Raw genomic sequence first — 114583 nt, forward strand, 5'->3', positions numbered from 1 at the left:
ACTGGTTTACGCCCGACGGTTTGCCGACCTGGGGCGATGGCCGTCTCTTCATTCTCGGGACCGAGGGCTATATCGAGCTCAGGAAATATGTCGACATCGCCGGGCGGCAGGGCGGAAATCACCTGCTTATCGCCGATAGGAAGGGCACTCGCTACCTGGATTGTTCCAAAGTGCCTCTGCCCTTCGGTCCGCAATTCGTCACCGACATCGTCGAAGGCACATCGGTGGCGCAGGAGCAGGAGGGGGCGTTGCTTGCCGCCGAACTGGTATTGACGGCGCAGGCGCATGCCAAGCCCGCCCGGCAACAAGCGACCTTGTAACGTATAGGCCAACAAGATAGCGCTTTCCTCAAGGGGAATGGCATGGAATCAAAACGGCTCTACGAACGCGTATCCACCGATATCGCGGCCAAGATCGAGGCGGGGGAATATCCGATCGGGGCGCGTTTGCCGTCGGAGCGGCAACTCGCCCAGTCTTACGACGTATCGCGGCCGACGGTTCGCGAGGCGATCATCGCCCTCGAGGTCGACGGGATGGTCGAAGTCCGCAAGGGGTCGGGCGTCTATGTGACGGCAACGTCGCATGCCGATGCTGAAGGCCCTTCGGCCGACGTCGGTCCCTTTGAACTCCTCGAAGCGCGCCGTCAGATCGAGGGGGAGGTTGCTGCGCTTGCGGCCGGACGGATCACCGACGACCAGCTTGCCGAGCTTCGTGCGCTGGTAAAAGCGATGGGCGACGCCGGCGCCGACAGCGCGCGCGCTGAGGTGGCCGATCGTCAGTTCCACGAACTGATCGCGAGCGCGAGCCTGAACAGCGCCTTTGTCGCGGTCGTCGAATCGCTGTGGGACATGCGCGCCCGCTCGTCGCTTTATCGTCTGCTCAGCAGCAAGGCGCATGTCGCGGGGGTCACCCCGAGCGTTGCCGAACACGAAGATATACTCCTCGCGCTGGAATCGCGCGATCCGGCGGCGGCGCGCATGGCGATGCAAAAACATCTGGGACGCGTGCTCGAAGCGCTGCTGGAGGCAACCGAGGTGCACGAGGTCGAACTAGCCCGAAAGCGGGTCGCCGACGAACGGAGCCGCTACGCCCCCTAACCGGGCCATACCGCCGCCGGACGATCTCGGCGGGCTGACGCCAATCTGTTTGGTATGGCCAATTTAAAAAGCGCTCTCCCTTCCTGTGCGACTCGGGCTGCGCCAATCTCTGTCGCGATCTGAGCATTTTCAGAAAATCTGTGGCAAACCACCTGTTGCAATCGGCCTGACCAATATCTATGAAAGCCGCACAAAGGGACGCGGAAAGCGTCCGGATCTGCGGCGGAGAATGTGATGCAGGCCTTCCCTTCTGATAACGCATCGGCGCGCCCTTTGACAGGCGGAGCCCTCCTGCTTGCGCGCGCCACCGGCGCGACCGCACCGGCCTTCTAACCATCCCCAGCCTTGCCGAGGTTCGTTCGGACGGGCCTCGGCATTTTTCTGGTGCCACGGGAGAGACATATGACGCAGGCCATCGCAGCCGGAACGGCGCCGCCGGTGCCCAAGGCAGGACGCTATCGCTGGCTGATCGTCGCGCTGCTGTTCGCCGCGACGACGGTCAATTATATCGACCGCACCATGCTCGGACTGCTCGCGCCCGCCCTCGGCGACGAGATGCGGTGGAGCGAGAATGACTATGGCAACATCGTCACCGCCTTCCAGGCCGCCTATGCGCTGGGCTTTCTCCTCATGGGTTGGCTGATCGACCGCTTCGGCCCCAAGATTGGCTACAGCATCGCGATCACCATCTGGACGATCGGCCATGTCGCCCATGGGTTCGCGGGGTCGATTGCATCCTTCATGGCAGCGCGTGTCGTCCTCGGGGTCGGGGAGGCGGGGCATTTCCCTGCCGTCGTGCGCGCGTCGAGCGAATGGTTTCCCCAAAAGGAACGCGCTTTGGCGATCGGCTGGGTTAACAGTGCGACGACGATCGGCGTCATTCTGACCGCGCCGACGATCTGGCTGTTCATGGTCTGGGCGGGTTTCGACTGGCGTCAGACCTTCATCTATACCGGCGCATTCGGCGCTCTGCTGCTGTTATTGTGGCTGTGGCTCTACAGCAATCCGCGCGAGAGCGGGAAGGTCAGCGATGCCGAACTCTCGTGGATCGAGCATGATCCGCCCGGGCAGGTCGAGCGCATCGGCTGGGGCCGGATCGTCACCAAGCGTGAGGCATGGGCTTTTGCGATGGCGAAATTCCTCATCGATCCGGTCTGGTATCTGATGCTGTTCTGGCTGCCCAAATATTTCGCCAGCACCTATGACGTCGACCTGAAGGTCGTGCTGCTCCCGATGATCATCATGTACCTGCTCTCGGACGTAGGCAGTATCGCGGGCGGCTGGCTCTCCTCGAAGCTGATCCAGCGTGGGCGCACCCCCAATTTTGCGCGCAAGCTGACTATGGTGATCGCCGGTTGTTTCGTGCTGCCGCTGCTGTTCGTCACGGGGCTCGACAATATGTGGCTAGCCATCGTCCTGATCGGTCTCGCGCTCGCCGGTCATCAGGCATTTTCGTCGACGATCGTGTCGATCCCACCCGACATGTTTCCCAAACGCGCGGTCGGGTCGGTGATCGGGCTTGGCGGCTTCATGGGCGGTATCGGCGGGATGATCATGGCCAAATCGACCGGGCTCGTGCTTGACGCGACAAATGGCAATTACACGATTATCTTTGCCGTGTGCACGACGGTCTATTTCCTCGCCGTGCTGGCGCTCCATCTTCTCAGCCCACGCCTGGCGCCGGTCACTGTCGAAAGCGAAGGCGCTCCCGTATGACGCGTCCGTTTCAGCTGCATCCCGATCGCTTGTTTCCGTCCAACCCCGCGCAGCGCGATATTAGCCGGCGCCTCTATGCCGAGGTTGCCGATCTGCCGATCGTCAGTCCGCACGGACACACCGATCCAGCGTGGTTCGCGGGCAATGCGCCCTTCGGCAATGCCGCCGAGTTCCTGCTCCATCCCGACCATTATGTATTCCGGATGCTCTATTCGCAGGGCATTTCGCTCGATGATCTGGGTATCCGGAACCGCGACGCCGACCCGCGCGAGAGCTGGCGGCTCTTTGCGCAAAATTATCACCTTTTTCGCGGCACCCCGTCGCGGATGTGGATGGATTGGGTGTTCGCCGAGGCTTTCGGGTTCGACGTGCAATTCGGCGCGGAGACGTCGGACCTCTATTACGACCTGATCACCGAGAAGCTTGCGACCGATGCCTTCCGCCCGCGCGCGCTCTTCGACCGCTTCGGGATCGAGGTGATCGCGACGACCGAAAGCCCCCTCGACACGCTCGAACACCACGCCGCGATCCGCGCCGCGAACGCAAACGGCGAGTGGGCGGGGCGGGTGGTTACCGCCTATCGCCCCGATCCGGTGGTCGATCCCGAATTCGAAGGCTTTCGCGATAATCTCCAGCGCTTTTCCGAACTGTCGGGCGAAGATGCGTTCAGCTACGCCGGTTATCTCGCCGCCCACCGCAACCGCCGCGCTTTCTTCGCTGAAATGGGCGCGACCTCGACCGACCACGGCCACCCGACCGCCGCGACCGCCGACCTCTCGGACGCTGAAGCCGAAGTTCTCTTCGTACGCGTCACCGGCGACGATGTCAGCGCCACCGATGCCGAACTGTTCCGCGCGCATATGCTGACGGTGATGGCGGGGATGAGCCTCGACGACGGGTTCGTCATGCAGATCCACCCGGGCAGCTATCGCAACCACAATCCCTGGCTGTTCGCCAACTATGGCCGCGACAAGGGCGCCGATATCCCCACGAGAACCGACTATGTCCACGCGCTGCGCCCATTGCTCGGAAAATATGGCAACGAAGCTGCGCTGACTCTAATCCTCTTCACGCTCGACGAGACGAGCTACGCGCGAGAGTTGGCGCCGCTCGCGGGCCATTATCCGGCGCTGAAGCTCGGCCCGGCCTGGTGGTTCCACGACAGTCCCGAGGGGATGCGGCGCTTCCGCAGCCAGACCACCGAGACCGCAGGCTTCTACAATACGGTGGGTTTCAATGACGACACGCGCGCCTTCCTGTCGATCCCCGCGCGCCACGACGTCGCGCGGCGCATCGATTGCGGCTTCCTCGCGCAATTGGTCGCCGAGCACCGGATGGAGGAATGGGAGGCGGCCGAACTCGCGGTCGACCTCAGCTACAATCTCGCCAAGGCGGCGTACAAGCTGTGAGGCTGTCGGCACAAACACCGCTCCCGGCGTCGGTGCAGGCGCCGGGTTACGACCGCGCCGCCCAGGCGGCGGGCATCGTCCATATCGGCATCGGCGCCTTCCACCGCGCGCATCAGGCCGTCTACACCGACGATGCGATGGGCGCGGGCGACCGCGACTGGGGCATTATCGGCGTGTCGCTGCGCTCGGGCGACGTCGCGGCGCAGCTGGGTCCGCAGGACGGGCTCTATACCGTCAGCACGCGCAGCGCCGCGGGCACGCGGCTCCGCCTGATCGGCGCGGTGCAGAAAGTGCTCGTCGCGGCCGGCGACGGCCAGGCGGTGATCGATGCGATCGCGGCGCCATGCACGCATATCGTCAGCTTCACCGTCACCGAGAAAGGCTATCTGCGCCGCTCCGACAGCTCGCTCGACCTCGCCGCAGCGGTCGGGAACCCAAGTCTCTATCGCTTCCTCGCCGCCGGGCTCGCGGCGCGCAAGGCGGCGGGGCTCGGCGGGCTCACCTTGCTCAGCTGCGACAATCTCGCGGGCAATGGCGCGGTGCTGCGCCGTTTGATGCGCGAATATCTCGCCGCCTATCACCCCGACCTGTCGGCGTGGTTCGATGGCGAATGCACCTGTCCCGCGACGATGATCGACCGCATCGTCCCCGCCACGACCGACGCCGACCGCGCCGCGGTCGAAGCCGCGCTCGGCGCACGCGACGAGGGCGCGGTGGTCACCGAAGCTTTCAGCCAGTGGGTGATCGAGGATGATTTCGCCGGCCCGCGCCCGCGCTGGGAAGCTGGAGGCGCCAAACTGGTGGCCGACGTCGCGCCCTATGAGGCCGCGAAGCTGCGCATGCTCAACGGCGCGCATTCGGCGCTCGCCTATATCGGACTGGGGCGCGGACACGAATTTGTCCATCAGGCGATCGCCGATCCCGAAATCCGTCCGGTCATCGAACGGCTGATGCTGGGCGAAGCCGCGCCGACGATCGACGCCGCGCCGGGGCAGGATCTCGCCGCCTATGCCGATGCGCTGCTGGGCCGCTTCGCCAACCCCGCGCTCGACCACCGGCTGATCCAGATCGCGATGGACGGCAGCCAGAAGATCCCACAGCGCTGGCTCGAAACCATGGCCTGGCATCAGGCGCGCGGGACGCGTTGCCCGTCGATCGAAGTAGCGATCGCGGCATGGATTGCCATTCTGAGGAGCGATCGTCCGATCGACGACCCGCTTGCAGACAAGTTGCGCGAAGCGGCGGCAGGCCCCGATGCGATGGCAAGGCTGTTCGGCGAAGGCGGCCTGCTCCCTTCGGGATGGCACCCCGAAGACATCATCGCTTGACCGCGACGGATCGGGGAAACGGGGCTGGCGGTTGCCCATGCATCGGCTCGGGCTGGGCCGCCTCGAGGCAGCCTACCAGTTGAACATCGTTCCGTCTTCGAGCCGGGCGACGGGCAGATAGGCGGGCTGATAGGGATATTTCGCCGCCAGCTTCTCGTCGATGTCGACGCCATGCCCCGGCGCGTCGCCGGCATACATATATCCCTGCTCGAACCGGTAGCTGTGCGGGAAGACTTCGTCGGTCTCGGGCGTGTGGCGCATATATTCTTGGATTCCGAAATTGGGGACCCATGTGTCGAAGTGGAGGGCCGCGCCCATGCACACGGGCGACAGGTCGGTCGCGCCATGGCTGCCGGTCTTGATCTGATAGATCGCGGCGAGGTCGGCGATCCGCCGCAGATGGGTGATCCCGCCGGCATGGACCACGGTCGCGCGGATATAATCGATCAGCTGGTTCTGGATCAGCTCCTTGCAGTCCCAGATCGTGTTGAAAACCTCTCCGACGGCCAGCGGGGTCGTCGTATGCTGCCGAATGAGCTTGAACGCGTCCTGATTCTCCGCCGGCGTCGCATCTTCGAGCCAGAACAGTTTTGCGGGCTCCAGCGCCTTGCCGAGCTGGGCGGCTTCGATGGGGGTCATCCGATGATGACCGTCATGGAGCAGATGATGCTCGAATCCATAGGTGTCGCGGATTTTTTCGAACAATTTGGGGATATGAGCGAGATATTTCTTCGTATCCCAGATCGTCAGCGACGGCAGCGCCGCGTCGGCGGGCTCGTAGAAGAGCTTGCCGCGGCCGACACCATAGGCGTCCCTGATCCCCGGGACGCCTGATTGCGCGCGAATGGCCTTATATCCCAGGTCGATATAATGGCCGACCGCGTCGATAGTTTCCGCGATATCGGCGCCATTGGCATGGCCATAGACCATCACGCCGTCGCGGCTCTTTCCGCCGAGCAGGTCATAGATCGGCATGCCCGCCATCTTGCCCTTGATATCCCAAAGCGCCGTGTCGACCGCCGCGATCGCCGACATGGTGACGGGACCGCGCCGCCAATAGGCGCCGCGATAGAGATATTGCCAGATATCCTCGATCCGGCGCGGGTCCATCCCGATCAGGCAAGGGATGACATGGTCTTCGAGATAGGAAACGACCGAGAGTTCGCGCCCGTTCAGCGTCGCATCGCCGATTCCGAAAACCCCCTGATCGGTCTCGATCTTCAAGGTGACGAAATTACGCCCCGGACATGTCACGATGACGCGGGCGGACTGGATCTTCATGCGATTTTCCTGTTCTCGTTACGGGAAGCGGGTCGGCTGGGCCCTGTAGAATTTGTCGTTGATATACCGCAACATATCGCCGTGAGCTTGTCCGGAAAACCGATCGATGCTCACGGCGAGATGCGAAGCTCAGAACTGGAAATTGACTGCCAGGCTGAACGTGCGACCGAAATAGGAGGTGTAGAGCGGGTCTTTCCGCGTTGTGTCAGTGTAGAGGCGGTTGGTCTCGTTGGTGATGTTCGACACCTCGGCGACGAGCTTGATATTGTCGTTGATGTTGTAGGAGGCCGAGGCGTCGACGAAGATCGAGCTCGCGTTTAGGTTCGCGTCGCTGTCGGTCGGACCGGGGACGCCGGTGAGGAAGGCCGCACGATAGTTGAGCGTCGAGCGGATGCTGAACTTGTCGTCTTCATAATAGAGCGTGGCGCTGGCGGTTTCCGGCGAGAGCCCGACGAGAGGCGCCTTGCGCGTGAGGGTTGGCGAGATGATGTAATTGATGCTCGATCGCACGCGCGTGAAGTTGGCGAGCAGACCGAAATTGCTGAGCGCCCCTGGCAGGAAACGGAACGGTAGCTGGAGGTTCGCCTCGAACCCGCGCAGGGGACCGCCGTCGGTGTTGTTGCTGCGCGTCACGCTGAAGAGTTCGTCGGGCGTGACGCCCGTGCCCGTGCCCTCGAGCAGCGACAGCGGGAGCCCAAGATCGCGGAACGGCACCAGCTGGTTTGTGTTCTGGATATAGGTCTCGATATTCTTGTAAAAATAGGCAACTGACAGCAACGAACCGGGCGCAAAATACCATTCGAGCGCGGCGTCGAGCGTGTTGGCCCGGATCGGATCGAGATAGGGGTTGGTGATCGATGCAGTGCGGATCACGATGTTCGCGCTGCCGCTGGGGATGAGTTGTCCATAGGACGGACGTGACATCACGCGCGCTGCCGAGAAGCGCGCGATCAGGTCGGGTGTGATGTCAAGGGCGAGATTGACCGACGGCAGCCAGTCCTCGTACGAACGATCCACCCTTGAGATCACATATTGCGTGGGATAGGGCGACCCGGCGGGCGCGGCGGTGGGGATCGGCCCATAGGTGTCGAAGCTGGTGCGGACATAACGGACACCGGCATCGCCCCGCAGCGCGAACGGCAAGGCGTCTTCGGTGTTGAACCTCACCATGACATAGCCCGACGTGTATTTCTCGTCGACCCCGCCATAGGTGCCCTTGGCGCACTCGAGGTTGCAATATTGATAACTGCTGAAATTCACCGCCTCGCGAAACTTGTCCGGATCGATGGCAAGGAAATCCTGCATCTGGCCGTTCAGATTCTTGCCGATGCCCTTCGTCACGAAGGTGATGTCGGCGAGCGACACGCCGGCGGGGAGCAACTGCGGCAGTGACTGGGCAGGGATCAGCTGGCGCTCGCGCGCGGTATACTTGTTGGTGCGATACTGGCCACCCACCTGAACGGTGAAGTTCGGCGCCGCCTCCCACTCGCCGTTGAGTTCGAAGGTCTTGCTGACGATCGTGTTTTTACGGATGAAACTCGAAATCTGACCGCGCTGCGTGCCGTCGGCCAGCGGCGGGCCATAGAGGAAATTGGCCGGATTGGTCAGGTCGATGCCGTAGCCGATCTTCGGGATGTCCGGATTGTCGCGGAAGTCGATCGAAAAATTGTCCGTGTCGTTCGAATCCATAGCGACCTGAAGGCGATCCACGTTCAATTTGGAATCGTTGATGCCGGCAAGGCCGAAGACGCGGAACGTGTCGGAGAAGCGATGGTCTATGTTGAGGTTCACCTGGCGGAACGTCGAAGTGAAATGCTCGTCCTGCATTTCCGACCGCAAGTCCACGCCGTCCCACAGCCCGTGGATCAGCGACCCGTTGTCATCGACTTCGATCTCGCGGATCGACATCATCGGCTGGCCGTTGTTCGCGGCGGTGCGGCCCATCGAGCGTGCATCGAGCATCGTGTCGAGGCGATTGACCTTGAAGCGGGAGTAAAGGCCGTCGAGCGAGATGTCGGTGTCGTCGGTGGGTTTCCATTGCAGCGTAAGCGACCCGGCCATGCGCTCCTGATTCTGGCTGCCCTTCACCGGACGGGGCAGGCGCGGGAGGAACACCCCACCGCCCGGGCGGCCCGACACGCCCGTTCGGCTCATGATATAGTCATAAGCCTCCTTGGTGCTGGTGCGGGGGTTGCCGGCGCTGCAGTTGTTGGCATCGGCACCGACCGGGGTGCCGCCATTGGCATAGCCCGGCGCGGGGCTGTCCACCGGCACGCCGCCATAGGTGTAGCCGACGGGCGTGCAAAAGGGGAAGATGATGCCGCCCGGCTGCTGTTGCCCGGCGACGTAGGACGGCAGGATGTCGACCGCCGAATAGGCGTATTCGTCGATGTGACGCTTCGAATAGGCAAGGCTGGCGAGCACGCCGAACGTATCGCCGAACTGTTTGGAAACGAGTGCGGATAGCCGCGGATCAGCCTTCTTGCTGATGTCGTTGTAGATTCCGCGTGCCGTGCCCGAGAAGACAAAGTCCTCATTCTGGTCGAACGGCCGGGGTGCGCGCAGGTCGACCGTCGCGCCGAGCGAACCTTCCTCGACGTCGGCGGAAGTCGTCTTGCGGACCGAAAGCGCGGAGAAGATTTCGGTCGGGAAGGTCACGAAGTCGAACGAGCGCCCCGTGGCGACCCCGCCGCGGATATCGCTGCCGCTGACCTGCGAGGTGCCCTCCATTCCGTTGATCCGCACGCGAGTAAATTGCGCGCCGAGACCGCGAACCGAGATATTGCGCCCTTCGCCGCCATCACCGCGCGACAAGGCGACGCCGGGAATGCGCTGCATCGATTCCGCGAGATTGGAATCGGGAAATTTGCCGATGTCTTCGGAGACGATGCTGTCGACGGCCGCGGTTTCCTGCCGCTTCAGGTTCAGCGCGCTATTAAGCGAACCACGGAAACCGGTGACGATGATCTCTTGCGTGTCAGACTGGGAGGAGGCGGCGTTCTCGCCTGTCGCACTGGTTTGTTCGGCCGACTGTTGCGTGGTGGTCTGGCCATGCGCTGGCGACACGATCAGCAAGCTCAGCAAACTCGTTGAAACAAGCAGGTGACGGCTGCGGCTATCTCGACTCATTCTACTCTCCCTTCGATGTGCACCAAGATCCATCGTCCTGATTGGGTCACGGGCGATCGATTTGACGTCGTGTATCCTGTCGCGGGATAGTCCTGTCAGTCCAATTTTACAATAGGCCTTACCAATTTCGAAATGGTCGGGATTACGCTCAGGTTGCGCGCCACATGTCCCGCCACCGCCGTGCCTGCACGGCATGGGCAGCGGAAGGATGTGATCAACGAAGAAAACCAAGATTCGACCGGGCCACAGGCGAGTCGCGTCGACAATGGTTGATTTCTAACCCTAAATTCGGAATGGGCCGGCGCCGAGCTGTCGGGCCCCGAGCCGGGCGCATTAGTCCCTCGTGCCAATTTTGATAGATTAGGGGGCCGTCTCGTCATATTTGGTAAGGCCAATGGCTCGAAGGCTTAGATGTCCGTACGGAGCACCGCGTCGCACGCCTGCGTGACGAGCCGGCGCGGCCGCCGGTACCCGGCGTCGCCTTCCAGGCGGGGGACTTACGCTTGTATCGAACGACCGGGCGATGGACCGCATCTCGCTGAGCGCGGGTCGACGTTGTGCAACCCAAGGAGCTGCAGGTTTATCTTCCCGCCGAGATCCACAATACGCTTTGCGTGAACGGTCCGACCATCCAGCTCCGCTTTACAGCTCATAACCTCCGTCTGGCGGCGACCATGGTGCGCTTGAGGTGGGCAACCTTTGAGACAGCTTCGGTCTGAAGCCCCGCCATGTCGCCGCCCCCATCCTGCCGACCGCTTTGCGCCTTATTCTGTTGAAAAACTCTGTAAACAGCTTTGGGCACCTCGGCGCGAGTACAAATATTAGCGCATTTCTAGTTACGACATAACTTTGGATCGCCACCCGGCCTCTTCGTACATGTTTATTACGACGGAGGCGTGGGCGAGATGCGTCGCCGGAGTTTTTCAACAGAATACGCCTCATGTCGGCCGTTCCGGCCTAATTTGCTTCATGCCTGAAAGCGGTCAGTCGATCACGACAAGGATGGCGACAAATTCGCGTCTCATGTCCGCCCTCGCGAACTAGGCCAACTCGCACTAGTGCGGTCGTTACTGTTCGATATGGGCTCTTCTGTGCGAAGCGGATTTTGCGGGTTTGATGTCTGTATCATTGGCCCGAGTCTCGCCGCGGTCGCTGTTTATTCCACCTCGATCTGCGCATGATCGGTTCGGCCGAGGATAGAAACGAAGCTTGATGCGTAAAGGATGAAGGAATCCATTTCGTTTATTTCGTCTATTGCGTTTATTTCGTTTATGCCCTATATGGGCACGACCGCGAAGGAGAGACTGTCATGGCTGCACTGCCCGTAAATCTGGAAGACGTGCACGAACCGAGTGTCGACGAAATCGATGCCGCGCGCACGGCTGCGCGGCAATTCTCGCGCTTCGATCGCAGTGCCTCGATCAGCTTTACCGCCAAGGCGCCTGACGCCGAGCCTGTCGAGCCGATCACGATCCCCGCGAATATCTTTCAGACCATCATCAAGATGCTCGTCGAAATGGGCAATGGCAATGCTGTCGCCGTCGTACCGGTAAGTGCCGAGCTGACTACCCAGCAGGCCGCTGACCTTCTGAACGTCTCGCGGCCGCATCTGGTCAAGCTGCTTGGCGAAGGAGCGATCCCTTACCGCATGGTGGGAACGCATCGAAAGCTTCTGGCGCGCGAAGTGCTTAACTATCGTGAGAAGACCGTCCTCGAACGCCGCAAGGCGCTGGCCTCGATGACCGAGCTCGACGAGGAATATGGCCTGATCGACGACGAACGCGTGGGATCGAAGGACTGAGATGCTCGTCGGCCGCTATTCCGCTTTCCTTGACGCCAATGTGCTCCACCCAGCATTCCTGCGGGGAGCTTTGCTCTGGTTTGCGGACGCGCGGCTGCTTCGCCCTGTCTGGTCGCAAGACGTTCTCGCCGAGTGGCGGCGGAGCATCCAGCGACGGCACGCCGATCTCGACGATACGAAAGTCGACCGGCTCCAGGCGATCTTCACGTCGCAATTTCCCGATGCCGAAGTGACCGACTATGCCGCATTCATAGAAGCGTTGGAGCTTCCGGACCCCGACGATCGTCACGTCCTCGCCGCGGCGATCGTCGGTCGGTGCCATGGGATCATCACAGCGAACCTCAAGCATTTTCCTGTCGAGGTGGTCTCGAAGTTCGGGATCGAGGTCGTCCACCCCGACGACTTCATCGTCAACATCATCGATATCGACGAAAACAAGGCGATCGCGGCGTGCAAGCGGCACCGTGAGGCCATGACCGTCACCATGCCGACGGCCGAACAATATCTCGAACGGTTCGAGATATGCGGGCTCATCCAGGCACATCAGCGGCTCTTGCCGCACAAGGAGCTCTTATGAAGAAGTGAGGGCCCGGCGGCAACCGGACCCTCACTGTTCCTCGTACAGAGGGGCGACAGGCGGTGCTCAACGAATATCTGCGCGCTGCCCGCGCCGCAAATCCGGGTGCCATCCGCGAAGGCCGCAAGAGCCCGCAGATTGTCCGAGCCGAGCGAAAAATTGAGGCCGAGCAAGATCTGGAAAGGGGCCTGCGCAAGCTAATCGAGGCGCGCGCACTCGGCAATGCCAAGGGCGTTGATCTCGACGGCAGCCAATCGGCGCCCGCGGGATCGACCGCCACCCCGAAAAAGACCAGAACCCCTCGCACCCGCGCCGCGGACGATCCCCTCGACGCGCAGTCGCAACGAACAGGAACTGCGCCAGCTTCAGCTCGAAGAATCGCGAGCCAAGGAACAGGTGGCCACGTCGGCGACCGCGCGCGCCGATATCGCCCGCCAGGCGCTCGCACTCGAAGCCGAGATGCGCCGCAAGGATATCGACGAGGCTGTGCGCAAAAAGACGCTCACCGGCGAGGAGGCCGACGCTCGCCGCAAGATCATCGATAATCTCTATGGCGCCGCCGACGAAATCACCGTGCAGGGCCGCGAGACGGCTTATCAGCTGGCTATCTCGCGCGAGGAGCAGGAACGCATTGCTCGCCTGCAGACCGACGCCATGCGCGACGAACCGACGCGCTCGGCGCCGAGGCCGGCATCACGGACGTGCGGAAGAACCGCGTCGCGATCAAGCGCCGGATGCTCGAAATCCAGCAGCAGATCGAACGGGGGGGCTGCTCGAATAGGCTATTGGCCCGCTAGATGGTCCAGCCATTGCTCCATGCCCGCTGATTGCATCCGCTCGAGCAGCGTCGGCTTCTCCATACCTTCCCCCGTCGATCACATCGTGATGCGGCTTGCTGTGGCAGCGGGCAGGAGGAATTGCACTTATCCGCAACGTGACGCGCGATCCTGACCATATACTTATTTCAACCGAATCCGCCCTAATCAGGGAGCCGTTCAATCTGTCAGAAAATGGTGGATTTTATAGTGGTGAGCCCTGCTGGGTTCGAACCAGCGACCTACTGATTAAAAGTCAGTTGCTCTACCGACTGAGCTAAGGGCCCATCGCGGCGCCGCCGAAGCGGGCTTGCGAAGTGAGCCGTCGCCCTAGTGCGCCGAGGCGCCCCGGTCAACCGGCTTCGGACGCGTCAGGCGCGCGGCAAGCTGGCGGATGCTGCGTCCGGTCAAGGGGTGCTGCCATTCGGGGGCTATCGCGCGGAGCGGGCCGAGCACGAAAGCGCGCTGTGCCATCGCGGGGTGAGGGATCTTCAAGCTCGCATCGGACCAGGCGCCGCCCGACCAGAGCAATATATCGAGATCGAGCGTGCGCGCGCTCCAGCGCTGGCCGGTGCGGCGGCCGAAATTCGCTTCGATCTCTTGCAGGCGCACGAGCATTTCGGGCGGACTCAGTTGCGAGGCGACGAGCGCGACGGCGTTCGCATAGCGCCGGCGCGACGGGCCGAGCGGATCGCTCGCGATGATCGGGCTCGCATCGACGGCCTCGATGTCGTCGCTTACGAGCGCCGCGAGCGCGGCGAGCAGCACGGCCCGGGGGTCGCCGTAACGTGCGTGGCGGCGATTCGACCCGAGGCCGATGGCATAAAGGGGGAGCGGCATTGCGTTGCTCATGCCCTCGCGCCTATCGCAGACGCATGGAAATTGGTAGCCCATTGGCCGGAACCGAGCCGCCGCGCGATTGCCCGCGCTGCCCGCGCCTTGTCGCTTTGCGGCGCGAATGCCGGGCCGAGCATCCCGGCTGGTGGAACGCGCCCGTCCACGCCTTCGGCGATCCAGATGCGTGGCTGGCGTTCGCGGGATTGGCGCCGGGCAAGCATGGCGCGAACCGCACCGGGCGACCGTTCACTGGCGACTATGCCGGCGACCTCTTGTTCGCAACGCTCGCCGAATTCGGGCTGAGCCGGGGGCGATATGATGCGCGGATCGACGATGGTCTGTCGCTCGACGGCGCGATCATCGTCAACAGCGTCAAATGCCTGCCGCCGCAGAACAGGCCGACGCCGATGGAAATCGCAAATTGCCGGCCCTTTTTCGAGCGTCAGCTTGCGGCCTTGCCGAACGTGCGCGTGATCATCGCGCTCGGACGGATCGCCCACGATGCGACGCTGCGTGCCGCAGGCGAGCGCCTCGCCGCGTACCCTTTCGCGCATGGCGCGGTCCACGCGCTGTCCGATGGGCGGCATCTCGTCGATAGCTATCATTGCTCGCGCTACAACACGAACACCGGACGGCTGACGCCGACGATGTTTGCCGACGTCTTCCGCTCCGCGGTGGCGCTGAGGGATCAGACGAGCGGGCCGAATTCCTCGACCAGCCCGCGGTAAAGCGCGCGCTTGAAGGGCACGATCAGCTTCTCGATCTCACCCAGTTCGGCCCATTTCCAAGCGCGGAATTCCTGATGCTTCGTGTGGATGTTGACGTCGCTGTCCTCGCCCATGAAGCGCATCAAAAACCAATGCTGGCGTTGGCCACGATATTTGCCGCCCCACATCTTGCCGATCAGATGATCGGGGAGGTCGTAGAAATATTCCTCGCGGCCGCGCGCAATGATCTCGACCAGCCCGGCATGCACTCCGGTTTCCTCGCCGAGTTCGCGAATTGCCGCCGTTTCGGCATCCTCGCCATCGTCGATCCCGCCTTGCGGCATCTGCCACGCTTCGGTCGTCGTATCGAGCCGCTGGCCGACGAAGATGCGGCCGTGGCGGTTGGCGAGCATGACGCCCGCGCAGGGGCGATAGGGAAGTTTGCTGTGGTCGATCATCGCGCCCCGGTAGCTTCGGCGACGATCGCCTTCAATACTGTCAATGCACCGCGAATATCTTCGCGCGCACTCGGGATGCCCTGCGACAGGTTGATATAGCCGTGGATATTGCCCTTCGCCTCGCGATAGGTGGTGGGCACGCCGGCTTCGATCAGCTTTGCGGCATAGGCGCGACCCTGATCGCGCAAGGGGTCGAGACCCGCGGTGATGAGCAAGGTCGGCGGCAGGCCCTCCGCCGGGAAATCGAGCGGCGAGGCGCGATAGTCGGCGGGATCGGCGGCGTAGTGATTCCCGAACCAGGTCATGCTGCCTTGGGTCAGCAAATGACCCTCTCCAAAATCGCGGTAGCTCTGCCAGTCGCTGTGCGTCGTGACCGCGGGATAGATAGGATGGATCGCGATGACCGGCTTTGATGCGGGCTTGTCGCGGAGCGTCAGCGCGGTCGCGATGGTGAGGTTGCCGCCAGCGCTTTCGCCCGAGAGTATGAGTCCGGTGCAGGGAATATTGTCGGCGACCCAGCGCGTCGCAGCTTCGCAATCCTCCGGCGCCGCGGGGAAGGGGTGCTCGGGCGCGAGGCGATAGTCGACCGCGATCACCGGCATGTCGAGCTGCCGCGCGGCCTCGGCGCAATAGGGATCGTGCGTATCGAGATCGCCGATCACCCAGCCGCCGCCGTGGTAGAAGACCATAACCGGCCCCGTTTCGCGGCCCGGATGGCTGTCATAGATTCGGATCGGAATATCGCCCGCCGGGCCGGGAATCGTGCGATCTTCGACCTTCGCGATCTCGCCGCGCGGAACGTCAGCAAGCTGACCCATCACCCGGAACATCTCGCGCGCACCCGCGGGCGGCAGCTCCTCCATCTTCGGGCCTTCCTGTGCATTCAGAAAGGCGAGGAAAGCCGCCACGTCGGGGCGCGCCTGCTGGGTGGTGCCGTCGGTCATTCGCATCTCTCCCTGATCGATATTTTTGCCATGCTATTCGGTATCGGCGGGGCAAATTCAATCCCGAAATGAAACTCACCTGCGCTTCACCCTTTGCGGCGCACAATTTTTTCTCAATTGCGGCTTGGGGCGCAGAGGCCTACGCCCATGTCAGAGGTTCGCAAGATTTGAGGCAGAGGAAAAAATGGCGACAGCGGTAGAGGACCGGGCCGACGGCGAGCGGCAGTCCCCCCTTTCGGATGCGGTGGTAGTCAGATTCGCCGGCGACAGCGGCGACGGGATGCAGCTGACCGGTGGGCAATTCACTTTGTCTTCGGCGCTCGCGGGCAATGACTTCGCGACCTTCCCCGATTTCCCCGCCGAAATCCGCGCACCGCAGGGCACGCTGTTCGGCGTGTCGGCCTTCCAGATCAATTTCGGTTCGTCGGCGATCGACACTGCGGGCGACGCGCCCGACGTACTCGTCGCAATGAACCCCGCGGCGCTCAAGACCAATGTGCCACAACTTAAGCCCGGCGGGCTGATCATCGCCGACGAGGGTGAGTTCAACGACCGCAATCTCGCCAAGGCGAAGTACGACGCCAACCCGCTTGAGGACGGCAGCCTCGCGAAATGGCAGCTGCTGAAACTCAACATCAGCCAGCTCACCATGGACGCGGTCAAACCCTTCGGGCTCGGCAACAAAGAGGCGCTGCGCTGCAAGAATATGTGGACGCTGGGGCTCGCGCTCTGGATGTTCGACCGTGATCGCCAGCCGCTCGTCGACTGGCTCAATGCCAAGTTCGCCAAGGCGCCCGATCTGGCGGCGGCGAACGTCGCGGCGCTCAACGCTGGGCACGCCTATGGCGAGACCGCCGAGCTGGCGGGGCCGCTCAAGCAGCATCATGTCGATCCCGCGCCGGTCGCGCCGGGCCTCTATCGCACGCTCACCGGCGCCGAGGGCATTGCGCTCGGCCTCGTCGCGGGCGCGCAGCTCTCCAAGCTGCCGATGTTCTTCGGCGGCTATCCGATCACCCCCGCGTCGGCGATCCTGCATCACCTCTCGCGGCTCAAGGAATATGACGTCACGACCTTCCAGGCCGAGGACGAGATCGCGGCGATCTGTTCGGCGATCGGTGCGAGCTACGGCGGTTCGCTCGGCGTGACGTCATCGTCGGGCCCCGGCATCGCGCTGAAGGGTGAGGCGATGGGCCTCGCGATTATGACCGAGCTGCCGCTCGTCATCGTCAATTCGCAGCGCGGCGGGCCATCGACGGGCCTCCCGACCAAGACCGAGCAGTCCGATCTCTATCAGGCGGTTTACGGCCGCAACGGCGACGCGCCGATGCCCGTCGTCGCGGCGCGCTCGCCCGGCGACGCGTTCGAATGCGCGATCGAGGCGGTGCGCATCGCGGTGCAATATATGACCCCGGTGATGCTGCTCACCGACGGCTATATCGCGAACGCCGCCGAACCCTGGGCGGTGCCTGATCTTACGACCTATGAGGCGTTCCCGGTCGAGTTCCTGACTGAAGTGCCCGAGGGCGGCTTCAAACCCTATGGCCGCGACGAAAAGCTCGCGCGCCCGTGGGTCAAGCCCGGCACCCCGGACCTGCTCCACCGCATCGGCGGGATCGAGAAAGAGGTCGACACCGGCCACATCAATTACGCGCCGGGCAATCACCAGGCGATGACCGACATCCGCAAGGCCAAGATCGACGGGATCAAGGTCCTCGATCAGGTCGTCGAATTGGGCGCTGAGGGCGGCAAGCTCGCGGTCGTCGGCTGGGGCTCGACCTTCGGCCCGATCCATCAGGCGGTGCGCCGCCAGCGGGCGCAGGGCGCCGACGTCAGCCATATCCATATTCGCCACATCTGGCCGCTGCCCGCCAATCTCGGCGAGCTTTTGAAGAGCTATGACAAGGTGATCGTGCCCGAAATGAACACGGGACAGCTCAAGACCGTGTTGCGCGACCAGTATCTGGTGGACGCCAAGCCGGTGAACAAGGTGTCGGGCCAGCCCTTCACCATCGCCGAAATCGAGAGCGCGATCGAGGAGGCGTTGGCATGAGAATTCGCGACCTGAACCCTTCGCAGAAGAAACTGACCGCGATGTTCTATGTCCTTGGGGCCGCCGCCTTCCTTCCTATCATTCTTTTCACGGTGCTCAAATGAACGAAATGACGACCATCGCGCGCCCGACGACGCTCAAGGATTGGGAAACCGATCAGGAAGTCCGCTGGTGCCCTGGCTGCGGCGACTATGCGATCCTCAAAGCGGTGCAGCGCACGATGCCCGAGATCGGGACGGCGCCCGAGAACACCGTATTCGTCAGCGGCATCGGCTGCTCGTCGCGCTTCCCCTATTATATGGAAACCTATGGTTTCCACACGATCCACGGCCGCGCGCCGGCATTTGCGACCGGGCTGAAGCTCGCCAATCCCGAGCTCGATATCTGGATCGTCACCGGCGACGGCGACGGGCTGTCGATCGGCGGCAACCACACGATGCACCTCATTCGCCGCAATCTCGATTGCCAGATCATGTTGTTCAACAATGAGATCTACGGTCTTACGAAAGGGCAATATTCGCCGACGAGCCGCGTCGGCACCACGAGCCCTTCGACGCCCTATGGCTCGGTCGATCGTCCCGCGCAGCCCGCGGCCTTTGCATTGGGGGCGGGCGCGCGCTTCGTCGCGCGCGGCTTCGACGTGTCGAAGGAATTGCCGAATGTGCTGAAAGCCGCGCATGCGCACAAGGGCGCCGCCTTTATCGAGATTTTCCAGAATTGTATCGTCTATAACAAAGACGTGTTCGAGGATTTCGCCGCGCCCAAGGGCGCCGAAGACCGCCAGCTCTGGCTGAAGCAGGGTGAGCCGATGGTCTATGCCAAGGGCACCAAGGGTATCGCGCTCGATGCGGAGGCGCTGCATCTCAAGACCGTCGATGTCGTCGATGGCGACTGGGAAGCGGCGGGCGTGATCGTGCACGACGTCACCAACCGCAGCGTCGCGCACATGCTCGTCGAGATGCGTTTCGGCGAATTCCCGATGGCGCTCGGTATCCTCTACGACGACCCGCGCCCGACCTTCGAGGCCGATGTCGTGCGCCAGAACAAGGCGGCGGCGGAAGGCAAGAAGGCCGATCTGCAGGGACTGCTCAAAAAGGGGCAGACCTGGACGGTAACCGAGGGCGGGCCCGAACTCTGATCTGGCGGCGGCTCTCCGGGTCGGATTTATAGATTCGCATGGACAATCTGACGCATAGCCTTGTCGGCGCACTGCTGGGCCAGATGGGGCTCAAGAAAAAGACCGGCCTTGCGATGCCGACGCTGATCATCGCGGCGAACCTGCCCGATATCGACGCCGGCTGCGCGATCTACGGGATCGAATCGCTGGCGATGCGGCGCGGGATCACGCACGGGCCGATTGCCCTTCTTGTACTGCCGCTTATCCTCTGGGGGCTGATGCTCGCCTTCGACCGCTGGCAAACGCGGCGCGGCAAGCGGCCCGCCGATCGGCTGCCTCTCCATAAGGGCTGGCTGCTTGCGCTCGCCTATATCGGCTGCCTCAGTCATCCGGCGCTCGACTGGCTCAACAATTACGGCATCCGCCTCCTCGAGCCGTTCAGCCATCGCTGGTTCTATGGCGACAGCATCTTCATCATCGACCTGTGGATATGGATTGCGCTGGGCGTGTCGATTTGGATGTCCTTCCGCCGCGAACGGCGCGCGGTGGCGACCTGGCAGTTGCCGGCGTGGATCGGCTTCATCTTCGTATGCGGCTATATCTTCGCCAATGGCCTGATTACCGGGGCCGCGGAGCGGATGACGTCGCGCGCGCTCGAAGCTGGCGGGCATAAGGACGCGTTGGTCGTTGCGAGCCCGCCGCCGCTCGCATTCTGGAAACGGGACATCTTCTGGCGAACCGCCGATCGTTACGGGAATGCGAGTTTCGTGCCGGGCATTGGCGGCGAGGTCGATTTGACCGGCGCGCCGACGGGCATGGACGATCCGCGACTTGCGACCTGGGTCAGGGCCGATCCGGCGGCGCGCGCGTTCCTCTTCTGGTCGCGCATGCCCGTGGCGCAAAAGGATGGCGAGGCCATCCTGCTCCGCGACCAGCGTTTCATGCACCCACTGGCGCAGGAGCAGTTTCAGGTGCGGCTGGCCGCGCCCGATACGGCAAGCTATCCTGAATGACCGTACGCATGTGACGTCATGGCGGCGTGCGTTTCAACCGATTGTCAGCGCGGTGCGTTTGGGGCAGGAAGGTGTTAATGAACACGCATGTCAGCCCGCGCCGCGGTAAGGAACTGCTCCGCGCCGATCGCGCCTATCGCGCGGGCGGCGGGATGGCGCGGCTGATGGCGCTGGCGCCGGCGCGCATCTTCCACCATATGCTCGACAGGATCGACGCAGGGCTGGCTTACGGCACGATCGAGGGGCATCTGCCCGACGGGAGCGTCCGGCTGCTCGGCGGACGTGGAAAAGGCCCGATGGCGGTCGTCCATCTTCATAGCTGGACGGCGCTGGCGCGGCTCGCGCTGTCGGGGTCGGTTGGCTGGTATCGAGCGTTTGAGGCGCGCGAATGGTCGTCGCCCGATCCGGTGCCGCTGTTCGACCTGTTCATGCGCAATGGCGAGGCGCTGGGTAATGTCGGGCGCGCGCGGGGGCCTTGGCGCTGGCTGAACCGCGCGATCCATTGGCTTAATCGCAACGACCGCCGTGGGGCCAAACGGAACATCCATGCCCACTATGATTTAGGTAATGATTTCTATCGCTTGTGGCTCGATTCTGCGATGAATTATTCGAGCGCGCTGTTCGCCGACCCGCACCAGTCGCTCGAGGATGCGCAGGCGGCGAAGGTCGATGCGATCCTCGACCGGCTCGACCTGCGTTCGGGAAGCCGGCTGCTCGAAATCGGCTGCGGCTGGGGCGCGCTCGCCGAACGCGCGGTCGAACGGCACGACGTGCTCTATACCGGCATCACCCTGTCGCCGGCGCAGGCCGAAATCGCCGACGCGCGGCTCCACGCGGTCGACCTGTCGGGGCGTTCGCGGATCGAGCTGTGCGATTATCGCGACGCGCAGGGCCCCTATGACGCGATCGCCAGCGTCGAGATGGTCGAGGCGGTGGGCGAGGCCTATTGGCCCGCTTATCTCGACGCGATCGCGCGGCTGCTGCGTCCCGGCGGCAAGGCGGCGATCCAGTATATATTGATCAACGACGCGCTGTTCGAACGCTATGCCGCGAGCAGCGACTTCATCCAGGCCTACATCTTTCCGGGCGGCTGCCTCATCTCGGAAAGCCGCTTTCGTGCGCTCGCCGAGGCGAGGGGTCTCGCGTGGCGCGACGTGCGCCGGTTCGGCGGCGATTATGCCGAGACGTTGCGTCAATGGCGCGAACGCTTCGACGCGGCGGTCGCCGCCGAGCAACTTCCGGCGGGGTTCGATGGTCGCTTCGTGCGGCTCTGGCGCTATTATCTGCAATATTGCGAGGGCGGCTTTCGCGGCGGCGGGATCGACGTCGCGCAAGTTACGCTTGAAAAGATAGTCTGAAAACAGGGGAGGAAAGCATATGCGAAGATTTTTGGCGGCGGTGCTGCTCGGCACCGCGGCGGCGGCATGCAGCGCGCCCGCGACGACGCAAACCACCGATCAACTGCCAAAGGATCTGAATGTGCTGTTCTGGACCCAAGATCAACGCGACGCCGCTTTCCGGACGATGGAGACGGTCCCTAAGGTCGTCGTGAACACGGTGAAGTCGGGCGGGCCCGTCTATCCGCTGCCAGAGGGCACGCCGCTGGACCTTGGCGGCGATGTCGACGCCTATATGGCGAAGCAGCGCAACGCGGGGCTGGTCATCGTGCAGGACGGCAAGGTCCGCCTCCAGAAATATGCGCTCGGCTATGGCGCGGCGGGACGCTGGACGAGCTTTTCGGTCGCGAAGAGCTTCACCTCGACGCTCGTCGGTGCGGCGGTGAAGGATGGCTATATCAAGAGCCTCGACGACAAGGTTACCGCCTATATCCCCGGGCTCAAGGGCTCGGCCTATGACGATGTCTCGGTAAAGCAGCTGCTGACGATGACCTCCGGCGTCAAATGGAACGAGGATTATACCGATCCCAAGTCGGACGTCGCGCAGTTCAATCTGCAAAAGCCCGTCGCGGGCGAGGACATAACGGTCAGCTATATGAAGACCTTGCCGCGCGAAGCGCCTGCGGGATCGAAGTGGGTGTACAAGACCGGTGAGACCAATCTGATCGGCGTGCTCGTGTCGAGCGCGACGGGCAAGACGCTGTCGCAATATCTGTCCGAAAAGATCTGGCAGCCCTTTGGCATGGAGCAGGACGCGGTGTGGATGCTCGGCGCGACGGGGCACGAAATCAGCGGTTGCTGCATGTCTGCGAGCCTCAAGGATTATGCGCGCTTCGGCCAGTTCATCCTTAACGGCGGCGTCGCGGGCGGCCAGAAGGTGCTGCCCGATGACTGGCTTGCTTCGGCCACCACCAAGCAGGCGGGTATCGACGTGCCGGGGCGTGGTTACGGTTACCAATGGTGGACGAACGACGATGGCAGCTTCGCGGCGCAGGGAATCTTTGGGCAGGGAATCTTCATCGATCCCAAGCGGAAGCTGGTGATCGCGTCGAACGGCAACTGGCCGACCGCGACCGACCCCGAAGGGGTCGGCGCGGCGCGCGAGGCATTCTACAAGAGTGTCCAGGCGGCGGTGGATAAAGAGGCCGCAAACTGATTTATGTCATCCCGGCCTTGGGCGGGATGACAAAATCGCTATTCGACGACAGATGCCGCCGCGCGCTGCGCCAGCCAGACCGCCAAAAGCGGCACGAGGGCGCCCAGCGCCATGATCCACCACGCGTCGGAGAAGTCCACGGCGGTATAGAGGGCGGCGCCGATAACAGCGCCGGCGACCACCCATCCAGCGCCGGTTTCGCCGGAAATCCGCATGGCAAGCCAACTGCCTGCAAAGGTAGCCAGAAACCAGCCAACGATAAGAGCGACCGTAGAGCCGATCGGGATCAAAATTTCGCCCGTCGCAACATCATATTCAGAGGGCGAAACTTCGCTGCCGGCATATTGCGCCAGCCAGATGAGCCCGAAAGCCACGAGGATGCCGACCACAGCGGCAACCGCCGATCGAAAAAGTGTCTTGATCATTATTTCCCGCGACCTCGCAAACCCTCTTGTGTGAGCATCTTAGCGCAGGAAAACGAAGATGGCGTTAAGCTTTTTCCATGACCTTCGGCAGGGCGTGGGACGCGGTGCTGTCGAAGCCCTCGACCATCAGCTTCGCGACATATTCGCCGACCGCAGCCGGGTCCTTGATGCTTTGCGGATCCTCGCCCGGATAGGCACGCGCGCGCATCTGGGTGCGCGTGCCGCCGGGGTCGAGGATCGCTGTGCGCAGGGTAGAGATATTACGCATTTCGGCGCCATAGCTTGTCACCAGCGTCTCGAATGCCGCCTTCGACGCGGCATAGGCGCCCCAGTAGGCCCGCGGTTCGCGAGCGACGCCGCTCGACAGCGCGAGAAGGCGGCCGTTCGGCGCGCGGCGCAGCAGCGGATCGAAATTGGCGATGAGCGCCTGCTGCGCGATCAGGTTCAGCGTCAGCAGCTTGTTGAATTCCTTGCCATCGATCGCCGGGACGGGAGTCAGCGTGCCGAGCATCGCGGCGTTGAGCACGAGCATGTCGAGCTGCTGCCAGCGTTCGGCCATCGCGCTCGCGAGCCGGGCGATGCTGTCGCCATCGGTGAGGTCGAGCGGCGCGATCGTCGCGCTGCCGCCCGCGGCATGGATGCGATCCTCGAGTTCCTCGAGTCCGCCCGCCGTGCGCGCGGTGATCACGACATGCGCGCCGCGCGCCGCCAGTGCTTCGGCGATCGCTTCGCCGATGCCGCGGCTCGCCCCGGTGACGAGCGCGACCTGGCCCGCCAGTTCTTCAGACTTGTTCGTCATTGTGTCAGACAACCCGTTCGGCGAGCAGAGAAAACTGATCTTCCAGCCCATGCTCGTCGAAATCTGTGAGCGTGGTCGGATAGTCGCCGGTGAAGCAGGCATCGCAATATTTGGGGGCGTCATGCTGGCGCTCGGCTTCGCCAAGCGCGCGGTACAGGCCGTCGATCGTCAGGAAGGCCAGGCTGTCGGCGTTGATGAAATTCGCCATCTGACCGACCGTCATCTGCGCCGCGAGCAATTTCGCGCGTTCGGGCGTGTCGACGCCGTAAAAGCAGCTGTGCTGGGTCGGCGGACTCGCGATACGCATATGCACTTCGGCGGCGCCGGCGTCGCGCATCATCTGGACGATCTTCAGACTCGTCGTGCCGCGCACGATCGAATCGTCGATCAGTACGATGCGCTTGCCCGCGATCAGCGCGCGGTTGGCGTTATGCTTCAACTTGACGCCCAGGTGACGGACCTTGTCGCCGGGCTGGATGAAGGTGCGCCCGACATAGTGCGAGCGGATGATGCCGAGTTCGAACGGAATGCCCGATTCCTGCGCATAGCCGATCGCCGCGGGCGTACCCGAATCGGGCACGGGGATGACAAGGTCGGCGTCGACCGGATTTTCGCGCGCGAGCTCGGCGCCGATCGCCTTGCGCACCGAATAGACGCTCGTTCCATCGACGATCGAATCGGGGCGCGAGAAATAGACATATTCAAAGATGCACGGCCGCGCCGACTGCTCGGCGAAGGGACGGTGCGAAGTCAACTGGCCGTCGCGGACGATGACGAGTTCGCCGGGTTCGACCGAGCGCACGAATTCGGCCCCGACGACGTCGAGGGCGACGGTTTCGGAGGCCAGGATATGCGCATCGCCGAGCTTGCCGATGACGAGCGGACGGATGCCCAGCGGATCGCGGCAGCCGATCATGCCCTCGGCGGTCAGGCATATCAGCGAGTAAGCACCCTCGACCTGTTTCAACGCGTCGATGAAGCGGTCGAGCAGCGAACGATAGTTCGAGGTCGCGACGAGATGGATGATCACCTCGGTATCGCTCGTCGACTGGAAGATCGAACCGCGGCGGACGAGCACCTTGCGCAGCGCCGCGGCGTTCGAGATATTGCCGTTGTGGGCGACCGCGAAGCCGCCGGTCGCGAGGTCGGCGAACAGCGGCTGGACATTGCGCAGCGCGGTCTCGCCCGTCGTCGAGTAACGGACATGGCCGATCGCCGACGCGCCCTGCAACTGGCGCATGATGTCGTCGCGGTCGAAATTGCCCGCGACATGGCCCATCGCGCGGTGGGTGTGGAAATCCTCGCCGTCAAAGGCGGTGATGCCCGCGGCTTCCTGTCCGCGGTGCTGCAGGGCGTGAAGCCCCAGCGCGACAACCGCGGCGGCGCTGTCGGCGCCGTGAATACCAAATACGCCGCACTCCTCGCGGAGCTTGTCGTCGTCGAAAGGATGGGTCGTCAGCATGTCATTCCAGGGTCGGGGCCAGGGGCAGGGGGGCAGTGACTGCGGCGCATATAGGGACGGCAATCGCAAATGTCGCCCCCCTAATCACGCATTTGTAACACAGGGTGCGCCGGACGGGGTGGCAGCGGCCTTAATCCTGCTCTAGAGCGCCATTTATGGATGATCAGCGCGACACGACCGACCGATTTCTTCCGCGTTTCGATGCCGCGGGCCTTGTCACCGCGATCGTGACCGACGCCGATAGCCATGTGCTGCTGATGGTCGCGCATATGAACGAAGAGGCGATCGCAATAACGCGCGAGACGGGGCAGGCGCATTTCTGGTCGCGCTCGCGCGGCTCGCTGTGGCGCAAGGGCGAAACCTCGGGCAACGGACTGACGATGGTCGAAATGCGCGTCGATTGCGATCAGGACGCGTTGCTTCTGCGCGTGAAGCCCGCGGGCCCCGCGTGCCACACCGGGCGCCGCTCCTGCTTCTATCGCCGCGTCGAGGCCGATGGCCGCCTGATCTTTCTGGCGGACGATGCGCAAGGCTGAAGCCCTTCTGGCGCTGGCGGCGACGCTGCTCGCGGGGTGCGAGCGGCCCGAGCCCGATACGAAGGGGATCGACGCGCGCAATCCGTTAGAGGTCGCGGCGCGCGAGCGCGGCGTCGTCCGTCCCGAAACGGACTCGCCGGTCGGCGTGTTCGAGCGCCGGCACGACCTCGGCCGCGACGCGATGTGCGTCGTTCCCGACGGGACCGGGAAATGGCGCTTCGCGGTCACCGCCTCCTTCGGAACGACCCTGTCCTGCCTTGCGACCGGAACGATGGCGCGCGAGGGCGACAAATGGCGGATGCGCTTCGCCGGTGCGGAGGGCTGCGAGGCGCTGGTGCACGAGGAAGAGGATGAATTGCGCCTGCCGGGCCGCCTGCCGCCGCAATGCGCGCGGCTGTGCCCGAACCGCGCCTCGCTTTCGGGTTTGCGGCTGCCGCGTGCGAGTTGGTCGGCCGATGATGCGAGGGGCTTGCGGATCACCGATCGAAGCGGCAATATGACGCGTCCCTGCGCGGGCTGATCGGCCCCGAAGACGCCCGATCGGGCGCTATTGACGTTCACGTCAACGGAAACTAGTTTCCTCATCATGACCGAACCCTACGGCCACGCCCATATCGATACGCCCGATCATCTGGGGCGCGAGCAGTTCAGCATCACCGACCTGTCGACCGAGTTCGGTGTGACGGCGCGTGCGCTGCGCTTCTATGAAGACGAAGGGCTGATCAGCCCGTCGCGCAAGGGGCTGTCGCGCATCTATTCGAAGCGCGATCGTGCGCGGCTCGCGTGGATTTTGCGCGCGAAGCGCACCGGGTTCAGCCTCGCCGACATTCGCGAGATGATCGACCTTTACGACGTCGGCGACGGCCGCAAATTGCAGCGCCAGGTGACGATCGAAAAATGCGAGGAGCGCATCGCGCTGCTTCGCCGTCAGCGCGACGATATTGACAGCGCTGTAGATGAGCTGTCACGCTTCATCGATATGGTGAAGAAAGTCGACGCGGGCCAATAGGCCGCGCGGCTGCTGACCCTCTGCCTCTCCCCAGGCAAGTTGACATCGAAACTGCTTTTCAGAAGGATTTCCCATGCCCGTCTATCGCGCTCCCGTGCAGGACACGCTGTTTCTTCTCAACGACGTGCTCGGGATCGAGCGTTATTCGAACCTGCCCGGTTTCGCCAATGCGACCCCCGACATGATCGAGGCGGTGCTGACCGAGGCGGGAAAATTCTGCGAGGAAGTGCTGTTTCCGATCAACCAGTCGGGCGACCTCGAAGGTTGCACGCGCAACGACGACGGTTCGGTGACGACGCCCAAGGGATTCAAGGAAGCGTATAAGGCCTATTCGGAAGCCGGCTGGGGCCTGCTCACCGCGCCCGAGGAATTCGGCGGGCAGGGGCTACCGCATGTGATCGGTTTTCCGGTCGAGGAATATCGCAACGCCGCCAATCAGGCGTTCGCGATGTATCCGGGGCTGACGCAGGGCGCGACCGCGGCGATCCTCGTCAAGGGATCGGACGAGCAGAAGGCGACCTATGTGCCCAAGATGATCGCGGGCGACTGGGGCGGGACGATGAACCTGACCGAGCCGCATTGTGGCACCGATCTTGGCCTCATCCGGACGCGCGCGGTGCCGAATGGCGACGGCAGCTATGCCGTTACCGGCACAAAGATCTTCATTTCGTCGGGCGAGCACGACCTCACTGAAAACATCATCCATCTCGTCCTCGCGAAGACCCCCGACGCGCCAGACAGCGTCAAGGGCATCTCGCTGTTCATCGTGCCCAAGTTCCTCGTCAATGACGACGGCTCGCTCGGTGACCGCAACACGCTGTCGTGCGGGTCGATCGAGCACAAGATGGGCATCCACGCAAATTCGACCTGCGTCATGAACTATGATGGCGCGAAGGGCTGGATGGTCGGCGAGGAGAATAAGGGGCTCGCCGCGATGTTCGTGATGATGAATGCCGCGCGCCTCGGCGTCGGTATCCAGGGGCTCGGCCAGGCCGATGTCGCCTATCAGAACGCCGTGCAATATGCGCAGGACCGCCGTCAGGGCCGCGCGCTCACCGGGCCCAGGGATCCGCAGGAAAAAGCCGATCCGCTGTTCGTCCACCCCGACGTGCGCCGCATGCTGATGGACGGCAAGGCGACGGTCGAGGGGCTGCGCGCGCTCTGCACCTGGGGGGCGCTGCAGGTTGATCTTGCACATGTCGCCGAGAGCGAGGAGGAGCGCCAGCGCGCCGACGATCTCGTCAGTCTGCTCACCCCGGTCATCAAGGGCTTCGGCACCGACAAGGGCTATGAGGTTGCGACCAATGCGCAGCAGGTGTTCGGTGGCCACGGCTACATCGAAGAACAGGGCATGTCGCAATATGTTCGCGATGCGCGCATCACGATGATCTACGAAGGCGCCAACGGCGTGCAGGCGATGGACCTCGTCGGCCGCAAGCTCGCGCAAAATGGCGGCCGCGCCATCCAGGCTTTCTTCGCGATCGTCGACGAAGAATGCGCGCGCGCGAAAGGCGATGAAGCACTGGCGGATTTCGCGGGCCGGCTCGAAAAAGCCAATGGCGAGCTCAAGGCCGCGACGATGTGGTTCATGCAAAATGGCATGGCGAACCCCAACAATGTCGGCGCCGGCGCGCATCACTATATGCACATATTGGGGATCGTCTCCTTGGGCTCGATGTGGCTTATGATGGCCGAAGCCGCGCAGAAGGCGCTCGCCGAGGGACGCGGCAACAAGGCGTTCCTCGAAGCCAAGCTCGTCACCGCGCGCTATTTCGCCGAACGCTTTCTGCCCGACGCCGGGTCGCTCCGCCGCAAGATCGAGGCAGGCAGCGACGCGATGATGGCGCTGACGCCCGAGCAGTTCGTCGCAGCCTGATCGATAGGACTTGCAACTATCGCCGCCATCATGCGTGGTGGCGGCGATGGGGACAGAGCTTGCACCGATAGTCGTCGAAGGCCGCAATTGCTGGCGGATCGAACGCGCCGAAAAGGCGCGCATGATTGTCGATGCGGCGGACTATTACGCGCTGCTCGAACGACTGATGGCCGACGCGAAACAGCGTATCCTGCTCATCGGCTGGGACTTCGACCCGCGCATCGCGCTGAAGCCCGGCAAGGACGGCAAGGGCGAACCGCTCGGCGACTATTTGCTTCGTCTCGCAAAGGAAAAGCCCGATCGCGATATCGACATATTGCGCTGGAATTTCGGTGCGCTGAAACAATTCGCGATGCCGCGCATCCTGTCGATGGTCGCGCGCTGGAAATTGACGCGATCGATCAGCTTCCGCCTCGACAGCGCGCATCCCGTCGGGTGCAGCCATCACCAGAAGGTCGCGGTGTTCGACGACCATCTCGCCGTGTGCGGCGGCATCGACGTCGGGTCGCGCCGCTGGGATACCCGCGATCACAAGGATGGCGATCCGCACCGCACCGCGCCCGACGGCAAGGCCTATATGCCTTGGCACGACAGCACGATGATCTTGGCGGGGCCGGTCGGCAACGCGCTCGCCGACCTCGGTAATGAACGCTGGCAGCGGGCGACGAAAAAGCCGCTCCGCGATCTGACGGGCAAGGGCGAGAATTGGCCCGACGATCTGGAGCCCGACTTCGAGGGCGTCGATGTCGCCATTTCGCGCACGCGCGCCGAATATGACGGTTATGGCGAAATCCGCGAGATCGAACAGCTCTATCTCGACATGATCGCGGCGGCAAAACACTTCATCTATTTCGAAAACCAGTACTTCACCTGCGCCAAGATCGCCGCGGCGATCGCCGAGCGGCTCGACGAGGACGACGCGCCCGAATTCGTGATGGTGATGCCCGAGACCGCCGACGGCTGGCTCGAACAGATGGCGATGGACGCCGCGCGCGTGCAGCTCGTCCGCGAAATCGCGAAAGCGAAGCACGGCGACCGTTTGAAGGTCTATTTCCCGCGGACGGCAAAGGGCGATCCCATCTATGTCCACGCCAAGACCGCGGTGATCGACGACCGGATGATCCGCGTCGGCTCCGCCAATATGAACAATCGCTCGATGGGGCTCGATAGCGAATGCGACGTGACGATCGACGCCGCCTTGCCCGCGAACGCCGGCGCCGGCCCTGCGATCCGGCGCCTGCGCGAATCGCTGATCGCCGAGCATCTGGACGTTGATCCGGCCGAGGTCGGCAGCCGGTTCGATGCGACAGGATCGCTGATCGCGACGATCGAGGCGCTTCGCGGCAGCGGGCGGTCGCTCGAGCTGCTCGATCTGACCAAGCCGGGTCCGTTCGACGAATTCATCGCCGAGAATGAATTGCTCGATCCGACGAGCCCCGACGACATGTTCGAAAGCCTGACCGAGCGCGGCCTCAGGAAAAGCTGGCATCGCGGCAAGTCTTGGATGAAGCGGCATCGGCCCTTTCGGCGCAAGGCCTAGGTCGGGTCGGACAAAATCACCGCTTCCTATCTCGTCATCCCGGCGAAGGCCGGGATCTCGTCGGTGCGGCAACACGATAGGGTGAGATTCCGGCCTTCGCCGGGATGACGATGAATAATCAATCCGCCAGCGACAGGATATGATGCGCCTGCTTGAGGTGCGGTGCGTCGACCATCTTGCCGTCGACCTGGAGCACGCCGACGCCGGGGTTGGCCGCGAACGCATCGACGATCGCCTGCGCGCGCGCCACCTCGTCGGTCGAGGGGGTAAAGGCGGCGTTGATCGGGTCGACCTGCGACGGGTGGATCGCCATCATGCCCGTGAAGCCGTCACGCCGCGCGCGCGCGGCATAGGCGCCAAGGCCGGCCTCGTCCTTGATCGCGGGAAAAACGGTGTCGATCGCGGCGGTGTTCGCGCCGTGCGCAGCGAACAAGGTCAGCGCGCGCGCGGTCTCATAGGGCGAGGTGTAGCTGCCGTCGTCATTCCGGCTGGTCGTTGCGCCGATTGCGGCAGGCAGGTCTTCGGCGCCCCAGGTCAGGCCGAGCAGGCGGTCCTTCACTTCGCGGTAGCTGCCGAGGGTGAAGAGCGCGGCGGGCGTCTCGGTCGCGATCGGCAGGACGGCGGGCAGCGAAGCATCGCGCGCGGATTCGCTGCGCAGCACGGTGTCGAGCTGAAGGATGCTTGGCGCGCCTTCGGCTTTGGGCAGCATGATCGCGTCGGGACGCGCGCCCGCGATCGCGGCGACGTCGGCGGCCGTCATATGGCCGTCGAGCGGGTTGACGCGCACCAGCGTGATGACCTCGCGCTCGCCGGCCAGATAATCGGCGATCGCGGCGCGCGCCGTCTCCTTGTTCGCGAGCGCAACCGAATCCTCAAGGTCGAGGATGATCGCGTCGGCACCCGAGGCCGCCGCCTTGGCAAAGCGTTCGGGCCGGTCGCCCGGGACGAAGAGGAGGGAACGGAGGCGCATCAGGCGTCCTTTTTCTTGATGAGCGCGGAGCGTTCGCACTGGCAGACGATCTCGCCCTGCTGGTTGATCGCGCGGTGCAGGAAGGTCACGATACCTGCATTCGGCCGCGATTTCGATTCCTTGAGGCCGATGACCTCACTTTCCGCACGCAGCGTGTCGCCGATGAACACCGGCTTCGGCATGACGAGCTTGTCGTAACCAAGGTTCGCGACGAGTGTTCCGAGCGTCGTATCGCCGACCGACAGCCCGACCATCAGGCTGAAGGTGAAGGTGCCGTTGACGAGGATTTGGCCGAACTCCGAAGCTTTCGCCGCCTCGATGTCGAGGTGGAGCGGCTGCGGATTGTGCGTCATCGTCGTGAACAGCAGATTGTCGGTCTCGGTCACGGTGCGACGGATGTCGTGCGCCAGCGTGTCGCCGATCGTCCATTCGTCGAAATATTTGCCGGCCATCAATCGTCTCCCAACCCTATTCCCTCTGCCCCTGTGGAAGAGGGTTGCGCAGACTTGCGAACTTGTTCGCTAGTCGTAGCTGGGTGAGGGGGTATGCGATTGCCCTGAAATCGCTCACCCTCATCCAACTCCGCCTAACCGCTGAAGCGGCAAGGCTCCATATCCTTCTCCCCTCAAGGGAGAAGGACGGTTATTCCGCCTTCTCGATCCGCGCGAGCAGCGCCTCGACCTGAACCTGTGCGCCCGCCGACGCATTGAGTTCGGCGACGATGCCGTCGAAGGGCGCGGTCAGGCTGTGTTCCATCTTCATCGCTTCGAGCGTCAGTAATTTCTGTCCCTTGGTCACCTTCTCGCCCGCGGCGACATCGACCGCTATCACCTTGCCCGGCATCGGCGACAGGATCGCGCCATCACCCGCGGCTCCGCCCGCGCTCGCGTCGGCGCGCCACGGGGCGAGCTGCCAGACCGAGCCGTTCTCGGCGACGAGCATCGCGGGAGCAGGCTCCTCGGCACCCGGACCGTGCAGCACAACCTCGACGCGCTTGCCGTCGAGCAGGAAGGGCGCGGAACGCACATCGGCCGCGTTGAGGCGGAAGCCCGATTGCAGCGCGCGCGGCACCATCGCCATCGCGGCGTTGGTGAGCGCTTGGCTCGTCGGCACCGGCTCCTCGGTCATCGCATCGCCGTCGCGCCCGATCAGCCCGGTATCGACGGTGCCGGCGACGAAATCGGGATGACCCAGCGCATTGATCAGGAACGCCGAGTTGGTCTTGACCGGCCAGATCGCGCTGTCCTCGAGCATCTCCGACAAAAGCTCGCGCGCTTCCTCGCGGTCCTCGCCCCACGCGATGACCTTTGCGATCATCGGGTCATAGAAGGGCGAGACCTCGGCGCCTTCATAGACGCCGGTGTCGACGCGGCCCATATGTTCGGGAAGCTGGAAGAGTTCGAGCGTGCCTATCGACGGCAGGAAGCCCTTGGCCGGGTCTTCGGCATAAAGCCGCGCCTCCATCGCCCAGCCGTTGATCGCGAGCTCGTCCTGCACCAGCGGGATCGGCTCACCCGATGCGACGCGGAGCTGCCATTCGACGAGGTCGACCCCGGTGATCTCCTCGGTCACCGGATGCTCGACCTGCAGGCGCGTATTCATTTCCATGAACCAGATGCGGTCGGCGCGCAGGCCCTCCGACGCGTCGGCGATGAATTCGACCGTCCCGGCGCCGACATAGTCGACCGCCTTCGCGGCGCGCACCGCGGCGGCGCAGAGGTCGGCGCGCGTTGCCTCGTCCATGCCGGGGGCGGGGGCTTCCTCGATCACCTTCTGGTGACGGCGCTGCAGCGAGCAATCGCGCTCGAACAGGTGGACGACGTTGCCGTGGGTGTCGCCGAAAACCTGCACCTCGATATGGCGCGGGGTCAGGATATATTTCTCGATCAGCACATGGTCGTTGCCGAACGAGGCGGCCGCCTCACGCTGGCACGACGCGAGCGCGTCGGCAAAGTCCGCCGCAGCGTCGACCTTGCGCATCCCCTTGCCGCCGCCGCCCGCGACCGCCTTGATCAGCACGGGGTAGCCGATCCCGGCCGCCTGTTCGGCGAGGAAAGCGGGATCCTGATTTTCGCCCATATAGCCCGGCGTCACCGGCACTCCGGCGTCGGCCATCAGCTTCTTCGCGGCGTCCTTCAGCCCCATCGCGGTGATCGACGAGGGCTTCGGTCCAACCCACACGAGCCCCGCATCGGCGACCGCCTGCGCGAACTCGGCGTTCTCGGATAGGAAGCCATAGCCCGGATGGATCGCCTCGGCGCCGGTCGCCTTGGCGGCGGCGATGATCTTTTCGCCGATCAGATAGGATTCGCGCGCCGGCGAGGGTCCGATATGCACGGCCTCGTCGGCCTCGCGCACATGCAGCGCCTTGGCGTCGGCATCCGAGTAGACCGCAACGGTTCTTATGCCCATCTCGCGCGCGGTGCGGATGATGCGACAGGCGATTTCGCCACGATTGGCGATGAGGAGGGAATTGATCATCGTCATTACATCCTGAACACGCCGAAGCCGCGGTCTTCGACCGGGGCGTTCAACGTCGCGGAGAAGGCCAGCCCCAGCACGTCGCGGGTCTGCGCGGGGTCAATGATGCCATCGTCCCACAGGCGCGCGGTGGCGTGATAGGGGTTGCCTTCGTCCTCATATTTCTGGCGGATCGGCGCCTTGAAGGCTTCGGCTTCCTCGGGCGTCCATTTGTCGGCGTCGCGGTGGACCGTGGCCAGCACCGACGCCGCCTGTTCACCGCCCATCACGCTGATCCGTGCATTGGGCCAGGTGAACAGGAAACGCGGCGAATAGGCGCGCCCGCACATGCCGTAATTGCCCGCGCCAAAGCTGCCGCCGATCAGCACGGTGATCTTCGGCACCGTCGCTGTCGCTACCGCGGTCACCAGCTTTGCGCCATGTTTGGCGATGCCCTCGGCCTCATATTTGCCGCCGACCATGAAGCCCGAGATATTCTGAAGGAAGAGCAGGGGAATGCGGCGTTGCTGCGCCAGTTCGATGAAATGCGCGCCCTTGACCGCGCTTTCGCTGAACAACACGCCGTTGTTGGCGAGGATCGCGACCGGAATGCCCCAGATATGCGCGAAGCCGCAGACGAGCGTCGCGCCGTAATTCGCCTTGAACTCGTGAAACTCGCTGCCGTCGACGATGCGCGCAATCACCTCGTGTACGTCATAGGGTGCGCGCACATCCTGCGGAATGATGCCGTAGAGCTCCTCGGCGTCATATTTCGGCGGCCGCGGGTCCTTCATTTCGACCTTGAAACCTTCGTCGGTGCCAAGATGACTGACGATATCGCGCACGATGGTCAGCGCATGCTCGTCATTCTCGGCGAGGTGGTCGACGACGCCCGACTTCTTCGCGTGCAGGTCGCCGCCGCCCAGATCCTCGGCGCTGATCTCCTCGCCCGTCGCGGCCTTCACCAGCGGCGGGCCGGCGAGGAAGATCGTGCCTTGACCCCGCACGATTACCGTCTCGTCCGACATCGCGGGAACATAGGCGCCGCCCGCCGTGCAGCTTCCCATCACGCACGCGATCTGCGGGATACGCTTGGCACTCATATTCGCCTGGTTGAAGAAGATGCGCCCGAAATGGTCGCGGTCGGGAAAGACCTGATCCTGATGCGGCAGGTTCGCGCCGCCGCTGTCGACTAGGTAGATGCAGGGCAGGCGGTTCGCCTCGGCGATCTCCTGCGCGCGAAGATGCTTCTTCACCGTCATCGGATAATAGGTGCCGCCCTTCACCGTCGCGTCGTTGCAGACGATCATCGCCTGCCGCCCCGACACGCGGCCGATGCCCGCAATCATCCCCGCGCCGGGGATTTCGCCGCCATACATGTCGCACGCGGCGAGCTGGCCGATCTCGAGGAAGGGCGAGCCCGGATCGAGCAGCCGCTCGACGCGCTCGCGCGGCAGCAGCTTGCCGCGGCTCGTGTGCCGCTCGCGCGACTTTTCGTTGCCGCCGAGGCCGGCCTCGGCGACGCGCGCATAAAGCTCGTCGCGCAAGCCGCGATTGTGCGCGGCATTGGCGCGGAACGCGTCGCTTTCGCTATTCACCATCGTGCCCAGAACAGGTGCGCTCACGTCTCGAATTCTCCTCTGAAGTCGGGCCGGACTATCCCGCCGCTCGTCGAGCGACAAGGACCGCAGGCCGAAAATGGTTGGCGTTGAAACCGGTTCGTCACAGGCCTATGCCCCCCGCATGCCCGTTAGAAACAAGGTCATTCCCATGAAAAAAGCCGTCTTCGCCATCTTGCTTTCGACCGCCGCGATCGTCGGGGGGCCCGTCGCCTGTTCGAAGGGCGACCAGACTGACAAGGCCGACGCCAGCTACACTGTCGGCACCGAACTCGGGATCAGCAAGGCCGCGATGGACACGAGCGTAAAGCCCGGCGACGACTTTTACGCCTATGCCAACGGCAATTGGCAAAGAACGACCGAGATTCCTGCCGACCGTTCGTCGATCGGCGCCTTCTACATCGCCTTTCTCGAAACTGAGAAGCGCGTCCGCGAACTCGTCGGCGCGATCGTCCAGAAGGGCGGCGAGCCGGCCACCGACGAAGGGCGCATCGCGGCCTTCTACAAGGCCTATATGAACACCCAGGCGATCGACGCGGCGGGTATCAAACCGGTCGCCGCCGACCTCGCGCGCTTCGCCGCGATCACCGACAAGGCGGCGCTGTCGAGGGTCCTCGGCGAACAGACCCGCGCCGACGTCGACCCCCTCAACGCCACCGATTTCGGCACCGAAAATCTCTTCGGCATCTTCGTGACACAGGGGCTCGCGACGCCGGGCGACGTGATTCCCTATATGCTGCAGGGCGGCCTCGGGCTTCCCGAGCGCGAATATTATCTGTCGTCCGACCCCAAGATGGCGAAGATCCGCACCGACTATCAGGCCTATATCGAAAAGCTGCTGAGCGCGGCGGGGCAGAGCGACGCGGCGGCGAAGGCCAAGCGCATCTACGACCTCGAACTCAAGATCGCGCGCGCGCACGCCAGCCGCGAACAGAGCGAGGACTTTACCCAATCGGCCGACGTCTGGACGAAGGCCGATTTCGCCAAGAAGGCACCGGGCATCGACTGGGACGCCTGGTTCGCTGCGGCGAAGCTCGACACGGCGGGCAAGTTCGGCGCCTATCACGCGAACGCGATCACCGGCCTGTCGGCGCTTGTGGCGTCGGAGCCGCTCGATGCGTGGAAGGACTGGCTGACGTTCCATCAGATCAACAGCCATAGCGACGTGCTGCCGAGCGCGATCGACAATGCCCACTTCGCCTTTTACGGCACGACGCTTGCGGGCACACCGCAGCAGCGCAGCCGCGACAAGCGCGCGCTCGATGCGCTGAACACCGACCTCGGCGACGCGGTCGGCCGCGTCTATGCCGAGAAATATTTCCCCGCGTCCGCCAAAGCTGAAGTCGGCGACATGGTGAAGGGTATCAAGGCGGCTTTTGCGACGCGCGTGAACGGCATCGACTGGATGGCGCCCGAAACCAAGAAGGAAGCGATCAAGAAGGTCGAGACGATCGTCGTCGGCGTCGGCTATCCCGAAAGCTGGCGCGACTATGGCAGCTACAGCGTCAGCGCCACCGACGCCTATGCGAACGAGATTGCGGGCGAGAAGGCCGAATATGCCCACCAGCTCGCGAAGATCGGCAAGCCGATGGACAAGGCCGAATGGTGGATGACCCCGCAGACGGTCAACGCGGTCAACCTGCCCGTGCAGAACGCGCTGAACTTCCCCGCCGCGATCCTCCAGCCGCCCTTCTTCAACGCCAAGGCCGACCCGGCCTATAATTACGGCGCGATCGGAGCGGTGATCGGCCACGAGATCAGCCACAGCTTCGACAATAATGGCGCGGCGTTCGACTCGACCGGCGCGCTGCGCAATTGGTGGACCGCCGCCGACCTCAAGAAGTTCGAGGAAGCGGGGTCGGCGCTGGCCGCGCAATATGACAGCTACAAGCCGTTCCCCGACCTTGCGGTGAACGGCAAGCTGACGCTGGGCGAGAATATCGCCGACGTCGCGGGTCTTCAGGCGGCGTATGACGCGTATCGCGCGTCGCTGAACGGCAAGGAAGCGCCGGTGATTGGCGGCTTCACCGGCGACCAGCGCTTCTTCATCGCCTATGCGCAGACCTGGGCGACCAAGATGCGCGACGAGGCGCTTCGCGCGCGCGTCGCGACCGACGGCCACGCACCTGGCAATTACCGCGCGCTCACCGTCCGCAACCTCGACGCCTGGTACAAGGCGTTCGACGTCAAGGAAGGCGACAAGCTCTACCTCGCGCCCGACAAGCGCGTCCGCGTCTGGGGCTGATGACGGGCAAGGGCGGGGCACTTAGTCGGTCCCGCCTTGGCTCGCCGGCTCGCCGGGCTTTTCCTTCAGGATCAGATAGCGATAGACGCCGACGCAGTTGATGCAGAGCAGGGCGATATTCTGCCACCCGATGCCTTCGCTGTCGGGCTGCAGGAAACCCCAGCCGATCAGCGCGAGGCTGCTCGTCACGAAGATGACGAACGCCCAGCCGGTCCAGCGCCGCCCGAGGTTGAGCGAAACGAGCAGCGCTGCGAGCGTCGCCGCCCCCGCGCCATAATATTGCAGGATGTCGAGCAGCGCCTGGCTCACCGGCGATCGACCAGATTGCTGACCTCGACGAGATTGCCGTCGGGATCATGGAAATAGAGCGAGTCGATCGTCCCGGTCGCGCCGTCGCGCAACCCCGCGTCGATGATGGCAACGCCCTGCGCTTCCAGATGCGCCCGCCATTCAGCCACCGGCGTATCGCTGAGCAGGCAGAAATTGCCGCTGCCCGGCACGGTATCGCGCGCGATGGTCGGGCTGTTGGCGGCATCCTGAAGGCTGATCTTGTTTTCGCCGAATTGCAGCGAATATTTGCCGGGCCGCTCCTCGCGCGCGGTCATGCCCAAAACGCGCTCGTAGAAAGCGCGCGTCGCGGCGACGTCGCGCACGCACAGCACGATATGGTCGAAGCCGGCGACGCGAAATTCGGTCATGCGCTTGTTGCCCCGAAAACATACTCAAGCTTCAGCCCGTCGGGATCGGCAAAAAAGACCGCATAATAGGTTGGGCCGTAACGCGGGTAGTCGGCGGGCGCGTCGAGGATCGTCGCGCCGATGCCGCGCAGCAGATCGTGCAGCGCGTCGACGTCCTCGCGGCTCTCCGCCGCCCATGCGAGGTGATGCAGACCCGGCGAATAGCGGTCGTGTATCCTCGCGGCTCCGTCACCCCGCGCCTCGACGATGCCGATCGAATGGAAGGGTTCCCCGTCGCGGTCCCAGTCGCTGCCACGCTCGTCGTCGGCCGAGCGGCGATAGCCGAGGAAGCCAAGCATAGCGTCATAGAATGGACGCGACCGCTCTTTGTCGGCGACCGTCAGGTCAATGTGATGGACGAGCCCGCGCATGGTTATGCCAACGCGCCGATCAAGGCAAGGATGCCCGCGCCGGCGAGCGCCGGCCATGCGACATGGCGGCCCTTCGTATAGGCGGCATCGAACAGCCCCGAGGCAAGCCATCCGCCGCCGATGACGATCAATACACCCTTGGGCGTGCCGGGCCATGCGACCGCTGCCGCCGAAATAAGCATCAGCACCGACGTCGCATGCCAGGCGAAGCGGATGATCCGGCGCGTCAGCGGGTCGGCAAGCGAGCCCGCCTCGCCGCGCAGCAACGGCACCATCATCCGACGATAGCCGAGCACCGAATGAACCCCGGCCGTCGTCACCATGAAGGCGGTCGACAGCCAGAGCCAGATCACGCGCCGGCGCCGATCAGTTCGCGGCCGATCAGCATGCGGCGGATCTCGTTCGTGCCCGCGCCGATGTCGAGCAGCTTGGCGTCGCGCCAGTAGCGTTCGACCGGCCAGTCCTTGGTGTAGCCCGCGCCGCCCAAGGCCTGGATCGCTTCGCCCGCGACCTTCACGGCATTCTCGCTCGCGAGCAGGATCGCGCCCGCGGCGTCGAAGCGCGTCGTCTGCCCCGCGTCGCATGCCTTGGCGACATTATAGACATAGGAGCGCGCCAACTGGAGCATCACATACATGTCGGCGACCTTCGCCTGCATCAGCTGGAACGATCCGATCGGCTTGCCGAACTGCTTGCGCTCGCGAACATAAGGAATGACCGTATCGAGGCACGCCTGCATGATACCGAGTTGGAGCCCGGCGAGCACGACGCGTTCGTAATCGAGCCCCGACATCAGCACGCCGACGCCGCCATTCTCGGGCCCCATGACCTGTTCTTCGGAAACTTCGCAGTCGGTGAAGACAAGCTCGGCGGTCGGCGAGCCGCGCATACCGACCTTGTCGATCTTTTGCCCGATGGCGAACCCCGGCATATCCTTTTCGATCAGAAAGGCGGTGATCCCGCGCGATCCCGCGTCGGGGCTGGTCTTGGCATAGACGACGAGCGTGTCGGCACAGGTCGCATTGGTGATCCAGAATTTGGTGCCGTTGAGGACGTAGCCGCCCTGAACCTTGTCGGCCTTCAGCTTCATCGACACGACGTCGCTGCCGGCGCCCGCTTCCGACATCGCAAGGCTGCCGACATGCTCGCCCGAGATCAGCTTGGGGAGATATTTCGCCTTTTGCTCGGCGTTGCCCCAGCGGCGGATCTGGTTGACGCAAAGGTTCGAGTGCGCGCCGTAGGAAAGGCCGATCGCTGCGCTCGCGCGGCTCACTTCCTCGACCGCGATGACATGCTCGAGATATCCGAGCCCGAGCCCGCCGAACTCTTCCTCGACGGTGATGCCGTGCAGGCCAAGCTCGCCCATCGCCGTCCACAATTCGTCGCGCGGAAACCAGTCCTGCGCGTCGGCCTTGGCGGCGAGCGGCGCGATCCGTTCGTCGGCAAAGCGGGCGGTGGTGTCGCGGATCATCTCGGCGGTTTCGCCGAGCGCGAAATCGAAATCGGGGGTGGCGCGCATGGGGGACCTATCGATGGAGGGCGGGATTGCGCGCGAGTGTGCCTCAAAATTCCATCATAGGGAAATTGAAACGAATGCACATTTATCATAAGTAAAATCTATGATTAAACGTGCGCACATCCGCCAATTCCTCGCCGTGGTCGACGCGGGCAGTTTCACGCAGGCGGCACTCCGCATTCGCGTGACCCAGCCGGCGCTGTCGACCGGGATCGCCGAACTCGAAAAGCTCGTCGGCACCCCGCTCTTCATCCGCAACCGCCGCCAGATCCGGCTAACCGAGGCGGGCGGGCGCTTCCTGCCGATCGCGCGCGACCTCGAACGCGGCTTTCGCGCCGCCGACGGCTTCGGCCGCGACGCCGACCGGCAGGCGGCCGAACTCAAGCTCGGCATCATCCGCTCGGCGCCGGGCGAATTGCTGCAGGCGATCGCCGCGGCGTTGCGCCCGGGCTTTTCGATCGAACTCGTCGAAAACAGTGATTCCGAGCTACGCTCGGCGCTGGGCAGCGGCCGGCTCCATATGGCGCTTGTTCCGCTGCGCGATGGCGAGCGCGGCGAGCATGTCGTGCCGCTCTACGAGGAACCGCTTGCGATGTTCGTCGCGGCGGACCATCCGCTCGCGGGGCGGATCGAGGTCGGGCCCGAGGAACTCGCCGCCGAGACGATGATCGCGCGCCGCTCGTGCGAATTTCTCGGCGCGACGAGCCGCTTCTTCACGCGCCACGGCGTTCGTCCGCGCTTTGCGTTGCGCAGCGAAAGCGACGAGCGCTGCCTGCGCATGGTCGCGGCCGGCGTCGGCATCACCACCGCGCCGATGTCGCTCGCGATCGAGGGCATCGTTCCGCTCAAGGTCGCGGGCTATGACTTTCGCCGTGAACTCGGGCTGCTGCTCGCTCCGGCGTGGCGTGCGCTGCCCGAGGTGGCGCCGCGCCTTGCGCATGCGCTTGAAACGATCGGTGCAATCGCGGCCGAATGGCGCCGGTCGCGGGTCGACGCCGCTGCCTGACGCGAGACCTCCCAAGTCTGGCTTGCAGCGCCGAAAGGCCATAACGTTTGCCCGCGAACATAGGGCGGAGCTACGGCGGCCTCATCCACCCCGTCCGTTTGGACGTATGACGGAATTTGAAATAGCCTATTCCGCTGGCGCACGGCGGAAGTGTGAGGAGACGAAGTTTGTTGTCGTCCGAGTTGACGCATCTCGACCGGCTCGAGGCCGAGAGCATCCATATCATGCGCGAAGTGATGGCCGATGCCACCAAGCCCGTGATGCTCTACAGCGTCGGCAAGGACAGCGCGGTGATGCTCCATCTCGCGCGCAAGGCCTTTTATCCCTCGCCGCCGCCGTTCCCGCTGCTCCACGTCGACACGACGTGGAAGTTCCAGGCGATGTACGAATTGCGCGACCGCATGGCCGCCGAGAGCGGTATGGAACTCATCGTCTACCAGAACCCCGAAGCAAAGGCGCGCGGGATCAATCCGTTCGACCATGGTCCGCTCCACACCGACATGTGGAAGACCGAGGGGCTGAAGCAAGCGCTCGATCTCCACGGCTTCGACGTCGCCTTCGGCGGCGCGCGCCGCGACGAAGAAAAGAGCCGCGCCAAGGAGCGCATCTTCTCCTTCCGCACCGCGAGCCACGGCTGGGATCCCAAGAAGCAACGCCCCGAGCTCTGGAACCTCTACAATGCGCGCAAGGCGAAGGGCGAAAGCATCCGCGTCTTCCCGATCTCGAACTGGACCGAGCTCGACATCTGGCAATATATCGCGCGCGAGAATATCCCGATCGTGCCGCTCTATTTCGCCGCGCCGCGTCCGACGGTCGAGCGTGACGGCTTGCTGCTGATGGTCGACGACGATCGCTTCCCGCTCAAGGACGGCGAAGTGCCCGTCGAACGCTCGGTGCGCTTTCGCACCCTCGGCTGTTATCCGCTCACCGGCGCGGTCGAGAGCGAGGCCAGCACGCTGTCCGAAGTGATCCAGGAAATGCTCCTGACCACCACGAGTGAACGGCAGGGCCGCATCATCGACAAGGATGGCGGCGACGCCAGCATGGAGAAGAAGAAGCAGGAGGGGTATTTCTGATGACCGATCCTGTTTACGTCACCGACGCGCTGATCGCCGAGGATATCGACGCTTATCTGGCGGGCCACGAAAAGAAGTCGCTGCTGCGGTTCATCACCTGCGGCTCGGTCGACGACGGCAAGTCGACGCTGATCGGGCGCCTGCTCTATGACTCGAAGATGATCTTCGAGGATCAGCTCGCCGCGCTCGAAGCCGACAGCAAGCGCGTCGGCACGCAGGGGCAGGAGATCGATTTCGCGCTGCTCGTCGACGGCCTCGCCGCCGAGCGCGAGCAGGGGATCACGATCGACGTCGCGTATCGCTTTTTCACGACCGAGAAGCGCAAGTTCATCGTCGCCGACACTCCTGGGCACGAACAATATACGCGAAACATGGTCACCGGCGCCTCGACCGCCGACCTCGCCGTGATCCTGATCGACGCGCGCAAGGGCGTCCTCACGCAGACGCGCCGCCACAGCTTCCTCGCGCACCTGATCGGCATCAAGCATATCATACTCGCGGTGAACAAGATGGACCTTGTCGATTATGACAAGGCGGTGTTCGACCGCATCACGCTGGCGTACCGCGCCTTCGCGAGCGAGATCGGCATCACCAATTTCACCGCGATCCCGATCTCGGGCTTCAAGGGCGACAATATCACCGCGCTCTCGGACAATACGCCGTGGTTCAAGGGGCCGGCGCTGATCGATCATCTCGAAAATGTGGAGGTCGGCAGCGCCGCCGACGAGGCGAAGCCGTTCCGTTTGCCGGTCCAGTGGGTCAACCGCCCGAACCTCGATTTCCGCGGCTTCTCTGGCCAACTCGCGAGCGGCCGAGTCAGGCCCGGCGATGCCGTACGCATTCTGCCGAGCGGCAAGACCACGACGGTCGACCGCATCGTCACCCTCGACGGCGACCTCGATCAAGCCGTGGCGGGCCAGTCGGTGACGCTGACCCTCGCCGACGAAGTCGATTGCTCGCGCGGCGACGTCATCGCCGCCGCCGATGCGCCGCCCGAGGCGGCGGACCAGTTCGAGGCGACGCTCGTCTGGATGGCCGACGAGGCGATGATCGCGGGCCGCGCCTATTGGCTCAAGCTCGCGACGCAGAGCGTTTCGGCGACGGTGCAGGCGCCAAAATATGAGATCAACGTCAACACGCTCGATCATCTCGCGGCAAAGACGCTCGAACTCAACGGTATCGGCGTTGTCGAACTGTCGACCGACAAGCCGATCACCTTCGAGGCCTATGCCGACAACCGCACGCTCGGTGGTTTCATCCTGATCGACAAGTTGACCAACGCCACGGTGGCGGCGGGCATGCTGCACTTCAGCCTCCGCCGCGCGCAGAATGTTCATTGGCAGGCGACCGACATCGACCGCGACATGCGCGCGAACCTCAAGAACCAGCGCCCCGCGCTGCTGTGGTTCACCGGCCTGTCGGGGTCGGGCAAGTCGACGATTGCGAACCTCGTCGAGAAGAAGCTGCACCGGATGAACCGGCACAGCTTCCTGCTCGACGGCGACAATGTCCGCCACGGCCTCAACCGCGACCTCGGCTTTACCGAGGCCGACCGGATCGAGAATATCCGCCGCGTCGGCGAGGTTGCGAAGCTGATGAGCGATGCGGGGCTGATCGTCATCACCGCCTTCATCTCGCCCTTCCGCGCCGAGCGCGAAATGGTGCGCGGCATGTTGCCCGAAGGCGAGTTCCTCGAAATCTTCATCGACACCCCGCTTGCCGAGGCGGAGAAGCGCGACGTGAAGGGCCTCTACAAAAAGGCGCGCGCGGGTCAGCTAAAGAATTTCACCGGCATCGACAGCCCCTATGAGGCACCCGAGAATCCCGAAATTCGTATCGACACGACCGCGATGACGCCCGAAGAGGCGGCGGACCTGATCATCGATCGGCTACTGGGTTAAGGGGGACGCGTGGGAGAGAGCGACGAACAACTCGCCGAGCGGTTAGCGACGGCCGCGGGCCGCATCCTGCTCGACCTGCGTGCAAAGGGCGAGCTCGAGGGCAAGGCGCTCGGAAAAGCGGGCGACGAGCAGGCGAATGCGCTGCTCTGCCGCGAGATTCGCGCCGCACGTCCCGACGATGCGCTTTTGTCCGAAGAGGAAAAGGACAATATCGCGCGTTGCGGGCAACGCCGCGTCTGGATCGTCGATCCGCTCGACGGCACGCGCGAATATGGCGAGGGCCGCGACGATTGGGCAGTGCATGTTGCGCTCGCGGTAGATGGCATCGCGGCGGTCGGCGCGGTCGCGCTCCCGGGGCTCGGGCTGACGCTGACGTCGGCTGCTCCCGTATCACTCCAGCCCGCGAACCAGCCGCTCAAAATGCTCGTCAGCCGGACGCGTCCCGCGGCGGAAGCGGTGTTTGTCGCCGACAGGCTTGGCGCCGAACTGCTCGCGATGGGGTCGGCGGGGGCCAAGGCGATGGCGGTCGTGCGCGGCGAAGCCGATATCTACCTCCACACCGGCGGCCAATATGAATGGGACAATTGCGCGCCCGTCGCCGTCGCGCAGGCCGCGGGCCTGCACGTCAGCCGCGTCGACGGCTCGCCGATCCGTTACAATAATCCCGATACCTACCTGCCCGACCTGCTGATCTGCCGTAAGGAACTGGCGACCGGCGTGCTGCGCCTCGCCGCGGAATATTCTCCCGCGGGCTAGCGCCGGGCGTCGCTGCCCTGTTTCGGCGAAAGGCGATTTGAGCGCAAGAATCGGGTCGCCGCGCTCTCCGCCGCGTCCATAGACCGCCATGACCAATGTCAGGAAAGGCACGTCATGGAACTCGAAAACAAGACCATCATCGTCACCGGCGCGAGCAGCGGGATGGGTGCGGCGGCGGCCAAGCTGTTCGCATCCGAAGGGGCGAATCTGGTGCTCGGCGCGCGTCGCGGCGCCGAACTCGAGGCCCTTGCAGCGTCGATTAACAAAGCCGACGACCGGGCGGTGTTCCTCGCCGGCGACGTGAGGGACGCGGGATATGCCGCGGCGCTCGTCGATCTTGCTGGAAAGGCGTTCGGCGGACTGGACGGCGCGTTCAACAATGCCGGTATCGTAGGCGAAATGCAGCCCGTCCCTGATATGGCCATCGACAACTGGACCGATGTGATGTCGGTCAATCTGACGGCCGCCTTTCTGGCGGCCAAGGCGCAGATACCGGCGATGAAGGCGCGCGGGCGGGGCTCGATCGTCTTCACCTCGTCCTTCGTGGGCTTCAGCAACGGCGGGATGCCGGGCATGGGCGCCTATGCGGCATCCAAGGCGGGACTGATCGGTTTGGCCCGGTCGCTGGCATCGGACCATGCCGCCGAGGGCATCAGGGTCAATGCGCTGTTGCCCGGCGGCACGATCACGCCGGCCGGGGGCGAAGGGGACCCGGCGGCTCTGGAGTTTATCGCCGGATTGCATCCAATGAAACGGATGGCGACGCCCGTCGAGATCGCGCAGGCGGCGCTGTTCCTTCTTTCCGATCGCTCAAGCTTCATGACGGGGAGCCCGATGATCGCCGATGGCGGGGTCTCGGTGCGGTTGGTGTGAGGGCGGCACGGCTGGGACGCGAGCGATCGGCGCATATTTAGCAGCGGGCGATTGCCAGCGTCCTTCTGTCGTCCTATTTCGGTTTCATCAAGAAACCGAACACGGGAGATGCATGATGACCGACCTGCCTGAAACCAACCTCACCATGCTGACGCTCGTGAAGCCCGAAGGGCAGCTCGAAGTATCGCTCGAGCGACGTCCGATGCCGGTGCCGAAGCCGCACGAAGTGCTGGTGAAGGTCCTCGCCGCACCGATCAACCCGTCGGATCTTGGCCTGCTGTTCGGCGGCGCCGACATGTCGACTGCGCGCGCATCGACACGCGACGGCCTGCCCGTCATCACCGCCGATGTCCCGCCCGCCGGGATGCGCGCTATGGGCGGCCGTATCGGCGACGCACTCGCGATCGGCAACGAAGGATGCGGCACCGTCGTCGCGGCGGGGGATTCGCCTGAAGCGCAAGCGCTGCTCGGCAAGACCGTCGCGCTGCTTGGCGGCGAGATGTACGCCGAATATCGCTGCCTGCCGGTGCAGATGGTAATGCCGCTGCCCGACGGCACCGCCCCCGCCGACGGTGCCTCCTGCTTCGTCAACCCGCTGACCAGTCTCGCGTTCACCGAAACGATGCGGATGGAGAACCACAGCGCGATCGTTCACACCGCCGCGGCGTCGAACCTCGGCCAGATGCTCGTCAAGATTTGCGCGAAGGACGGCATCCCGCTCGTCAACATCGTGCGCAGCGACGCGCAGGTCGAAATTTTGAAGGGCATCGGCGCCAAATATATCGTCAACAGCAGCGCCGACGATTTCATGGATCGGCTGATCGATGCGATCGTCGAGACGGGCGCAACGCTCGGTTTCGACGCGACCGGCGGCGGCAAGCTCGCGGGGCAGATCCTGACCGCGATGGAAGCCGCCGCGGTCAAGCGGATGACGAGCTACAGCCGCTATGGCTCGGACACGTTCAAGCAGGTTTATATCTACGGCGCGCTCGACCTGTCGCCGACGACCTTCTCGGCGCGGAGCTTCGGCCTGACATGGGCGCTCGGCGGTTTCCTGCTGACGCCTTTCATGGCGAAGGCGGGGCCGGAAGTTGTCGGACGGATGCGCAAACGGGTGGTCGATGAACTTACGACAACGTTCAAGAGCCATTACAGCCATGAAGTGTCGCTGACTGAGGCGCTAAACCTCGATATGGCTCAGGCTTACAATGCGAAGCGCACGGGCGAGAAATATCTGATCAAGCCGCACGGCTAGTGGCGGCTGGCGACCGAACCTAGCCGTCGCCCCCGCGAAGGCGGGGGCCGCTGTCGTTTTACACAATGCCGCTGAGTAAGGCCGCTAGCGGCCCCCGCCTTCGCGGGGGCGACGGTTGTGGAATGTCCGCTCTCCACCCCAAAACAGACGCTGAGCCGCCTCAAAACCGGATCATGATCCGCCGCGCGAGCGCGGGCGAGATGCTGTGAACCAGCTGGAGCAGCTTCACCATCCCGGCGTTGACCTCGCTCTTGCCGGTGCGGATACCACGGACGATTTCGGCGGCGCAGTCATGCGCGTTCATCTTCCTGCCCGCGCGGCCGGCGGTCATGTTCGTTTCGACCACCGGGGGCAGCGCCTCGATCACCCGAACATTGCTGTTCTTCAGCATATGGCGGATCGCCTGCGTATAGCTGCGCAGCCCCGCCTTGGTCGCGCAATAGACCGAACCGCCCGCGCGCGGCGCGATCGCGAGGCCGGAGGTGACGTTGACGATCGCGGCTTCGGGCTGCGCGCGAAGCACCGGCAGCAACCGGGTGCACAACGCGATCGGTGCATCGAGGTTGGTGCGGATGCAATGCGCCGCACTGTCCAGCGTTTCGGGCCGGTCCAGTTCATATTCGCTGCCGACCCCGGCATTGTTGACGAGCAGCGCGAGCGGCTTGCCCGCCACGCCCTCGACGACCGCATCGACCCCCGCCGGCGTCGAGAGATCGCCCGCGATCGTTCCGAATCCGAGGCCTGCCATCGCCCGCAATTTTTCCGCCGACCGCCCCGTGACGATAACGTCGGCGCCCGCGCCCTGCAATTGCAGGGCGATCTCGCGCCCGATGCCGTCGCTGCCGCCCGTAACGAGAGCCAGTTTGCCGCGTAATTCCATAAGACCCCTCCCATGTTTTACCTCGCCCACTATGGCGGGTCGCATCGCCATCGCCTACATGCAAAATCATGGCCCGCCCGAATGCTCCCGACCGATTCAACGAAGAAAAAGCGACCTATGTGATCCGCGGCGACGCGGAGGGCGACCAGCCCGACCTCGAACGCGGCGCCGAGGCGATCCGCAGCGTCGTGCGCAAGCTGCCGACGCGCCCCGGCGTCTACCGCATGCTCGATGCACGCGGCGACGTGCTCTATGTGGGGAAGGCGCGCGCGCTCAAGAATCGCGTTACCAATTATACGCAGGTCGCGCGCCTGCCGCAGCGGCTCCAGCGCATGGTGTCGCAGACGCGCGCGATGGAGATCGTCACGACGGTCAGCGAGGCCGAGGCGCTACTGCTCGAAGCGCAGCTGATCAAGCGTTACCGCCCGCCGTACAATGTGCTGCTGCGCGACGACAAAAGCTTCCCCTTCATCCTGCTGCGCACCGACCATGATTTTCCGCGCGTGCAGAAGCATCGCGGCGCGCGGCGTGCGAAGGGCCGTTATTATGGTCCGTTCGCGAGCGCTGGGTCGGTGGGCCAGACGCTCAATGCGCTGCAGAAAACCTTTCTGCTCCGCAGTTGCACCGACAGCTTCTTCGCCAACCGCTCGCGGCCGTGTCTGCTCTACCAGATCAAGCGGTGCAGCGCGCCGTGCGTCGACCGCATCTCGAAGGAGGATTATGCCGGGCTGGTGAGCGACGCGCAGGATTTCCTCGAAGGCCGCTCGACCGCGGTGCAGAAAAGGCTCGGCGACGCGATGACCAAGGCCGCCGACGCGATGGATTATGAGCAGGCGGCGGTGATCCGCGACCGGCTGAAGTCGTTGACCTTCATCCAGGGTAGCCAGTCGGTCCACGCCGACGGGCTCGGCGACGCCGATGTGTTCGCGCTCGCGGCGAAGGGCGGGCAGCTGTGCATCGCGGGCTTCTTCATCCGCGGCGGCCAAAATTGGGGGCACCGCAGCTTTTTTCCCGCGCATGTCGCGGGCGTGCCCGAGAGCGAGGTGATGGCAAGCTTCCTGATGCAATTCTACGAAGGGGTGCCGCCGCCGAAGACGATCCTCGTCGACCGCGAGCCCGACGAATGCGCGCTGCTCGCCGAAGCGCTGGGCGAGAGCGCGAACCGGAGGGTCGAAATCAGCGTGCCGCAGCGCGGCAACCGCCGCCGCCTGCTCGAACAGGCGGTGCGCAATGCCGGCGAGGAACTCGACCGGCGCCTCGCCGAAAGCAGCAGCCAGGCAAAGCTCGGGCGCGAATTGGCCGAGCTGTTCGACCTTGAAAATCCGCCGCGGCGAATCGAGATTTACGATAACAGCCATATCCAGGGGACCAATGCGCTCGGCGCGATGGTCGTCGCGGGCCCCGAGGGCTGGATCAAGGGCGCCTATCGCAAGTTCAACATCAAGCGGCCCGAAACGCAGCCGGGCGACGATTTCGCGATGATGCGCGAAGTGTTCCAGCGCCGCTTCGCGCGCGCGATCGAGGAAGATCCCGAGCGGACGAAGGGCGAATGGCCCGACCTTGTGCTGATCGACGGCGGCAAGGGGCAGGTCTCGGCGGCGGGCGCGGTGCTCGCCGAACTCGGCATCGACGACCTCACTTATGTCGGCGTAGCCAAGGGCCCCGACCGCAATGCCGGACGCGAAACCTTTTATCACCCCGACGGGCGCGAATTCACGCTCCCGCCGAACAATGCCGTGCTCTTCTATATCCAGCGGCTGCGCGACGAGGCGCACCGCTTCGCGATCGGCGCCCATCGGCAGAAGCGCGCGAAGGCGATGGGATCGTCGCCGCTCGACGAGGTTCCGGGCATCGGCCCCGCGCGCAAGAAGGCGCTGCTGATGCACTTCGGCACCGCACGCGCGGTGCGCGGCGCGAGCCTCGAGGATTTGCGCAAGGCGCCGGGCGTCAGCGCCGCGGTCGCGCAGGCGGTGCATGATTTCTATCATGCGGGACGGTGAGCATTACGCCATTCGTCATCCCGGCGAAGGCCGGGATCTCGCCTTATCGCCATAGCGCACCGGTGAGACCCCGGCCTTCGCCGGGGTGACGAAGTAAGAGAGGAGGACATAATGGATTTCGCCGCCACCATGCCGCTTGCGGGAACGCTGGGGGTCACGATCGACGAAGGCAGCAAGGATCGCGTCGCGGGCAAGCTGCCCGTGCGGCCCGAAATCTGCACCGCAGGCGGGATCGTCCATGGCGGGGCGATCATGGCCTTTGCCGATTGCCTCGGTGCCGTCGGCGCGTTTCTGACTTTGCCCGAGGGCGCTAGCGGCACGACGACGATCGAGAGCAAGACCAATTTTCTCGGCGGCGGGCCCGTCGGCACGACGCTCGTCGGCGAAGCGACCCCGGTGAAGATCGGCAAGCGGCTGTCGGTGTGGCAGACGCGTATCCGCACCGAGGCGGGCGCCGAGGTCGCGCTGGTGACGCAGACGCAGATGGTGCTTTGGCAAGCCTGACCACCGATGCCATCGTCTGCGCGGTGCGAGCGCACGGCGAGCATGGCGCGATCCTGCGCGCGCTGACGGCGGAAGCGGGGCTGGTCGCGGGCTATGTTCGCGGCGGACGCTCGCGGCGGCTCCGCCCGATCCTGATGCCCGGCAATCTGGTGGCGCTCGAATTGCGCGCGCGGACCGAGGAGCAGCTTGGCGGCGCGACGGTCGAACTGCTCGAAAGCCGCGCGCCGCTGCTCGCCGAGCCGCTCGCGGCGGCCGCCATCGACTGGGTGACGAGCCTGACCGCGGCGACATTGCCCGAGAACCAGCCCTATCCGGCGCTGTACGCGGCTCTCGAAGCAGTGCTGGAAGCGATCGGGGTCGCTCCTTCGGCACGGCTGTGGGCCGCGGCGCTGGCACGTTATGAATTGCTGTTGCTGGCCGAGCTCGGCTTCGGGCTCAACCTTGAAGACTGTGTGGTGACGGGGGCTGTTTCCGATCTCGCCTTTGTCAGCCCGAAATCGGGCGGTGCGGTCAGCGCCAGCGCCGCCGCCGGCTATGAAGAACGCCTGTTCCGTCTGCCGCGCTTCCTGTGCGGGCAAGACGCCCGCCCGTCGATGACCGACGTCCTGGACGGCCTTGTCATTACCCGTCATTTCCTCGATCGCGACGTCCTCGACGGACGCAACCGTGACTTGCTGACCGCAAGGGAAAGATTGATCGGCCGGCTGGGCAGGGCGGTTGCGTGACGCGCCGCCGCTGGCTAGAGCGGCACCGTCAAACCAAGGCTATCCGCCCTTTCCGTTTGTGCTGAGCTTGTCGAAGCACCGTCCTTCTTTCGACGGCGCCGAAGAGAAGAGCGGCCCTTCGACAAGCTCAGGGCGAACGGCGTATTTGGACGGAAGGTCAAAAGTTGAAAATCCTGCTGCTGGCTGGCGACGGTATCGGTCCGGAAATCATGGCGGAGGCCGAAAAGGTCCTTGCCGCGCTCGCGCTTCCGGTGACGCTCGACCGTGCGCTTGTCGGCGGTGCGGCGTATGAAGCCACGGGCCACCCGTTGCCGCCCGAAACGCTCGCGAAGGCGAAAGCCGCCGATGCGTTGCTGTTCGGCGCGGTCGGCGACCCGCGTTTCGACACTGTCGAGCGCCACCTGCGCCCCGAACAGGCGATCCTCGGCCTGCGCGCCGAACTCGGGCTGTTCGCCAATCTGCGTCCCGCCAAGCTGTTCGCTGGGCTCGAAGACAGCTCGGCGCTGCGCCCCGAGGTCGCGTCGGCGATCGACCTCTTGATCGTCCGCGAGCTCAACGGTGACGTCTATTTCGGCGAAAAGGGCATGCGCACGACGGCGAGCGGCGAGCGCGAAGGCTATGACGTCATGTCGTACAGCGAGAGCGAAGTGCGGCGCATCGCGCATGTCGCCTTCCGCGCGGCGCAAGGCCGCGCGAAGCGGCTCTGCTCGGTCGACAAGGCGAATGTGCTCGAAACCTCGCAGCTGTGGCGCGATGTGGTGATCGAGGTCGCGAAGGAATATCCCGACGTCGCGCTCAGCCATATGTATGTCGACAATGCCGCGATGCAGCTCGTGCGCAATCCGGGCCAGTTCGACGTCGTCGTCACCGGCAATCTGTTCGGCGATATCCTGTCCGATCAGGCGTCGATGTGCGTCGGGTCGATCGGCCTGCTCGCGTCGGCGTCGCTGAGCGACGGCAAGCTGGGATTGTACGAGCCGATCCACGGCAGCGCGCCCGATATCGCAGGCAAGGGCGTTGCCAATCCGCTGGCGATGATCCTGAGCCTTGCGATGCTGCTGCGCCATTCGGGCGGCGACGAGTCGAGCGCGGCGCGGATCGAGGCGGCGGTGGCGAAGGTGCTGGCTGGCGGCGCGCGCGGTGCGGATCTGGGGGGCAATATGGGAACGGCGGCCTTGGGCGATGCGGTTGTTTCGGCTTTGAACGGATAGATGAGATGAAAAAGACGACGGGTTTCGACCGCAGCAAGACGAAGACCTGGCATCCCGCGACGCAGGCGGTGCGCGGCGGCACCTGGCGCAGCGAGCATGGCGAAACGTCCGAAGCCCTCTTCCTGACCTCGGGCTACACCTATGAGAGCGCCGAGGAAGTCGCGGCGCGCTTCGCGGGCGAAGAACAGGGCATGACCTATTCGCGCCTGCAGAACCCGACCGTCGCGATGCTCGAGGAGCGGATCGCGCTGATGGAAGGCGCCGAGGCGTGCCGGACGCAGGCGACCGGCATGGCGGCGATGACGACCGCGCTGCTGTGTCAATTGTCGGCGGGCGATCATATCGTCGCCGCAAAGGCCGCCTTCGGTTCATGCCGCTGGCTCGTCGACCATCTCTGTCCGCGCTTCGGGATCGAAACCACCGTCGTCGACGGCCGCGATAACGACGCGTGGGAAAAGGCGATCAAGCCGAACACCAAGGTCTTTTTCTTCGAAACCCCGGCGAACCCGACGATGGATATCGTCGACATGAAGCATGTCTGCGGCCTCGCGAAGGCGCACGGGATCACCACGGTCGTCGACAACGCCTTTGCGACGAGCGTGCTCCAGCGTCCGATGGATTTCGGCGCCGATGTCGTCGCTTATTCGGCGACCAAGCTGATGGAAGGGCAGGGGCGCGTGCTCGCGGGGGCCGTTTGCGGGACCGAGAAGTTCATCAACGATGTGCTGCTGCCGTTCCAGCGCAACACCGGCCCCAATCTGTCGCCGTTCAACGCGTGGGTCGTGCTCAAGGGCCTCGAAACGCTCGACCTGCGCGCACGGCGCCAGTCGGAAAATGCACTCGCGGTCGGCAAGGCGATCGAGGGGCGCGTCGCACGCATGCTGCATCCGGGACTCGCCAGCCACCCGCAGCATAATTTGGCGATGAGCCAGTCGAGTGCGTGCGGACCGATTTTTTCCTTCGTACTCGATGGCGGCCGCGAACAGGCTATGGCCTTCCTCAACGCGCTCGAACTCGTCGACATCAGCAACAATATCGGCGATTCGCGCAGCCTTTGCTGTCACCCTTGGTCGACGACGCATTATGGCGTCAGCGAAGAAGCGCGCATCGATATGGGTGTCGTCGAGGGTATGCTACGCATCAATATCGGGCTCGAGGATTCGCGCGATGTCATCGCCGACCTCGACCAGGCATTGACCAAGGTCGGGCTTTAGGCGAATCTGCCATGGAAATGATCGACTCCTTCTTCCCCTTTTCGGCGACCACCGGGTCGATCACCGTGCGCGTCGCGGTCAGCTATCTGCCCGAACAATCGCACCCGGCGCTCGGGCGCTGGTTCTGGGCTTATCATGTGCGCATCGAGAATCATGGCGACGATGCGGTGCAGCTGATCAGTCGCCATTGGCGGATCAGCGACGGGCGCGGTCAGACCAGCGAAGTCGAAGGCGAGGGTGTCGTCGGCGAACAGCCGTTGATCGTGCCCGGCGGCGCCTATGATTATGTTTCGGGCTGCCCGCTGCCAACCCCCGAAGGGTCGATGGTCGGCAGCTATGCGATGGAGCTGGGCGACGGATCGCAGATGCTCGTCGCCATCCCGCATTTCCCGCTTCAGGCGCCCGCGACCGCGTCATGAAACGCACGCACCTGCCCCTCAACGCGCTCCGCGTCTTCGACGCCGCTGCCCGGCACCTGAGCTTCACGCGCGCCGCCGACGAACTGGCGGTGACCCCAGCCGCGGTTGGGCAACAGATTCGCGCGCTCGAGGATATGCTCGGCGTCGTGCTGTTCCGCCGCACGCCCAAGGGGCTGGAATTGACCGGCGAGGCCAACGCCGGGCTCGATGCGCTGCGTCAGGGCTTTTTGCAGTTTGAGGAATCGGTGCGCGCGATGCAGGCGGGGCAGTCGTCGCAGTCGCTGACGATCGCCGCGCCGCGCGATCTCACCGCGAAATGGCTCGCGCCGCGGCTCGCGCGCTACAGCCAGCAGGCGCCCGATGTGCGCTTCACCCTGGTGTCGGCCGATAGCGGGATCGACTTTACCGAGGCGAACCTCGACCTCGCGATCTTCTGGACCGACGGCGCGGGCGAACACGAAGGCGTGGCGCTTTCCGACCCGGTGATGGTGACCGTTGCGGGACCCGGCAGCGAAAGCGAAACGCGCATCGCATGGCCGGGCTGCCCCGCCGACGAAGGCGAGCCGGCGCTGCGGCTGGGCGACGCGGGGCTCGCGATCGACGCGGCGGCGAACGGGCTGGGGCAGGCGAACGTCCCCGCGATGCTCGCCGAGGCGGATATCGCCGCCGGACGCGTGCGGCTGGTCCGCGAGGCCTTTCCGGTGAAGCGCGGCTACTGGCTGGTCGCGCCGACGCCGCAATGGCGGCAGGCGAAGGTCAAGGCGCTGGTCGCCGCGCTGACGGCGGCCTGAATCCACTGAAACGACATAGGGATAGCTCGCTATTTCGCCGCGAGCGCCAGCATGCGCGTGACCAGCCCGACCATCCTGTCCGCGTCGAGATTGGCTTTCGGATCGTTCCAGCTCGCGGTCACCACGAACCATTTCCCGTCGGCCTTGCGCTCGCCGAGCAGGCTCATCGACAATACGCCCTTTTCCGAACCGCCCTTGTAGCCGAGATAGCGCCACGGTTCGGCCGCCGCCGGGCCGACGCCATTGTTGATTGCCAGCGCCGACATCGTCGGCGCGGAACCGCGCGCGCGCAGATCTACCATCGCGCGTGCGATGTCGTTCGGGCTCGCAAACCATTCGAGACTGTCGATAAATCGCGGTCCCTCGACGAAGCTGACGCCGTCGACGTTCGAGAGCGTGAGGCGGTTCTCGTTGCTCTCGATCAACCGGCGCTGCGCCGCATCATCGCCCTTGATAAAGAGCGGGCGCAGGTCGTTGAAATTATTGCCCTTGAGCGCGAACGCCTCGACCGTGGTCAGCAGGGGGATGTTGCGCGACGGCGCGCTGTGCCCCGCGCTCTTCATCCGCGCCTCGATGCGTTCGCGGCCGAGCAGGTGGATCAGCGTGTCGGTCGCGCCATTGTCGCTGACCGAGATCATCCAGTTGGCGAGCGTCTGGAGCGTGACCGGCGTGCCCTTCGGCCAATTCGCGGTGCCCGCCGACGAGAAGCTGAGGTGCGAGAGCGGCGCGACGTCGCTCCATTTCCGTGTCCCCGCCGCGATCTGGGCGGCGAGTTCGTCGAGGATATAGAGCTTGATCGTCGACCCCACAGCGAATTGCGTATCGGCATGCGCCGCCGCGAGTGGACGGATGGTGCCGCCGTCGAGCTCGGCCACCAGAAAACCGGTATTCCCCGGCAGTGCGGCGAATTCGGCGGCGATCTTGTCGAAACTGTCGTTCGCCATTTCGAAATTCGTGAAAACGAGCCCGAACACCTTCTCGTCCGGCCCGGCGCCGACCTCGAGCGAAAGCGTGCCGACGCCCCTTTCGAAACGCAGTTGCACGGTACCCGAGCGTCCGTTGGTCGAGGTCGCCTTTTCGACCGATATGGGCTGGCCATATTGTGCGATGAGGCTGGCGGTGATCGCGTCGAATTTTTCCTTGGGGACCGCTTTCTGGAACGCGGCATCGAAATAATCGGGGTAGGCGATCTTGCCGGTGAGCAGGTCGACGAGCTCTGCCGCGCGCCGCTCGAATGCGCGGCCCTGAGCCGGGACCACTTCGGGCGGCTGGATCGCATGGGCGGCCGACGGCGCGCCGGAAAGGGTGGCCGCGGCGAGCAGCGCCGGCATCAGCAAGCACTTCATTTCCCATCTCCTTCGGTTGGGGGCGATGCCGCGTCGAGCCGCTCGATCTGCCCGCGCAGCATGGCCGCCGCGCGCCGGTTGAGGATCCATACCCCGCCGAATACCAGCAACTGGAGCGCGACAACGAACAGGAATACGAGCGAGCCACCCATTCCGCTTGCCTTGGCCTGTCCGAGCATGAAGACCAGTAGGCCGGGTACGAAAGGCGCGAGATACCAGCGACCGACGCGGGCGAGCATATGTTCCTCGCGTATAAGCCGTTCGCGGTAATAGCCGCTGATGTCCTGCGCCTCGGCGTCGGGATCGGGCCGCGACGTGCGACGGGCGAGCTGCCACGCGACGACCATCGCGCCCGCGATGACGAGCAAGCTGCCGATCTTGATCAGCGGTTCGGCGAAGATCACGGCGTACAGGGCAAAGACGACTACCACTAGCGCGGTTGCGGCATATTCGCGTCGATTGCGGCGGCGTATGGCGTCGCCAAACCGTCCCGCCTGGCGCTTGATCTCTTCCAGCGCGAGCGGTTCGAAGGCGGGCTGGCTCTCGTGCCAGAGGGTATGGAGCCCTTTGTCGGAAAAATCGGTCATCTTGCGTCTCCGGCGCCGGCAAAGCGGCGTGTCAGCATGGATTTGAAGCGATGGACCTTGGTAGCGACCGCATCGGACGAAACGCCGGTGACCGCACCGATTTCCGCCGCGGCCACGCCTTCGAGATAGAGGAGCAATATCTGTCGATCGGGCGGATCGAGCCGCTCGATGATCGACAGGATCAGCGCCATGGCACGGTCGCTGTCGGCGCGCTCGAACGGGGTGGCGTCGGCATCGGCGATCTCGACATCCTCGATCGACGACCAGCCGCGTTGCGCGCGGCGCTTGTTCGCAAGCATGTGCGATGTCGCGCGATTGTGCGCGACGCGCCACACCCAGGTGCTGAGCGAGCAGCGGCCGTCGAAGGTGGCGAAACTCTGCCACAGCGCGACCTGCAATTCCTGCTCGAGATCGCACCGCAGGTCGGCATCGGCTTCATAGCCGCGCGCGAGACGGGCGAGCGCGCCGCCGAAGCGGTCGATCGCTTCCGTAAAAAGCCGATCCTGATCCCCCTCGGCCACGCCGCTCTCCAATCTTTCGTGTCGCATACCCATTTAGTCGGGGGCGACGCGACTTTCTGACGGCGACGGGAAAATTTTCTCCTCAGGCGTCGATCGCCGCCTCGTCGAGCGTCGCGGCATTGGCCTGGATGAACTGGAATCGATGCTCGGGATGCTTGCCCATCAGGCGGTCGACCAGATCCTTGACCTGATGCCGTTCCTCATATTCCTGCGGCAGCGTGACGCGCAGCATCGACCGCGTCGCGGGGTCCATCGTCGTTTCTTTCAATTGGTTGGGGTTCATTTCTCCCAATCCTTTGAAGCGCCCGACCTCGACCTTCTTGCCCTTGAACGTGGTCGCTTCGAGCTCGGCGCGATGCGCGTCGTCGCGCGCATAGGCCGAGAGGTTGCCCGCAGTCAGGCGATAAAGCGGCGGCTGCGCGAGGTAGACATGCCCCTCGCGCACGATGTCGGGCATTTCCTGGAAAAAGAAGGTCATCAGCAGAGTCGCGATATGCGCGCCGTCGACGTCGGCATCGGTCATGATCACGATCTTCTCGTAGCGAAGGCGATCGGCGTCGCAATCCTTGCGCATCCCGCAGCCCAGCGCGAGCGCGAGGTCGGCGATTTCCTGATTGGCGCGGATCTTGTCGGCGCTGGCGCTCGCGACGTTCAATATCTTGCCGCGGATCGGCAGGATCGCCTGCGTCTTGCGGTCGCGCGCCTGCTTGGCGCTGCCGCCCGCACTGTCGCCTTCGACGATAAATAATTCCGTGCCTTCGGGCCCGTCGTTCGCACAGTCCGTGAGCTTGCCGGGCAGGCGCAGCTTGCGGCCGCTCGTTGCCGTCTTGCGCTTGACCTCGCGCTCGGCCTTGCGCTTCAGCCGCTCGTCCATCCGGTCGAGAACGAGGCCCAGAAGCGCGCGGCCGCGATCCATATTGTCCGACAGGAAATGGTCGAAATGATCGCGCACCGCGTTTTCGGTGAGACGCGCCGCCTCGGGGCTCGACAGCCGGTCCTTGGTCTGGCTCTGGAACTGCGGATCGCGGATGAACACCGACAGCATCATCTCGCCGCCGTTGAACACGTCCTCGGCGGTGATCTGCGCCGCTTTTTTCTGCCCGATCAGCTCGCCAAAGGCGCGCAAACCCTTGGTGAGCGCCGCGCGCAGCCCCGCTTCGTGCGTGCCGCCCGCGGGCGTGGGGATGGTGTTGCAATACCAGCTGTAAGAGCCATCGGACCACAGCGGCCAAGCGATCGCCCATTCGGCGCGGCCCTGTTCGCCCGGAAATTCCTGCCGCCCGACGAAAGGTTCGGCGGTCGCGCATTCGCGCGTCCCGATCTGTTCCTTCAGATGATCGGCGAGGCCGCCGGGAAATTGGAACACCGCCTCGGCCGGCGTGTCGTCGCCGATCAGTTCGGGCGCGCATTTCCAGCGGATTTCGACGCCCGCGAACAGATAGGCCTTCGAGCGTGCCATGCGATAGAGGCGCTGCGGTTTGAAGCGGCCATGCTCGCCGAAGATTTCGGGATCGGGGACGAAGGAGACGCTGGTGCCGCGGCGATTGGGCGTCGGGCCCAGCTCTTCGAGCCCGCCGAGCGGGGTGCCGCGCGAAAAACGCTGGCGATAGAGTTGCTTGCTCCGCGCCACCTCGATCACCGTATCGGTCGACAGGGCATTGACGACGCTGACCCCGACGCCGTGAAGGCCGCCCGAGGTCGCATAGGCCTTGCCCTCGAACTTCCCGCCCGAATGGAGCATCGTCATGATGACTTCGAGTGCCGACTTGTCCGGGAATTTCGGATGCGGATCGACCGGCATGCCGCGTCCGTTGTCGACGACGGTCAGCCGGTTGCCGACGTCGAGGGTGATCTCGATGCGCGTCGCGTGGCCGGCGACGGCTTCGTCCATGCTGTTGTCGATGACCTCGGCGGCGAGGTGATGGAGCGCGCGTTCGTCGGTGCCGCCGATATACATGCCGGGACGCCGCCGGACGGGTTCGAGTCCCTCCAGCACCTCGATCTGCGAAGCATTGTAGCTGTCGGTGGCGGGGTTCGCGGCGTCGAACAAATCGTGACTCATGCTATGGCTATAAGGGGCGGGGAAGGGCGCTGGCAAGCGCGGTTTTGCGCCGCGCATACGCATCTTGCCGCGGGCTCGGCTCATCGCATTTCGACGAACGCAAGGAACTTTGGCGGACGCTGCCGGGTTGCACTGGCGACCGCAAGGTCATCAAAAAGTGGAGTAATAACAATGAAATTCGCAGCTCTCCTCGCCGTTTCGGCGGCTTCCATGTTCGCCGTTCCGGCCTTCGCGCAGGACAATCGCGACACGTCGCAGGACTTCGACGGTCCCTATATCTCGATCGGCGGCGGCGCGTCGCTTCAGGGAAGCGACCGCGGCGAAACCCTGATTTTCGATACCGATCAGGACGGCACTTATGGCGACCAGGTGACGACCGTGGGCGGCACCGATGCCTTCTCGCCGGGCTTCTGTAACGGCGCGGCCACCGGCACCGCCAATCTCGGCTGCCGCAACGACAAGGACGGCCCCGAATTCTTCGGGCGTCTCGGCTATGACAAGCGCATGGGCAATTTCGTGCTCGGTGCGGTCGTCGAGGGCGGTCACAGCGTCGCGCGCGACAGCGTCAGCGGCTTTTCGACGACGCCCGCGAGCTACACGATGAGCCGTGAGGCCGATTATCAGGCGAACGCCCGCCTGCGTGCCGGCTATACGCCGGGCGGCGGCGCGCTCTTCTATGTCACCGGCGGCGGCGCTTATGCCCGCCTCGACAACAAGTTCGTGACGAGCAACACCGCCAACAGCTTCGACGATAACGGCAAGACCAATGCGTGGGGCTATACCGTCGGCGGCGGTGCCGAGGTGATGGTGACGAACAATATCGGGCTCGGGCTCGAATATCTGTACACCGACGTCAAGGACAAGGATTATGTCGTGAACGTTGGGGCCGGCACCGCGCCTGCGACCAATCCGTTTCTGCTGAACGGCGGCGGGACCGATATCCGCCGCAGCGACCCGAATTTCCAGACGCACAGCGTGCGCGGGACGTTGAGCTACCGCTTCTGACCTCTTGGGAGCGGAAAGGGAGGCGCCGGATCTTACGATCCGGCGCCTTTCGTTTGTCTAGCGCGTGATCGGGTTAGACTGAAACACGGCCTTCCTTGTCCCGTCACCCCGGCGAAGGCCGGGATCTCATCGCCTCGCCTTGGGGCACCGGCGGGATCCCGGCTTCGCCGGGATGACGATTCCATGTATGATGATTGGCTTTAGCGCGTGTGCGGTGCGGCGAAGATCGCGAAATTGCCGTTGGCGCTCGCGACGAGGCGGTCGTGTTGGAACAGTCGCGCGTCGATATTGGCGACGCGCTTGCCCTTGTGCAGCACGCTCGCATCGCAGGTCAGCCGCCCTTCGCGCACGCCGACGTGGTAATTGAACTTGATTTCCAGCGTGGCGCACCAGAAACCCTCGTCCAGCGTGCTGAATAGCGCCCCGCCCATCGCGGTATCGGCGAGCGAATAGGCGACGCCGCCGTGCGCGACGCCCTGCGGATTGAAATGGCGTGCGGCCTCGATATCGATCGCCATCGTGCAGCGCCCGCCGCCGCGCTCGACCATTTGCAGGCCGAGCGCGCGGGCGAATTCGAACCTGCCCGAAGGGCCTCACCGACGCGCTTAACGAACGGGGCCAGCCAGAAGGGCGGGGCGAGGGCAGGCGGCGCGTGCCGCGCGGAAGTTGCGCCTGATAGGCGCGGCCGCAATGCTCGACGCAATAGGGGAAGTGGGTTCACCGCCTCGCCGCAGAATGGAAATCGGGTTCGCCCGGATGCCCATCGGCCAGCGGCAGATGCGGTCGTTGAGGTCGAGCAGGCTGGTCTTGTCGGCGATTTCGTACTGGCTTCGCGGGCACCAGCCGGCGCAGCGGCGCAGGCGGGATTGGCGCCTGCTGGTCGCCGGGGCCTTGGCGGATGAAGCCGCCGGGCCGATCGAAACGATGCGCGGCGCATCGGGCTTCGGCGCGGCTTCGGCGCCATCCGTCCCCGATGCCTGGACCGGCGGTTTGGGTTCGGCTTTCGGCGCTGCTGCCACGGGGCGCGGTGCCACCGGCGCGGCGGGCGCGGCGCGGCGGCGGGCGCCGCGGGCTTCGGCGCGGCCGCCTTGGCCGGTTTGGCGATCTTGTCGGTCGCCTTGACCGGCGAGGGGCGCGACTTCAGGCCGAGGCGGTGCGCCTTGCCGATCACCGCATTGCGGCTGACCCCGCCGAGCTCGTCGGCAATCTGGCTGGCGGTCAGGCCCTTTTCCCACATGCTGCGCAGCTGTTCGATGCGCTCGTCAGTCCATGACATCTAAAAATTCCTCATCATTCCACGCCGCGGGCCATATCGTCGTATCGCGACCCTTTCGGATCGATGTCGCGACGGCCCAGCTTGCGGTAAGATCGGGGAGGCGATAGGCGAGAACGCCATGAACGACCAGCCCCAAATTTCGAACCCCGACTCAGCAAATATCCGCTCGGGTCCGGCTTTCGCCGAACCCGGCGTCCCGCACATCCACACGCTGAACGTGCCGGGCATGCAGGCGCTATATGTCAAGGAGGTGCGGCGCTTTTTCAAGGTCCAGCTCCAAACAATCTGGGCTCCGGCGATCACCACGCTCCTTTTTCTCGTCATTTTCACCGTCGCGCTCGGTGGCGCGGGGCGCACCGTCATCGGCGTGCCCTTCGCCGATTTCATCGCGCCCGGCCTGATCATGATGGCGATGCTGCAGAACAGCTTCGCCAATTCCAGCTTCTCGCTCCTCGTCGGCAAGATCCAGGGGACGATCGTCGACTATCTGATGCCGCCGCTCGCGGTCGGCGAACTGATCATCGCGCTCGTCGGCGCCGCGATCACGCGCGCGATCCTCGTCGGCTTCGCGCTCTGGCTCGCGATGCTGCTGTGGCCGGGCGTGCATGTCGGCACCGATCATTTCTGGGCGGTCGCCGTTTTCGGCATCCTCGGCGCGATGATGCTCGGTTTCCTCGGGCTGATGACCTCGGTGTGGGCGGAGAAGTTCGACCATGCCGCCGCGGTGACCAATTTCGTCGTGACGCCGCTCGCGCTGCTCTCTGGCACTTTCTATTCGGTCGACAAGCTGGCGCCCTGGTTCCAGACGATCGCGCACGGCAATCCCGTCTATTACGCGATTATGGGCTTTCGTTACGGCTTCATCGGCACGGTCGATTCGACGATCGCCAATCCGGTGCTGACCGCGGTGCTGGTGCTCGTCGCGGTCAACATCCTGCTCGGTGTGATTACCTACCGCATGCTGGCGTCGGGCTGGAAGCTGAAGGCCTGATCTTGCAAGTCCTCCCTGTTGCGCTGCAATGGGGACGGGGACCGCTCGCGTAGCGAGTAGTGGAGGGGCCGTGTCACGAGCCCCTCCGTCAGCGCTTCGCGCTGCCACCTCCCCATGCCTGCGGCACAGGGAGGATCATTTTCCATTTAATGCCTGTGGATCGCGCGGACGCGGTAGCGGCCGTGATCGAGCCCGTCGAACATCGCGTCGATCTGCGGATGGTCGATGGGCCCGCCGTCGCCGTCGGCAACCAGATTCTGCTGGCTGACATAGGCGATATAGGATGAATCGCCGTTTTCGGCGAGCAAATGGTAATAGGGCTGTTCCTTGGCGGGGCGGATTTCTTCGGGGATCGCCTCATACCATTCGTCGGTGTTCGCAAAGACGGGGTCGATGTCGAACACGACGCCGCGAAAGTCGAACATGCGATGGCGCACGATGTCGCCCGGCGCGAAGCGCGCGCGGCCGATCAGCGGCGCTGTAACGGTTGCGCCAAGGGCGGAAGAGGACTCGGGTGTCATAAGGTCAATCTATGGCTGTTTACGCCTGTTTCAAGTCCGTTACATTCACGTCGGCCGCGATTTGCCGAATCGGCTGTGATCAGCGTTACAGATGGACTGGCCAATCGGGCTAAGTTGCTCCTCTGGCTTGTGCATTTCCCGTTCGGGTTGCGGGCCGCACCTTCAGGGGAGAAGCATTATGGCTGACGTACCACCCAATATCTCCGGACCCGCATCGGGCATTGTCCAGCGCGTTAAGGATATCCTGCTCAAGCCGAAGGAAACATGGCCGGTGATCGCGGCCGAGCCGGCGACAACGCAGTCGATCTACGTCCCCTATGTCGTCGTGCTCGCCGCGATCGGGCCGATTGCGCAGTTTATCGGCGGGCAGGTCTTCGGTTTCACCGCCTTCGGGGTCACCTATCACCCGCCGATCGGTACCGCGCTGGGCTCGGCGGTCCTGTCCTATGGGCTGTCGCTCGCAATGGTCTTTGTCCTTGCGCTCGTCATCGACGGGTTGGCACCCAATTTCGGTGGGCAGAAGGATCAGGTGCAGGCGCTCAAGGTCGCGGCCTATTCGGCAACCGCCGGCTGGGTCGGCGGAATTTTCGGGTTGATCCCGGCGCTCGGCCTAATCGGGATGCTGTTCGCGCTCTACGGGCTCTATCTTCTCTATCTCGGCTTGCCGGTGCTGATGAAGGTGCCGCTGGACAAGGCGCTCGGCTATACCGCCGTTGTCGTGATTGTCGCGATTGTCCTGGTATTCATTGTCAGTGCGATCGTCGCTTCGCTGACGGCGCCGTCGCTGCTCAGCATCCGGGGCTAGCCGTGGTCTGATATTATCATATATATCACCTCTTCAGCGGCGCGGACGATCTGCCTTTCGGCCGCTATGCCCGGTCCGCTGCGACCAGCCCGGGGACGCGCCGCTGAACAGGGAGTATGTGATGTCTCATCCTTGGAAGTTCTTCGCTGCCGCGTCGGCTTTGCTGCTGGTCGCCGCCGCCCCGGCGAAAGGCGAATGGACGCCGGCCTGGTCGGCGAGCATGTGGGAAGCGGCGAACGAGAAGCAGAAAGTCGCGGTCGACGATGCGACGCTGCGCTTTGCCGTTCGCGTCGGCGCTGCGGGCGACGGCGTCCGGCTCCGATTGTCCAACGAATATGGCGAGCCGCTGCTCATCGGCGCGGCCAGCGTTCGAAAGCCGGGTGAAAAGGCGGTGCCCGTCCGCTTCGGCGGTCAGGCGTCGGTGCGCGCATCCGCCGGCACGACCCTGGTCAGCGACGCGGCGGAGCTTCGCGTCGGGGCGTTCGATGTGGTCGAGGTTTCGGTCTATCTTCCCGATGCCGTAAAGCTGAACACGGTCCATGGCGCCGGCGGGGCCCGGACGCAGATATCGGCGCCGGGCGATTTCACGCGGGCGGGCTTCGTCGCGGTGCGCACAGCTGATACCCGGCCGCTGCTCGCGGGCGTCGATGTGCTGGGCAAGGCCCAGCGGCCGGTCGTCGTCGCCTTCGGCGATTCGATCACCGACAATCCGGGATGCGCCAACGACGCCGTGCCGATATGCCGGTGGGGTGACGTGCTCGGCCGCCGCCTCGCGCGGGCGGGCAAGCCCCATGTCGTCGTGACGCAGGCGATTTCGGGCAACCGCGTCATTTCGCGCGGCTCGGGACCCAGCGCGGTCGAACGCTTCGATCGCGACGTTCTGGGGCTGCCGGGCGTGACCCATGTCGTCATTCTCGAAGGGGTCAATGATATCGGGGGTTCGGGCCGTCGGCGCCCCGACGGCACGGCCGCGCCGACCCTGTCCTATGACCATCTGATCGAAGGCTATCGAACGCTTGTCGCAAGCGCGCATCGGCACGGTATCAAGGCGATCGGTATGACCATATTGCCGTTCGAAGGCGCCAATTATCACACGGCGGCGGGCGAAGCGATGCGCCAGCGCGTCAACGACTGGATCCGCACGTCGGGCGCGTTCGACGCCGTCATCGATATGGAGAAGTCGGTCGCCGACCCCGCGAATCCCAGGCGTCTCGATCCGGCATTGCATCGCGGCGACTATCTGCATCCCAACGGCCATGGTCAAACGCGGATCGGCGAGGCGATCCCGCTCGACCTGTTCGAATGAAGCGGCTCCCTTCGAGACTATAACCTACGGCGCGGCTCCGGAAGGCGCGTTGTTCGATCGGGCGGACGCTTCGGATATGGGCGGCGCTTCGGGCGGAACGAATGTCCAGATCACATCCTCCGGCTCGATCGTAGGGCGCCTGTCGCTCGAGAAGATGACGAGCTCGCCCGACGCTTTCGCAACGGCGAGGCTGTCGCCGCCGTTCGCCTTCATCCGCGCGACAAAATCATCATAGGTGAATTTCTCCGTGATGCGCGTCCGCCCGAAACTCCAGCCGGCCTGGAGGCGGTCGAGCAACTCCTCGATCGGCGTGCCCGCAAGGGTGAAAATGCGGCCGCGGCGCAGGCCCTTCAGGCGCGATTGTCCGCCGGTGCGGCTGACGCGGTCGGCACCGATCTCGGGCGCAAGCTCGCTGCAGACGAGGGCGTTGTAGCTGTCGCTGCCGGTCGCCGCGATCAATTGGCGATACTGGCCGAGTTCGATCTCGTCCTCATGCGCCTCGTCGAGAATATTGCCGTGATAGACCGGAATGTCGGCGCGGCGTGCGCGGCGGAGCGCGAGCTTGTCTTCGTCGGCGATCAGCACGTTGCGTTCTTGCCCCTTCACGAACTCGGCAAAGGCGATCGTCCAGCTGTTGGCACCGACGAGCAGGACGCCGTTGCCCTTGCCGCGATCGAGGTCGAGCAGCCGCGCCACGGTTCCCGCCGTAAAGCCGTGCGCGAAGATCGTCACGATCACCACGCCAAAGCCCAGGGGCACGAGCGCCTCGGCGCCCGGAACGCCATAGTCCGTGAGGCGAAGCGCGAAGAGACCGGTCACGGCGACCGCGACGATGCCGCGCGGCGCGATCCACGCGACGAACAGGCGCTCGCGTAGCGGGATGCGCGTGAAGAGCAGCGCGGTCATGATCGTGAGCGGGCGGACGACGAAGAGGAGCAGCAACAGGAACAGGACAAAGCGCAGTTCGAAATTGCGGACGACCTGCCAGTCGAGCGTTGCGGACAGAATGATGAAGACGCCCGACACGAGCAGGATCGTCAGATCTTCCTTGAACCGCCGGAGCATGTGGCTTGAATAGGTTTCGCGATTGGCCATCACGACTCCCATCGCTGTCACGGTGATGAGCCCCGTCTCGTGCATCACCAGATCCGACAGGACGAACACTCCGATCACCGACGTCAGCAGGATGGGTGCCTTAAGATACTCCGGAATCCAGCCGCGGAGATAGGCCGTGGTGAGGGCAAAGCCGGCCGCGGTGCCGAGGAGGATGGCGAGCAGGCTTGCCGCCGCGACATCGATGACGACCGTGCTTGCCGCCGCGCTGCCGCCGTGGGTGATATAGCTGTAGACGCCGACGGCGATCAGCGCGCCGATCGGGTCGTTCACGATCGCTTCCCACTTGAGCATGTGTTTGACACGCGGCGGAATGTTGAGCGAGCGGAGCAGCGGGGCGATGACGGTCGGCCCCGTGACAACCATCACGCCGCCGAAGAGCGCCGCGAGTTCGAGCGGCAGGCCCGCGCCATAATAGGCGGCGGCGGTGCCGAGCGCCCAGCCGAGAGGGACGCCGATGAACACGAGCATCAGCACCGCGGTGCCGGCCTGTCGCAGCTCGCGGAACTTGAGGCTGAGTCCGCCCTCGAAGAGGATCACCGCCACGGCCAGCTTGATGATGGGCTCGCGCAGCGCGCCAAAATCCCGCTCGGGATTGATGAAGCCCAGAATCGGTCCCGCGACGATCCCCGCGATCAGCATCAGGGCGATCGCGGGCCGCCCCGTTCGCCAGGCAATCCACTGGGCGCCCAGGCCGATGATGCCGATGAGCGCGATTTTGACGAGTAGCGAGTCGATTGCGAACATATGGGCAAGTTATGCGGGAAGGGCGCTATGGTTCCCGCCTCGATGCGCCGTCGGGTATCGCGTCTTTTCGCCGATGCTCCGGCCGGGAGCCCCGCAGCGTCGTGCCGCGGAGCATGTAAGGGCTGCAGCTGGATGCTCCGATGCCATATCCGGTTTCCTGTTTCGACGGATCGATTACAGGTCCATTGTAATTCTGGCCGCGATTTGTCGAGGCTGAATGTAGACGAAGGCATTGTCGCCCGCGACTTCCCAACCATAAGCGTTGAACAGGTTCGTGGCCTGGATACGAAAGACGGCGGTCGATCGGCCTATGGCGAAGCGTTGGCGCAGTCCGATATTGACCGTTGTATAGGATGCGACGTCAACAAGGTTCAGCCTGTCCGCGGTGTTCCGCCCGACATGCTCGACGGTGGCATCGATTGAGGTCGGGGATGACGGCCACCGCCAATCGACGCTGGCGACGATCTTTCGCGACGGCACGTCGATCGGCCGACGGCCGATCGCGCCGGACGCGGCTTCGTCGCCCCTGACGCGTGCCCGGATAAACGACCCGCCCGCGACCAGCGTCAATCCGGGCGTGGGCGAACCGCTCAGCGACGCCTCTATTCCGCGGTGTCGCACCACACCCAGCCGCCGGAAGAAATTACCTCCATCGACACCGAAATAAGGTCGTTCGATATCGAATGCACCCGCGATCAGCGTCATTCCGCCTGTGCGCAACTTCACGCCGGCATCGACTTGCCGCGTCCGGATCGCAGGCGGTGCCTCGTCGCGGTTCACCGCGGTTTCCGGTGCAACATCGCTCTCCTCCAGCCCGCGCGCGAAGGAAGCATAAAGCGATATCGCGGGGGCGAGATCGATCGTCGCGGTCGCGTTGATCAGCCACGGCGTATCGCGTGATTCGGGCGCGGGGCCGTTCGGCGTGGTCACCCGCTTGCTATAGTCGACCTTCTGCGCACCGATGCTGAATTGTCCGAGGCGCTGTACCCGCAGCTGATAGTCGAGACCGATCGACCATTGCCGAACGCGGTCGTTGGACTGCGCCGCGAAATCGAAGTCCGGCCGGGCGACATAATCGGCTTCTCCGAACGGTGCGGATCCCAGCGAGCGCCGGATCGAACCGCCGTACCGCCGGTCTTGGGCGCGCCCGCGCGCGACGAGCTGGATGCGATGTTCGAAGGCACCGGTAGAGAAACTGCGCGCGACGCCCAGCTCGCCGCTTGTCGAAACGCCGGTCCGGCCCGGATAGGTGCTGACGATGCGGTCGGCCGGCGCCCCCAAGGGGGCGGCGCGCAGAAAGATATTGTGTCCCTCGCGCACCGCGTTGTCCGACCGGAACAGTCCGGCGCGCACCGCAAAGCCGGCGATGCCGGTGCGGCCCATCGCGCCGAAGGTGTAGCGCTCGGTCTCGACATCCGCCCATTTCTGACCCAGAAACCGCCGCCGCGTCAGGCGGCCCGGCGTCTCCGCGCCGTTTCCCAGGATGATGGGATAGATGTCCTCGTCGGCGATGCGCGTGCGGCTTCCGAACAGCTTCAGATCGGTTCCGGCTGTGGGCCGCAAATGCGCGATCGCGGCGAGGTTGGTGATGTCGGCGTTGTTCCCCGAAGGATATTCGCTCCGGCTGAAGCTCGCGCCCCCTCCGAGGTTCAGCACGTCGTTTATCGGCAGTGCGGCGTCGATCTCGACCAGTGCACCACCCCAGCTATTGGCCTGGATCACGCCGCTCAACATCGCGTCCTCGCCGGGCGAACGAAGGCGATAGTCGACGACGCCCGATGGCGCCGGAAAGGGATAGCTCACCGCCGAGGGGCCGACCCTGATCCGGTTGCCTTCGACAAGCCTGGGCGAAAAATCGCCTTGGCGGTCGAAATACAAGCCCTCCAGGCGCACATTGCCGGCGTCGATCGGCGAGAAGCCGCGTACCGAGTTCGGACTGTAGATGCCGAGCGTTTCGCCGCCGTCGTTGGAACCGAACGCGTCCTCGGCGTCGGCGATCGCGTTGTCGTCCGCCCTCTGGGCGAACGCGGGTGAGTGAGCCGGTAGGGCGACAAGCGATGCGGCGATACCGGCTATAGTTCTGAATCGTGCCATGCACACATATTCACACCGCGAATGACGCTTGACATTACACAAGGGTCGCAGCGATCGTGTGTGTATGGCGCACAGCTCATACGATCTCCCGCCGCTCGACGGCCTGACCGCGATGCTCGCCGCGGCGGAGGAAGGATCGTTCAGCGCGGCGGCGGGGAAATTGGGGCTTACCCACGGCTCGGTCAGCCGCCGGATCGCGGCGCTCGAGCACTGGCTGGGAGCGTCGCTCTTCGAACGCCATGGTCGGGGCGTCCGGCTCACGCCGGCGGGACTGCGATTTGTCAGGGACGCCCGGCAGAGCCTCGGCCGATTGTCGCACAGTGCCGAGCAATGGCGGCCCCGACGCGGCCGTCAGACGGTCCGGATGTCGGTCGTCCCGTCCTTCGCGCGGCTCTGGCTGCTGCGCCGCCTCCCGGCCATCGAGCAAAGCGATACGCATATCGACCTGTCGCTCGATCACCGGATGACCGACCTCGACAGCCGCGAAGCCGAGGTGGTGATACGCTATGGGCGCGGCACATGGGTCGGCGTCGACGCGCGGCAGATCGTCGAGGAAATGCTCGCGCCCGCCGCCTCGCCCGGGCTGCGCGACCGGATGAGCGCCGCGCCTGTGATCGACGAACTGCTTCAATGGCCGTTGCTGCACGACTCCGATACATCGCAGTGGCGGGCTTTTCTGAGCCGGGCAGGGGTATCGTACCGGCCGCGCTGGCAGGACCGGCGCTTCGAGGATTATGATACCGTCCTCGCCGCGGCGGAGGCGGGGCTCGGCGTCGCGCTCATTCGCCAGCCTCTCGCGGCCGACTGGCTGACCGACGGCCGGCTGACGACGATAACGCTGCAGACGATGGCGAATCCCGCCAGCCATTTCGTTTGCGTGCGCGCGGGCGAAACCCGTCAGGCCGTCCTAACCGTGCGCGACCGGATTCTGGCGCTCGCGGCTGAAGACAGGTTGGAAAAAACGGCGTAATCGCCCGGCGCCCCGCGCCGCCTGACGGCGCGGTTCTCCTTCGGGTCAGTTGCCCAGATCGTCCGAAAAACCGGCTTCGAGGCGCTGCCATTGCCCGATGGGACGCCCATCGCTGCGGAAGGGGTGCACCTTTTCATTTTCTCCCCAGCCTTGCGGCCAGCCGGGGGGCGAGATTTCCTGCTCCTCTTGCCGTCCATAGACGGTGAGGTCGAGGAGCCTGTAGCTATTGTCCATCGCCTCGACCCCGCGACGCGTCGTCCAATAGGTCTCGAAGACATCGGAGCCGCGGCGCAGATAACAGATGAGGTACATGCTGCCCGCCTCGCGGCCGGCCAGCAGGGTGTCGAGCCCCTCCGTCACTGAATACCATGGCATGTTCCATCCCATGAAATCGCGATACCGGCTGCTCTCTTCATACGGACCTTGGCAGAATGTCGCATAGGTCGCGTCGCGCGAATGGATGTAGCTGAGCTCGCGCACCTGCGAGGTGAACCAGCTGCATCCCTGGCATTGCCTTTCCGCGGGCCGGCCGGTGAACCACATATAATAATAGGCGATCAGCATTCGCCGGCCCTCGAACGCGTCGAGCAATGTCGTGGGGCCGTCCTTGCCGATCAGCCGCGCGGCGCCGTCGACCGCCACCATCGGCAGCCGGCGCCGCGCCGCGGCGATTTCGTCGCCGGCGCGCGTATGCGCCTTTTCGCGCGCGCGCAGTTCGTCCAGTTGCGCCTGAAATGCCGCCCGGTCCGCGATCTCAGGCGTGGCGGCTTCACCTTCGGCTATGTGCATCTTTCTCTCCATATCTTATGAGGCCCGCCGACCGGCACGCATCACGCCGCCGGGAAGGCACGCGGCCCGTATACCAGCGCTCGGCCATGGCGAGATCCGCGACGAGCAACGAAGGATAGATTTTCTCCACTTTCATTTTTGGCATCTCCGGCTTTCCTCGCCTGTGATCGCGGCGTGGCCTTCCTTCCATATACCGCAGGAGGAGGCCTTGGTTCCGTGCATGGGTCGCGCAGGACATGCGTATATGGCGCATACCGAACGGTGCGAATTCATCCACCGTCGGCGCGTCACGGGGCCGGTTCCACGCGCGAAACTCCGGACGATCCAGCGTCCGGTTATCCGGGCTGGTTGTACATTTCGGTCGGTCCGGGATACCCGATTGGCGCCGCGGGCGAATGCACGCCGATCACTGCTCCATTTGGTCGCCGAGCATTTCACCGAACTCGGTCAATGCCGGACCGAACACGCGACGCAGAGCGCCACGGCTGCCACCCGCGACCTCCTTGGCCAATTCGGCACCGGGGCCAGATAGTTCTACGCTAACATCAACCATACCCTCACCCCCGCGATTGGCGCTTGTTGAATGAGAGGATCAAGGCGCATCGTTGTCAACGCCTGACCAAGCTACCTAAGCGAATCTCAACGCCCGCAAATTTACGTGCATTGTCCGAAATTAGGATGGGGCTTAGGACGGGGATGGTCGAAATCCCCAATTTTCAAGCATTTTCAATCCACTAGGAAAGGAAAATGGAGGAGAGTGAGTCCTCCAAACTATGGGGACGGGCGGCGCCGACGTGGGACAGAGAAGCACGGAAAAGCAGGGTTAAGTCCTGCGGTAGGTGCCAGAGGGGGCCACAGCGCGCCTTGACATGCCAACGAATATGTGGGCATTAATGTTGGCATGGCACGATCCTATTCTGACCTTACCGCGAAAAAGCTCATCAAAGAGCACCGGGCCGCTTGCGAGGCAGGCGAGCGTGCTGGCACGACCAAGTATAGCTGGGGGCAGGGGCTGGTCCTTGCCGTGGGCCCGTCTGGCAATGCCTCATGGATCGCCCGCATTACCGCCCCAGGCGGCAAGCGCCGCGATATTGGCGTGGGCAAATACGGCGAAGTGTCGATTGAGGCGGCGCGCGCTGCTGTTCTCGATCACAAGCGCATTGCCCGACAGGGGCAAGATCCGAAAGCGGTAAAGGATGCCAAGAAGCAGTCCGAGCGGAACCCCATTCCGACGTTCGAGGTCGCAGCCCGCGCCGTTCATGGCCAACGCAAAGGCTCGTTCCGCAATCCCAAGCATCGGGATCAGTGGATCAACTCGCTTCAGAATTACGCTTTTCCGGTCATCGGCAAGCTTCGCGTTGATGAAATCGGCATTCCGGCAGTCACCCGCGTCCTACGGCCGATCTGGCTGGAAAAGCCGGAGACTGCCCGACGCGTTCTCCAGCGCGTGGCGGCGGTTGTGGCGTGGTCGGTCGGGGAGGGGCATCGCGACCACGAGTTGCCCGTTAATGCCATCCGAATGGGTCTTGGTGGGCACGCGACGAAACAGTCGAATTTCGCTGCCGTGTCGGTGGAGGATGCGCCGACCACATTCAAGGCTCTCCAAAGCTCGGACAGCATGTCCGCCCGATGCCTGATTTTCGCAATCCTGACCGCAGCGAGGTCAGCCGAAGCGCGGGGCGCTCGGTGGCCTGAGGTTGATTGGGTAGCCAAAACGTGGACCATCCCGGCGGAACGCACGAAGACGGCGACGGAGCACGTTGTTCCGCTGTCGCCGCTTGCGGTTGAACTGCTGAAAGGCCATCCGGTCGTTGCCAACAATGACGAGCTGATTTTTCCCGGCGGGAAGGGCAAGCCTCTCACCGATGTTGCGTTATCCAAAACCCTGAAAGTCGCTGCGCCGGCTGCCACCGTTCACGGCTGGCGGTCCACCTTCCGGGATTGGGCGGCAGAGCGGACGAACGTGCAGAATGAGGTTGCAGAGGCCGCGCTTGCTCACATCGTCAAGAGCAAGGTGGAAGCGGCGTATCGGCGCACGAAGTTTCTGGAAAAGCGCCGCCCGTTGATGGCGGCATGGTCCGAGTTCCTGACAGGAGCCGCGGCAGAAATCGTTGATTTGAACGAAGCAAGGAAAATGAAGGAATCGACCGGCTGACCCGGCGATAAAGCGGACGACGGAGGTGTTGGAAGCACCCCCGCCGGCCTGACCACAAACCGACTAAAGAGGAGTCGAGAATATGGCTGGAATTGCCGATAGCACCCGTGCGCCCGATGGCGCCACAGCAATAAGGACGAAAGATGACGCGGCAATAATTGCCGCATGGGATCGCAGGGCCGCAGCCTTTGCGACCCTTCAAGAACTGCCCGACAATCCGCGAGGCGACGGCGAGACGCCCGAGCGCCTTGCCCAATGGGCCATCGTGGACGTTGCCGAGGCCGAAATCTGCACCAGCGTTGCTGCCACGCCACGCGGCGCAGAAATCCAGCTTTGGTGCGCTGCCGTTTATCAATTCGACGCCGCCGAGGACGAAGGCCCCTGCTATCGCGGCGACCTCGATTACTTCACCGCGCAGAACGACCGGCTCGACTGGAAAGACAAGCTGTTGATCGCCGCCCTTCGCTCGCTCCGGGAGCAGGGCAAGTGAGCGCCGTCGTTCTGGCCGAGGGCGTTCCGACCTTCGAAGATCGCGCAGGCGGTGAGTTTGTGGTCGTCACCTTCCCCAATGGCGCGGCGCTGGTGATGAGCCGGGGCGAATTGTTCAACGCAGGCCGGTTGATGCGCAACCACGCCGTCGCGCAGTTCGAGCAGCAGCAGGCCGACATTCTGCAATTCGGGCAGGGGCGGCAGGCATGAGCGCGGCGCACAATAGCGGGCTGATGGCGTTGTTCACGGCAACCCCGCAGCTGAAAGGGTGGGAGGCCGCCGCCGCCCGCCGAGACGCACGAAAAATCGAACGGGAACGTCACGGTCGGCTGCGCCTGCAGGTGTTGGCGGCATACCACGATGCGCTCGCGCGCTCCTATCTTGCTATGAGCGAGCGGGTGACGTTTGGTGTGGACGACCCGGACGCCATTCGCCTTGCAGGGCAGCACGAACTTGCGGCCACCAAGTTGGTCGGCCTGTTCGACGATTTCATGCGCCTTCCAGCTTCTGGAAAGGTCGAACGAGACGAGCGCAGGAAACTGATGCGCAAAGTCGCGGAGGGTGTCGGCGGGTCAACTTGCGCGCTGTCCACTTTTCGTGACCGAGAACCCAAGTGGCGATCCCTGCTAACCGGAGACGGGGTATGAATAAGCCCGTCACGATCAACGAGCTGGCCAATGCTGGCCCGCCCCCGGCCGCCGTCATGCGGATGCTCGCATCCCACAGCCGCGAGCAACTGGAGGGATTTATCGAGGTCGCGCTGTCGCTGCTCGACCTTGCCGACGGCGACCCCGACATAGAGCCGAACGGCGACGAGGAGGACGGGACGGGCGCGGAGGACGAGCAAGGTGCGCACACCTGCGATGCCTCCGGTCCCGGCTGCGCGGTCAGCGATCCCGACAGCGCCGTCGATGACCTTGGATGCGACCCCGACGAAGGACATTGACGCCGCGGACGGCGGTGACTTGGCTGAATTGACTGCGCGGTGGGTTTCGGCTCGCCGCGCCTGCTTATCAATAACTGACTGAATTGACTGGGGAGTCTCCCCCAGTTTTGACGGTTTTGAGTTCTATAGATCGAGCCTTAGGGTCGCCACATGGCCTGCAAAGGCGCGCCAATGGAGTTTTAGGATGGAGCGAGTGACATTATCCGTCCGACAGGCGAGCGAGCTTACCTCGCTCTCCGAACGGACAATGAAGCGCATCGTCGCAAGAGGCGATGTTAAATCGGTGATGATCGGGCGTCGGCGCCTCGTCTTCATGGACAGTCTGCAAGATTTCCTCGAAGCGGGGACGCCAGCAGGGCGCGCATGATGCGAGGTTCCCCCGCACATGACGGCGTGTCCAAGATGACGCCACAGCGTCGATGGGCGCAGGCTCACCCTAAGGAGCGGTGGGCACAGGCGTCGTTGCGTTCGGCGTTGCGTCGAGGTCTCATCGAGCGCCAGCCTTGCGTCGAATGCGGCGACCCGAACGTTGATGGTCATCACGATGATTACGATAGGCCGATGGACGTGCGCTGGTTATGTCGCCGCCATCATCGCGCTGTTCACAGCAAGGGCGCTCGGTAATGGAGAGCGAAGGCTCCCCCTATATTCAGATTCGCAAGGACGGCCCGTTTTTTAGGATGGCCGTGTGTCCGGCAGACGCCGTGCCGCCCGCGGCTGCGCGTCCCGGGACATATGCGAGCCACCAATCGGCCGCGATGAATGCCGAGATGCTGCGCGTCGCAACAGGCTTCCCGATAATCGATCGAACTCTTCGGAGCGGCGAGGAGCGGCTGCCGTGACTATCGCCCAGGACATAACTCGGCACTATGGCGGCGATTGGCACGGCTCCTATGGCGCGTTTCCGACACCGGGGCACGGCCGAACCGACCGCGGAATGACAGTAAAGGACGCACCTGACGCGCCCGATGGCGTGCTGGTCCATAGCTTCAACGGTGGCGACCCCTTGGCCGTCAAGGATGAATGCCGCCGCGTCGGCCTCCTGCCCGGGCGCGAGCAATCGAACGACTGCCTGCCCCGTCAGACTGCTAAGTATGAATATGTCGATGGTGACGGCGTTGTCCTCTATCGCACGGTTCGGATCGAACAGGGGGGCAAGAAGAAGCGGTTTCAGGCGCAGCGACCGGATGGTCGGGGAGGCTGGAGCAACGGGATCGGCGACGTCGCCCGCGTGCTCTATCGTCTACCGGAAATCAAAGCGGCGCTGAGCGGCGGCGAGATGCCCCGTGTGTTTCTCGTCGAAGGCGAGCGTAAGGCCGACAAGCTAGCGTCGTGGGGCTTGGTCGCGACGGCGTGCGCTTTCGGCTGCAAGGGCTGGCGCAAAGCATATGCCGACGATCTCGCCGGGTGCCAGATCATCATTCTTCCCGATAACGACGATGAAGGACGTGCTTTCGCCGCGCGGGCCGCGAGTGACATCAGCAAGGCGGGCGGCACCGCGCACATTGTCGAGCTACCGGGACTGCCGGTGAAAGGTGACATTATCGACTGGTCGGGAACAGCAGACGATCTGGCGCAGTTGGTCGACACGGCGCTCGCTCCGATCGCCACGACATTCCAGCTGGCCGACCTTGCGCGATGGGACCGCACAGAGCCGCGCCCGAAATCATTTATCATGCCGGGATATATCCCCGCCCGCGAACTTACACTCGCCACTGGGGCAGGGGGCGCCAACAAGTCCACGTTCGGACAACAGCTCGCTACCTGCGTCGCAGGCGGAATTCCGATGCTCGGTATCGACGTGATTCAGGGCAACGCTCTCTATATCACCGCTGAGGATGACGAAGAACGTCTGCACTGGATGCAGAAGCATATTTGTGACGCGGTCGGGGTCGGCATTGCTTCCCTTGCCGGTAAGCTGCACCTTGCATCCCTGCGCGGTCGGCTGGGCAATGAGCTGGCGACATTCGACGCCGAGAACAAGCTACGTCCGTCGCCCTCCTTCCAGATGCTGCGCGCGACGATCGAACAGTCGAAGGCGCAGCTAGTTGTCCTCGATAACGCCGCGCATCTGTTTGCGGGCAATGAGAACGATCGCCAGCAGGTCACGGCATTCGTCAATCTGCTCTATTCCCTCTGCCAAGATCTCGGGGCGACGGTGATCCTTGTCGCGCATAGCAACAAGGCAGGCGACACCTATTCGGGTTCCACGGCCTGGCTGAACGCCGTGCGGTCGCAGATCGTGCTGGGGCGCCCCGAGAACAGCCACGATCCCGACGAACGCCTCCTGACGCTCGGAAAGGCAAACTATGCGCGGCAGGGGCAGGAACTCCGGTTCCGCTGGCACGATTTCGCGCTCGTCCTCAACGATCAGTTGCCCGCGGACACGCGCGCTGCGATCGCCGCCAATGCTGCCGCCTCGGCAGCCAATGAAGCGTTCCTCGCTTGCCTGCGGTCTCGCAGCGGGCAGGGGGATGGGCGCCGCGTTGGACCGTCGCCGGGACCGAACTATGCACCTTCGCAATTCGAGGGAATGCCACAGGCGAAGCATTACAAAAAAGCGGATCTCAAGCGGGCGATGGATCGCCTTTTCGAGATCGGCAGAATCAAGTCCGTTACGTTCCGCGACACGGCAAAAGGGCGCGACGTGACGGTAATCGAGGAGGTCGTTTATCCTACCCCGAACGCTACCCCGAACGCTTCCCGAACACTTCCCCCAAACTATCCCGAACCCGCAGAAAACGGTCCCCCCGCACACACTGTATATACTACGTATATAGAGGGCGCGGCCGCAGGGGCCGCCGCACCCCCATGAAAATTGGCTCCTGAGATTCGCCAATTCGAGCAAGGAAGGAATTCATCATGTGCATGCCCAAGGCCCCAGACATTCCCGCACCGCCTGCGCAGCGCCAAGCGATGAAAGACCCGGAATATAAGTCGGCCGCGATCGACGATCCGATGAGCCGACGTCGGGGCTACATGGCAATGATGTCGAGGGCGCGCCCCTCGCTCAACGCCCCACGGACAACCGCGTCGCTATTCTTCGGCGGGTGACGGCGCTGGAAATGGCATGGAGGAGTATCTGTCCTCCGTATGTGGATCGATCTAGTTGAAACTGCGAGCCTTTTTTCTTGAATAGGATTATATGCCAACTGACCTGCCAACTTTCGCAGCTATTTTTCTTCAGGTTCTGGCTGGTCTGGGGTCGTGGGTGCGAACATCTCATTGCTTCGTTCAAGAGCGTCGGCAATCCTCGTCCAAGCTTGCATAGCAGAAATGAACATCATCTCCCGATCCACAAACCCTTTCGATAGATACGCCCTCGCCCGCAACTTCTCGGCGGTGACCTCCAGGCCCAATTTCGTCGCCATAGCCTCCATCAATTGATGTTGAAGATTCTGCATTGTTTCGTTCTTGGTGAGCGCCTCCTCTTCGGTTTGGGCTGGGGCTTCGTTGACCGCGACCATAAGAGCTTCATGAGCGTCTAGGACTGCTCGGCACTTGCGAAAGTCGATCGGAATCACCGCTATCGCGTGCTGATAATCGGGGTTCGCCGGGGTCTGCCACGTATTGAGAAGAAGCCTCAGGGTGCGCTCTTGTTGGTCCCTGCGGGTTGATCGAGATGCGAGCCAAGGCGTAAGTAGGCCGGCAATCGCCAAGCCCGCGAGAATACCCGCGGCGTTTAGCCAGATGCTCACGTCGATACCGAAGATCGAAGGCTCAGTGGCCCCGAATAAGATTTTCATAATTCCTCCGGGTAGCTAAAACGAATTTCCTGTAGGCTGTCGATTGCGTCGCTGGTTCGATCGCCATTGCTCCATGCAGACGGAATGAGGATCGGCAGATTTTCGAAGCTCAGCCTTTGCTTCGGTGGGGGCTTCGCGGCGGTTCGTGCGGGAGAGCCTGGAGTAGCGTTGGCATAACCGGCCGAGAGGGAAGATCGGTGGGATCATCTGGCGCCGCGCAGTCGTGCCCAATATGCTCATCGCCTCGGCGCGAGATCAGCATTGAAATTCGCCAAAGGTAGATGGCGAGCCGCCGTTGATCGTTTACCACGCCGTCAAGGATGCCGTTGGACAAGACGACAATCTCGTGGCTGTCGAAGATCAGGGGCTTGCGTCGTCGCTCGATGTGAAGGCCGCCACCTTTGCGGTCAGCCGTGAAATTGAAGCCATGGACCAGGTTGTTGCGATTGGTCCGAAGCACTTTGAATGCGGATATGCTCCAATCGATCGCATCGGCGACGTGATCTTCGGGTTCGTTCCATTCGACCAACGTCTTCAATATCTGAATTTGCTTGTCCGTCGATTGGCCGCTGGTGGCGATATGGCCGAGGTCGACGTCCTTCATATAGGTCCAGATTAGCGACTCAATTTGGTATTCGAGCGCCGTATGATTTAGCGCCACCCTCCCGATTGCTGCATATTCGCTTTCTGTCGGCTCGCGGTTGATATGATCCATCAATGCTTGCAGCACCGGCTCGCCATCCGCTGTCATCTTATCCCCCGATTTCTTTGACCCCGCGCGCCCCGCGAATCTGCGCTCAATAACCGCGCCGCACTTCCTCAAGAAACTCGTCTGCGGCGTCCCGATACCCGGTCTGGATGACGTTCTCAGCATATTCCATATCGGAACTGGACGCGTCCCTTATGCAGTCGAGATAGGTGGCACCATCGCGCGCGTAATTCTCCCAAGCCCATTTGTCTTTCACGAACGGCCGCATGGGTTTGCTACACGCCCTTGACGGATCGTATTCGAGGCCGCGCAGAAAGGTGCTGAACTCGCCCTTTGCGCTGGAATAGTAGGGACTGGCGGCACCGGCGCCAAACGACACGGTGCAAGCCGCCAGAATGGCGATAAGACGCTTCATTTCGTTCCCCCCTCGCTGACCGGGCCACGCTCCCGCCCGGTATCGCCACGATGATAGCACGGCATTTTGAGCGCCGCACCGTTTTGAGTTCTAATCTTCCACAGGCATCGTTGCATCTCCACCGGCAACCGCCGATTGGTAAGGATCGGAATATTGGAACAGCTACTCGTCACGACCCAAGAGGGTTTTCGCGCGATCGGCATCAGCCAATCGAAGGGCTATCAGCTTCTCGCCTCGGGCGAACTGGAGTCCGTGAAGATCGGCCGTGCCACGCGCATCCCTGCTGACAGCCTCCGCGCTTACGTCGATAGGCTCCGCGAGCAGAGGGCGGCGTCATGAGCTGGTCGAATGGCACGGTCTCCGGTGGGCCAGACCCCATCCTACAGGCGCGCGAGCGCTGGGCCGTGGAGATTCACGCATACCCGAACCGGGGCGAGCCAAAGGAACTGGTGGTGAGCGTCGGACGCGAAGTGACGCGGCACGGAACCCGGTCGCGGCATTTCGTCGTGAGGGGCACCTTTCCGATTACCGACCCAGCCGCGGCAGCCGACTGTGCCCGCCATTGGGCGGACGATACCGGCTACCCGATCAACGACGTGGCGGGCGTGATACCCGCGGCGACAGGGGATTGAGGTATGGGAACCGAGACGACCATAGCACCATCGCCCGAGCTTGCTGAGCGCCAGCGCATCGCCGCTTTTCTCGCGGAGCAGGATGAGCAGTGGGCCGACACGCCAGAGCACGAGAAGGCGGAAATCATCGACGCTATTCTCGCACGATCCAAATCTCAGTGCGCGCGCGTCGATGTCGTAGATGGGCGACTAACACCCGCCGAAGACGACAGCAAAATGTTGTATTGGTGCCGGTTGGTCCGGACTTTCGCCACCAATTCGGACGATTTCGTCAAAGATCAGCTCGACATCATCGGAACATACTTCGGCAAATGCACACACGGCGGAAATATGAAGGCCAGGTCGATCAATTCGGTCCTTGCGTTCGTTGCCGGCTGCGCACCGCAGAACGAGATGCAGGCCGCGATCGCCGTGCAGATGGCGTTGACGAACGATTCCGCCGCGCGGGCTTTAACGTCGATGACCGGTCATCCTGAGGCGTTCAACAACATCGCCAACAAGCTCCTGCGCACGTTCGCCGTGCTAGCCGAGACGCTGAACAAGATGCAGCGCGGCGGAACGCAGACGGTCAAACACATTCACGTCAACCAAGGGGGGCAAGCCATTGTCGCGGACACCTTCAACCACTCTTCCGGGGAGGGGGGGCAATCAAAAAGCGCCGCACAATCCCATGCAACCGCGATGCTTGGCGGCGGCGCCCCGATGCTTAGCCAGGACTCGCAGGGGAACGGCGTGCCAATCCCCAGCGGTGAGGGGAAGGAAACGGTGTCGAATGCACGGCGGCACTAACCCCGGCGCCCCGAAGGGCAATTCGAACGCATGGATTCACGGCTGCCGATCCGCGGCATCGATCAACGAGCAGCGCCACCTTCGCGACGTCCTGCGCGGCGCGCGCCAATTACTAGGGAGTTAGATATGACGAAGCCACTGGACCGCGCCACGATCGAGCTCGCCCGAGTTGAGACGCTGGACGCGCTGGACGCTGCCAAGGAGCGGCTCGACGAAGCCTCGCTGTCTGCCGCCCTTCCCGGCGGTGACGAAACTGAGATGCTGGCAGCCGAGCAGGACGTCGCCCGACTGCGGCAGAAGCTGCAAGGGCTCGCCCTTGGCCTGAAACGCGTGGAGGCTTCGGAGAAGGAGCGGCGCGAACAGGACAGGCTCGCCGGCCGCCGAACTTCGGCCCTGAGAATTCTCTCTCTCATGCAGCAGCGTGAATGGGCGGTTGGTGATCTGGAAGCAGCCAGAAGGAATGTCGAAGCCAGCATCGGCAAGGTCTCCGACCTTGGGCAGCAGATCGAAGCGGAGGCGCGTCGCTGGTTCACCCATGACACTAAGGGCAATTTTTTCGGTGTGTCGGACGAACTGAGAAATTTCCTCATGTCCATTTCGGCAATCGGGATGACGGACATAGCATTTCGGCATGAGCAGGGCAGCCTAAGGGGTGATCTTGTATGGGAGTTGGCAGCCCAACGCGGCACCGCGCTTCGGCACCTCGCGAAGGTCGTTCCGGAGATCAGCGACGAATCCGTGAAAGCGGCGGCGGAGGATGATGCGATAGCCGCGCGGGCGAGCACCGATGGCTAGGGTTCCGTTCCCCACAGCGCCGATACGCTCGGTGAAACAAAGGCATGAGGAGAATATTTATGTGTAATCCAGCTATGATCGGTCCTCTAATGATCGCCGGTTCGGCCGTTGCGGCGGCGGGCCAGATCCAGGGTGGCATCTATGCGAGCCAGCAAGCTCGATATGCTGCGAAGGTTGCGGAACAGAACAAGCAGTTGTCGCGCGAGGGCGCCGTCGACGCAATCGTGCAGGGGCAGGACCAACAGCGCCAGCTCGGACGTGAGGTTGCGGCGCGAGTTGGCGCGCAGTCGGCTCGTATGGCGGGAAACAACGTTGATATTTCCAGCGGATCGGCCGCCCGTTTGATCGACGATACCCGCATGATCGGTCGAGAGGACAGCGCGGCGCTCGGCGAAAATACCCGGCGCGCGGTGAAGGGCTATCAGATTAACGCCTGGAACTATGAGAGCGAGAAGCGCGCGAAGAAGGCAGAGGGTAAGCAGGCCATTGTCGCGGCGGGATTTGGCGCCGCGACGACGCTGCTGGGCGGCGCTACGCAATATGCTGGGTTCCGGTCGAAACAGAAGACCGGGCGTATCGGTATTGGATGATTGCCGAGTGATCGGTTGTGGCATAGGGAAGGCGCATGGAAAGCGATGCGGTCATCGGGGCATTTAGCGACGAGCAAGCGGCTCGTATAACCGGTGTCTCGCTCAACCAGTTGCGCCAGTGGGATGCAGTTGGTTTTTTCAAGCCCAGCTACGGGGTTAAGCAAGCCCATGTCCCCTTTGGCCGGATATACTCGTTTCGCGATCTTGTTGCCCTCCAAGTGCTGAATGATCTTCGGAATCAGAAACGAATTCCGCTCCAACATCTGAAAGCTGTTTCTGGGAAGTTGGCCCATTTGGGCGACGAGAGATGGACAGCGACCACTCTTTACGTGCTCGGCAAGCGTGTAGTGTTTGAAGATCCGGACACCCTCGAACGCGAGGAGGTCGTGTCAGGGCAGCGGGTCTTCAACATCCCGTTACGCGTCGTCATTCGGAGCACGAAGAAAAAGATCGCTGAGATGAACGACCGGTCGGATTCCGTCGGCAAGATCGAGAAGCACCGCTACGTCGCTCAGAACGTGCGGGTGTTCGCCGGGACGAGGGTGCCTGTGTCGACAATCTTGGATTTCGTTTCGGCCGGCTATTCCGTGCCCGACATCGTGCGCGAATTTCCCGGCCTCTATCCGGAAGACATCGAAACGGCGATAGCCGACCAGGAGCGCTCGGCAGCGTGACCGGGGGGAGGGGGCCGCGCTTACGGTTTTTCCTCGACCAGAACGTTCCTGATTCGATTGGGGCCTATCTGCAAGGCCGGGGGCATAGCGTGTATCGCCTGCGCCATCACATCAGCGAGAACTCGCCCGATCCAGTTGTCGGGATGACTGCGCTCAAAGCCGGGAGGATATTGGTTTCCTGGGATCGCGATTTTAATGGTCAGCGGTTTCAGCAAGAGCGGTTCGGCACTCTATCCCGAATCGGCTTAAGCGGGCCGGGACCGTCGCTCCTGCCGGCGATCAAAGAGCACATCCAGATCGTCGAGTTTCAAATGTCCCGAATTCCGAAGGGCGGCCGGATGATCGCTCATGTTCAAGTGGGCAACGTTCGGTTCCGAACGCGGTAAAAGCCCTTTGATAGTGGGCATGAGCGTTGGCACAAAATCAGCGCGCCGAAATTCCCCTTAGTTTACAGGTCGATAAGGGGAAAAATGGAGGAGAGTGAGGGATTCGAACCCTCGGTACCGTTGCCGGCACTTCGCATTTCGAGTGCGACGCTTTCGACCACTCAGCCAACTCTCCTCGCTGAGAGGAGACGCCCCTAGCGGCGGTCCGCACGTCTTGCAACCCTCTCGTCACAAAATTGCGGCCCGCCGCTGATTTTGGCGGGCGACTCAGGGCTTGTCGGCCTCCCACCAATAGGGCTGGCGCTTGCGGTCGCCCGTCGCGACCTCGTTCATCGTCAGCGGGTCGTAGAGCCGCCCGCCGAGCATCACGCGGTGGATTTTCTCGGTATTGCGGATGTCCTGCGTCGGATCGGCGTCGAGAATCACCAGATCGGCAAGCTTGCCCGCCTCGAGCGACCCGACATCCTTGCCATAGCCCAAGGACGTCGCCGGCATGATCGTCGCGGCGCGCAGCGCGTCGATATTGCTCCAGCCGCCGCGCACGAACGACCAGATTTCCCAATGTGCTCCGAGCCCCGATTGCTGGCCGTGCGCACCGATCGATACCATGCGGCCCGCCGCGGCGATCTTGCCCGCCTCGCGCGCCGAATCATCGTCGACATAGTCACTCTTAGGGGCGATCACGCGGCGCTTGTTGTTCGCCGCGAGTTCGGCCGGCGGAATGTGCTTGGTCAGGATCGGATGCTCCCAGACGTTCGTGTGCGCGCGCCAATAGGGGTCGCCGGCGGGGCCGCCATAGGTGACGACCAGCGTCGGGGTATAATCGACCTGCGTCTGGCCCCACAGCTGGACGAGGTCCTTGTAGAAGATGTCGAGCGGGATGTTGTGCTCGACGGTCGAGTTGCCGTCCTGGATCAGCGTCACGTCCTGTGTGAACAGCGAGCCGCCCTCGGGCACGACGGTCATGCCTTCCATCTGCGCGGCCTTGACGACCATCTGCCGCTGGTCGCGGCGCGGCTGGTTGTAATTTTTGACGCTGTGTGCGCCCTGCGCCTTCAGGCGGCGCACGTGCGCAAGCGCATCGTCATAGCCGTTGATCTCGGCATAGACGCCCGCCGCCTTCGCGCCATAGATGACCTCGCCGGTCGAAAAGATGCGCGGCGCGAGGATCAGCCCGGCGCGCTGCATTTCGGACGATACGAAGATTTCCGACGCGCGCGACGAGGGGTTGTGGCTCGTCGTGGTGCCCATCGCCAGGTTGACGATCTCCGACCAGTTCTGCTGCGGTACCAGCTCGTCGTCGCCGTGCGATCCGTGCGCGTGCGCATCGACGAAGCCGGGGACGATCGTCTTGCCCGCCGCATCGACCGTCACCGCGCCCGCCGGAACGGTAATCGTGCCCGCCGCGCCGACCGCGGTGATGCGGTCGCCTTCGATGACGATCGCGCCATTTTCGATCACGCCGCCGTCCTTGTCGGCCATCGTCACGATCTTGGCGCCGGTGATGACGACGACGCCCTCGTGCTTTGCCGCCTCGCGCGTCATCGAAAGCGAGACACCATCGGTCGGCGGGGCGAACTTCGGCGCCTTTTCGTCGACCGGGGCGCTTGCGAAAAGGCTCGCAAGATCGGCGCTGAACAAGGTTGCGCCGCGGCTCCAGTGGAGACGGCGGCCGCCGTCGGACCAGTGCATATATTCGGCGCCGCTGCCCGAAACGCGCGTCACGGGGAGCGCGGCGCTCTTCGTGCCGAGCGACACATCCTGCCCGCCGGGCATCAACGGGGTGACATAGGCGTCGTAATTCTGCCGGAAGGCGAGTGTGCGGCCGTCAGGCGAAATCTCGTAATCGCTGACGAGCTCGCCATTGGCGTGCACACGCTTGTCCTGACCATGAAGATCGGTGCTGACGAGCTGGCTCTTGCCATCGCTCGCGGTGACCATGAACACCCGGTCGCTCGTCGCGCCGAATTGCGGCTTGGCGCCATCGCTCGCGATCCGTTCGGCCGTGCCGCCGGCGGCGGCGATGCGATAGACGCCGGGGTCCTCGCCCCAGCGGCCCGAGGTGAGGTCGCCGCCGCTACGCCGCTCGAACACGATCGTCTTGCCGTCGGGCGAGAAACGCGGTTCGGCATAATGACCGGGGTTCGCCGTTACCTTGCGCGACGCGCCGCCGCCCGCGCCGGTGACATGGATTTCGCCCAGCCCGGCATCGGTCCAGCGTATGAACACGATCGACTTGCCGTCGCGCGACCAGCTCGGCCACAATTCCATCGCGGCATCCTTGGCGCTCGTCAGCCGCCGCGCGGTGCCGCCGGTCGCGGGCTTGATCCAGAGCTTGCCGAGCGTTTCGAAGACGACGCTGCGGCCGTCGGGCGACACTTCGGCCCAGCGCGGCATTTGCGTGGCAAAGCTGTCGGGCGCGACCTCGACCGCCGGATGCGTCGCGTCGACGATCACCCGGTCGTCGTTGATCGCGAACGGGATGACCCGCACCTCGCCGCTGTCGCCGCTCACCCGGCGCAGCTTGCCGCCGGCCCAGAAGACGATGTCGCGGCTGTCGGGGGTCCACGCCATGTTCGGATAGACGCCGGTGACCGCCCAGGTTTCCTGCACATCCTGGTCGAGCGCGTCATAGACCTTCTTCTCGGCGCCCGAGGCGAGATCTTTCACATAGAGCTTCGACTGCGTGCCCTCGCGCCGCACAAAGGCGAGGCGCTTGCCGTCGGGCGAAGGCGTCGGGCGCACCGCGCCGCCGGGGCCCGACGCCGCGGTGCTGATTTCGCCATCCTCGAGGCTGTAGCTTTCGATGTGGAACAGGTCGGTGTTGCTGTCCTGCGCATATTCGAAGATCGGCCCGGGCGTGACGTTGCGCGTATAATAGACGCTCTTGCCGTCGGGAGCGAAGATCGGTTCGCCGAGCTCCTTCTGATGCTTTTCATTGGGCTTCTTGACCAGCGGCACGCCCGCGCCGCCCGACACATGATACATCCACACCTCGCCGGTGCCGAGCGACCGGCCCGTGGTGAAATGCTTCTTGGCGACGAGGAACTGGCCGTCGGGCGACCAGCTCGGCTGGTTGAGCAGGCGGAAATCCTCTTTCGAAATCTGGCGCTTGTCGCTGCCGTCGCGGTTCATCAGCCAGATATTGTCGCCGCCCGCACGGTCGGAGACAAAGGCGATGCGCTGGCCGTCGGGCGAGAAGCGCGGCTGATGTTCAAAGGCGAGCCCCTCGGCAATCCGCGTCGGCGTCCCGCCGTCGATCGGCATGGTGTAGATGTCACCGAGCAGGTCGAAGGCGATCGTGCGGCCGTCAGGCGCGACGTCGACGTTCATCCAGCTTCCCTCGTCGACCGCGATCGGCACCTTGCGCGTCGCGAGGCCCGGCGGCGCATTGACGTCCCACTTGTCCTCCTTCTTCGTGTCGGCGTCAGGCGCGGTCTGCGCCCAGACCGAGGTTGAACAAGCCAAAGTCGCCGCAAGGGCGAGAGCGAAGCGCGCCATGAAATTATCCCCGTTTGAAATTATGTGCCGAGCATATGGCCCGGGCGCGAACATGCAAGCGACAGCTTTCGACGAAGGCGCTGGCAGGCTCGACGGGCGGCTGCTAGCCCGGTCGAAAGACAAGGATCGGAGAGGATGAGGCGTGCCGTTAAAAGGGATCAGGGTACTGGATTTCGGCCGTTATATCGCCGGACCCTATTGCGCGGCGCTGCTCGCCGATTATGGCGCCGACGTGATCCGGATCGAGGCGCCCGGCGGCAATGACGACCGCTATACGGTGCCGGTCGCCGACGACGGATCGGGCGCGATGTTCATGCAGATGAACCGCGCCAAGCGCGGCCTGACCCTGAAACCCGGCAGCCCGGAGGGACGCGAGATCGTCCGCCGCCTTGTCGAAACCGCCGATGTCGTGATCGCCAATCTGCCGGACGACGCGCTGGTCAAATTGGGCCTCGACTATGACAGCCTTTCCGCGATCAACCCGCGCATCATCCTCGCGACCGCATCGGCATTCGGCAGCGAAGGCCCGCTCGCCAGCCGCGTCGGTTTCGACGCGGTCGGACAGGCGATGTCGGGAACGGTGCACCTCACCGGCACCTCCGACCAGCCCTATCGCGCGCAGGTCAATTATGTCGATTTCGGCACCGCGCTCCACTGCGCCTTCGGCATCATGCTCGCGCTGCGCGAACGCGAGGCGACGGGGAAGGGGCAATGCGTGTCGGGATCGCTGCTCGGCACCGCGCTCGCGCTGTCGAACGCGCTGACGATCGACCATGCGCTGAACGGCATCGACCGCCAGCCGATCGGCAACCGTGCTTTCAGCTCGGGGCCGACCGACCTGTTCAGGACGCGCGACGGCTGGATCGTCACCCAAATCGTCGGGAATGGCATCTTCGCGCGCTGGGCCGAACTTGTCGGGCGCCCCGAATTGGTCGACGATCCGCTTTACGCCAGCGACATCTTGCGCGGCGACAATGGCGAGGAACTCAGCGCGATCATGCAGCGCTGGTGCATCGATCGGACAAGCCTGGACGCGATCGCTGAACTCGCCGCCGCGCGCGTTCCCGCCGCGCCGGTGCTGCGCGCGGGCGAGGCACTCGCGCAGCCGCAGGTCGCCGCGATGGGATTGGTCGAGCCCGTCGATTATCCGGGCGCCCACGGCGCGGTTCCCGTCATCCGGGCGCCGATCCGACTTTCCGGAAGCGACAAGGTCGATCCGGCGCGCGCACCGCGGGTCGGCGAGCATAGCGACGCGATCCTTTCCGAACTCGGTTATGACGCCGCGGCCATATCGGCTTTGCGCGCGGCAAAGATTATTTGAAGGGGGGAGGGTGGACAAACGGCAATCGCGACTTAAGTTACCGGTCAGTATAAAAATCAGCCGAGGAGCTCCCGATGACCGATAACAGCGAATATGTGCCGCCGAAGATCTGGACGTGGGACAAGGAAAGCGGCGGTCGTTTCGCCAATATCAACCGGCCCGTCGCGGGTCCGACGCACAACAAGGACCTGCCGGTCGGCAAGCATCCGCTCCAGCTTTATTCGCTCGGCACGCCCAACGGCGTGAAGGTCACCGTGATGCTCGAGGAATTGCTCGCGGCGGGCCACGGCGGTGCCGAATATGACGCTTGGCTGATCAACATCGGCGAGGGCGACCAGTTTTCGAGCGGCTTCGTTGGCGCCAATCCGAACAGCAAGATCCCCGCGCTTGTCGACCGCAGCGGCGCCGAACCGATCCGGGTGTTCGAATCGGGGGCGATCCTGATCCATCTCGCCGAAAAATTCGGCGCCTTTCTGCCCACCGACCCCGCGAAGCGCGCCGAAACCTTGTCGTGGCTGATGTGGCAGATGGGCAGCACCCCCTTCCTCGGCGGCGGTTTCGGCCATTTCTATGCCTATGCGCCGACGAAGCAGGAATATCCGATCAATCGCTATGCGATGGAGGTGAAGCGCCAGCTCGACGTGCTCGACCGGCGCCTCGCGGAGCATGAATATATCGCCGGCGCCGACTATACGATCGCCGACATGGCGATCTGGCCCTGGTATGGCGCGCTCGCCAAGGGGCTCGTCTATGACGCCGGCGAATTTCTGCAGGTCGACGATTACAAGAATGTCCAGCGCTGGACCGATCAGCTCGCGACGCGCCCGGCGGTCAAGCGCGGGCGCATGGTCAACCGCGTGACCGGCGATCCGGCAAGCCAGCTTCGCGAGCGCCACGACGCGTCGGACTTCGATCTGCGCACGCAGGACAAGCTGGAGAACGCCGAATAAGCGCATTTTGCGCACAGCGGGACATCGCGGCGATTAACGATCGCGCAATAGCTGCCGCTGTGCCGCCGATCGCCGCGACATGATGCGCGGCGAAATCCTGCAAAATACATAAAGGCGGCGTCGGGTCTTCTCGACGCCGCTTTCATTCGCCCGCGCCATCCTGGCCGCATGACCGGCTCCAGCTTCTTTTCGCGGCGCATCCGCAAGATCGGCGTCACAGGCCTTACCCTGGCGCGCGGGGAGCGTGGCGCCGCCATCGTCGAAATGGCGCTGGTGCTGCCGCTGCTCCTCGCGTTGCTGATGGGCGTTCTCGTCTACGGCCAATATTTCATGCTCGCGCATAATGTGCAGCAGGCCGCCAACGATGGCGCGCGGGCGTCGATCGTCGGCCTCGACGCCGCCGACCGCAGTGCGGTCGCGAGCCGCGCGGTGGCGCGCAGCCTGTTGGCAGTCGGCGGCACGCACAGCGTCGCTGTGTCCGAAACGAGCGAGGCGATCACCGTCGCCGTCACCTATACCGCGCCGCAGGGCAGCCTCTTGCGCTCGAGCCTCGTTCCGTCGCCGGACCATATCATCCGCGCCCGCGCGACCTTCGAATTGCCGGCCGACTGACCGTGGCGTTCTTTCCGTTCCTTCGCCGCCTCGCCCGCAGCCGCCGCGCGAGCATCAGCATCACGACCGCCTTCGGCATGGCGATGCTGATCGGCTCGGCCGCCTTCGCGGTCGACCTCGGCTCGCTCTATCTCGATCGCCGCAAATTGCAGGGGATCGCTGATGCCGCGGCGATGGCGGCGGCGGCGCGGCCCGGCGAGGAGCGCGCGGCGGCGGAGCGGATCATCGCGGCCAATTGCGACTGCGGCATCGAAATCGCCGCGCTTACGCCGGGCACCTACACCGCGGATCCTTCGGTTCAGGCGGAACAGCGCTTCACCGGCGGCGGTGCGTCGCCGAACGCGATACGCGTCACGTTGACGCGCGATCGCCCGCTGTTCTTCGGCAGTTTCCTGACGGGCCGGCAGGACAGCATCATCCGCGCGACCGCGACGGGCGCACGGCGCGGCTATGCCGCCTTTTCGCTCGGATCGCGCGTCGCGGCGCTCAACGGCGGCCTGCCCAACGCGCTGCTGTCCAGCCTGACCGGCAGCGAGGTCAATCTGTCGGTGATGGATTATAATGCGCTCGCCAGCACCGACATCGATCTGCTCGCCTTTTCCGACGCGCTCCGCACCGAACTCGATGCCGATGTATTGACCTTCGGTCAGACGCTGAACACGCAGGCGACGCTGCCGCAGGTGGTGTCGGCGCTGGCGAGTGCGTCGGACGGGCAGGCGGCGAGCGCGCTCGAACATATCGCCGATGCCGCGCTGCCGCGCGCGCTGCTGCCGTCGCGCGCGATCGACCTCGGGCCGCGGTCGTCGAGCATCCGCATCGACGCCGCCAATCCGGTGAAGGTCAATGCGCTCGGCCTGCTGCGCACGATGTTGCTCCTCGGCAATGCGAACCGCCAAGTCGACATGTCGCTCGCGAGCAGCCTGCCCGGCGGATCGGGCATCGACGTCGCGCTGCTGGTCGGCGAACCACCCGCCGATTCTCCGCTCATCGCGGTGACCGATACCAATGACGTCGTCGTCCGCACCGCGCAGGTCCGCTTGAAGGTCGATACGCGCGTCGCGACGCCGCTCGCCAGCGTCCATGTGCCGCTGCTTGCGGAGCTTGGATCGGCGTCGGCGCGGATCACCGACATCGATTGTGCGCCGGACAGCGCCGCCGCGGTCTCGCTCGGCGTCGTCACCTCGCCGGCGATGGTGGCGATCGGCACGGTTCCCGACAGCGATTTTCAGGACATGCAGCGCCCGCTTGAGCCCCAGCCCGCCCGCGTGGTGAAACTGCCGCTCGTCAGCATCGACGCACAGGCCGAACTGATCCTGTCCGACCTCAATGAAAAGCAGGTGGCCTTTTCGCGAAGCGAGATCGACGACGGGCAGGTCAAGACCGTGTCGAGCAGCGGGCTGGTCGCGGGTGCGGCGGAATCGCTTTCGGACCGGATGGAACTCGACGTTAATGTCCTCGGCCTCGCGCTCAATCTGAAAGCGTTGACGGCGGTAGTGGGCGAAACCGTCGCGCTCGCGGCGCCGGTGCTCGATACCGTCCTCGCCGATCTCACGGGCTTGCTCGGCCTGCAGGTCGGGCAGGCCGACACGCGGGTCAACGCGCTGCGCTGCGGCAAGGCGCGGCTGGTCTGATCGCGCGCGGAGTGGCGCCAATAAGGATATAATGGCGCGCCCGATCACCCCTTGCACGCCCTATAATGGTCGAAAGAATTTGGGGGTGAGCGTGGCGACCGCACAAGAACCACAGCGCGTATCGGCGGCGGATTTCATCCGCGGCTTTGCCAATTGGCGATTGCAGTCGGCGCGCAAGCCCGTCGTCGTGACGCATCACGGCAAGGACGCGCATGTGCTGATCTCGCTCGACGATTATCGCCGTCTCGACGGCAAGACGGCGCGCGATGTCGCCGCGGCTTCGGATATGCTCCAGGCCTCGCTCGCCGGGCTCGTCGAATCGGTCCGCGACGCGGTGATCCTGATCGACCGGCAGCGACGCATCGTCGCGGTCAATCCGGCGGCGTCCGACATGCTCGAAATGCCCGCGGCGGACCTGATCGGCGAGGAGTTGACCGCCGCGCTGCCGTCGCTCGGCGACAGCCTCATCCTTCATCACATCGTCCGCCTGCTCGACCATAGGGAGAGGTTTTCGGGCGACTTGCCGGGGCTGCTGCGACCGCGCCAATGGCTGCACGTCGATCTGGTTCCAGCGCCCGTCGGCGGTGCGATCATGCTGCGTGACGTCAGCGGAGCGATGGAGGATTTCGCGGCTGGCGGCATGCGTGCCGCAATGCTGGAGGCCGTAGAGGTCGACGGCGGGATCGGTCACGCCCGCATTTCGGTTCGCGAGGCGGTGGAATCGGCCAATGCAATGCTCACCGAACTGGTCGGCGTCGATCCCGCCGCGATCCGCCGGGTGCGTTTTTCCGCGCTCCTGCCCGTGGGGCAACGCGCCGCCTTCGTCGAGGCGCTCGAATCGGTCTTCCGTTCGGGCGATCCCGCCCGCATCGCGTCGCAAATGGTGACACGCGACGGGGGCGTCGTCGCCGTCAACCTGACGATTGCCGAAGTCCGCGGACCTTATGCCAGCGACGGCGCGGTCATCCTCGTCACACGCCGCACGGACTAGCCGCCGCCCCCACCTGTCGCCCCGGCTGGACAAGCTCTCGCATTCCGCGCAATCATCGCCCCGCGAAACGTTGCAAGTCGCAACTTGCCGTTTACGTAAAGGTGAGCGCCCACTATAAGGGCGTCAGTGCCCAATGGGAGATTCGTGATGGACATGGAATTCAGCCCCGAGGATTTGGCCTTCCAGCAGGAAGTGCGCCAATTCATAGCCGAAAATTACCCCGCGGAACTCCGCGGCAAACAGGACGAGGGCGAAGAATTGTCCAAGGAGGATTTCCTCGCCTGGCACAAGATCCTGTACAAGAAGGGCTGGATCGCGCCCGCCTGGCCGGTCGAATATGGCGGCACCGGCTGGACGCCGACGCAGCGCTTCATCTGGTCCGAAGAGACCGCGCGCGCCGACTGCATCCGCCTGATGCCCTTCGGCCTCGCGATGGTCGGCCCCGTCATCTACACCTTCGGCACCCCCGAACAGAAGGCGCATTTCCTGCCGCGCATCCTGTCGGGCGAGGATTGGTGGTGCCAGGGCTATTCGGAACCGGGCTCGGGCAGCGACCTCGCTTCGCTCCGCACAACGGCCGTCCGCGACGGCGACGACTATATCGTCAACGGGCAAAAGACCTGGACGACGCTCGCGCAGCACGCCGACTGGGGCTTTTTTCTCGTCCGTACCGACAAGGACGCGAAGCAGCAGGAGGGCATCAGCTTCCTCCTCATCGACATGAAATCGCCCGGCATCACCGTCCGCCCGATCATTACGCTCGGCGGCGAGCATGAGGTCAACGAGGTCTGGCTCGAGGACGTCCGCGTACCGCAATCGCAGCGCGTCTATGAAGAGAATAAGGGCTGGACCTGCGCCAAATTCCTGCTCGCGCACGAACGCACCGGCATCGCGGGCGTCGCGGCGTCGAAGCGCGGGATCGAGAAGGTGAAGGACATCGCGCGCACCGAACTCGACGGCGACAAGCCGTTGCTTCAGAACCCCTTCTTCAAGCGCAAGGTCGCCGAGCTCGAGGTCGACCTGACCGCGCTCGAATTCACCGAACTCCGCAGCCTCGCCGGCGCCAATGCGGGCAAGGGACCGGGACCCGAGTCGAGCCTGCTCAAGATCAAGGGCTCGGAAATCCAGCAGCGCCTCACCGAACTGGCGCTCGAAGCCGTCGGCCATTATGGCGCTCCTTACTTTCGCGGCTTCGGAGAGGGCGACAACGAGCATCCGATCGGCCCCGATTATGCGCACCGCGCCGCGCCGACCTATTTCAACATGCGCAAGACGACCATCTATGGCGGATCGAACGAGATCCAGCGCAACATCATCGCGAAGATGGTGCTCGGCCTTTGATCAGATAATCGACGTCATCCCGGCGAAGGGTGCTCAGAGGCCGTGACTCTGAGCACCCTTCGCCGGGATGACGGTGAAATAGAGGATAAGATAGTGGATTTCACCTACACCGAAACGCAGGACATGATCCGCGACACGCTGTCGCGCTTCCTCAGCGACACCTATGACTTCGAGACGCGCCAGAAGTTCATCAACTCGGACAGCGGCCGCGATCCGGCGATCTGGACCGCGCTCGCGCAGGAGCTCGGCATGCTCGGCGCGCCCTTTGCCGAAGAGCATGGCGGCCTCGGCGGCGGCGCGCTCGAAAATGCGATCGTGATGGAGGAACTGGGCAAGTTCATCGGGATCGAGCCCTATCTGCCGACCGTCGTCATCGCGGGCGGCGCCTTGAAGGCCGTCGGCGGCGCGCAGGCCGATGCGATGATTCCCGAGATCATCGCGGGCAATGCGATCGTCGCTTTCGCCTATGCCGAGCCGCAGGGGCGCTACGACCTCGCCAATCTGCGCACCACGGCGAAGAAGGATGGCGCGGGTTACGTGCTGAACGGTCACAAGGGCGTCGTCTATGCCGCGCCCTGGGCGACGCACCTGCTCGTCACCGCACGCACCGGCGGCGCTCAGCGCGACAAGGACGGCGTGTCGCTGTTCCTGATCGACGCCAATCTGCCCGGCATCGTCCGCCGCGACTATCCGACGGTCGACGGCAGCCGCGCGTCGGAAATCTATTTCGAAAATGTCGCGATCCCCGGCGACGCGTTGCTCGGCGGCGAAGGCGCAGGCCTGCCGCTTGTCGAGCAGATCGTCGACGAAGCGACGGTGGCCGTCTGCGCCGAAGCGACCGGCGTGATGCAGAAACTGCACGAAGGCACGCTCGAATATACGCAGCAGCGCAAGCAGTTCGGCGTGCCGATCGCGAAGTTCCAGGTGCTCCAGCACCGGATGGTCGACATGTTCATGGAGGTCGAACAGGCGCGATCGATGACGATCATGGCGACGCTGAAGCTGGGCCTGCCCGCGAACGAACGCATGGCGGCGGTGTCGGCGGCGAAGAACAAGGTTGCGCGCGGCGCGAATTTCGTCGGGCAGAATGCGATCCAGACCCACGGCGGCATCGGCATCACGCAGGAACTGGCGATCGGCCATTATTTCAAGCGCGCGACGATGATCGAAGGCCAGTTCGGCAGCGCCGATTTTCATATGGACCGCTACGAGCGGATCACGCTGGCGGATTAATTGATCCTCCCTGTCGCGAAGCGATGGGGAGGGGGAGTGCAGGGATGGATTGCCCCCGGCAATCCAAGTCCAGTCCTGGGGCTGGACGACCCGGCACTTTCGCGAAGCGAATGGTGGAGGGGCCGCGCCGCCGCGCCAAGGGCCCCTCCGTCAGCCCTGCGGGCTGCCACCTCCCCATGCCTGCGGCACAGGGAGGATCTCGCGCTCAATAGGCCACGTCCACCGCGATCCGCAGCGTGCGCGGGCGCAGCGGCGTGAGAAAGCCCTCGTTCCCCTCGAGGAACGGCGTTCCCAGCGAAAAGCGGTTGCCGCGCGAATCGAACAAATTGGTGAGGGTCAGCGACAGCCCGCGGCGATTGTTGCCGACCCGCATCGCAAGCCCGGTATCGACATAATCGCCCTGGCTTTCGCCCAGCACCGGACCGATGCCGAGCCGCGACGGCCCGATATAATTCGCCCAGCCGTTCACGCGGAAATCCTCGTCGCCGATCATCGTCGCATAGTTGACCGACCCGCGCACCGCATGGCTCGCGACATTGGGGATGCGGCCGAGCCGCGCGGGCGCCGCGGCGAACACCGGCAGGATCTGCGGCGAAAGATCGTCGACGCGGCTGTGGTTATAGACCGCGCCGAGTTCAAAGGTCAGCGCATCGGTCGGCCGCATCGCGACCGCACCCGACAGGCTGGTGATCCGGCCGTTGCCGATATTGGCGGTGGTCGGAAAGCCGCTGCTGTCGATAAAATCCGCCTGGATGTTGCGCCAGCGGCTGTGCGAAACCGAAATGCTCGCGTCGAGCAGGCTCCGTCCCTTGTCGCCGAACCGCATTCCCGCTTCCCAGGTGCGCACCTGATCGTTGAGGAACCGCCGCACGAAATTGCCGTCGACCGCAAGGCCGCCGGGGCGGAACCCCTCCTGATAGCGTGCGTAGAGCCGGACGTTGTCGAGCGGGGTCGCCAGCAGCGAAACCGACGGCAGCAGATCGGTTTCGTTGCGCGATGCGGTCGTCGCGCGGTTCGCTTCCGCCAAGGCAAAGGAAACACCCTCGGCCTCGCCGCCCAGCCGCGCGTGCGAGAGGCGCAGGCCGCCCGAGGCGATCAGATTGGGCATGATTTCGACCGTCGCCTCGGCATAGCCGGTGACCTCGGTGATCCGGTTGGTGACGCCGGGCAGGACCGCGCTAAGTGGGCCATAGGCATATTCGCGGTCCTGCCGCGCGCGATTGTGGATGAAGCTCGCGCCGACCACCCAGCCGAGCCCGTCGTGATAGGGCCGCGACAGGCGGTTCTCGCTGACGAACATGCGCGTGTCATTGTGCTGGTCGAGCACGCGCGGCACGTCGGCCATCGGCACGACCTCGACCGGGGCGAACAGGCGCTCGACATCGACCGCGCCCATGGCGGCGCCGGCACCGTCCCCGTCGCCGCGCCGCGATTCGGGCAGGCTCGCATCGAACCGCTCGAAAAGGCGATGGTCGATGAAGGCGTTGGACGACTGGAAATACAGGTCGCCCCAATCCTTCATCACGACGATCGTGCCCATGCCATAACGCGCGGTCGCATTCTGCTCGACCATCGAGGCGCGGGTCAGCGGCGGCGCGTCCTTGTCGGCATATTGCGCGTCGTCGGAGGTGATCGCCTGATAGATGCCGCCGAAATCGACCGTCCAGCCGTCGCCGGCCTCAAGGCGGAAGGTGCCCCGTCCGCCGCGGACATGGACGCGGTTGACGTCATTCTGTCCGCGCAGCGGATTGTCGATATAACCGCCGTCGGTGAGCATATAGCCGACCAGGCGCAGCGCATGTCCGTTGTCGCCCACGGGCAGGTTGGCGATCGCGGCGATGTCGCCGCCGGGGTCGCCATGTTGGGTCACCGACAGGCCGGCGATCGCCTGGACGCTCATCGCGCGCGGATCGGGCGCTTTCGGCACGACGTGGATGATCCCGCCCAGCGAGCCCGCGCCATAGAGCGTGCCCTGCGGCCCTTCGAGGATTTCGACATTGTCGATGTCGTAGAGGCGCAGGTCGGGGTCGGGCGCGTTGTAGCTGAGGCGGATGTCGCCGAAATATTGGCCGACGGTCGATTGCGTCGGGCCGGTGAAGCTCGAATCGGCGATGCCGCGGATGAACAGCTTGTTGCGCCCCGAACCCAGATGGGTCGAGGAAACGGTCGCGGTGCGCGAGAGGATCGAATCCATCCCGCGTTCACCGCCAAACGCCAAATCGTCGCCATCCAATCGGGTGACGACGCCCGCGAAATGCGAATGGGGAAGGTCGGTCTTCGACGCGGTGACGATGATCTCGTCTCGCGCCGCCGCGATCAGGTCGTTCGCCGGTTCGCGCGCCCGCGGCTGCGGCACCGGTCGCGGCGCAGCGGCGGCCTTCGCGACGCGGGCCGGCGCGGGCCGCCGTTCGATCCGCCAGCTCGTCGCGCTGACCCGGACCGCGCGCGCATCGGAGCCGTCGAGCAGGCGCTGGATCGCCTTTTCGACGCTCATCCGCCCGCGCACGGGCTTGACGCGCGCCTGCCACAGCTTCGCGTCGGCGACGCTGATACTGACGCCCGCCTGCCGGCTGATCAGCGGGAGAGCGGACGACAGGCTGCCTTTCGGCACATTGAACGCGCGCTCGTCCGCCGCCAGCGCCTGCGCGGGCAGGCACAGCGCTATCGCTGCGACGGCGAGGGAAAGGCGCGGGTGCATGGTCAGCGGGTCAAGATCCATCCATCGCCTTGCCGCGCGGCCTTCGTCCCCGACAATGCGGCAAGGTCGGCGATCGTGCGGTCGCGGTTCTTGTCGATGATCAGCGCGCCGCGGAACGACAGGTCGGTCGCCTCCGGCGCGATGCGCACCTCCATCCCGGCGGTGCGCTTCAGATCCTCGGCGACGACGGCGAGCGGCGTGCCGTTATATACGAGCAAACCGCTGCGCCAGCCGCCGACATTCGCGACGTCGATGTCCTGTACGACCGGCGGGTTGCGGTCGCCGTCGCGCACTTCAATGCCTTTGCCCGCGACGAGCCGGACATTGTCGCGGTCGGGGTTGTAGAGGACGATGCCTTCGGACACGGCAACGCTGGTCTGACGGTCGCGGCGCACGACGTTGAAGGCCGTGCCGAGATCGACGATCTTTGCGCCGCCCGTCTCGACAATAAAGGGATCGTTATCGCGGTGCACGACATGGAACATCGCCTCGCCCGATTCGAGCTTGGCAAAACGCGGACGATCCGCGTCGATTTCGACCACCGAGGCGCCGTTGATCTCGATCTTCGATCCGTCGGCGAGGGGGACGGTGCGATGTTCGCCCGCAAGGGTCTCGATCCGGTCGCCGCCACCCAACAGGCCGAGCCCCGAGATGCCGATCACCCCGACGATCGCGGCGGCCATGGCGCCGCCGAACCAGGCGCGCCGCGAAGGCCGGCGCGGGGCGTCGGGGATCATCACGACCGACGGCGCAGGGGAGGGCGGCAGTGCATCGAGGTCGCGATCAAGGCTCGCGACCGCGTCGTAAATCGCGGCGTGCGAGTCATCTTCGGCGAGCCAGTCGGCAAAGCCGCCCCAGTCGGTGAAATCGGGATCGCGCTGGCGGACCAGCCAGTCGATCGCGCGCGCTTCGGCGTCCGCCCGTTCAACCTGCATCGAACTGCCTCCGGATTTCGGCGAGCTTCGCATAGACCTTGCGCAGATCGGCTTCGACGGTGCTCAGGCTGACCCCCATTTCACTGGCAATATCGCGTTGATGGATCCCGTCGACGCGAAAGCGCCTGAAAATCCGGGCAGGGCGCTCGCCCATTGCCGCAATCGCACTTTCGACGATTGCGAGCTGTTCGCGCGAAATCAGCGCGCTTTCGCTCGATGGACTTTGCGTCGCCGATGCTTCGCCCCATGCCTTGTCGCGCAGCTCGCGCTGGCGTGCCGAGCGGTAGCGGTCGAGCATCAGATTGTTCGCGGCGCGCATCACATAGGGCAGGGGGTCCGAAATCGGCCCCATGCGCCGGTCGGTAAGCCGCATCCACAAATCCTGGAACAGATCCTCGGCGCCGTCGCCCGCGCCGCGAACCTCTAGGAAACGCACGATACGGTCGCGGTTGGCAAGCAACACGCCTTCGATGCCCTGGGCGGCGTCGGTTCGATCCTGCGTATGGGTCATGGATTGCTTGCTCTGGAACGCCATCTTCCGTCGGGTAGCGCCGCTTCGCCCTGCGCCATACGTCCCCCTGATGACGCCGTCATATAGCGTCCAGGCTCCACCGCGCAACCGCGGTGCCGGGAAAGCGGGGATGGACAGTGCAAGCATCGTCTTCTTCATTCATTTCTGCCTATGCAAGGGGGAAGCGTGGGTAGGGGATGCGCTTCCCCCTTGCGGGCGGGGTCGGCCCGGGGGGCTAGAGACCGACCCGCAGGCTCGCACGGAACGCCCAGCCGATGTGGCTTTGCTGTTCTTCCGCGGAGACTTCACCGGCGAACTGGAAGGCCGAGTTGCCGGCGATGCCGCGGAAACGGCCGACCCAGCCGCTCGTGCGATCATCCGGAACCAGCGTGAAGGGCGTGCCGTCCTTGAACGACGCGGTCGTCGCGCCCAGCGCGCCGCTGACGATCTGGCGGCGGCCGCCTTCGAGTTCGAAGCGCGTCCAGCCGTCATATTCGTCGGCGCCGCCGAATTCGAGGCCGAGCGTCATCGTGCCCGACACCGCGAGCTCATCGCTATCGCGGCTCAGGACCGTCAGGTCGAGCGCGTCGCCGCCGCCCGTTTCCTGATAACCGTCCTCCTTCAGCTTGAAATAGTCGACCGCGACCATCGGGCGGAGGGTGAGGCCGCCGACCCGCGTGTCATAGGCGAGCGAGCCCGACGCCGACCACAGCGTCGCGTCCCACTTGCCCTTCATCGTCTTTTCGATGTCCTCGGCGCCGGCTTCGGCGCGGAAGATGCGCGTGCCCTTCAGGCTGATCGGCGCGCCCGAGACGCGGGCGTTCGCCATGAAACCGTCGGAGCGCAGGCGCCAGTGCAGCGCGCCTTCGAACTGGCTGGTGCTGACTTCATTGGCGTTGCTGCCGTTGCCGTCCTTGCCGCTGAGATAGCCGATCGAGCCGCCGAAATTGCCGACGTCGCTCTCGATCTCGGCGCCGAGCGAGATGCCCCAGCCGCTGACGTCATAGCTCGCGGTATCGCCGACGCTCTTCGATGTGCCCCAGACCGCCTGGTTGACCCAATAGCCCCATTTGCCCTCGTCCTGGAACGGCGCGTTGGGATCCTGGAGATAGCGCGACAGCGCGCGCGAGCCCGAGGTGACGGTTTCGAACACGCCGCCTTCATGCTCGGGCAGCATCTGGCCGAGCTGGCCCCGGAACTGGTCGCCGTCGGTGATGCCGAGGAAGACGTCCTCGATCTTCTCGTCGGCGACGACGGCATCGAGCACCGCATCGAAAGCGCCGCTTTCCGAACGGTTGAGGCCGAGCTCGCTCGTGCTCTTGCGCGACACGTCGACGATCAGCTGGGTGGCGTTCGAGCTCAGCGTACCCTTGTAGAGGAAGGGCAGCAGCGTCTGCGACGCGGTCAGCTTGTCCGCGCCGGTCAGCGTGCCGGCGGTCAGCACGACATGCTGGCCCTCGGCCTGCTCGATGCTCGACAGCTTGAGCGCGAGTTTCGATTCTTCGCCGAAGCTGGCGTTGCCGGTGACCTGAAGATTGGTGCCGGTCGCGCCGGTATCGAGCATCACCGCCAGCGTGCCCTTTTCGGTCACCGCGAGCGACGAGATCGTCGCCGCGCCGCCGACGTCGAAGGTGCCGCCGGCTACCGAAACCGCGAGGCCCTGCGAATTGGCGAGCGTGCCCGCAAAGGTCGAGGTGCCGCCGATCGTCAGCGTGTCGGCGCCGCCGCCGAAATCGGCGAGCCCGGTGAACGTCGAGGTCCCGGCCAGCGTCATCGTGTCGCTGCCGGCGCCGAAGCGGGCGTTGCCGGCGTAGGTCGCATCGCCCGACAGCGCGAGCTTGTTGTCGCCGGCGCCGAAGAAGCTGTTCCCCTTCACCGAACCGTCGGCGATGTCGAACACGTCGTTGCCGCCGCCGAAGCGGACGTCGCCGACGATGCTCGGCGCCGTGATGCCCGAGGCGACCGCGGTCTGCTTCACGGTCGCGCCATTGCCGTTCGCCGACAGGTCGATCGCGATATTGCGGTCCGACGAGGCGAGCGCGCCGCTGGCACTGATCGTGCCGCTGTTCTCGACCGTATCGACCGTCCCCGACAGATCGACGATAGCGCGCGCGGTACCGCCGTCGCCCCCGGTCTTGGCGGCGATCGAGCCGCTGTTGCGGATCAGCGCGACATCGCCGCCGGCTTCGACGAGCACGGCCGTCGCGACCGCGCCGGCGTCCTTGCCGCCGCTCGTCGCCTCGATCTTGCCCGCGTTGCGGATTTCGGGGGTCGTCGCGCCGCTGCCGATGCGGATCGCCGTTGCCGCCTTGTCGTGCGACTTCGCCGCGACGCTGCCGGTCGCGCCGATGCCGATGCCGCCGGCAATGGTCACCGCGCCGCCGAGCCCGCCGATCTGGATCCCGTTGCCGTCCTTGCCCGCATAAAGCCCGTCGCCGAGCACCGCGCCGTCGATGATGAAGCCAAGCCCCGTGCCGGTCCCGGCAACCGCGCCGATCGCGACATCGCGGTCGGCCGACCCGATGCGGATCGCCGCAGCCGAGCCGTAGGAGCGCACGACGGCATTGCCTTCCTTGGCGTCTTCGATCCCGTCCTTGTCCTCGTCCTTGTCGTCGGGCTTGGCATCCTTGGGCGCGACGGCGAGGACGATGCCGCCGGTCACATCGCCTTCGACCGAGAGCGCGTTGCCGCCGATCAACAGGTCGTCGGCGTCGAGCTTCGACGGGTCGGCCGGCGGCGTGGTGACGCGATAGCCGGTGGCGGTAAGATTGCCCTGGACGACCAGCGCACCGGTGACGTCGCCGGCGAGGCGCGCGCCGATCGCGTCGACACCCGTGGCGGAGATGGTTCCAGCGATGCGGACATCGCCCGTCACATCCTGCAACCCGACGCCGAGCGCGCGGTCGCCGAGAACGCTGATCGTCCCGTCGTTGGTGAATTTGCCCGTCAGCGGACCGCCGAGGCGGATACCCGCCGAATCATTGCCTTCGATCGCGATCGCGCCCGAATTGACGATGTTGCCGGTAAAGGCGCCCGCGGTCGCGATGCCGACGCGGTTGCTGCCGATCGCGAACGGACCGTCGATGTCGCCATCCTTGTCGATGTCGGTCGCGGCATAGGTTTCCCCGATCGTGATCTTGCCGGTCGCGCCGTTCGTGATGCCGCCCGAGGTGCCGGCGCCCGCGAGGATGCCCGTCGCCCCGTCGACATTGGTGAACTCGATCGTGCCTTCGTTGACGACCTTGTGATTGCTGTCGATCGTGACCGCGGGCCCGGCAACGGTCGGCTTGATCGACCCCGCCGAGGTGATCTTGATATCGTCGGGCGCGCCGGACTTGATCGTCGAGGTGCGCACCGGCGCCGTCGTCGCGGTGGTGATCGTCGTTTCGGCGTGGGCGGCGGTTGAAATCAGGGTGGCCAGGCAGGTGGAGGCCAGCAAGGTCTTGCGCATCGGGTTCCTCTTGAGATCGGGACCGGGACCTCTTCCCGGCGACAATCACAAGACGGAATGCTGTCCGCGCGGCCTTGGAAAAAAATGCGCGAGGTTCGATGACGTCTTCCGCAGCCCGCCTGCCGCGCAAGAGGCGCGCGCGCATAGCTATGCCCTGTTGCATCGATTTCGGCTGTGCGACATGCCACCATGGCACCGGCGCAGGGACCGGCAAGGGAGAGTCATGAGCGAACAGATCGTCACGGTGGACATCGGCGGCACGCACGCGCGCTTCGCCATCGCCGAGGTCGAGGGCGGCCGCGTCCTTTCGCTCGGCGAAGCGACGACGCTGCACACCAAGGATCATGCGAGCTTCCAGACCGCGTGGCAGGATTTCGAACGGCAGCAGGGCGGAACCTTGCCGCGCGCCGTCGCCATCGCGATCGCGGGTCCGACGCGCGGCGAGATCATCCGCTTCACCAACAATCCGTGGATCATCCGCCCGGCGCTGATCGGCGAAAAGCTGAACGTCGACCGCTATGTGCTCGTCAATGATTTCGAAGCCGTCGGCCATGCCGTCGCGCAGGCCGACGAGGGGTATTTCGAGCGGCTCGCCGGCCCCGACCAACCGCTGCCCGCGACCGGCACGATCACGGTCATCGGCCCCGGCACCGGGCTCGGCGTCGCGCATATCTGGCGCGACGGCCACCAATATCGTGTCCAGGCGACCGAGGGCGGGCATATCGACTTCGCCCCGCTCGACAGCATCGAGGATGCGATCCTCGCGCGGCTGCGCAAGCGCCACCGGCGCGTATCGGTCGAGCGGATCGTATCGGGCCCGGCGATCGTCGATATCTACGAAACGCTCGCCGCGCTCGAAGGGCGCGCGGTGACCCCGCTCGACGACAAGGCGATCTGGACCCGGGCGATGAACCGCGAGGACAGCCTCGCAGCCGCGGCGGTCGACCGCTTCTGCCTCTCGCTCGGCAGCGTCGCGGGCGACCTCGCGCTGGCGCAGGGCGCCAGCGGCGTCGTCGTCGCGGGGGGGCTCGGCCTGCGCATCCGCGACAGCCTCGTCCGCTCGGGCTTCCCCGAACGCTTCATCGAAAAGGGACGCTTCGAAGGCTTCATGTCGGCGCTGCCGGTCAAGCTGATCACCCACCCGCAACCGGGCCTGTTCGGCGCGGCGGCGGCGTTCGCGCGGCAGCACGCGGAATAGCTGGCGCTATCCGCTAGCGACCGAACCTAGCCGTCGCCCCCGCGAAGGCGGGGGCCGCTGTCGTTTTACACAATGCCGCTGAGTAAGGCCGCTAGCGGCCCCCGCCTTCGCGGGGGCGACGGTTGTGGAATGTCCGCTCCCCACCCCAAAACCGACACCACCCACGCCCCATATTTCGCTGGCGCCCGTCCCCGAAACGCGGCAGCGTGGGCGCCATGTCGCAACGCCCCGTCCTCGGCATTATCGCCTGCAACCGCACCGTCGGGACCGAGATCGCGCAGACGGTGATCAACCGCTATGCGACCGCGGCGATGCGCCATGCCGACTGTGCGGCGCTGATCATTCCCTCGCTTCCCGACTATATGCGCGCCACCGAGATCGTCGGTCGGCTCGACGGGGTGTTGCTCACCGGCACACCGTCGAACGTCGAACCCGTGCGCTACGGCGATGCGTCCGAAGGCGAGGGACCCTTCGACCCCGATCGCGACCGCATGATGACCGAACTGGTCGAGGCGGTCATCGCGGCGCAGCGGCCGCTGTTCGGCATCTGCCGCGGCTTTCAGGAGATCAATGTCGCGCTCGGCGGCACATTACGCCGCGACACCTCGGCGAGCGACGAACTGCTCCACCATCATGCGCCCGATGGCGTCGGCTTCGACGGCATGTTCGATCACCATCACAAGGTCGATCTGGTCGAAGGCGGCTTGCTCGCCTCGGCCTATGGCGCGCCGTCGCTCGACGTGAATTCGGTTCATTATCAGGGCATCGGCGCGCTCGCCGACGGGCTGGCGGTCGAGGCGCGCGCTCCCGACGGGCTGGTCGAGGCCTATAGCGCGCGGCCGAACGGCGCGCCACTGCTCGCGGTGCAATGGCATCCCGAATGGCGCGCCGACGCAAGCGACCAGAGCCAGACCTATTTCCACCTTCTCGGGCGCGCGTTAAGAGGCGAATTATGAACCGCCGCGTCACCCGTTACGACCGCTACCTCGCGCGGATCAGCTTTTCGCCCTGATCGAAGAGCCGCGGCTCTCGTCCGCTCGTGTCGAGCGAAGTCGAGACACCCATCGTCGTAGCGCAGGATCGAGAGACATCTCGACTTCGCTCGATGCGAACGGACTTCTGGATCAGGAACAAGATTATGCCCCGCAATCACGACATCGCCGAACTCAAGCGCCTCGACATCGCGCACCATCTTCCCGCGCAGGCCGATTGGGCCGAAATCGAAGCTTTGGGCGGCAGCCGCATCATCACCCATGCCGAGGGCTGCTACATCACCGATGGCGACGGCCACCGCATCCTCGACGGCATGGCGGGCCTCTGGTGCGTCAATGTCGGCTATGGCCGCGAAGAACTGGTCGAGGCGGCGGCGGCGCAGATGCGCGAGCTGCCCTTTTACAACACCTTCTTCAAGACCGCGACGCCGCCGACGGTGACGCTCGCGGCAAAGATCGCGAGCCTGACAGGCAATCGCCTGCCGCATATCTTCTTCAACGCCTCGGGCAGCGAAGCGAACGACACCGTGTTCCGTATGGTGCGCCATTATTGGAAGCTGAAGGGCGAACCCAAACGTACGATCTTCATCAGCCGCTGGAACGCCTATCACGGCTCGACCGTCGCGGGCGTGTCGCTCGGCGGCATGAAGGCGATGCACGTACAGGGCGACCTGCCGATCCCGGGCGTCGAGCATGTGCGCCAACCCTATGCCTATGGCGAAGGGCAGGGGATGACCGAGGAAGAGTTTTGCGACGCCTGTGTGCAGGCGATCGAGGACAAGATTCTCGAGGTCGGCCCTGAAAATTGCGCCGCCTTCATCGGCGAGCCGGTACAGGGGGCGGGGGGCGTGATCATCCCGCCCCAGGGCTATTGGCCCAAGGTCGAGGCGGTGGTCCGCAAATATGGCCTGCTCTTGGTGTCCGATGAGGTGATCTGCGGCTTCGGGCGCACCGGCAGCATGTGGGGGCACGAGACGATGGGCTTCACCCCCGACCTGATGCCGATGGCGAAGGGGCTTTCGTCGGGCTATCTGCCGATTTCGGCAACTGCGGTTGCCGCGCATGTCGTCGAGACGCTCAAGACCGGCGGCGATTTCGTCCATGGCTTCACTTACTCGGGGCATCCTGTCGCCGCGGCGGTCGCGCTCAAGAATATCGAGATCATCGAGCGCGAAGGCTTGGTCGAGCGCACCGGCAACGTCACCGGGCCGCATCTGGCCAAGGCGCTCGCGACGCTGAACGATCATCCGCTCGTCGGCGAGACGCGCTCGGTCGGGCTGCTCGGCGCGGTCGAGATCGTCGCCGACAAGGAAAGCCGCGCCCGCTTCGGCGGCGCCGAGGGAACCGCCGGCCCGATGGCGCGCGACGCGTGCATCGCGAACGGGCTGATGGTGCGCGGCATCCGCGACAGCCTCGTCATGTGCCCGCCGCTCATCATCACCACGCAGCAGATCGACGAGATGGTTGCCATCATCCGCAAATCCTTGGATGAGGTGATGCCCAAACTCCGCGCGCTCTGAACAGGAAAGACCAAACCCTTATGCCCTCCGGCCTTTTTGCCCTGCTCGACGACATTGCGACCATCGCCAAGGTCGCCGCCGCGAGCATCGACGATATCGGCGCCGCGGCGTCGAAGGCCGGGGTCAAGGCGGCGGGGGTCGTCGTCGACGATACCGCGGTGACGCCGCGCTACGTCACCGGCTTCACCCCCGACCGCGAACTCCCGATCATCTGGCGGATCACCAAGGGGTCGATCTTCAACAAGCTGGTGCTGATCCTGCCCGCATTGCTGTTGCTGTCGGCGGTCGCGCAATGGGCGATCACCCCGCTCTTGATGATCGGCGGCGCCTATCTCTGTTTCGAGGGGGCAGAGAAGGTGCTGCACTCGCTTCAGAAGGACAAGACGAGCCTTGCCGAAGATGCGGCGATCGTCGCCGACCAGGACCATGAAGAGGCGATGGTGAAGGGCGCGGTGCGGACCGACTTCATCCTTTCGGCCGAGATCATGGTGATCGCCTTGAACGAAGTGCTCGACGAACATTTCGCGATGCGCGCCGCGACGCTCGCGGTGGTCGCGATCGCGATCACCATAGCGGTTTACGGCGTCGTCGGGCTGATCGTGAAGATGGACGACATCGGGCTCCACATGGCGAAGGAAGGGAGCAATGCGCGCCGCGCGATCGGGCGCGGGCTTGTGACCTTCATGCCCAAGCTGCTCGCGGCGCTGGCGCTGATCGGCACCGCCGCGATGCTGTGGGTCGGCGGCCAGATTTTCCTCCACGGTCTCGACGAATATCATATCGGCAACATCGGCCACGGCCTCCACGACTTCGCCCATGCGGTCGCGGGCAATCTGCCCGGCGCGGGCGTCTGGGAATGGCTGATCAACGCGGCCGGTGCGGGCATATTCGGCCTGCTGCTCGGCGGTCTGATCGTCGGCGTGCTGCACTTCATTCCGGGGAAGAAGGCCGCTCACTGAGATCGTCACCCCAGCAAAACGACCGGGCTGTCGGCGCGCCAGTGCATGCTGACCTTGTCGCCCCAGGTGAAATCCTCCTGGTCGCGGCGCGACAGGTTCGGGCGCGACACCCGGATGCGCGCGCCGGTCTCGAGCTCGATCTCGAACAGCGTGATGTCGCCGAGGTAGGACATGCCCCTGATCGTCCCGCGCGCGAAATTGTGACCTTCGGGCGCATCCTGCGCCGCGGCCGTGACCGCCTTGCCCGCGCCGGGGACGTGGAGATAGATTTTCTCGGGCCGCAGCGCGACCCAGACGTCGGCGCCATGCGGGCCCGTAACGCCATGATTTAGATATATTTTTCCTAATCCTGGACAGTCCACCGCCGCCCTGTCGGGCTCGTCGAGCGTCAACTTCCCCTCGAAGATATTCACCGATCCTACAAAGTCGGCGACGAAACGGTTCGCGGGAAATTCGTAAAGATCCGACGGCGCCGCGAGCTGCGACACCTCGCCCTTGTTGATCACGGCTATCCGGCACGCCATCGACAGCGCCTCGTCCTGGTCGTGGGTCACAGTGACGAAGGTGATGCCGACCTTTTCCTGAAGCTCCGACAGCTCGAACTGCATCTGCGCTCGGAGTTTGGCGTCGAGCGCCGACAGCGGTTCGTCGAGCAGCAGCACCTTGGGCCGCATGACGAGACTGCGCGCGAGCGCAACGCGCTGGCGCTGTCCGCCCGACATCTGATCGGGCATGCGCGTCTCGAAGCCGCCGAGTTTCACCAGTTCGAGCGCCTCAGCGACGCGATCCTTGACTTCGCCGCCCTTCACGCCCGCGATCTTGAGGCCGTAGGCGACATTGTCGGCGACGCTCATGTGCGGGAAGACGGCGTAGCTCTGGAACACCATGTTCACGGGCCGCTTGTTCGGCGGGATGCCCTCCATGTCTTGTCCGTCGATCAGGATGCGCCCTTCGGTCGGCAGTTCGAACCCCGCGATCATACGCAGCAGCGTCGTCTTGCCGCAGCCCGACGGGCCAAGCAGGACGAAAAATTCGCCAGCGTTGATGTCGAGGCTGACATTGTCGACCGCGGTGACCTTGCCAAAGCGTTTCGAGACATTCTGGATCTGTATGATCGGTTTGGCGGGATCGGTCATGGTCAGTGGGTTTCCGCAATGGCTTTCACGCCCTGCGCCTTCAGGGCGACGAAGGTGAGGGCGACGGTCAGGATGATGAGCAAAGTCGAGGCGGCGTTGACCTCGGGCGTCACGGAGAAGCGGACCATCGAATAGACTTTCACGGGGAAGGTGATCGTGTCGGGGCCGCTGGTGAAATAGGTGATGACGAAATCGTCGAGGCTGAGCGTGAAGGACAGCAAGGCCCCCGCGACGAGCGCGGGTTTGATGTGCGGGATGAGGACGTCGCGAAACACCTGCCACTCGCTCGCGCCGAGATCCTTCGCCGCTTCTTCCTGCTCGCGGTTGAAGCTTGCGAGGCGCGACCGCACGACCATCGTCACGAAGGGGAAGCAGAAGGTGACGTGCGCGATGGTGATCGCGCCGAGGTTGAACGGCCAGACGAGGTCGGTCGGCCAGCCCACCGCGGCAAAGAACATCAGAAAGGCGACGCCGAGGCAGATTTCGGGGACGATGATCGGCAGCGAGACCGTGCCGTCGACCGCGCCCTTCAATGGAAAGCGGAAACGCCAGAGCATCACCGCGGCGACCGCGCCGAGCGCGAGGCTGACGATCGTCGCGAGCGCCGCGATGGTCAGCGAGTTGAGCAGCGCCTCGACGAGCTGGTCGTTACCCAGCGCCTTCTCATAATATTTCGTTGTGAAGCCGCGCCAGACGACGTTGCGCTTGCTGTCGTTGAAGCTGAAGATCACGAGTACGATCAGTGGAGCGTAGAGGAACAGCATCACCGCGCCGACCCACAGGCGCATCCAGAGGGTGCGGCTATATTCGAGCGGTGCGCGCGGGATGCGGGCGAAGAGCGCCATCAATGCGCCTCCGGCACTTTGCGGCGCATCGACTGTATCGCGATCAGCGCGAACATCGCATATATGAGCAGGAAGGAAAGCGCGGCGCCGAACGGCCAGTCGTTCGCCTTCTTGAACTGGCGTTCGATCACATTGGCGATCATCTGGCTGTCGGTCCCGCCCATCAGGTCGGGCGTGAGGTAGGCGCCCAATGCGGGGATGAGGGTGATCATCACCCCGGCGATGATGCCGGGCGCGGCGAGCGGTATGACAATGCGCATGATCGTGCGGAAATGGCCGGCGCCGAGGTCGAGGCTCGCCTCGATCAGGCTGCGGTCGAGCCGGTCGAGCGCCGCATAGAGCGGCAGGACCATGAAGGGCAGGTGGACATAGACGAGCCCGAAGACGACCGCGAAATTATTGAATAGGAGCTGTACCGGCTCCCATGTCGGGAGCGGTTGCAGCCCGACGAGCGTCTTGATCCAGCTCGTTCCCTCCCAGAGCGCGCCGAGCCCCTTGTTCGCGAAGCCCTGCGTGCCGAGCAGCATCATCAGCGCATAGGTGCGGATGAGCAAATTGGTCCAGAAGGGGAGCATGATGCCGAGGAGCAGCCACGGCCGCCACTTCTCGCTCGCGAAGGTGATCGCCATCGCAACCGGAAAGCCAAGGATCAGGCAGATCAAGGTGACGAGCGCCGCGACCGCGAAACTCTTGCCGAAAATCGTGAGATAAAGCCACTCGGTCGCGCGCTTGTAATTGCTGAGCGTGCCCGAAATTTCGATCTCGGTGAGGCCCCGGTTTTCGCCGAAGCTGTAGAGCCAGACGATCGCCATCGGCACGAGGAAGAAAAGAACGATCCAGAAGAGCGTCGGCAGCGACACGGCCGCGAAGGCTCTCCTGTTCGCTTTCCAGTCCTGCTCGGCCACCCCCCGATGCCCCTGTTGACCCTTATGCGGCCCGCACCCTTGTAAAGGCTTCTTCATAGAGCGGCTGAAGCTCGGGATTGAAACGCGCATATTCGCACTTCGCCAAGGCTTCCGCGGGCGGGAAGATGACCGGATTGTTCTGATAGCTGTCGGGCATCAGCTTTCGCGCCGCAGTGTTGGGCGTCGGATAGAGGATCGTCTCGGTGATATGCTTGTCGACATTGGCGTCGAGGATATAGTTGATAAAGGCATGCGCATTCTTCGGGTGCGGCGCGCCCTTCGGGATGCAGAGATTGTCCGAGTTGAGCTGGCTGCCCTCCTTCGGAATGACGAAATCGATGTCCTTGTCCTCGACCATCGCCTGCGCGATGTCGCCATTATATTCGAGCACGACGTCGCAGTCGCCCTTCAGAAGCAGGTCCTGCCCGTCATCCTCGTGGAATTTCTTCACATTGGGTTTTTGCTTGATCATCATCTTTTCGATCGTCGCAATGTCCGCCGGGGTCAGCGCATTGACCGATTTGCCAAGATATTTGCCGAAAAGCCGGAACATGTCGCCCGCCTCCGACAACCAGGCGATGCGGCCCGCATATTCGGGACTGTCGAACAGCACCTTCCAACTGTCGGGCGTCGCCGATACCTTCGACTTGCGATAGCCGATGCCGAGCGCAAGCCAGGTGTAAGGCATCGAGAATTTGCGCTGGAGGTCATATTCGACGTTGATATAGGCGGGGTCGATATTCCGCTTGTTCGGAATCAGGCTATGGTCGAGCGGCAAGAGCATGCCGGCCTTCGACATCCGCTCGACGAAGTCGTTCGACGGCACGATCACGTCGTAACCGGGGTTGCCCGCCTTGAATTTGGCGAACAGCACGTCGTTGCTGTCGAACAGGTCCATCGTGACGTCGACGCCGGTCGCTTCCTTGAAATTATCGAGCGTGTTTTCGCCGATATAAGTGTCCCAATTGTAGAAATTGAGCTTGGCTTCCTCGCCGTTCGCGAGCGTTTTGCCGCCCTGCTTGCTGCACGCCGCGAGCCCGCCGAAGCTGATCCCGACCGCCGCGACACCGAGCGCCTGGAGCAGCGAGCGGCGCCCGCGGGTTTGCTTGATCAGTTCGTTGAAATCCATGGCCAGCCTCCCTGTATGGGACTCAAGCTGACTCAATAAGGGCGGCTTGGAAAGAGGCTTTTTTGCGCTGCACCAAGATTTTGTGAAATTATCATGCGTTGCGCAAATACCAATCGTAATCGAGCGCCGGTACCACGCTGAAATAATTGTCCTGTTCGACGCGCTTCACGATGCTGAACATCTCGACGAACCGGGCCCCGAGATAATCGCGCATCAGCTTGGAGCCTTGAAAGCGGTCGACCGCAGCGAACCAGTTCGAGGGCGGTTTGTCGTCGCCGCTATTGTCGCGATCGTAGCCGTTGCCGATGACGGCGGGGCCGGGATCGCTCTGGTTCGCCATGCCGTGGTGCATGCCGGCAAGAACGGCTGCGACGGCGAGATAGGGGTTGGCGTCGGCGCCGCACGCGCGATGCTCGACGTGGCGGCTCACCGGCGGGCCGGCGGGGATGCGGAACGACACGGTGCGGTTGTTGACGCCCCACGTCGGCGCGACGGGGGCGTAGCTGTTCGCCTTGAAACGGCGATAGCTGTTCGCATGCGGAGCGAAGAGCGCGAAACCGTCGCCGACGCTGCCGATCATCCCGCCGATCGCGTGGCGAAGCGCGGGCGTACCTTCGGGGTCGTCGCTGGCGAAGATATTCGCGCCCGCCGCGTCGTTGACCGAGACGTGGATGTGCATGCCGCTGCCCGCCTGATCGGCGAAGGGCTTGGCCATGAAGGTCGCCTCGAGCCCATGTTGCTGCGCGATCGCCTTGACGAGGCGCTTGTACATGATGGCATCGTCGCAGGCGCGCAGCGCGTCGGGCTTGTGGCGTAGCGTCAGCTCGAATTGCCCGGGCGCGAATTCGGAGATCGCGCTTTCGAGCGGCAGGCCCTGCACATCGGTCGCGGCGTAGAGCGCATCGAAGAATGGGCGGAAATCGTCGAGTTCGCGGAGGCCATAAACCTCGACATTGCGCGGGGTGTCGCGGCTGTAGCCGGGGCGTGCGGGGCGGATGCGGCCGTCGCGCGCGCGACGCGGATCGACGAGGTAGAATTCGAGTTCGACCGCGAGCACCGGGGTCAGGTCATCGGCGGTATAGCGGTCGATGACGCGGCCGAGGACGTGGCGCGGGTCGAGGTCGTGCGGGGTGCCGTCGAGTTCGTAGAAACCGACGAGGAACTGCCCGGCATTCTCGCCGCCCCATGGGGTGCGGACGAGCGTGCCGGGGGCCGGCTTCATCGAGCGGTCGGCATCGCCATCCTCCCACACGAGGCCCGTTTCGACCGTGTCCTGCCCGGTGATGTCGACGACGGTGATCGATCCCGGCATCATGCGGCCGCTTTCATACACCGCAAGCACCTCGTGCTGGCGCAGCCGCTTGCCGCGCGGCACGCCGCCCATGTCGGTGTAGATCATCTCGATCGAATCGACGTCGGGGTTCGCCTTGAAGAAGGCCTCCGCCTCGGAGCGCGGCGCGATCACGCCCGATGACTTCGACATAAATGCTCCTTCACCCCAACCGGTCGCGCAGCGCATACCAGAGCAAACCAAGCGTGGCGAGCGGGCGGCGCAGCCATTTTCCGCCGGGGAAGGGCTTCGAAGGCAGGTTCGCGAGAATGTCGAAGCGTTCGGCGGTTTCCGCCATCGCCTCGGCGATCAGTTCGCCCGCGAGCGTCGTCACCAGCGCGCCGTGCCCCGAAAAACCGTGGGCGAAAAAGATGTTTCCGCGACGCCCGATATGCGGCAGCCGGTTCATCGTCACCGCCACCGCGCCGCCCCAGCCATAGTCGATCTTCGCGTCGGCGATCTGCGGGAAGACTTCGGCCATGAAGGGCCGCACGAACGCCGCGATGTCGCGCGGCGGGGTTTGTGAGTAACGCTCGCCGCCGCCGAAGATCAGCCGCTTGTCGGCCGAAAGGCGGAAATAGTTGAGCACGAAGCGGCTGTCGGCGACCGCCGCGTCGGTGGGGAGCAGTTCGTCGGCATTCGCGAGCGGTGCAGTCGCGATATTATAGTTCATGATCGGCACGGTGTAGCGGCCGAGAGCGGGCTCGACGTCGCCGATCCAGCTGTCGGTGGCGTCGATGACATAGCGCGCCTTGGCGGTGTCGAGCGATGCACGGCGCCCCTCGACGATCCGCACGCCAGCCGTCTCGGCGGCCTGCGCGAGGCCGATCGCATAATTCAGCGGATGGAAATGTCCGCCCTGCGGATCATGGATGCCGCCGTGATAGAGCGGGCTGGCGATATGTCTGCTCATCTCGCCTTTGGCGACAATCTCGGTCCGATAGTCGAAGCGGTTGGCAAGATAATCGGCCTCGCGCCGCATGTCGTCGAAGTCTTTCGGCGTCCATGCCGCCTCCAAATGCCCGGCCTTCAGATCGCAGTCGATGCCGTGCCTCGCGATCCGGTTCTTCACGCGATTGTCGCGCCAGCAGAGATCGAACAGTGCACCGGCGCGCTCGCGTCCGAATTCCCTTTCGATTTCGGACGCGGTCCAGCGGAGGCCGGGAATAAGCTGCCCGCCGTTGCGCCCCGACGCACCGAAACCGACATGTTCGGCTTCGAAAAGGATGACCGAAAAGCCGCGCTCGGCGCAGGCGAGCGCGGCGCCAAGCCCGGTGAAGCCGCCACCGATGACCGCGACGTCGCATTGAAGGTCGCCTTCGATGTCGCGCTGCGGCTGCCGCTTATGCGCGGTCGCCGCATAATAGCTGTGGTTCAGCGGATCGGTCATCGCCGGCGCGCGGATCAGACCCGCATCAACAGGTGCTCGCGTTCCCAACTCGACACGACCGACTGATAGTTGAACAGCTCATAATCCTTCACCGCAAAGAAGATTTCGAAGAAATCGTCGCCGAGCAGGTTGCGCACTTTCTTGCACGAGGCGAAGCGGTCGAGCGCCGCTTCGAGGGTGCGCGGCAGCGTGCGTGCGCGGTTGTACGCGCTACCGCTGATCGGCTTGGGCGGGACCATGCGGTCGACCATGCCGATATAGCCGCAGACGAGCGATGCCGCGATCGCCAGATAGGGATTGCTGTCGGCGCCCGGGAGACGATTTTCGACGCGGCGGTTGTGCTTGTCGGCGATGGGCACGCGAAAGCCGCAGCTCCGGTTATCCTCGCCCCACTGGACGTTGATCGGCGCGGCGCTGTCGGGACGCATGCGGCGAAAGCTGTTCACATTGGGCGCCCACATCGGCGAGATTTGCGGCATGAAGCGGATGAGGCCGGCGATATAGCTGCGGAACGCCGCGCTGTCGCGGCCATTGGCG

General features: G+C 64.3%; 106 protein-coding genes, 2 tRNA genes and 1 pseudogene (2 of these 109 running past the window's edge). 64 read left to right on the forward strand and 45 right to left on the reverse strand.

Going from position 1 to position 114583, the window contains the following annotated elements:
* From OVY29_RS04505 to OVY29_RS04525, 5 genes are all read left to right on the forward strand, one after another.
* On the forward strand, positions 1-320 hold the 3' portion of the coding sequence (locus tag OVY29_RS04505; RefSeq protein WP_037556936.1) for a Gfo/Idh/MocA family protein. The gene continues 850 nt to the left of window position 1, outside the view; only the last 320 of its 1170 coding nucleotides appear in the window; its start codon lies off the left edge, out of view; it ends in the stop codon at positions 318-320.
* Positions 321-362: 42 nt separating this feature from the next.
* Positions 363-1097: a FadR/GntR family transcriptional regulator gene (locus OVY29_RS04510; RefSeq protein WP_037556935.1), complete on the forward strand. Its 735-nt coding sequence runs from the start codon at positions 363-365 to the stop codon at positions 1095-1097.
* 402 nt (positions 1098-1499) lie between these two features.
* A complete protein-coding gene (locus OVY29_RS04515) occupies positions 1500-2813 on the forward strand; it encodes an MFS transporter (protein WP_313911019.1) in 1314 nt (437 codons plus the stop codon).
* On the forward strand, positions 2810-4222 hold the full coding sequence (uxaC, locus tag OVY29_RS04520) for a glucuronate isomerase (RefSeq protein ID WP_313911020.1): 1413 nt from the start codon (positions 2810-2812) through the stop codon (positions 4220-4222). The genes OVY29_RS04515 and uxaC overlap by 4 nt, the downstream gene beginning before the upstream one ends.
* Positions 4219-5550, forward strand: coding sequence for a mannitol dehydrogenase family protein (locus OVY29_RS04525; RefSeq protein ID WP_313911021.1), 1332 nt, complete (start codon positions 4219-4221; stop codon positions 5548-5550). The genes uxaC and OVY29_RS04525 overlap by 4 nt, the downstream gene beginning before the upstream one ends.
* A 72-nt stretch (positions 5551-5622) precedes the next feature.
* Here the strand turns inward: OVY29_RS04525 and manD are convergent, their stop codons facing one another.
* Positions 5623-6831, reverse strand: a complete 1209-nt coding sequence (manD, locus tag OVY29_RS04530; protein WP_037555555.1) for a D-mannonate dehydratase ManD — start codon at positions 6829-6831, stop codon at positions 5623-5625.
* 129 nt (positions 6832-6960) lie between these two features.
* Positions 6961-9960 (reverse strand): TonB-dependent receptor, encoded by a 3000-nt coding sequence (locus OVY29_RS04535; protein ID WP_037555556.1) that lies wholly within the window; start codon positions 9958-9960, stop codon positions 6961-6963.
* Positions 9961-11269: 1309 nt separating this feature from the next.
* On the opposite strand from OVY29_RS04535, the gene OVY29_RS04540 reads away from it, so the two are divergent.
* The 3 genes from OVY29_RS04540 (at position 11270) to OVY29_RS04550 (ending at position 13289) form a co-directional block, all read left to right on the forward strand.
* Positions 11270-11761 (forward strand): excisionase family DNA-binding protein, encoded by a 492-nt coding sequence (locus OVY29_RS04540; RefSeq protein WP_037555557.1) that lies wholly within the window; start codon positions 11270-11272, stop codon positions 11759-11761.
* 1 nt (position 11762) lies between these two features.
* Positions 11763-12338, forward strand: a complete 576-nt coding sequence (locus OVY29_RS04545; protein ID WP_052182263.1) for a putative toxin-antitoxin system toxin component, PIN family — start codon at positions 11763-11765, stop codon at positions 12336-12338.
* Positions 12339-12797: 459 nt separating this feature from the next.
* On the forward strand, positions 12798-13289 hold the full coding sequence (locus OVY29_RS04550; RefSeq protein WP_313911022.1) for a hypothetical protein: 492 nt from the start codon (positions 12798-12800) through the stop codon (positions 13287-13289).
* A gap of 75 nt (positions 13290-13364) precedes the next feature.
* Here the strand turns inward: OVY29_RS04550 and OVY29_RS04555 are convergent.
* Both OVY29_RS04555 and folK read right to left on the reverse strand, forming a co-directional pair.
* Positions 13365-13440 (reverse strand) — tRNA-Lys (locus OVY29_RS04555).
* A gap of 43 nt (positions 13441-13483) precedes the next feature.
* On the reverse strand, positions 13484-14005 hold the full coding sequence (folK, locus tag OVY29_RS04560; protein WP_037555559.1) for a 2-amino-4-hydroxy-6-hydroxymethyldihydropteridine diphosphokinase: 522 nt from the start codon (positions 14003-14005) through the stop codon (positions 13484-13486).
* 23 nt (positions 14006-14028) lie between these two features.
* Here folK and OVY29_RS04565 point away from each other — a divergent pair, with 23 nt between their 5' ends.
* Positions 14029-14718 carry a uracil-DNA glycosylase gene (locus tag OVY29_RS04565; RefSeq protein ID WP_037555560.1) on the forward strand — a complete coding sequence of 230 codons (690 nt, stop codon included), beginning with the start codon at positions 14029-14031 and terminating at the stop codon, positions 14716-14718.
* Here OVY29_RS04565 and OVY29_RS04570 read toward each other — a convergent pair.
* Complete coding sequence (locus OVY29_RS04570) at positions 14679-15155, reverse strand: RNA pyrophosphohydrolase (protein ID WP_037555561.1); 477 nt, start codon at positions 15153-15155, stop codon at positions 14679-14681. The genes OVY29_RS04565 and OVY29_RS04570 overlap by 40 nt on opposite strands.
* A complete protein-coding gene (locus tag OVY29_RS04575) occupies positions 15152-16099 on the reverse strand; it encodes an alpha/beta hydrolase (protein WP_037555562.1) in 948 nt (315 codons plus the stop codon). The genes OVY29_RS04570 and OVY29_RS04575 overlap by 4 nt, the downstream gene beginning before the upstream one ends.
* Positions 16100-16283: 184 nt before the next feature.
* Here OVY29_RS04575 and OVY29_RS04580 point away from each other — a divergent pair, with 184 nt between their 5' ends.
* The 5 genes from OVY29_RS04580 (at position 16284) to OVY29_RS04600 (ending at position 22832) form a co-directional block, all read left to right on the forward strand.
* Positions 16284-18149 (forward strand): 2-oxoacid:acceptor oxidoreductase subunit alpha, encoded by a 1866-nt coding sequence (locus tag OVY29_RS04580; protein ID WP_037555563.1) that lies wholly within the window; start codon positions 16284-16286, stop codon positions 18147-18149.
* 100 nt (positions 18150-18249) lie between these two features.
* Complete coding sequence (locus OVY29_RS04585; protein WP_037555565.1) at positions 18250-19287, forward strand: 2-oxoacid:ferredoxin oxidoreductase subunit beta; 1038 nt, start codon at positions 18250-18252, stop codon at positions 19285-19287.
* A gap of 38 nt (positions 19288-19325) precedes the next feature.
* Positions 19326-20279 carry a metal-dependent hydrolase gene (locus OVY29_RS04590; RefSeq protein ID WP_037555566.1) on the forward strand — a complete coding sequence of 318 codons (954 nt, stop codon included), beginning with the start codon at positions 19326-19328 and terminating at the stop codon, positions 20277-20279.
* A 77-nt stretch (positions 20280-20356) separates the two neighbouring features.
* A complete protein-coding gene (locus tag OVY29_RS04595) occupies positions 20357-21637 on the forward strand; it encodes an SAM-dependent methyltransferase (protein WP_037555567.1) in 1281 nt (426 codons plus the stop codon).
* 19 nt (positions 21638-21656) lie between these two features.
* Positions 21657-22832, forward strand: coding sequence for a serine hydrolase domain-containing protein (locus OVY29_RS04600; RefSeq protein WP_037555568.1), 1176 nt, complete (start codon positions 21657-21659; stop codon positions 22830-22832).
* 38 nt (positions 22833-22870) lie between these two features.
* On the opposite strand, the gene OVY29_RS04605 is transcribed toward OVY29_RS04600, so the two are convergent.
* The 3 genes from OVY29_RS04605 to purF all read right to left on the reverse strand — a co-directional run bounded on the left by OVY29_RS04605 (position 22871) and on the right by purF (position 25518).
* Positions 22871-23257 (reverse strand): hypothetical protein, encoded by a 387-nt coding sequence (locus OVY29_RS04605; protein ID WP_037555569.1) that lies wholly within the window; start codon positions 23255-23257, stop codon positions 22871-22873.
* A 64-nt stretch (positions 23258-23321) separates the two neighbouring features.
* Positions 23322-24056 carry an SDR family NAD(P)-dependent oxidoreductase gene (locus OVY29_RS04610; RefSeq protein ID WP_037555570.1) on the reverse strand — a complete coding sequence of 245 codons (735 nt, stop codon included), beginning with the start codon at positions 24054-24056 and terminating at the stop codon, positions 23322-23324.
* Between the two features lie 4 nt (positions 24057-24060).
* On the reverse strand, positions 24061-25518 hold the full coding sequence (gene purF / locus OVY29_RS04615; RefSeq protein WP_313911023.1) for an amidophosphoribosyltransferase: 1458 nt from the start codon (positions 25516-25518) through the stop codon (positions 24061-24063).
* Between the two features lie 155 nt (positions 25519-25673).
* On the opposite strand from purF, the gene hisI reads away from it, so the two are divergent.
* The 5 genes from hisI to OVY29_RS04640 all read left to right on the forward strand — a co-directional run bounded on the left by hisI (position 25674) and on the right by OVY29_RS04640 (position 30479).
* The gene (gene hisI, locus OVY29_RS04620) at positions 25674-26054 is read left to right on the forward strand and encodes a phosphoribosyl-AMP cyclohydrolase (protein WP_313911024.1); all 381 of its coding nucleotides are present in this window, start codon (positions 25674-25676) and stop codon (positions 26052-26054) included.
* Positions 26041-26574 (forward strand): hypothetical protein, encoded by a 534-nt coding sequence (locus OVY29_RS04625; protein ID WP_313911025.1) that lies wholly within the window; start codon positions 26041-26043, stop codon positions 26572-26574. The genes hisI and OVY29_RS04625 overlap by 14 nt, the downstream gene beginning before the upstream one ends.
* Before the next feature lie 66 nt (positions 26575-26640).
* Entirely contained in the window at positions 26641-27063 is a 423-nt protein-coding gene (locus OVY29_RS04630; RefSeq protein ID WP_294029310.1) for a MerR family transcriptional regulator, read from the forward strand.
* A gap of 73 nt (positions 27064-27136) precedes the next feature.
* Positions 27137-28939, forward strand: coding sequence for an acyl-CoA dehydrogenase C-terminal domain-containing protein (locus OVY29_RS04635; RefSeq protein ID WP_313911026.1), 1803 nt, complete (start codon positions 27137-27139; stop codon positions 28937-28939).
* 46 nt (positions 28940-28985) lie between these two features.
* Entirely contained in the window at positions 28986-30479 is a 1494-nt protein-coding gene (locus OVY29_RS04640) for a phospholipase D-like domain-containing protein (protein ID WP_037555783.1), read from the forward strand.
* 118 nt (positions 30480-30597) lie between these two features.
* Here OVY29_RS04640 and OVY29_RS04645 read toward each other — a convergent pair whose 3' ends face one another.
* From OVY29_RS04645 to OVY29_RS04660, 4 genes are all read right to left on the reverse strand, one after another.
* Positions 30598-31449, reverse strand: a complete 852-nt coding sequence (locus tag OVY29_RS04645) for a CoA ester lyase (protein WP_313911027.1) — start codon at positions 31447-31449, stop codon at positions 30598-30600.
* A complete protein-coding gene (locus tag OVY29_RS04650; RefSeq protein WP_313911028.1) occupies positions 31449-31901 on the reverse strand; it encodes a MaoC family dehydratase in 453 nt (150 codons plus the stop codon). Before OVY29_RS04650 ends, OVY29_RS04645 begins: the two co-directional genes overlap by 1 nt.
* A gap of 190 nt (positions 31902-32091) precedes the next feature.
* The gene (locus OVY29_RS04655; protein ID WP_313911029.1) at positions 32092-33930 is read right to left on the reverse strand and encodes an acetyl/propionyl/methylcrotonyl-CoA carboxylase subunit alpha; all 1839 of its coding nucleotides are present in this window, start codon (positions 33928-33930) and stop codon (positions 32092-32094) included.
* A gap of 5 nt (positions 33931-33935) precedes the next feature.
* Entirely contained in the window at positions 33936-35534 is a 1599-nt protein-coding gene (locus OVY29_RS04660; RefSeq protein WP_313911030.1) for a carboxyl transferase domain-containing protein, read from the reverse strand.
* 145 nt (positions 35535-35679) lie between these two features.
* Between OVY29_RS04660 and OVY29_RS04665 the strand changes: the two genes are divergently transcribed.
* Positions 35680-37773: a M13 family metallopeptidase gene (locus tag OVY29_RS04665; protein ID WP_313911031.1), complete on the forward strand. Its 2094-nt coding sequence runs from the start codon at positions 35680-35682 to the stop codon at positions 37771-37773.
* A gap of 21 nt (positions 37774-37794) precedes the next feature.
* Here the strand turns inward: OVY29_RS04665 and OVY29_RS04670 are convergent, their stop codons facing one another.
* The 5 genes from OVY29_RS04670 to OVY29_RS04690 are packed head-to-tail and all read right to left on the reverse strand — an operon-like array spanning position 37795 to position 40400.
* On the reverse strand, positions 37795-38082 hold the full coding sequence (locus OVY29_RS04670) for a hypothetical protein (protein WP_313911032.1): 288 nt from the start codon (positions 38080-38082) through the stop codon (positions 37795-37797).
* The gene (locus tag OVY29_RS04675) at positions 38079-38471 is read right to left on the reverse strand and encodes a VOC family protein (protein ID WP_313911033.1); all 393 of its coding nucleotides are present in this window, start codon (positions 38469-38471) and stop codon (positions 38079-38081) included. Before OVY29_RS04675 ends, OVY29_RS04670 begins: the two co-directional genes overlap by 4 nt.
* Positions 38468-38881, reverse strand: coding sequence for a VOC family protein (locus OVY29_RS04680; protein WP_313911034.1), 414 nt, complete (start codon positions 38879-38881; stop codon positions 38468-38470). Before OVY29_RS04680 ends, OVY29_RS04675 begins: the two co-directional genes overlap by 4 nt.
* Positions 38882-38883: 2 nt before the next feature.
* The gene (locus OVY29_RS04685; RefSeq protein ID WP_052182264.1) at positions 38884-39234 is read right to left on the reverse strand and encodes a hypothetical protein; all 351 of its coding nucleotides are present in this window, start codon (positions 39232-39234) and stop codon (positions 38884-38886) included.
* Positions 39231-40400, reverse strand: coding sequence for an isovaleryl-CoA dehydrogenase (locus OVY29_RS04690; protein WP_313911035.1), 1170 nt, complete (start codon positions 40398-40400; stop codon positions 39231-39233). Before OVY29_RS04690 ends, OVY29_RS04685 begins: the two co-directional genes overlap by 4 nt.
* A gap of 100 nt (positions 40401-40500) precedes the next feature.
* Between OVY29_RS04690 and OVY29_RS04695 the strand changes: the two genes are divergently transcribed.
* The 6 genes from OVY29_RS04695 (at position 40501) to OVY29_RS04720 (ending at position 47264) form a co-directional block, all read left to right on the forward strand.
* Entirely contained in the window at positions 40501-41403 is a 903-nt protein-coding gene (locus OVY29_RS04695; protein WP_313911036.1) for a LysR family transcriptional regulator, read from the forward strand.
* Positions 41404-41627: 224 nt separating this feature from the next.
* Positions 41628-42479, forward strand: a complete 852-nt coding sequence (gene cysD / locus OVY29_RS04700; protein WP_409581475.1) for a sulfate adenylyltransferase subunit CysD — start codon at positions 41628-41630, stop codon at positions 42477-42479.
* Positions 42479-44380: a sulfate adenylyltransferase subunit CysN gene (gene cysN / locus OVY29_RS04705; RefSeq protein ID WP_313911038.1), complete on the forward strand. Its 1902-nt coding sequence runs from the start codon at positions 42479-42481 to the stop codon at positions 44378-44380. The genes cysD and cysN overlap by 1 nt, the downstream gene beginning before the upstream one ends.
* Positions 44381-44389: 9 nt before the next feature.
* On the forward strand, positions 44390-45136 hold the full coding sequence (locus OVY29_RS04710; RefSeq protein ID WP_037555587.1) for a 3'(2'),5'-bisphosphate nucleotidase CysQ: 747 nt from the start codon (positions 44390-44392) through the stop codon (positions 45134-45136).
* Between the two features lie 114 nt (positions 45137-45250).
* Complete coding sequence (locus tag OVY29_RS04715) at positions 45251-46009, forward strand: SDR family oxidoreductase (protein WP_313911039.1); 759 nt, start codon at positions 45251-45253, stop codon at positions 46007-46009.
* A gap of 115 nt (positions 46010-46124) precedes the next feature.
* Complete coding sequence (locus tag OVY29_RS04720) at positions 46125-47264, forward strand: zinc-binding dehydrogenase (protein WP_313912043.1); 1140 nt, start codon at positions 46125-46127, stop codon at positions 47262-47264.
* A gap of 160 nt (positions 47265-47424) precedes the next feature.
* On the opposite strand, the gene OVY29_RS04725 is transcribed toward OVY29_RS04720, so the two are convergent.
* A complete protein-coding gene (locus tag OVY29_RS04725; protein WP_313911040.1) occupies positions 47425-48144 on the reverse strand; it encodes an SDR family oxidoreductase in 720 nt (239 codons plus the stop codon).
* Positions 48145-48212: 68 nt separating this feature from the next.
* On the opposite strand from OVY29_RS04725, the gene uvrC reads away from it, so the two are divergent.
* The 7 genes from uvrC to OVY29_RS04760 all read left to right on the forward strand — a co-directional run bounded on the left by uvrC (position 48213) and on the right by OVY29_RS04760 (position 55008).
* Complete coding sequence (gene uvrC, locus OVY29_RS04730; protein ID WP_313911041.1) at positions 48213-50144, forward strand: excinuclease ABC subunit UvrC; 1932 nt, start codon at positions 48213-48215, stop codon at positions 50142-50144.
* Between the two features lie 111 nt (positions 50145-50255).
* Positions 50256-50648, forward strand: a complete 393-nt coding sequence (locus OVY29_RS04735) for a PaaI family thioesterase (protein WP_037555592.1) — start codon at positions 50256-50258, stop codon at positions 50646-50648.
* Positions 50636-51373: a DNA repair protein RecO gene (recO, locus tag OVY29_RS04740; protein ID WP_313911042.1), complete on the forward strand. Its 738-nt coding sequence runs from the start codon at positions 50636-50638 to the stop codon at positions 51371-51373. The genes OVY29_RS04735 and recO overlap by 13 nt, the downstream gene beginning before the upstream one ends.
* Positions 51374-51537: 164 nt before the next feature.
* Positions 51538-52584 carry a 3-isopropylmalate dehydrogenase gene (gene leuB / locus OVY29_RS04745; RefSeq protein WP_313911043.1) on the forward strand — a complete coding sequence of 349 codons (1047 nt, stop codon included), beginning with the start codon at positions 51538-51540 and terminating at the stop codon, positions 52582-52584.
* A 5-nt stretch (positions 52585-52589) separates the two neighbouring features.
* Entirely contained in the window at positions 52590-53798 is a 1209-nt protein-coding gene (locus OVY29_RS04750) for a trans-sulfuration enzyme family protein (protein ID WP_313911044.1), read from the forward strand.
* Between the two features lie 17 nt (positions 53799-53815).
* The gene (gene apaG, locus OVY29_RS04755) at positions 53816-54217 is read left to right on the forward strand and encodes a Co2+/Mg2+ efflux protein ApaG (protein ID WP_037555790.1); all 402 of its coding nucleotides are present in this window, start codon (positions 53816-53818) and stop codon (positions 54215-54217) included.
* Positions 54214-55008, forward strand: coding sequence for a LysR family transcriptional regulator (locus OVY29_RS04760; protein WP_037555599.1), 795 nt, complete (start codon positions 54214-54216; stop codon positions 55006-55008). Before apaG ends, OVY29_RS04760 begins: the two co-directional genes overlap by 4 nt.
* Before the next feature lie 29 nt (positions 55009-55037).
* Here OVY29_RS04760 and OVY29_RS04765 read toward each other — a convergent pair whose 3' ends face one another.
* From OVY29_RS04765 to parE, 4 genes are all read right to left on the reverse strand, one after another.
* Entirely contained in the window at positions 55038-56354 is a 1317-nt protein-coding gene (locus OVY29_RS04765) for a serine hydrolase (protein ID WP_313911045.1), read from the reverse strand.
* Positions 56351-56941: a hypothetical protein gene (locus OVY29_RS04770; RefSeq protein WP_313911046.1), complete on the reverse strand. Its 591-nt coding sequence runs from the start codon at positions 56939-56941 to the stop codon at positions 56351-56353. The genes OVY29_RS04765 and OVY29_RS04770 overlap by 4 nt, the downstream gene beginning before the upstream one ends.
* Positions 56938-57462: a sigma-70 family RNA polymerase sigma factor gene (locus OVY29_RS04775; protein WP_313911047.1), complete on the reverse strand. Its 525-nt coding sequence runs from the start codon at positions 57460-57462 to the stop codon at positions 56938-56940. Before OVY29_RS04775 ends, OVY29_RS04770 begins: the two co-directional genes overlap by 4 nt.
* Before the next feature lie 82 nt (positions 57463-57544).
* The gene (gene parE / locus OVY29_RS04780; RefSeq protein WP_313911048.1) at positions 57545-59524 is read right to left on the reverse strand and encodes a DNA topoisomerase IV subunit B; all 1980 of its coding nucleotides are present in this window, start codon (positions 59522-59524) and stop codon (positions 57545-57547) included.
* Between the two features lie 171 nt (positions 59525-59695).
* On the opposite strand from parE, the gene OVY29_RS04785 reads away from it, so the two are divergent.
* Positions 59696-60529: an outer membrane protein gene (locus tag OVY29_RS04785; protein WP_313911049.1), complete on the forward strand. Its 834-nt coding sequence runs from the start codon at positions 59696-59698 to the stop codon at positions 60527-60529.
* 200 nt (positions 60530-60729) lie between these two features.
* Here the strand turns inward: OVY29_RS04785 and OVY29_RS04790 are convergent, their stop codons facing one another.
* Together OVY29_RS04790 and OVY29_RS04795 are read right to left on the reverse strand one after the other, a co-directional pair.
* Entirely contained in the window at positions 60730-61047 is a 318-nt protein-coding gene (locus OVY29_RS04790) for a PaaI family thioesterase (RefSeq protein WP_313911050.1), read from the reverse strand.
* A gap of 94 nt (positions 61048-61141) precedes the next feature.
* Positions 61142-61805, reverse strand: a pseudogene (locus OVY29_RS04795) (GcrA family cell cycle regulator); the annotation flags it as partial.
* A gap of 118 nt (positions 61806-61923) precedes the next feature.
* On the opposite strand from OVY29_RS04795, the gene OVY29_RS04800 reads away from it, so the two are divergent.
* Positions 61924-62796 carry an ABC transporter permease gene (locus OVY29_RS04800; RefSeq protein WP_313911051.1) on the forward strand — a complete coding sequence of 291 codons (873 nt, stop codon included), beginning with the start codon at positions 61924-61926 and terminating at the stop codon, positions 62794-62796.
* Between the two features lie 146 nt (positions 62797-62942).
* Here the strand turns inward: OVY29_RS04800 and hspQ are convergent, their stop codons facing one another.
* Positions 62943-63317: a heat shock protein HspQ gene (hspQ, locus tag OVY29_RS04805; protein ID WP_037555607.1), complete on the reverse strand. Its 375-nt coding sequence runs from the start codon at positions 63315-63317 to the stop codon at positions 62943-62945.
* Positions 63318-63495: 178 nt separating this feature from the next.
* On the opposite strand from hspQ, the gene OVY29_RS04810 reads away from it, so the two are divergent.
* Complete coding sequence (locus OVY29_RS04810; protein ID WP_247594864.1) at positions 63496-64122, forward strand: Yip1 family protein; 627 nt, start codon at positions 63496-63498, stop codon at positions 64120-64122.
* 121 nt (positions 64123-64243) lie between these two features.
* Entirely contained in the window at positions 64244-65428 is a 1185-nt protein-coding gene (locus OVY29_RS04815) for an SGNH/GDSL hydrolase family protein (RefSeq protein ID WP_313911052.1), read from the forward strand.
* Positions 65429-65452: 24 nt separating this feature from the next.
* On the opposite strand, the gene OVY29_RS04820 is transcribed toward OVY29_RS04815, so the two are convergent.
* On the reverse strand, positions 65453-67288 hold the full coding sequence (locus tag OVY29_RS04820; RefSeq protein ID WP_313911053.1) for a sodium:proton antiporter: 1836 nt from the start codon (positions 67286-67288) through the stop codon (positions 65453-65455).
* A gap of 174 nt (positions 67289-67462) precedes the next feature.
* Positions 67463-69382: a TonB-dependent siderophore receptor gene (locus OVY29_RS04825; protein ID WP_313911054.1), complete on the reverse strand. Its 1920-nt coding sequence runs from the start codon at positions 69380-69382 to the stop codon at positions 67463-67465.
* A 64-nt stretch (positions 69383-69446) separates the two neighbouring features.
* On the opposite strand from OVY29_RS04825, the gene OVY29_RS04830 reads away from it, so the two are divergent.
* Positions 69447-70352 carry a LysR substrate-binding domain-containing protein gene (locus OVY29_RS04830; RefSeq protein WP_313911055.1) on the forward strand — a complete coding sequence of 302 codons (906 nt, stop codon included), beginning with the start codon at positions 69447-69449 and terminating at the stop codon, positions 70350-70352.
* 45 nt (positions 70353-70397) lie between these two features.
* On the opposite strand, the gene OVY29_RS04835 is transcribed toward OVY29_RS04830, so the two are convergent.
* Positions 70398-71141: a DUF899 family protein gene (locus OVY29_RS04835; protein WP_037555611.1), complete on the reverse strand. Its 744-nt coding sequence runs from the start codon at positions 71139-71141 to the stop codon at positions 70398-70400.
* 901 nt (positions 71142-72042) lie between these two features.
* Here OVY29_RS04835 and OVY29_RS04840 point away from each other — a divergent pair.
* The 7 genes from OVY29_RS04840 to OVY29_RS04870 all read left to right on the forward strand — a co-directional run bounded on the left by OVY29_RS04840 (position 72043) and on the right by OVY29_RS04870 (position 77546).
* On the forward strand, positions 72043-73296 hold the full coding sequence (locus OVY29_RS04840; protein ID WP_313911056.1) for a phage integrase central domain-containing protein: 1254 nt from the start codon (positions 72043-72045) through the stop codon (positions 73294-73296).
* Positions 73297-73378: 82 nt separating this feature from the next.
* Complete coding sequence (locus OVY29_RS04845) at positions 73379-73786, forward strand: hypothetical protein (RefSeq protein ID WP_313911057.1); 408 nt, start codon at positions 73379-73381, stop codon at positions 73784-73786.
* Positions 73783-73995, forward strand: a complete 213-nt coding sequence (locus tag OVY29_RS04850) for a hypothetical protein (RefSeq protein ID WP_313911058.1) — start codon at positions 73783-73785, stop codon at positions 73993-73995. Before OVY29_RS04845 ends, OVY29_RS04850 begins: the two co-directional genes overlap by 4 nt.
* The gene (locus tag OVY29_RS04855) at positions 73992-74432 is read left to right on the forward strand and encodes a hypothetical protein (protein WP_313911059.1); all 441 of its coding nucleotides are present in this window, start codon (positions 73992-73994) and stop codon (positions 74430-74432) included. Before OVY29_RS04850 ends, OVY29_RS04855 begins: the two co-directional genes overlap by 4 nt.
* Positions 74429-74731: a hypothetical protein gene (locus OVY29_RS04860; RefSeq protein ID WP_313911060.1), complete on the forward strand. Its 303-nt coding sequence runs from the start codon at positions 74429-74431 to the stop codon at positions 74729-74731. The genes OVY29_RS04855 and OVY29_RS04860 overlap by 4 nt, the downstream gene beginning before the upstream one ends.
* 193 nt (positions 74732-74924) lie before the next feature.
* Positions 74925-75098, forward strand: a complete 174-nt coding sequence (locus OVY29_RS04865; protein WP_313911061.1) for a helix-turn-helix domain-containing protein — start codon at positions 74925-74927, stop codon at positions 75096-75098.
* Between the two features lie 471 nt (positions 75099-75569).
* On the forward strand, positions 75570-77546 hold the full coding sequence (locus tag OVY29_RS04870; protein WP_313911062.1) for an AAA family ATPase: 1977 nt from the start codon (positions 75570-75572) through the stop codon (positions 77544-77546).
* A gap of 358 nt (positions 77547-77904) precedes the next feature.
* Here OVY29_RS04870 and OVY29_RS04875 read toward each other — a convergent pair whose 3' ends face one another.
* The 3 genes from OVY29_RS04875 to OVY29_RS04885 all read right to left on the reverse strand — a co-directional run bounded on the left by OVY29_RS04875 (position 77905) and on the right by OVY29_RS04885 (position 79601).
* On the reverse strand, positions 77905-78477 hold the full coding sequence (locus OVY29_RS04875) for a DUF6680 family protein (RefSeq protein WP_313911063.1): 573 nt from the start codon (positions 78475-78477) through the stop codon (positions 77905-77907).
* A 109-nt stretch (positions 78478-78586) separates the two neighbouring features.
* Positions 78587-79228, reverse strand: a complete 642-nt coding sequence (locus tag OVY29_RS04880; RefSeq protein WP_313911064.1) for a hypothetical protein — start codon at positions 79226-79228, stop codon at positions 78587-78589.
* Between the two features lie 46 nt (positions 79229-79274).
* Positions 79275-79601 (reverse strand): hypothetical protein, encoded by a 327-nt coding sequence (locus OVY29_RS04885; RefSeq protein ID WP_313911065.1) that lies wholly within the window; start codon positions 79599-79601, stop codon positions 79275-79277.
* Between the two features lie 153 nt (positions 79602-79754).
* Between OVY29_RS04885 and OVY29_RS04890 the strand changes: the two genes are divergently transcribed.
* From OVY29_RS04890 to OVY29_RS04920, 8 genes are all read left to right on the forward strand, one after another.
* The gene (locus tag OVY29_RS04890) at positions 79755-79940 is read left to right on the forward strand and encodes a helix-turn-helix domain-containing protein (protein ID WP_313911066.1); all 186 of its coding nucleotides are present in this window, start codon (positions 79755-79757) and stop codon (positions 79938-79940) included.
* Positions 79937-80233, forward strand: a complete 297-nt coding sequence (locus tag OVY29_RS04895) for a hypothetical protein (protein WP_313911067.1) — start codon at positions 79937-79939, stop codon at positions 80231-80233. Before OVY29_RS04890 ends, OVY29_RS04895 begins: the two co-directional genes overlap by 4 nt.
* Before the next feature lie 3 nt (positions 80234-80236).
* Entirely contained in the window at positions 80237-81022 is a 786-nt protein-coding gene (locus tag OVY29_RS04900; RefSeq protein WP_313911068.1) for a hypothetical protein, read from the forward strand.
* Positions 80904-81146, forward strand: coding sequence for an HGGxSTG domain-containing protein (locus OVY29_RS24675; RefSeq protein ID WP_409581453.1), 243 nt, complete (start codon positions 80904-80906; stop codon positions 81144-81146). Before OVY29_RS04900 ends, OVY29_RS24675 begins: the two co-directional genes overlap by 119 nt.
* Before the next feature lie 2 nt (positions 81147-81148).
* The gene (locus OVY29_RS04905) at positions 81149-81817 is read left to right on the forward strand and encodes a hypothetical protein (RefSeq protein ID WP_313911069.1); all 669 of its coding nucleotides are present in this window, start codon (positions 81149-81151) and stop codon (positions 81815-81817) included.
* Between the two features lie 89 nt (positions 81818-81906).
* Positions 81907-82407, forward strand: a complete 501-nt coding sequence (locus OVY29_RS04910) for a hypothetical protein (protein WP_313911070.1) — start codon at positions 81907-81909, stop codon at positions 82405-82407.
* A gap of 35 nt (positions 82408-82442) precedes the next feature.
* Positions 82443-83081: a DUF433 domain-containing protein gene (locus OVY29_RS04915; protein WP_313911071.1), complete on the forward strand. Its 639-nt coding sequence runs from the start codon at positions 82443-82445 to the stop codon at positions 83079-83081.
* The gene (locus tag OVY29_RS04920) at positions 83078-83467 is read left to right on the forward strand and encodes a DUF5615 family PIN-like protein (RefSeq protein ID WP_313911072.1); all 390 of its coding nucleotides are present in this window, start codon (positions 83078-83080) and stop codon (positions 83465-83467) included. Before OVY29_RS04915 ends, OVY29_RS04920 begins: the two co-directional genes overlap by 4 nt.
* Positions 83468-83552: 85 nt before the next feature.
* Here OVY29_RS04920 and OVY29_RS04925 read toward each other — a convergent pair.
* A tRNA-Ser gene (locus OVY29_RS04925) sits at positions 83553-83642 on the reverse strand.
* 92 nt (positions 83643-83734) lie between these two features.
* Positions 83735-86968 (reverse strand): amidohydrolase family protein, encoded by a 3234-nt coding sequence (locus tag OVY29_RS04930; protein WP_313911073.1) that lies wholly within the window; start codon positions 86966-86968, stop codon positions 83735-83737.
* 142 nt (positions 86969-87110) lie between these two features.
* On the opposite strand from OVY29_RS04930, the gene OVY29_RS04935 reads away from it, so the two are divergent.
* The 7 genes from OVY29_RS04935 (at position 87111) to OVY29_RS04965 (ending at position 95047) form a co-directional block, all read left to right on the forward strand.
* Complete coding sequence (locus OVY29_RS04935; RefSeq protein ID WP_313911074.1) at positions 87111-88289, forward strand: CoA transferase; 1179 nt, start codon at positions 87111-87113, stop codon at positions 88287-88289.
* 74 nt (positions 88290-88363) lie between these two features.
* Positions 88364-89239, forward strand: coding sequence for a glutathione-dependent disulfide-bond oxidoreductase (gene yghU / locus OVY29_RS04940; RefSeq protein WP_313911075.1), 876 nt, complete (start codon positions 88364-88366; stop codon positions 89237-89239).
* Positions 89240-89407: 168 nt separating this feature from the next.
* Positions 89408-89851 carry a TadE/TadG family type IV pilus assembly protein gene (locus OVY29_RS04945; RefSeq protein ID WP_052182270.1) on the forward strand — a complete coding sequence of 148 codons (444 nt, stop codon included), beginning with the start codon at positions 89408-89410 and terminating at the stop codon, positions 89849-89851.
* 2 nt (positions 89852-89853) lie between these two features.
* Positions 89854-91482 carry a TadG family pilus assembly protein gene (locus OVY29_RS04950; protein ID WP_313911076.1) on the forward strand — a complete coding sequence of 543 codons (1629 nt, stop codon included), beginning with the start codon at positions 89854-89856 and terminating at the stop codon, positions 91480-91482.
* Positions 91483-91573: 91 nt separating this feature from the next.
* Positions 91574-92473: a PAS domain-containing protein gene (locus OVY29_RS04955; RefSeq protein ID WP_037555802.1), complete on the forward strand. Its 900-nt coding sequence runs from the start codon at positions 91574-91576 to the stop codon at positions 92471-92473.
* A 147-nt stretch (positions 92474-92620) separates the two neighbouring features.
* Positions 92621-93814, forward strand: a complete 1194-nt coding sequence (locus tag OVY29_RS04960; protein ID WP_037555618.1) for an acyl-CoA dehydrogenase family protein — start codon at positions 92621-92623, stop codon at positions 93812-93814.
* 93 nt (positions 93815-93907) lie between these two features.
* On the forward strand, positions 93908-95047 hold the full coding sequence (locus OVY29_RS04965) for an acyl-CoA dehydrogenase family protein (RefSeq protein WP_037555619.1): 1140 nt from the start codon (positions 93908-93910) through the stop codon (positions 95045-95047).
* Positions 95048-95252: 205 nt separating this feature from the next.
* Here the strand turns inward: OVY29_RS04965 and OVY29_RS04970 are convergent, their stop codons facing one another.
* From OVY29_RS04970 to OVY29_RS04985, 4 genes are all read right to left on the reverse strand, one after another.
* Positions 95253-97766: a TonB-dependent receptor gene (locus OVY29_RS04970; protein WP_235211524.1), complete on the reverse strand. Its 2514-nt coding sequence runs from the start codon at positions 97764-97766 to the stop codon at positions 95253-95255.
* A complete protein-coding gene (locus OVY29_RS04975) occupies positions 97748-98680 on the reverse strand; it encodes a FecR family protein (RefSeq protein WP_037555621.1) in 933 nt (310 codons plus the stop codon). The genes OVY29_RS04970 and OVY29_RS04975 overlap by 19 nt, the downstream gene beginning before the upstream one ends.
* Complete coding sequence (locus OVY29_RS04980) at positions 98670-99191, reverse strand: RNA polymerase sigma factor (RefSeq protein ID WP_037555622.1); 522 nt, start codon at positions 99189-99191, stop codon at positions 98670-98672. The genes OVY29_RS04975 and OVY29_RS04980 overlap by 11 nt, the downstream gene beginning before the upstream one ends.
* A 235-nt stretch (positions 99192-99426) precedes the next feature.
* Positions 99427-102642 (reverse strand): autotransporter domain-containing protein, encoded by a 3216-nt coding sequence (locus tag OVY29_RS04985; protein WP_037555623.1) that lies wholly within the window; start codon positions 102640-102642, stop codon positions 99427-99429.
* Positions 102643-102865: 223 nt separating this feature from the next.
* On the opposite strand from OVY29_RS04985, the gene OVY29_RS04990 reads away from it, so the two are divergent.
* From OVY29_RS04990 to OVY29_RS05005, 4 genes are all read left to right on the forward strand, one after another.
* Positions 102866-103840 (forward strand): ROK family protein, encoded by a 975-nt coding sequence (locus OVY29_RS04990; RefSeq protein WP_037555625.1) that lies wholly within the window; start codon positions 102866-102868, stop codon positions 103838-103840.
* Between the two features lie 215 nt (positions 103841-104055).
* On the forward strand, positions 104056-104796 hold the full coding sequence (locus OVY29_RS04995; protein ID WP_037555628.1) for a gamma-glutamyl-gamma-aminobutyrate hydrolase family protein: 741 nt from the start codon (positions 104056-104058) through the stop codon (positions 104794-104796).
* Between the two features lie 182 nt (positions 104797-104978).
* A complete protein-coding gene (locus tag OVY29_RS05000; RefSeq protein WP_037555806.1) occupies positions 104979-106352 on the forward strand; it encodes an aspartate aminotransferase family protein in 1374 nt (457 codons plus the stop codon).
* A gap of 20 nt (positions 106353-106372) precedes the next feature.
* The gene (locus OVY29_RS05005) at positions 106373-107311 is read left to right on the forward strand and encodes a DUF808 domain-containing protein (RefSeq protein WP_037555631.1); all 939 of its coding nucleotides are present in this window, start codon (positions 106373-106375) and stop codon (positions 107309-107311) included.
* A 5-nt stretch (positions 107312-107316) separates the two neighbouring features.
* On the opposite strand, the gene OVY29_RS05010 is transcribed toward OVY29_RS05005, so the two are convergent.
* The 7 genes from OVY29_RS05010 to OVY29_RS05040 all read right to left on the reverse strand — a co-directional run.
* On the reverse strand, positions 107317-108447 hold the full coding sequence (locus OVY29_RS05010; protein WP_037555632.1) for an ABC transporter ATP-binding protein: 1131 nt from the start codon (positions 108445-108447) through the stop codon (positions 107317-107319).
* A 2-nt stretch (positions 108448-108449) separates the two neighbouring features.
* A complete protein-coding gene (locus OVY29_RS05015) occupies positions 108450-109292 on the reverse strand; it encodes an ABC transporter permease (protein WP_037555633.1) in 843 nt (280 codons plus the stop codon).
* Positions 109292-110197, reverse strand: a complete 906-nt coding sequence (locus OVY29_RS05020; RefSeq protein WP_037555634.1) for an ABC transporter permease — start codon at positions 110195-110197, stop codon at positions 109292-109294. The genes OVY29_RS05015 and OVY29_RS05020 overlap by 1 nt, the downstream gene beginning before the upstream one ends.
* 22 nt (positions 110198-110219) lie before the next feature.
* On the reverse strand, positions 110220-111326 hold the full coding sequence (locus OVY29_RS05025) for a PotD/PotF family extracellular solute-binding protein (RefSeq protein WP_052182273.1): 1107 nt from the start codon (positions 111324-111326) through the stop codon (positions 110220-110222).
* 91 nt (positions 111327-111417) lie between these two features.
* The gene (locus OVY29_RS05030; RefSeq protein ID WP_313911077.1) at positions 111418-112809 is read right to left on the reverse strand and encodes a glutamine synthetase family protein; all 1392 of its coding nucleotides are present in this window, start codon (positions 112807-112809) and stop codon (positions 111418-111420) included.
* Between the two features lie 10 nt (positions 112810-112819).
* Positions 112820-114046 (reverse strand): NAD(P)/FAD-dependent oxidoreductase, encoded by a 1227-nt coding sequence (locus OVY29_RS05035; protein WP_037555809.1) that lies wholly within the window; start codon positions 114044-114046, stop codon positions 112820-112822.
* Positions 114047-114060: 14 nt separating this feature from the next.
* Positions 114061-114583, reverse strand: partial view of a glutamine synthetase family protein gene (locus OVY29_RS05040; protein WP_037555636.1) — the end only. Its footprint extends 824 nt past the window's final position; the window shows 523 of its 1347 coding nt (coding positions 825-1347); its start codon lies off the right edge, out of view; the stop codon is at positions 114061-114063.

It is taken from the genome of Sphingopyxis sp. SE2 (genome assembly GCF_032227185.1).
Classification (GTDB): Bacteria; Pseudomonadota; Alphaproteobacteria; order Sphingomonadales; family Sphingomonadaceae; genus Sphingopyxis.

Coding starts and splice junctions, on each gene's coding strand:
- OVY29_RS04885 (WP_313911065.1), bottom strand. CDS start 79,601: ATGAAGCGTCTTATCGCCATTCTGGCGGCTTGCACCGTGTCGTTTGGC.
- OVY29_RS04790 (WP_313911050.1), bottom strand. CDS start 61,047: ATGGCGATCGATATCGAGGCCGCACGCCATTTCAATCCGCAGGGCGTC.
- OVY29_RS04535 (WP_037555556.1), bottom strand. CDS start 9,960: ATGAGTCGAGATAGCCGCAGCCGTCACCTGCTTGTTTCAACGAGTTTG.
- OVY29_RS04845 (WP_313911057.1), top strand. CDS start 73,379: ATGGCTGGAATTGCCGATAGCACCCGTGCGCCCGATGGCGCCACAGCA.
- OVY29_RS04765 (WP_313911045.1), bottom strand. CDS start 56,354: ATGAAGTGCTTGCTGATGCCGGCGCTGCTCGCCGCGGCCACCCTTTCC.
- OVY29_RS04840 (WP_313911056.1), top strand. CDS start 72,043: ATGGCACGATCCTATTCTGACCTTACCGCGAAAAAGCTCATCAAAGAG.
- OVY29_RS04690 (WP_313911035.1), bottom strand. CDS start 40,400: ATGCGCGCCACCCCCGATTTCGATTTCGCGCTCGGCGAAACCGCCGAG.
- OVY29_RS04905 (WP_313911069.1), top strand. CDS start 81,149: ATGACGAAGCCACTGGACCGCGCCACGATCGAGCTCGCCCGAGTTGAG.
- uxaC (WP_313911020.1), top strand. CDS start 2,810: ATGACGCGTCCGTTTCAGCTGCATCCCGATCGCTTGTTTCCGTCCAAC.
- OVY29_RS24675 (WP_409581453.1), top strand. CDS start 80,904: ATGCAACCGCGATGCTTGGCGGCGGCGCCCCGATGCTTAGCCAGGACT.
- OVY29_RS04640 (WP_037555783.1), top strand. CDS start 28,986: ATGGGGACAGAGCTTGCACCGATAGTCGTCGAAGGCCGCAATTGCTGG.
- OVY29_RS04635 (WP_313911026.1), top strand. CDS start 27,137: ATGCCCGTCTATCGCGCTCCCGTGCAGGACACGCTGTTTCTTCTCAAC.
- OVY29_RS04600 (WP_037555568.1), top strand. CDS start 21,657: ATGCGAAGATTTTTGGCGGCGGTGCTGCTCGGCACCGCGGCGGCGGCA.
- OVY29_RS04770 (WP_313911046.1), bottom strand. CDS start 56,941: ATGACCGATTTTTCCGACAAAGGGCTCCATACCCTCTGGCACGAGAGC.
- OVY29_RS04580 (WP_037555563.1), top strand. CDS start 16,284: ATGGCGACAGCGGTAGAGGACCGGGCCGACGGCGAGCGGCAGTCCCCC.
- OVY29_RS04995 (WP_037555628.1), top strand. CDS start 104,056: ATGTCGCAACGCCCCGTCCTCGGCATTATCGCCTGCAACCGCACCGTC.
- OVY29_RS04675 (WP_313911033.1), bottom strand. CDS start 38,471: ATGACCGAATTTCGCGTCGCCGGCTTCGACCATATCGTGCTGTGCGTG.
- hisI (WP_313911024.1), top strand. CDS start 25,674: ATGGATGATCAGCGCGACACGACCGACCGATTTCTTCCGCGTTTCGAT.
- OVY29_RS04800 (WP_313911051.1), top strand. CDS start 61,924: ATGAACGACCAGCCCCAAATTTCGAACCCCGACTCAGCAAATATCCGC.
- OVY29_RS04975 (WP_037555621.1), bottom strand. CDS start 98,680: ATGCAGGTTGAACGGGCGGACGCCGAAGCGCGCGCGATCGACTGGCTG.
- OVY29_RS05030 (WP_313911077.1), bottom strand. CDS start 112,809: ATGTCGAAGTCATCGGGCGTGATCGCGCCGCGCTCCGAGGCGGAGGCC.
- OVY29_RS04565 (WP_037555560.1), top strand. CDS start 14,029: ATGGAAATTGGTAGCCCATTGGCCGGAACCGAGCCGCCGCGCGATTGC.
- OVY29_RS04910 (WP_313911070.1), top strand. CDS start 81,907: ATGATCGCCGGTTCGGCCGTTGCGGCGGCGGGCCAGATCCAGGGTGGC.
- OVY29_RS04990 (WP_037555625.1), top strand. CDS start 102,866: ATGAGCGAACAGATCGTCACGGTGGACATCGGCGGCACGCACGCGCGC.
- OVY29_RS04785 (WP_313911049.1), top strand. CDS start 59,696: ATGAAATTCGCAGCTCTCCTCGCCGTTTCGGCGGCTTCCATGTTCGCC.
- cysD (WP_409581475.1), top strand. CDS start 41,628: ATGCGCGAAGTGATGGCCGATGCCACCAAGCCCGTGATGCTCTACAGC.
- OVY29_RS04720 (WP_313912043.1), top strand. CDS start 46,125: ATGACCGACCTGCCTGAAACCAACCTCACCATGCTGACGCTCGTGAAG.
- OVY29_RS04605 (WP_037555569.1), bottom strand. CDS start 23,257: ATGATCAAGACACTTTTTCGATCGGCGGTTGCCGCTGTGGTCGGCATC.
- OVY29_RS04510 (WP_037556935.1), top strand. CDS start 363: ATGGAATCAAAACGGCTCTACGAACGCGTATCCACCGATATCGCGGCC.
- OVY29_RS04860 (WP_313911060.1), top strand. CDS start 74,429: ATGAATAAGCCCGTCACGATCAACGAGCTGGCCAATGCTGGCCCGCCC.
- OVY29_RS04820 (WP_313911053.1), bottom strand. CDS start 67,288: ATGTTCGCAATCGACTCGCTACTCGTCAAAATCGCGCTCATCGGCATC.
- OVY29_RS04945 (WP_052182270.1), top strand. CDS start 89,408: ATGACCGGCTCCAGCTTCTTTTCGCGGCGCATCCGCAAGATCGGCGTC.
- OVY29_RS04695 (WP_313911036.1), top strand. CDS start 40,501: ATGATTAAACGTGCGCACATCCGCCAATTCCTCGCCGTGGTCGACGCG.
- OVY29_RS04590 (WP_037555566.1), top strand. CDS start 19,326: ATGGACAATCTGACGCATAGCCTTGTCGGCGCACTGCTGGGCCAGATG.
- OVY29_RS05010 (WP_037555632.1), bottom strand. CDS start 108,447: ATGACCGATCCCGCCAAACCGATCATACAGATCCAGAATGTCTCGAAA.
- OVY29_RS04835 (WP_037555611.1), bottom strand. CDS start 71,141: ATGCACATAGCCGAAGGTGAAGCCGCCACGCCTGAGATCGCGGACCGG.
- OVY29_RS04970 (WP_235211524.1), bottom strand. CDS start 97,766: ATGGATCTTGACCCGCTGACCATGCACCCGCGCCTTTCCCTCGCCGTC.
- OVY29_RS04575 (WP_037555562.1), bottom strand. CDS start 16,099: ATGACCGACGGCACCACCCAGCAGGCGCGCCCCGACGTGGCGGCTTTC.
- OVY29_RS04585 (WP_037555565.1), top strand. CDS start 18,250: ATGAACGAAATGACGACCATCGCGCGCCCGACGACGCTCAAGGATTGG.
- OVY29_RS05015 (WP_037555633.1), bottom strand. CDS start 109,292: ATGGCGCTCTTCGCCCGCATCCCGCGCGCACCGCTCGAATATAGCCGC.
- OVY29_RS04825 (WP_313911054.1), bottom strand. CDS start 69,382: ATGGCACGATTCAGAACTATAGCCGGTATCGCCGCATCGCTTGTCGCC.
- OVY29_RS04830 (WP_313911055.1), top strand. CDS start 69,447: ATGGCGCACAGCTCATACGATCTCCCGCCGCTCGACGGCCTGACCGCG.
- OVY29_RS05025 (WP_052182273.1), bottom strand. CDS start 111,326: ATGGATTTCAACGAACTGATCAAGCAAACCCGCGGGCGCCGCTCGCTG.
- OVY29_RS04750 (WP_313911044.1), top strand. CDS start 52,590: ATGAAAAAGACGACGGGTTTCGACCGCAGCAAGACGAAGACCTGGCAT.
- hspQ (WP_037555607.1), bottom strand. CDS start 63,317: ATGACACCCGAGTCCTCTTCCGCCCTTGGCGCAACCGTTACAGCGCCG.
- OVY29_RS04630 (WP_294029310.1), top strand. CDS start 26,641: ATGACCGAACCCTACGGCCACGCCCATATCGATACGCCCGATCATCTG.
- purF (WP_313911023.1), bottom strand. CDS start 25,518: ATGCTGACGACCCATCCTTTCGACGACGACAAGCTCCGCGAGGAGTGC.
- OVY29_RS04625 (WP_313911025.1), top strand. CDS start 26,041: ATGCGCAAGGCTGAAGCCCTTCTGGCGCTGGCGGCGACGCTGCTCGCG.
- OVY29_RS04570 (WP_037555561.1), bottom strand. CDS start 15,155: ATGATCGACCACAGCAAACTTCCCTATCGCCCCTGCGCGGGCGTCATG.
- OVY29_RS04715 (WP_313911039.1), top strand. CDS start 45,251: ATGGAACTCGAAAACAAGACCATCATCGTCACCGGCGCGAGCAGCGGG.
- OVY29_RS04855 (WP_313911059.1), top strand. CDS start 73,992: ATGAGCGCGGCGCACAATAGCGGGCTGATGGCGTTGTTCACGGCAACC.
- OVY29_RS04655 (WP_313911029.1), bottom strand. CDS start 33,930: ATGATCAATTCCCTCCTCATCGCCAATCGTGGCGAAATCGCCTGTCGC.
- OVY29_RS04760 (WP_037555599.1), top strand. CDS start 54,214: ATGAAACGCACGCACCTGCCCCTCAACGCGCTCCGCGTCTTCGACGCC.
- parE (WP_313911048.1), bottom strand. CDS start 59,524: ATGAGTCACGATTTGTTCGACGCCGCGAACCCCGCCACCGACAGCTAC.
- OVY29_RS04550 (WP_313911022.1), top strand. CDS start 12,798: ATGCGCCGCAAGGATATCGACGAGGCTGTGCGCAAAAAGACGCTCACC.
- OVY29_RS04540 (WP_037555557.1), top strand. CDS start 11,270: ATGGCTGCACTGCCCGTAAATCTGGAAGACGTGCACGAACCGAGTGTC.
- uvrC (WP_313911041.1), top strand. CDS start 48,213: ATGGCCCGCCCGAATGCTCCCGACCGATTCAACGAAGAAAAAGCGACC.
- OVY29_RS04665 (WP_313911031.1), top strand. CDS start 35,680: ATGAAAAAAGCCGTCTTCGCCATCTTGCTTTCGACCGCCGCGATCGTC.
- OVY29_RS04735 (WP_037555592.1), top strand. CDS start 50,256: ATGGATTTCGCCGCCACCATGCCGCTTGCGGGAACGCTGGGGGTCACG.
- OVY29_RS04595 (WP_037555567.1), top strand. CDS start 20,357: ATGAACACGCATGTCAGCCCGCGCCGCGGTAAGGAACTGCTCCGCGCC.
- OVY29_RS04900 (WP_313911068.1), top strand. CDS start 80,237: ATGGGAACCGAGACGACCATAGCACCATCGCCCGAGCTTGCTGAGCGC.
- OVY29_RS04650 (WP_313911028.1), bottom strand. CDS start 31,901: ATGGCCGGCAAATATTTCGACGAATGGACGATCGGCGACACGCTGGCG.
- OVY29_RS04985 (WP_037555623.1), bottom strand. CDS start 102,642: ATGCGCAAGACCTTGCTGGCCTCCACCTGCCTGGCCACCCTGATTTCA.
- OVY29_RS05005 (WP_037555631.1), top strand. CDS start 106,373: ATGCCCTCCGGCCTTTTTGCCCTGCTCGACGACATTGCGACCATCGCC.
- OVY29_RS04680 (WP_313911034.1), bottom strand. CDS start 38,881: ATGCGCGGGCTCGTCCATCACATTGACCTGACGGTCGCCGACAAAGAG.
- OVY29_RS04895 (WP_313911067.1), top strand. CDS start 79,937: ATGAGCTGGTCGAATGGCACGGTCTCCGGTGGGCCAGACCCCATCCTA.
- OVY29_RS04610 (WP_037555570.1), bottom strand. CDS start 24,056: ATGACGAACAAGTCTGAAGAACTGGCGGGCCAGGTCGCGCTCGTCACC.
- OVY29_RS04960 (WP_037555618.1), top strand. CDS start 92,621: ATGGACATGGAATTCAGCCCCGAGGATTTGGCCTTCCAGCAGGAAGTG.
- folK (WP_037555559.1), bottom strand. CDS start 14,005: ATGAGCAACGCAATGCCGCTCCCCCTTTATGCCATCGGCCTCGGGTCG.
- OVY29_RS04545 (WP_052182263.1), top strand. CDS start 11,763: ATGCTCGTCGGCCGCTATTCCGCTTTCCTTGACGCCAATGTGCTCCAC.
- apaG (WP_037555790.1), top strand. CDS start 53,816: ATGATCGACTCCTTCTTCCCCTTTTCGGCGACCACCGGGTCGATCACC.
- OVY29_RS04645 (WP_313911027.1), bottom strand. CDS start 31,449: ATGCGCCTCCGTTCCCTCCTCTTCGTCCCGGGCGACCGGCCCGAACGC.
- OVY29_RS04880 (WP_313911064.1), bottom strand. CDS start 79,228: ATGACAGCGGATGGCGAGCCGGTGCTGCAAGCATTGATGGATCATATC.
- OVY29_RS05035 (WP_037555809.1), bottom strand. CDS start 114,046: ATGACCGATCCGCTGAACCACAGCTATTATGCGGCGACCGCGCATAAG.
- OVY29_RS04515 (WP_313911019.1), top strand. CDS start 1,500: ATGACGCAGGCCATCGCAGCCGGAACGGCGCCGCCGGTGCCCAAGGCA.
- OVY29_RS04815 (WP_313911052.1), top strand. CDS start 64,244: ATGTCTCATCCTTGGAAGTTCTTCGCTGCCGCGTCGGCTTTGCTGCTG.
- OVY29_RS04930 (WP_313911073.1), bottom strand. CDS start 86,968: ATGGCGCGCTTCGCTCTCGCCCTTGCGGCGACTTTGGCTTGTTCAACC.
- OVY29_RS04725 (WP_313911040.1), bottom strand. CDS start 48,144: ATGGAATTACGCGGCAAACTGGCTCTCGTTACGGGCGGCAGCGACGGC.
- OVY29_RS04980 (WP_037555622.1), bottom strand. CDS start 99,191: ATGACCCATACGCAGGATCGAACCGACGCCGCCCAGGGCATCGAAGGC.
- OVY29_RS05000 (WP_037555806.1), top strand. CDS start 104,979: ATGCCCCGCAATCACGACATCGCCGAACTCAAGCGCCTCGACATCGCG.
- OVY29_RS04875 (WP_313911063.1), bottom strand. CDS start 78,477: ATGAAAATCTTATTCGGGGCCACTGAGCCTTCGATCTTCGGTATCGAC.
- OVY29_RS04810 (WP_247594864.1), top strand. CDS start 63,496: ATGGCTGACGTACCACCCAATATCTCCGGACCCGCATCGGGCATTGTC.
- yghU (WP_313911075.1), top strand. CDS start 88,364: ATGACCGATAACAGCGAATATGTGCCGCCGAAGATCTGGACGTGGGAC.
- manD (WP_037555555.1), bottom strand. CDS start 6,831: ATGAAGATCCAGTCCGCCCGCGTCATCGTGACATGTCCGGGGCGTAAT.
- cysN (WP_313911038.1), top strand. CDS start 42,479: ATGACCGATCCTGTTTACGTCACCGACGCGCTGATCGCCGAGGATATC.
- OVY29_RS04915 (WP_313911071.1), top strand. CDS start 82,443: ATGGAAAGCGATGCGGTCATCGGGGCATTTAGCGACGAGCAAGCGGCT.